We start from the raw sequence: 92,739 nt of genomic DNA, 5'->3' as shown, positions 1-92,739 counted from the left end.
AGGGCATGATCGGTACCAGCATCATCAGGCCGGCGGTGTTGACGAACTGCCCCGCCCACAGCAGCACCAGATTCCAACGACCGCCGTCCGAAGCATGATGCCCTGGTCTTCCCTGCGGTTTGGCCTGGAGTGTGCGGGTCATGAGGTGACCGCCGCTTCCGGCTCCTGCCACGGGTCTGGGAGATTCGCGACCCACTCGTCGTTGTAGACCAGGTCGAGGTAACGCTCACCCCGGTCCGGCAGGACCGTGACGATGCGCGCTGGCTCATCCAGCCTCGAGATCAGATGTTCGATGCCCGCGATGGCCGCACCGGCGGAGCCCCCAGCGAAGATCTTCTCCGTGCTCAACAGACGTCGGCATCCCGCTGCCGATTCCGCGTCGGCAACATGCAGAACGCGGTCGATTTCCTCCTCGTTGAGGATCTCGGGCACCCGGCTGGCGCCGAATCCCGGGATCTGGCGGGGCGCAGCTGGCGCTCCGAAGATGACGGAACCGATGGCGTCCACGGCGACGACCTTGAGCCTGGGGTGTTCCGTGCGGAGGCGACGCGCGATCCCCTGAATGGAACCCGTGGTGGACACCGCCGCCACGAGGTAGTCCACCGGCTCTTCCACGGCCCGGAGGATTTCCTCACCTGCTGTCTCGTGGTAGGCGCGCCAGTTGAGCTCGTTGGCGTACTGGTTGATCTGCACCGCATTCGGGGTCGTCTCGACCAGTTCGCGGGCGCGGCGGACTCGGGTGTGCAGGTAACCGCCCGCTTCGTCGGGCTCGGTCACCATCTCGACATCGGCACCGAAGAGTTCCAAGAGTCGCAGGTTCGTCGGCGACGTCTTCGGGTCCACCACGGCGGTGAAGGAAAGGCCATGCAGGTCGGCCACCATCGCCAGGGCGATGCCCAGGTTCCCGGACGTGCTCTCCACCAACCGCATGCCGGGCCGAAGGGTTCCATCCCGAAGCCCTTGCTCGACGATGAACCGTGCCGGACGGTCCTTCATGCTGCCGCCGGGATTGAGCATCTCAAGCTTGGCGAGCACTTCCACGTCGGGTTCGGGAAAGCATCGGTTGAGCCGGACCATCGGGGTCGAGCCAACGCAGTCGATCACGGAATCGTGGATCACGCGAACCTCCTGATTTTGGGCGCACGCCGACGACAAGACCGGGTGCGAGAAGATGAGATAAGGACGAACTCGTGCGCGTGAAAACGGCGCGCTCGTGTACCGATATCCCAGGTTCGGGATGGCGGTTGCGCGCTGGACTGGCGTGCTCATCGCGGGCTTCGGCAGTGCCGCTGAAAGCGGGCAACTGCACTAGGTTCGAAATTCGGGTTGGATTACCCCGACGTTCACCTGAACGAGCACTGCCTGATGTGAATCAGGTTCGCGAGATGCTCGCGAGTGACAGAAAAGCCCTGCTGGACGGTATCCAACTCGGCCTTGACGGCCACTTTCGGAGGGATGAGCTCCATGCGAAAAGGCGAGTGGAGCTTCCGCTTGCGAAAGTGGCAGCGGCTAGAGCTAGGAGAAGAAACGCCAGGTCAAGAAGCTTCTCGGAGGGTGATCGGCCGGATGCGAGGCTGAGGTAGTGCGGGCTTGCGTCGCAGTAGGGGCCTTCGTGGCCCTGCTCATCGTGATCCGTTGACAGGGTGTCATCGACAAACGTCGGTGCTGCCGTATGAACGGCTCCTGCGGTGTGGTGCGTGTCGTCATGGGCAGCAGCAAAAGCTGATGTCAGCATTTCGCTCGCGTGACCGGGAAGGCAATGTGCTGGCAGCAGGACAAATGGGACAACGAGGAAGCACAGTAGCAGGGAAAGCGCAAGAAGCTTCCCCCAACTGTGTGGCCCTGCGGTTGGCTTCCTCACGGCCACCACACTAGAAGTGAGTTCGGAAGCTCGCTAACTGGCACGTCATCTCTCGCACGATGGTTTCCTGCATGAGGCGAAGGCATTTCAGTTTCGAAGTCGCTCGGTAAGCCGCAACCAAGTTCAAGTGCTAATCCGGGAGGAGCGGAGTCGCATACTACCGACGATAGTCGATCATCGTGCGTAGCTGTCGTCCGGGTAGGGGTTCGGGCTCATGGTGTGTTGGGGTCGCGTGCAACTACAGGAATCGTCGCAGGTCGAAGGGCTGGGCGTTGACCTCGACCAGCTTCGGCGTCTGGTTGGGGACGGGCAGCGCGCCGGAAAGCACCGCGGTGGTGTCGGCCATGTACGGGCAGCGACACGACGCTGCGGTAGTTCGGGCTCTACGTGGTCGTGTTTGAGCTCGCTTCGAGGGCTCCAGTCGGTGGCGTCGGCGCGGCTGAGCGTTCCTGCCGTGAGGTCAGCTCGATGACGCCGACGGTCTCTTCGCTGGGGCCTGCGTCGCCGGCGGGCTGTTCCTGCCCGCTGCGCGTCCGTCGGGTGCCCGGCCTGCAAAGGCGTCGTTTTGCTGCCACGAATCTCCGCCTCGATCGTGGTTTGGGTGCTGATCTCGCCTTTGATCAGAATTGGATCGTTTATGTCGCTGGCGGCTCTTCTCCGGCGAGCAGGCTCGCTTACCGTCAGCAGGCGTTCGCGGTGGGGCCGGCTGCGTCGGCTCGCGCAGGGCTGACCGCGGCCCGCTTGCGAAGGCTTCTTGCTCGCCGGGTCCGGATGGTTGTTCTGGAAGCAGTTGTCGAACGTTGCGATCGGGGCGCGATTGCTGGCGCACCCTGGAAGCGCTTCCTTCCTCCTCGCGCCCGGCGTCCTCGTCTGCTTTCGCAATCCGCTAGACCCGAGGGGGGTATAGCAGTCACGTGCTGACCGGGGCGGAGGTGCCTGGTTCGCAGGCCCCTGGACCTGCGCTTATCGGGTTGGGAGCAATCATCCGTGTCCGAGTTGTCGATCCAAGCGAGATCACGCTCAGTGGCCTTGATTGCATAGTGCCAGGTAGAGGGGCGTCCACTATCGACCTTCTGGGCCTTCCGTGGTATCCAGCTGGTTCGCTCCGACGTGGTCGTCCGCTTCGCTCGTTTCGGTGAAGCGTTGACCACATACCGTACGGGGGCATACAGTCCATTCACTCGCGAGAGCCAGAATGAAAGATCCGACCGGCCAACGGATACACGTTGTTGACCGCCGGGTCACGTGCAACGGGGCCTCAGGTCCGATGATCGATAGTTGATGGACGCGGGGCCATCGCTATGCACACGAGTCCCGCAACCTGGCCGTTGTTCCTTCGTGCGAGGAAGAGGCGAGCGGTATGAACAGAACTCGCTCTGGTAGATATCGCAGATTATTATCCTTATCGCTGTTGGCGCCGTTGATGGCCATCCTGGCCGCATGTTCTGGCGGGGGTGGTTCGGCAGCTGGTGACGTGCTTTCGCAGGTGCGGCAGAGCGGTACGCTCCGGGTGGCCCTTACTCAAGCGAACCCGCCGTGGAACTTCGTCGACAGTGGCGGGAAACCGGTGGGCTACGACGTCGACGTCGCGCGCGAACTCGCGAAGCGGTTGGGCGTCGGCAACGTTGAGTTCGTTGCTTCCAACTTCCAGAGCTTCATCGAAGGCGTGAGAGCCAACCGGTTCGACATCGTGATTTCTGGGCAGACGATCACCGCGGAGCGCGCGCAGCAGGTGGACTTCTCCCGTCCGTATCAGGTCAATGGCGTCTCGGTGTTCGTAGGCCCGAACAACAACGAGGTTCGTGGTGCCAGCGATCTCGCTGACAAGACGATCGCGGTGTCCGCCGGCACTTCGCAGGAGTCCTACGTCCGCGAGAAGGTCCCGGGGGCTCAGCCCAAGACCTACCAGAACGCCACGCTCGGCTTGACCGATCTGGCTCGCGGCAATGCGGATGCGATGCTCGTCTCCCGCTTCCAGGGCGCATACTTGGCCAGCAACAACAAACTTCCCGTCAAACCAGTGGGGGAGCTGTTGGACCGCGAGGTCAACGGCATGTCGTTCCGCAAGAACGCTGGAGGGTTCAAGCCCGCGGTCGATCAGGCCATCAACGACATGATCAACGACGGCACGCTCGCGGCGATATCGAAGAAGTGGCTGGGCGGGCTCGACATGGCGGCTGAGCTCAAGCAGATCCCGGCGCAGCCTCCTAACTGACCGCGATCTGCTCAGCTGAAAGGAGGAGATCGTGGACTTGATCTCCAACTCCATTCCGCTTCTGTTGCAAGGCTTGGGAATTACTCTCTTTCTCGGTGTGGCGTCCTTTGTGCTCGGCAGCATCTTGGGAGCGCTGATCGCGCTTGCCCGGCTGTCGCGATTCAGGTTGCTGCGCGCGGTGGCTATCGCGTACGTCTCCGTGTTCCGGGGGACGCCACTGCTCATCCAGATCATGATTCTCTACTTCGGACTTCCGCAGATCGGCGTGCAGATATCGCCGATCCCCTCGTCCATCCTGGCCCTGACCCTGTTCGCGGCGGCTTATCTGAGTGAAAACTTCCGCGGCGGGATCCTGGGAGTGGACAAGGGGCAATGGGAGGCTGCCTCGTCGATGGGACTGCCGTACTGGCGGACCTTCCGGCGGGTGGTGGCGCCGCAGGCGGCACGCATCGCCACCCCCGCGGTGGGAGGGCGGTTCATCGCGCTGATGAAGGACACTTCGCTTGCGTCAGTGGTCACCGTCGTGGAGCTCACACGGGTTGCCGAGAGCGTCGGAAGCTCCACGTTCCGTTACATGGAGGCGTTCTTTCTCGCCGGCGCGGTCTACTGGCTGATCAACAATGTGCTCTCCGTGGGCCAGGGAGCTCTGGAACGACGGCTGGGAAGGGCATACTGATCATGAATGAGTCGCCAATCCGAGTACATGAGTTACGCAAGTGTTTTGGCGAGTTGGAAGTCCTCAAGGGCATCGACATGTCGGTCTCCCGTGGCGAGGTCGTGGTGCTCATGGGCCCATCCGGCTCGGGTAAGACCACGCTGCTGAGGTGTATGAACCTCCTAGAGGAACCGGACAGCGGTCGGGTGGAGATCTGCGGATGTTCCGTCGAATGCGGAGCCAAGGCGGCGCAGAAACGTCAGCGGAATCGGCTGGTGATGCAGGCCAGGCGCCACACGGCCATGGTCTTCCAGCACTTCAACTTGTTCCCGCACATGTCAGCGCTGGCCAATGTGATCGAGGGTGCTCGCTACGTGCGCGGCCTGTCGAAAGCACAAGCTGTTGAGCTCGGTGAGAAGCTGTTGGATCGTGTCGGGCTCGCTGACAAACGCGACGCCTATCCTTCGCGTCTGTCGGGCGGGCAGAAGCAGCGCGTCGCCATCGCTCGCTCACTCGCCATGGAGCCTGAGGTCGTGTTGTTCGACGAGCCCACCTCGGCGCTGGATCCCGAACTGCGCTCGGAGGTCCTGGAGGTGATGCGTGAGCTCGCTGATGACGGCCTCACGATGGTGGTCGTGACGCATGAGACGCAGTTCGCCCGCGGCCTGGCGGATCGCGTGGTGCTGATGGAAGGCGGTGTCATGCTGGAAGAGGCCGAGCCGAGCGTGTTCTTCACAAATCCCAGCAACCCCAGGACCCGATCGTTCCTTCGGCTACTCGAACATTCCGAGCCTTGGACAGAACCTCTGCCCAAGCCCCGGTCAGCTGAACAGGAGCACGTATGACCAGCGAGTCCTTCGACGTGACACGTGCGCGGCGGGACACGCCGGGCTGCACCAACGTCATCCACCTGAACAACGCCGGAGCATCCTTGATGCCTTCCCCGGTGCTGGATGCGACGGTGGAATATCTGCACCAAGAGGCGAACATCGGTGGCTACGAGGCTGCTGCGGCATCGGCACGCGCGATCGATGGCGTCTACACCTCTGCGGCCTCCTTGTTGGGTTGCGCGACAGACGAGATCGCCGTCGTGGACAGCGCAACGAGGGCTTGGGACATGGCCTTCTACTCGATCCCGTTCCAGCGCGGCGATCGAATCCTGACCAGTACCGCGGAATACGCGAGCAACTTCATCAGCTACCTCCAACTCGCGCAGCGGTTCGATCTCACCGTTGATGTCGTGCCCAACGATGAAACCGGGCAGCTTTCCGTTGAAGCGCTGGAGAACATGATGGACGACCGGGTGCGGCTGATCTCTCTGACCCACGTGCCGACGAACTGCGGCCTGGTCAACCCCGCAGTCGAAGTGGGTCGGGTCGCCCGTGAGGCTGGTGTGCTCTACCTGCTCGACGCCTGCCAATCCGCAGGTCAGATCCCGCTCGATGTTGACGTGATCGGTTGCGACATGCTCTCGATCACTGGCCGCAAGTACCTGCGTGGCCCGAGGGGAACCGGCTTGCTCTACGTCCGGCGGAAGGTTCTCGAAGAACTGACGCCGCCCATGCTGGACTTGCGCGCCGCAACCTGGACATCGTCGGACACCTACGAACTGGCCCCGGGCGCTCGTCGATTCGAGACCTGGGAGTGCAACTACGCAGCGAAGGTCGGTCTGGGAGCGGCGATCGACTATGCGCTGGAGTGGGGCCTGGCCGCCATCCAATCCCGGGTCAACGCGCTGGCGAACGAACTCAGAGCACGGCTGTCGGGCTTCGCCGGGGTTGAGATTCGTGATCACGGCGCAGACCGGTGCGGGATCGTGGCCTTCACCGCCGATGGGGTTGCGCCGATGGAGGTGAAGGAAAGCCTCAGCAACGACGGGATCAACGTCAGTGTCTCGCGCGCGCCCTCGACACGGCTCGACATGGAGACTCGCGGGCTCGACGCGGTGGTGCGGGCGTCGGTGCACTACTACAACACGACTCAAGAACTCGACGAGTTCGAGCGCGTGCTGGCGAAGCTCCTCTCGAACCAATGAGCTATCGGCGCCACCTCGTTGGCGTTTCGTCGATCGCGCACTGCCACACCGCCACCCTACTAGGTGTAATAGTAGGGTGGCGGTAGGCAGAGCTGTTGGGTGACAGGAGCGTCCTGAATCCGGCTAACTCGGATGTAGCTCTGCCGGGAAGGACCGGTCGTGGGCAAGAAACCGCGAAAGAGGACGGCCAGCGTTCGTTCGTCTGGCCCGAGTCAGCAGCCGCACCAGGCGAGTGGGATCCCGCCAGCGCTGGCAGGTCGCGCCGTGCAGGGGTCGACACCGGTCACGAGGGCATCAGCGGAGACGACGGTGCGGTCCGAGGTCACACCCGAGCGTGAGGCGAGAGAGCAGTCGCAAGTGACGCATGGTGCGGCTGAACCGGCGCAGTCGGGCGCCGGCGGCTGCGCTTCGGCGATTGCCGAGGTCGAACCGCAGGCTGTGGCCGTGACCTACTGGGTCGACCCGGTGCCCTCGCCCAAGCCCTACACGCTGACGATTCGGTTCGCCGGCACCCGCATCGGGATCAAGGGCTCACGACAGCCGCGTGATCGTTTCGAGAAGATCGAGCAGTTCCACGGGATCGCCGCGGCTCGAGGGCCGGTCGCGGTCACGACGAGGGTGTCCGGACTCAACGCAGGTCAATGGCGAGTGACCGCGACCCCCATCAAGCAGGACGGGGCAGACGATCCATACGCGCCCGACGTCAAGCTCCTCTCGCACCGCACCGTGACGGCACGAACACGCTACGCACCATTGGTGCAAGGCCCCGGCGTACGACTCCCGAGCTGGCCCACCCTGGTTGGCGTCGGCGCGATTGTCGCCATCGCGCTACAGACGCTGCTGTTGGCCCGTGAGAACGTCAGCGTTCTGAGCGCCGTCGCGCTCTCGCTGTTCGCATGCGTCGTCGGTGTCGCCGGCGCCAAGGGCTGGTGGCTCGGCCTGCACCGGAAGCACCCACGCCACTTCATGACGGCCGGGGCCTGCATTCAAGGTTTCTTGGTCGGGGCCTTCGCCGTCGTGCTGCTCGGTGCAGCGATCTTTCAGCTCCCGGTCGGAACCTTGTTGGACGCGACCGCGCCAGGGGTCTTCCTCGGGATGGCGATCGGCCGTCCAGGCTGCTTCCTCACCGGCTGCTGCGCCGGTCGTCCGACCAGTTCGAAGTGGGGACTGTGGTCTTCTGATCGGCGTATTGCGATTCGACGCTTCCCCGTCCAGCTCGTAGAGGCTGCGATGGCCCTGCTGATCGGGCTCGTGGCCTTGTACGTGGTGCTGCAGGGCCATCCCACTGTCCGTGGCGCGGTGTTCGTCGGAGCGATCGCGATCTACACCTTCGGCAGGCAGCTGCTGTTCCCGCTCCGCAGTGAGTCGCGGACCAAGAAAGGGCGCGTAGTGACCATGGCGGCCTGTGCGATGGTTTTCGTTGCGGATGTGGCTGTGCTCGCGATTGCTTGATGTTGGGCGGGGACAGTTGAGGGAGCGCGCGTCAGGAGGGAGGGCGTAGCCCCGCCAAGGTGATTTGGACGAGGCGGTGGACCGCTGCGGACGAGGGTAGGTCACCGGCGGCGGTGAGGGCGTGCAGGCGGTAGCGGATCAGTTTCTTCGGGCGCGATGTCGCTGCGGATCTGCCTGGCCCGGGCCACCTCGCTGATCAAGTCACGGACCATGGCGTGAAGGTGCCGTTGCTCGTGGACAGCATGGTCATCTCCGGAGTATGCGTGTCGCCCCCGGCGTGACACTCTGTCCGGAGGGAGACAGTTTGTATCGATCAGATTGGGGTGTCGCGACGGTCCGGGCGGTGTCGAACGCCGAGCAGTCGGCCACGGATCTGCACTGCACTTCGGGCGTCGTTTCGACCGCGGGTTCCGGCCCGGGGGCCGGTACACGCGCTCGGGTCGTCGGCATCAGGATCTGACCATTTGCTAGGCGCACGGCCTTGAGTACCTGCGCCGCAGATCAGGAAAGGAATGCCATGCTCATCGCAGAAGCCCGTGTCCCGACTGACCGCGCGAGCCGCTATCTCGTTCAGTTGTGCCGGCACATCGACCACATGCGCCGGATGCGGCATCAGCCGCCTACCCATCACGGCGGTGGTCTGATGCCCCCCGGCGTGGACCACGTGGACTACTCCGACACCTATGGGAGCGTTCGCTTTGCGGAGGGCCGCTGCACCCTGGAGGCCGCCGAGGGCATCCTGACGCTTCGCGTTCAAGCAGCCGATGAGGCCATCCTGCGGCGACTCCAGGACGGCATCGGCGCCCGCTTGGAGAAGATCGGCCGGCGCAACCAGCTGGTGGTGACCTGGCAACGACTGCCGACGTCCACAACCCCGTCCGGAGAGGAAGCCCCCGGCGCGGCATCTGCACCTGACTCGACAGCCGGAAAGAACCGATGGTGCGGCCGACTCGGCACGCTCGCCCTGGTGGTAGGTGGTGCGTTGGTCATCGCCGTGCACCTGGGGCTCTTCGGACCCGCAGTCTCTGCCGCGGCGTGGGCGGGCTGGACCAGCAACGCCATCGTGGCGATCATCCTGATCAAGGCTGTTTTTGTGGCTGGCCACCTCGTTCTGGGTCGCTTCGCCTTTCGTCAGGGCAAAGCCGTCCACACCCGCTGGAAACTGAGGCGGTCAACCTCCGAAGCAGCCGCGATCTCGTCCGCGGCCGGGAGCGTGCGGAGCGATGAGCGTCCATGACTGTCCTAGGTGTGCCCGGGGCCCGTCTCTACTACGAGGTCCACGGCGATGGCAGGACCATGCTCATGATTCCCGGGGCCAACGGCGTGACTGAGGGTTTCCGCAGGGCGGCCGAGCATTTGGCGGCGCATTACACCGTCGTCCTCTACGACAGGCGTGGCTTTTCCCGAAGCCAGCTCGACGGTCCGCAGGACTACTCCCGCCGTCTGCAGACCGACGCCGACGACGCGCGGCGCCTGATCGAGCACGTCGGTGACGTACCCGCGGTCGTGTTCGGAGCCAGCTCCGGAGGGGTCGTCGCCCTGGACCTACTGACCCGCCACCCCGAGGTGGTGCACACGCTAGTTCCCTTCGAGCCGGCGGCCGTGCTGCAACTGCCCGACGGGCAGCAGTGGGTGGCCTTCTTCCACGAGGTCTACGACCTCTACCGCGAAGCAGGCATCGAGCCGGCCATGAGAAGGTTCCGTCAGCACGCCTTCCCGGACGCGGACCGGCAGGTCATGGCCCGTGCCCCGAAGAACGAAGCCAACGCGAGCTACTGGTTCGAGCACGAACTGCGTCAATACCCCAAAGTCGACCTCGACCTGGACACGCTCGCCTCACGCGCCGAGCGGATCATGCTGGCGGCCGGACGGGAAGCGCGTGGTTACCCGTCCCGTGAAGTCAACGTCGTACTGGGGAGCAAGCTGGGTCTCGACGTCATCGAACTACCCGGCGGTCACGTCGGTTACTTGGCCTACCCCGCTGAGTTCGCACACGAGCTCCTGGATGCTCTTACGCAGGGCGCGTGCGGGCCGAAGAACCACTGAGCGGTGCGCGCGATCGGCCGAGCTCCGAGCACGTCGGGCCGCCCCGTCGTCGCTGCATGAATCGGGGCCAGGCTCTAATCTCGGAAAACAACTGCTCGGGTTTCAGATGGGGAGGGAAACCATGAGCGTCAAGATGTTGATCGCGGTCGTGGGGACGACGGTGGTGCTGCTCGCGGGCGCGTGCACCGGCAGTGGGGGCGGACCCGAGGGGCCGTCCCGGCCGGAACGAGCTCCGGCCGCGGTTGCCCAGCCTCCGCGAGCCCTGCCCCCCATCACCTGCACGCACACCGCGACCGATCCGGAGCAGGCCAGCGCTCTGCTCGCTCAGGCCGCGCCCGGTCAGACTCTGTGCTTCGCGGGCGATCGATTCCACGGCGCCGATTTGAAGGCGACGGCGTCGGGCACTCCGCAGCAACCGATCGTGCTGGTCGGTCGGGATACCACCGTCGGCGCGGTCTCGGTGGAGGCCGACCACGTGATCGTTGACGGCTTCACCACCGTCGACGGCGACGGCCTGACGCTCGACGGGACGGGCCTCACCGCCCGGGGAAACGAAGTGCTGCGTGCGCGCGACGACGGCATCAGCTGCCAGTGCACCCACACGGACATCACGGACAACGTCGTGCGCGAGACGGACGGCACCGGGATCAGGATCGAGGGCGACCGGATCTCCGTGCTGACCAATGACGTGAGCCGTTCGGTCATGCGCGAGTCGAACGATGCCGACGGGATCCGGTTCTTCGGCACCGGACATCGGATCAGCGCCAACAAGGTTCACGACATCTCCGACGACGGTTACCCCGATCCGCCGCACACCGACTGTTTCCAGACCTACGACAACGGCAGTCCGCCCACGAGCGATGTGGAGATCTCCGCGAACACCTGCCACAACGTCGATCAGCAATGCCTGATCGCCACGGCTGAGGAGTCCGGGCAGGACGGCGCTGTCGGCCGCTCCCGCTCGCTGCGGTTCGTCGGCAACACCTGTGCCGTCGGGGGGGCGCAGGCCGTTCTCGTCCGATGGTTCCCCGAGATCACGGTGCGGGACAACGAGATCTCGGGCCCGGTCCTGGCCCGCGGGGTGTACCTCGCGGACGGTTCGACTTCCGCGACGGTCGTCGACAACCGATTCCGCGGTGACTACCGGATGGTCGAGGTGGACGAGAGTTCTCGGCCAGGCCTGCGCGACGAGGGAAACCACCGTTTCTGATGCGGACAACCCTGCCGGCGACAAAGCCCGGCCAGGACCGGGTCGGTGATCGCGCGACATGTGACACTCCTAGCAGAAGTAGTGGTACAGCACGGCCCCGGCTCGCGCCGTGACCTCCTCCGGGACGGAGTCCTCGGTGAGCAGCAGCGTGATCGCGTTCAGGGTCGACCCGACCTCGATCTCCGCGGGCGAGGCCTCCCCTCGGGAGCGCAGCGCCGCGACCCGCGACTCGTGCGTGGAGTACTTGCGTTTGAACCGCTGCAGACCGGGCTGGTCGAGTCCGCTGATTCCCCCAGTCGACCATCCGCAGCCCCTGCTGCGCCGCCCAACGGATACCGGCCCAGTGCGCCAACATCCGGAACTTGACAACAGCCACTATGAAGAATAGTAGAGTGTCGCGACGTGTTGATGGTCGCCCTGGTTAGCAGCAGACGGTGGTGGTGTGGCGACGGTGGAAGGCCGGAGGGGCATACCGATTTCTCGATGTCGACAAGGCGGGGAGATGTGAAAGCGGTCGTGCCTGTCGTGCTGAGGGTTGTGGTGGTGCTCGCCGCCGGCGTTGTTCTGTACGCCAGCTTCCCGCCGCGAGACCTCTGGTGGCTGGCTCCGCTGAGCTTCGCCGGGTGGGCTTCGGTCTTGCACGGGAGAAGGGCGCGGGCCGGTTTCGGTTACGGGTTCTTGTTCGGCTTGGCGTTTCTGCTGCCGTTGTTGGCGTGGGTCTATGCGTTCCTTGGAACAGGGTTCGGGCCTTGGCCTTGGCTGGGCCTTGTTGCGTTGGAGAGTCTTTTCTTCGCTGCAGCCGGGGCGGCTTCGAGCTTCGTCAGCCGTCTGCCGGGCTTCGCCGTGTGGACGGCGTTGATCCTGGTCTGCGCAGAATTGGCCCGCTCCAGGGTGCCCTTCGGCGGCTTCCCCTGGGCTAAGATCGCCTTCAGTCAGCCCACGGGCGTCTTCCTCCCGCTGGCGTCCGTGGGTGGCGCCGTGCTGGTCGGCTTCGCGGTAGCGGTGACCGGCACTGGGCTGGGTCTGTTGGTGATCCGGTGGTCCGAGGTGGGATTCGCCAAGGTCGCGGCATGGCGTGGACCGGCACTGGCGGTCGTGTTGCCTGCCGTTTGTGGCGTTGCCGTGATGCCGCTGATCAGGTCGGATGCGAATGCAGGCGTAGCTCGTGTCGCCGTCGTTCAGGGAAACGCCCCGGACATCGGTCTCGGATTGTTGGGCGAGAGCGACGCCCTGTATGCCAATCACCTCCGCGGCGCTGAACAGCTCGCTGCCGATGTCCGGGACAACCGCGTGCTCAGGCCGGATCTCGTGATCCTCCCCGAGTCCACTAGCTCATGGGGGCCCGAACGGTACGATCCTGGCCTGGCCGGAGTGGCCCGCGAACTCGGTGTGCCTGTCGCAGCCGGGGGGACGGCCGTCAGCCGGGAGGGAGTCCTCAGCAATCGGATCGTCCGCTGGGATCCGCGCAGAGGTTCGACGGACGAGTACGTCAAACAACAGCTGGTCCCGTTCGGGGAATACATGCCGTTGCGCGAGTTGGCCGCTTATGTCACCCCGTTCGCCGACAGCCGTGACATGGCTCCCGGCCGCGGTCCCGGGGTGTTCCCGATGGGGCCCGCGCGAGTGGGGCTCGCCAACTGCTACGAAGTCGCCTACGACTACGTGCTGCGGGATGCCACCCGCTCCGGGGCGACTTTGCTCGCGGTCCCGTCGAACAACGCCTGGTACGGACGTACCGAGATGACCTACCAGCAGTTGGCCATGGCTCAGGTGCGTGCCGTTGAAAACGGTCGCTCAGTGCTCGTCGCTGCCAATAGCGGAGTCAGTGCGATCGTGCGGCCGGATGGCCGTGTCACGCAGCAAACTGGCCAGTTCACTGCGGAAACGCTGGTCTCGCAGGTGCCCCTGAGATCGACGTTGACGCTGGCCACTCGGCTTGGTGAGGCCCCGGATTGGCTGGTGGCGATAGCGTCCGTGGTCGGCCTCGGCTGGGCGGGTTGGCGACGGCTTGCCCGGAGGCGACGCAATAGGACCGCGCGTTATCCGCCGCTGAACTGTCGATAGGCGTGTGACACTCTGCATACCCGGAAGGGGTACCGTGGTTCTCCAGTACTATGAGAACTAGTACAAAAATCTGGAGAGGACGGTGCACATGTCGGCGGCTTTCCATGAGCGTCCAGCGTCAGGGTCGGGGCGCAACCGAGGGGTCATGAACAGGCGTGGGTTCCTAGGGTTGAGCGCTGGGCTGGCCGCAGTGGGGGTGGCGCAGGCGTGCGGCGCAGCTGGGCCTGCGTCACCTGTACCCGTTGGTCCGGCATCGCCTCAGATTGCCGAGCTGGAGCGAACGCGGCGGGCCGCTAACGCCCGGACGGTCGACGCCAATCTCCGTGCCAAGGCGAGCACCGTGGATCTTGGTGGGATCCAGGCGCAGACCTGGACCTTCAACGATCAGCTCCCTGGGCCGGAAATCCGGGTGCGTCGTGGGGACGTTCTCCGGGCGCGGTTGGGCAACGAGCTGTCCCAGGACACCTCGATTCACTGGCACGGCATCGCGATGCGCAACGACATGGATGGCGTGCCAGGACTGACTCAGGATCCGGTTCGACCTGGTGCGACGTTCGACTACGAGTTCGCGGTCCCGCACTCCGGAACGTACTTCTTCCACCCGCACGTCGGCGTCCAGTTGGACCGCGGGCTCTACGCCCCCCTGATCGTCGAGGATCCGGATGAACCGGGTCGCTACGACGCCGAGGCGGTCATCGTGCTGGATGATTGGCTGGACGGTGTGACAGCTGGCCCCGACGCGAAGCTCGACGAGCTGCGACGGCAGGGCATGTCGATGGGCGGTATGGACCACGGTGGCATGTCGGGCATGGGTGGTATGGACCACGGCAGCATGCCCGGGATGTCCGGTATGGAAGGCATGAGCGGGGCGTCGCCCTTGGGGTCTGACGCCGGCGACGTGGACTACCCGCACTACCTCATCAACGGACGGGTGTCGACGGCCCCGACCACCGTCAACGCCAAGCCGGGGCAGCGGCTTAGGCTGCGCATCATCAATGCCGCGGGGGACACCGCTTTCCGCGTGGCGCTCGGCGGCCATCGCATGACCGTGACCGAGACCGACGGCTTTCCTGTGGACCCGGTGGAGGCCGACTCCCTGTTGATCAGCATGGGGGAGCGGTACGACGTGCTCGTCACGCTCGGCGACGGCGTGTTCCCGCTCGTGGCGTCTGCCGAGGGCAAGGAGGGGCAAGCGATGGCACTGGTCCGTACGGGCTCAGGCTCGGTTCCGCCTGCCGATGTCCGCCCTCGTGAGTTCGACGGCAAGGCCTTGATGGTCGATGGGTTGTCGGCGGTGGAGGCCGTCCGGTTGGCGCCGAAGCAGCCCGATCGCACGCATGTCCTCGAACTCGGCATGGACATGTCCGTCCCCTACCGGTGGACGATCAACGGCAAAGCCTTCGAGGAACACCAGCCGCTGCCGACCGCGCAAGGTGAGCGGGTGCGGCTGCGGTTCGTCAACAAGACGATGATGTTCCATCCGATGCACCTGCACGGCCACACCTTCCAGCTCGTCGATGGGCGAGGTTCAGGGGCTCGCAAGGACACGACGATCGTGCTGCCGATGCAGACGGTCGATGTGGATTTCCAGGCTGACAACCCCGGCCAGTGGATGGTGCACTGCCACAACATCTACCACGGCGAGGCCGGAATGATGACGACGCTTTCCTACATGGCGTGAGAAGAGACGCGGCCCTCGAGCGCACGGGTGTTCGAGGGCCGCGAAGGCCTTCTCGGCTGCAGGTCGCGTCAGCCTGCGAAAGGGAACGGGCAGGAGACTGTTCCGATCGCCATGAGCACGCCCATGCCGGCCAACAAGGGCGAGGAGGCGGCGATCGAGGTCGCAAATCCGGCCATGATGAGTCGTTTGACGATGCTTGAGCTTGCCCTGAGCTTGTCGAGGTGCTGCAGGCGGAGTTGGGTGCAGCTCTCGGCCATGCCAAGAACGAGCTGGGAGGTGGTGTGTCCGCTCTCGTCGGCCATGATCCGCAATGCCGACCGAACCGCTGCTGGGCTGTGCGTTCGTGCTGCGGCGCGGTCTGCCGCCAGCTCCACGGCCATGCGGACAAGGCGAGGGGAGTGTCGTGTCAGCGGCACCCACGGGACTGATTCCGCCAGTGCTTCGGCCAGACCGACCAGCATGTGGTGGCGTCCGCGCAAGTGGGCTCGCTCGTGCTCGATGACGGCGTCGGCTTCGGCCGCGCCGAGCTCATCCCGTACTCCCTGGGTCGCGACGACGAACGGTGGGATTCCTGCGACGCTGTAGGCCAGCGGTTTGGGATGCGGCAGCCACATGGTGCTGAACCGGCCCGCCTCGGCTTCTGCGGTGATCAAGAGCAGTTCGAGGTGGCGCTCGTGCATGCGGCGTTGCTGCCGCGTGAAGCGCAGCAAGCCGCGGCCGAGTAGCGTGGCCACGATCGAAACCGGCACCAGCAGCACCAGCGCGGTCAATTCGTGCAGCTGCGGCACGGCGCCGTGCCGCAGAGCCGTCCAGCAGTGGTGGACGAGCTGGACGAGGATTGGTTTCGGGCCGTGCGTGGGCAGCAGAACGACCAACAGCGTCGCGAGCACGGTCAGAAACGTCGCAGTGACGAGCACGAGCCAAGTCACGAGTACGACCTGCGGCTCGACCCTGTGTTTGATCATCCGATCGAGCACAGCGGGAGCACTGCTGGCGACGAGGACGACGCCCAGCAGCAGCGCCAGAGCGACGATCATCGCTTCGACCGGCGGCGCAAGCCTCGCCGGAGAGCGGCCGACTCGTCTTCGGACACCGACTTGGCGAAGTGCAGCAGCACCGCCTCCGGATTGCCGCTGGCGTCCAGCAGCTCGCGAACCGCGCGTCCAGCAGCCTCTTCCCGGCTTTCACTGGGCGTGTACTGGTAGGCGCGGTTGTGCATCTCGCGTTCGACCCAGCCTTTTCGGTGCAGGTTGTCCAGCACCGTCATAACGGTCGTGTACGCGAGGTCGCGGGTCCCGTTGAGTTGGGTCAGAACCTCGCGCACCGACATCGAACCGTCGGCCTGCCACAGGACGTCCATGACGGAGCCTTCGAGCTCACCCAGACCTTGCATGCCACCTCCCCAGACTGAACCGAGGATACGGGCTCATCTGCGCGATCGAAATGTGGTCCCGGTGTCGTGGTGGACAACCGCTCAGGTGAGGGGCGTGCGCAGCTGGAAGGTGCGACCGCCATCGGACGACACCATCACGGCGCTCTCGGTCGCGACGTACCAGCGGTTGCCGTCGACCGTCATGGCCTGCGGTGCGCTGGGGAGCTGTCCGCGCGGCTCCCATGTTGCGCCGCCGTCGGGACTCACGTAGGTGCGGCCCTGCGGATCGACGCTGTGGAGCTGGTCGGGCTTCGACCAATCGAGGAGGTAGAGCAACGGTGCGCCGGGAATGAGGGCGAAGGTTCGGCCGCCGTCGGTGCTGCGCATCGGGCCCTGCTCGGTAGTTGCGAGCAGTTCTGCGGGTGAAGTCGGACTCACCGTGAAGTCGGCCAACGGCACCGATGCCCGTCGCTCCCAGGACGTCCGGTCGGGGCTCACCATGAGCCCGGTTGCGCTGCTGTAGCCGAAGACCTGACCGTGCTTGGCCTCAAGGCCGTGGAAGTCGACCTGCCCGGACAAGGACAGTGGATTCCAAGTCCGTCCACCGTCGGTGCTCTCGATCAGGCCGAGGTTCGCCGGTGCGCCGGCGATGCTGGGATCCGGGTGCCCGCTTCCGAGGAATTGGCCTGGTCCGGCGACGGTGAAGCCCATCGTGTCCTGTTGCAGCTCGCTGACCCGCTCGGGCTTGCCGTTGTCGGGCAGGCGGAACATCCCGTTGTGGGTTGCCGCGTAGAGCACCCCGTTGGCTGGGTCCACTCCGAGGCCGTGCACGTGGGTCATGGCCTGGCTGCTCGAGTCATCGACACCGCTCTCGCGGCCGCTCCGGCTTATCCATACCGCTGCAACCACCACTGCGATGAGCACCAACGCGGTGGCTGATGCCACCACGGTCCGGCTCCGTGTGCGTCGTGGGTCCGTGGTAGGCCCGAGAGGTCTTTGGGGTGACATGTGGTTCCTGCTCGATCAGCTGCCAGTTCCAGGGGTGAGCGTGATGATGATTCGTTCCCCGGACGTTGCTTACTAAGGCTACTAGTACTTCGTTAGCCAGCCTGCTTGCCGGTCCGTGATTGAAGTTACAGACGAACTCTCCTGCGCATGCTGGGCCTGCGCTATGCCGATGTGCGAGCTGGAGGCGAGCATTCCGCTCGTTGGTTCGATGCGTCTGCCGACACGTCGGCAGACGCCCGTCGGCGACCTTGATGCGGCCGGTGTTGTGGCGGGCGGCGCAGCACCAATCGCGGTCCGTGGGGCCAGGGGCGGGTGCGCGGCCAAGGATGTGCCCGTTAAAGGCGAAGGAGCCGTCCCGAGCGGGGGTGCTGCTGATGGCCGCGCCCGAAGTGGGTGAGATCGGCTCGAGGTGCGGCTGCAAACGGTCGACGCGGAGATCGTCGTCTGGACGACCATAAAGACGATCAAACCTTCGGCCAGTGCTTTCGGGAAGTCACAACACCGCTGAGTCAAGGCTGGGCATAGGGATTCAGCATCATGGGATTTCTCGCGGATCTCTTCCCGGTCAACAGCGGTACGTTACCCGGAGGGGGTACTATAGGAATCCAGCGACTGATGGGAGTTGGCGATGCACGGCTACGCCCAGGACAAGGAGAACTATCAGAAGCGCCTGCGGCGCATCGAGGGCCAGGTGCGCGGTTTGGCGCGCATGGTCGAGGAGGACAAGTACTGCATCGACATCCTCACGCAGGTCTCAGCTGTGACGCGTGCACTGCAGGCCGTGTCGATCGGGCTTCTGGACGAGCACCTCAAGCACTGCGTTGCCGAGGCGATGGTCGAAGGTGGCCAGGCTGCCGACGCAAAGGTCAAGGAGGCCAGCGATGCGATTGCCCGCCTCGTGCGGTCATGAGCTGCAGGCGGAAAACTGGCCGAGGTGGTGACAGGTGCCGAGGTTGCCCCTGAGTCTTTGGTCGGCAAAGCGGTATGGCGAGTTGACGGCACACTGGCTGACGCGTGCCTGGCGCGCGTGGTTGGTGGCATGCCGATCGGGGAGTCAGAGCTGCCCGCGTTGGTGATGGATTTTGGTTGGCACGCCACGGGGCCTCTGCTGCCTGCTTCTCGGCGCCTCACACGCCACAAGGCCACCCATTAGCACCAGCCGAGAAGTCTAGATTCGCGGCCTTGGCCTGACGATATGTCCCGGGCGTGCGGTGATTGCCGGTTGGGCGGTGTTTGCTCGCACCTTGCCGTGCGCCCGAAGCTTGAAGGCCCACGTGCGTGGTGACGCACACGAAGAAGGTCCCGGTGAGAAACCTTCTCGTCGGGACCCAGTTCTACCTCCAGGCGTGCGCTCGCCCCGCAGCACGTTTGTGCTCGTGGATCCTCTGGACTAGTATCAAAATACCCTACAGGGGTACCGTTAGTTCGATGGAAGGGGATTCAATGAGTGAAAGCACCTTCATCGTCAAAGGGATGACGTGCTCCGGGTGCATGAGCAAGGTGTCCACCGCAGTCACGGCCGTCGATGGTGTTACCGATGTCGATGTGGACATCAGCAACGGTGAGCTCACGGTCATCAGCGAGTCGCCCGTCTCCCCCGAGGTCATTCGCAACGCGGTCAACGAAGCGGGTTACGAGGTCGCGAGCTAAGGGGACTAGCGCGTGTCGATGGACGAAGCCGCTTCGGTCGAACCGGCGGTAGTGATCAAGACGGTGGACAATGGGCCGTACCAGGTGAAGGGCCCCATCAAGGTCGTCGACCACGAGAACAACGTCTACGAGCTCGGGCCCGGCCGTACTCGGTTGCTGTGCCGTTGTGGGCTCTCGGAGAAGAAGCCGTTCTGCGACGGCTCCCACTCGCGGCAGGGATTCGTCGCCGCGGAGCGGGTGAACGGCGAGTCAACCGAATAGAAGCAGCATGCCAGTGGTGGGGCGCTCAAGATGCGCCCCACCACGGCAGTGCTACTTCTGCGTCGTGCGCCGGCATGCGGCCAATGTGGATGCGGTTACGTCGACAGCCACGTTGCCGATTCGCCCTTTTCTGCTAGCCACAGCGTTGATGTTCGGGAGCAGTTGGTGGCAGCACAGATGCACGGCTGCTTCCAGACGTAGGTGCACCGTTCGCCACTGAAATGCCTGTCGCGGGCATAGGAGTGTTCGCATCGCCGGTCCTCTATTGATCAACTTTGACGGTCAACGGTGAGCTCGCGATGTGTTTGCACCAAACGGGCAGGCCAGTTGACCGAGACCGTGCCTACCAAACGGCGGTTGTCGTGGAAGTCGATGGCAAAGCCCTTTCCGCCCATTTCCGGATCCCCCGGTTCTCCGTTGGTCGGGCTCCCGACCACCTGAATCCGGTGGTCGTAGAAGTCCGTCCAGAACGTCGGCGGCGCACTCCGGCGCGAGTGCGGTCTCTCGAGGATCGTGGCAGCCGCGATTCTCGCGTGTGCTCCGGCGGTGCTCCAGTGCTCGACGCGGATTGGGATACCGCCGAGCGGAGGTGTTGGAGCTCGTGCGACGTCGCCGATCGCGAGCACGCCGTCCAACGATTCGCCAGTTGGTTTGAGTGCTCGCAGCGACTGATCCACGAGTACGCCGTCGCTGATGTCCAGGCCGGTGCCGTGAAGCCATTCCACATTGGGCACCGTGCCGATTCCTGCTACCGCGAGGTCTGCCGCAATCCCCGTTCCGTCACTGAGGACTGCGCGGTGGCGGTTGTCGGATTCGAACAGTTCCTGGACCTGTGTGCCGAAATGCGTCCGCACGCCTCTGCTGCGATGTTGCTGCCAGAGCCACCGTGCTGCGTGCTCGCCCAGCGCGGCTTGAAGGGGCAGGGGAGTGGTGTCGACGACGTCGACCTCCCAGCCGCGCCGCACCGCGGCTGCGGCGAGTTCGGAGCCGATGAAGCCTGCGCCGACGAGCAGGAGACGTCCTCGCTTGGACACCAGCGCACGGCGGATCCGGAATGCGTCGTCAGCGGTTCGGAGCGTGTTGAGCTGCGGTGCAATCGGTAGGGGGCGAGCCCGGCACCCGGTGGCCAGAACCGCGGTGTCGTACCGGACGAGTCGTCCGTCCACCAGCTCAACCTGCTTGTCGGTTGTGTCGAGTGAACGAGCCGGGCAACTCAGCGTCCAATCGACCGCCTTCGCGTCCGACTCCGCCAGCAAATGGGGAAAAGGCGGTTCCACATCGTTGACAAGCATCCCCTTCGACAGGGGCGGGCGATCATAGGGCGGGTGCTGCTCATCGCCGATCACGATGACCCGTCCGCGGAAACCCGCTGCTTGCAGGGCTTGGATCAGGCGGGCGCACGCAAGCCCGCCGCCGACCACGACCACTTTGTCGCTCATTGGCGGGCCCCGCCGTCGTCGAGGATCTTGATCGCGGCGGCCGGGCAAGCGCGAACCGCTTCCAGGACATTCTCCTGCTCGGAGTCTGGCGGTTCGGCGACGAACTGCGTGTTGCCGTTCTCATCGATCTCGAAGACCGATGGAGCAACAAGCGCGCACATTCCGTGTCCTTCGCACCTGTCGAAGTCGATGTTGATGCGCATCGGAACGTCCCTCCTGATTTAGAGTACCCCCCTAAGGTATAAATACAGGTCGACGAAAGGCAATCCCTGCGTCGGGAAACTTTGGAGTGGTAACGCGGAACTGCGACAGTCTTGAGAGGCAGGAACTTTTTACAATACCCCTGTTGGGTATAATCTGTCATAGAGTTCGTCATGACCTTTGTGTCCGTGTATGACGATCAGCCGAGAGCGGGTGGCGCGACGATGTTGATGAACCGCGTGGAGACAGCGCTGGTGAACTCTCCGCCCCGACGGTGGCTTCAGCGCTTCTACGAGGTGCGGCTGCTGACTGCGTTGGGTGCGAGGACACCGGGGGCGAGAGCGGTCGAGATCGGCTGCGGCCCCGGTTTCGGTACCACGTTGATCCTCGACAAGTTCGGTGCCGCCAGCGTTGATGCGGTCGACCTGGACCCGGCGATGATCAACCGTGCCGAGCGGCGGTTGAGGCGGTACGGCGACAGCGTCCGACTGGCGCAGGGCAGCGCCACCAACCTGGACGCGGCATTCCATGCGTTCGGCGGAGGTGCGGACGCTTCCTACGACGCGGTGTTCGACTTCGCGATCATCCACCACATCCCGAACTGGCGCGACGCGCTGGCCGAAGCCGCCCGGGTGCTCAAGCCGGGCGGGCGATTCTTCTTCGACGAGGTAACCGCCACTGCGCTGATGCGGACCTCGTACCGGGTGCTGTTCGATCAACCCAGCGAGGATCGGTTCACCACTGGGGAATTCCTGGCTGAACTGCCCCGCCACGGTCTGGACATCGGCGAGCGGTGGACGACTCGGGTCGGCGGAGATTACCTTGTCGGCGTGGCCTTCCGCAGCGACCGAGGGAGACCGTGATCGTGAGTTTTCGCCGTACACGCGGAGCTTTGGTCGGACGGCACACGCCGGAGTCTGCCGTGCTGTGCCGTTGAATCCAGCCCCTTCCCCCGAAGTCGAACGCCCGAACAACTGTTCAGTGCTGAGCCTGAGGACCTTTTCGCTCGGTGTCGTCTTGCCCGGACTGCCGGGATGCAAGTGCCCCGTTAAGAAGTCACCCGGAGACACAGATCTTTGCGGTCGGGTGCACTCCAAGTTCGGCGCACAGCTTGCGATGGGCGTCGCCCGCCGCAGTGCGGCCGACTGGAGAAGGTGCGGACTGGTTTTACTGGCCTTGGCGTGACGCGTAGCTCATGGAACCGTGTGTCTCTCTAGACAAAAGATGTGGTCGTGCACCGAGGTGCACGACCACATCGGACGAGTGTCGAGCTCAGCCGCGAGTTGCTGCCAGTGCGGGTTTGGTCCCTTCAGCGTTGGGCAGTGGTTCGGAGGTGATGGTGCTGCGGAAGCGACGCAGCCGCAGGCTGTTGCCGACGACGAACACCGAGCTGAACGCCATGGCTGCACCCGCGATCATCGGGTTGAGCAGTCCGACGGCTGCCAGTGGTAGGGCAGCCACGTTGTAGGCGAAGGCCCAGAACAGGTTGCCCTTGATCGTGCCCAGCGTGCGGCGGGAGAGTCGGATGGCGTCGACCGCTGCGCGCAGGTCACCGCGCACCAGGGTGAGGTCGCTGGCCTCGATCGCCACGTCGGTGCCGGTGCCCATGGCCAGACCGAGGTCGGCCTGGGCGAGCGCGGCGGCGTCGTTGACGCCGTCACCGGCCATGGCGACCGCGCGGCCTTCGGATTGCAGGCGCTTGACGACGTCGACCTTGTCCTGTGGCAGGACTTCGGCGATGACCTCGTCGATGCCGACCTCGGCGGCCACCGTCTGCGCCACGGCTTCGTTGTCGCCGGTGAGCAGCACGGGCTTGAGCCCGAGCTTGCGCAACCCAGCGATCGCCTCGGCGGAGGTGGGTTTGACGGTGTCGGCCACCTCCAGGACGGCGCGGGCAGCGCCGTCCCATGCCACCGCGACCGCCGTGCGACCCCGCTTCTCCGCTCCGGCCTGCGCCTCAACAAGGTCTGCCGGCAGAGGCTGGCTCCACTGATCAAGCAGGGCCGGTCGTCCGACGAGCACCGCGTGTCCGTCGAGAACGGCCTGAACCCCCAAGCCTTCGACATTGGTGAAGTCTTCAACGGCGGGGAGCCTTCCGACGCGGTCGGCCGCGCCTTGTGCGATCGCCTTGGCGATCGGGTGCTCCGAGGCGTGCTCGGCAGCGCCCGCCAGGCGCAGCGCCTCGTCCTCGTCCGTTCCGGAGGTGGTGTGGATGGTCACCAGCGACATCTGTCCGCTGGTGACGGTGCCGGTCTTGTCCAGCACGATGGTGTCGATGCGGCGGGTGGACTCCAGGACCTCCGGGCCCTTGATCAGGATGCCCATCTGCGCGCCCCGGCCCGTGCCGACCAGCAGCGCGGTCGGGGTGGCCAAGCCCAGTGCACACGGGCAGGCGATGATCAGCACCGCCACGGCAGCTGTGAACGCCGCGGTGGCTCCGGCATCAGAGCCGAGCCAGAACCCGAGGGTTGCGACCGCCAGCCCGATGACGATCGGCACGAAGACGGCGGAGATGCGGTCGGCCAGCCGTTGGACGGCAGCCTTTCCGTTCTGGGCGTCCTCGACCATCTTGGCCATCTGCGCCAGCTGGGTGTCGGCCCCGATACGGGTCGCGCGGACGACCAGTCGCCCGCCGGCGTTGACGGTAGCGCCCACGACGGCGTCACCGACGCCGACCTCGACGGGTACGGATTCGCCGGTGAGCATGCTCGCGTCCACCGCGGAGGTGCCTTCCTCGACCACTCCGTCGGTCGCGATCTTCTCGCCAGGGCGGACGACGAACTGGTCGCCAACGGCGAGCTGGTCGGTCGAGATGCGCTCCTCCCGGCCGTTGCGGATAACGGCGACGTCCTTAGCGCCCAGCTCCAGCAGCGCCCGAAGCGCCGCGCCCGCGCGCCTCTTGGAACGAGCCTCGAAGTAGCGCCCGGCGAGGATGAACGTGGTCACCCCCGCGGCGACTTCGAGGTAGATGTTGCCGTCGCCGCTCATGCGCTGGATGGTCAGCTCGAACGCGTGAGTCATGCCCGGTGTGCCAGCGCTGCCCAGCAGCAGCGCGTAGAGCGACCACAGGAACGCGGCGAGGGTCCCCATGGAGATCAGGGTGTCCATCGTGGCCGCGCCGTGACGCAGGTTGGTCCACGCGGCCTTGTGGAAAGGCCACGCACCCCACGCCACGACCGGCGCGGCGAGCGTTAGTGAGATCCACTGCCAGTAGGTGAACTGCAAAGCTGGCACCATTGCCAAGACGATCACCGGTACCGACAGCACCACGGAGAGGATCAACCGGTCCCGCAGGGACTTCGTCGGGTCCGCTTCTGGGGCCCCCTCTTCTTCGGCTGCCTGGGGCGGAGCGGGCAGCTCGGCCGTGTAGCCAGCCGCTTCGACCTGCTTGACCAGTTGTTGCGGGTCGATCCCCTCGGGAAAGGTGATCTTGGCCTTCTCCGTGGCGTAGTTGACCGTGGCAGTGACACCATCGAGCTTGCCGAGGCGTTTTTCGACTCGTGCGGCGCATGAGGCGCAGGTCATGCCGCCGATGGCCAGCTCGATCTCCGTCGTGGGGCCCTGTGTTTCAGTGCTCATCGAGGTTCTCCTGTTCACCCGTGGCCACCGTGGCCATCGTCGGCGGGCGGAGGGCTCTGCCGGCCGCTGACCTGCTGTGCGGCAACTGTGAATTCGGCGGTGCGGACCTTGCCTTCGTGCTGGAAGTCCAGGAACAGGCGGTAGGTGCCGTCGGAGGGGACTTCGGCCTGGAAGGCGATGCCCGGCCCGGCGGGTGTGCGCCCATCGCCCGGCGTGCCCGTGGGGTGGACATGCAGGTAAGCCAGGTCGCTGGTCCGTAGTGCGACGAGGTGGCCGTAGGCCGCCAGGTAGGGCTGCAGGTTGCTGACCGGGCGTCCGTCCTTGCTCACGGTCAGTGTGACCGGCGACGAAGTGCCCGCGACCAAATCGCCGTCCAGACGTACCTGGTAGCCATCGACTTCAGCGATTCGGGAGGGCTGGGGAGCCAGCGGTGTGAAGGTTCCCGGGGCTGAGACGTCCACGCCGAGTGTCTGCGCCTCGCTGCCGGTCGGTGCGAAGTCCGCGAACACCCGATAGGTCCCGCCATCGGCGAACCGCAGCGGGACGTGCCAGGTGCCGTCCGGGTTCATCTCGGGGTGGATGTGCTGGTATCCGGCCGTGTCCCGGCGCACAACGATGAGGTGCATCTGCTTGTCGTGCTCAGTGTCGAACCGGGTGACCGGTAACCCGTCCGGGCCGGTGATGCGGAAGGAGAACTCGTCGGTGCTGCCCGGCGCGATCAGTGTCGTGGTGGGCGCGAGGGTGTAACCGCCACTGGTTGACGCCAGCCCTGCCGGAGTGCCCTGCGGGGTTCCTGTGGTGGTGCCTCTGTTGGTGTCCCTTGCCTCGGAGTTCGCCTGGTCGGGGTGTCCGGCGTGCGCCTGGGCGCTGCTGGACGTTAACGGGCCGACAGCGGATCCGGCGGCCCACGAGCCGCCGAAGGCGACCGCGAGCACCGCGCCGTAGGCGCAGAGCTTCGCTGCTGTGTTCATTGCAACCCTTTCGCTACCGGATCCGCTGGGATCCGTTCTCGTCAGGAAGCGAGCTCGTAGCCGGCTTCCTCGACGGCTCCCCTCACGTCGTCGTCGGACACCGGCTCCGAGCTGTGCAGGGTTACGGCACCGGAGGACAGGTCCACGGACACGTCGGAGACGCTGGCGATCTTGCTGACTTCCTCGGTCACCGACCGCACGCAGTGCTCACAGGTCATCCCGACCACGGTGTAGTTCGTCTCGATCACGATGACAGTCCTTTCGCGCTCTCTTGTCGGCTGCGTCGGCCAACATGCACCATTAATACCCTAGGGGGGTACTGTAGTCAACCTCTGCGAGGTTGAGGTCAGCTGCCTTTCCGGCGCTCGGAACAGCACGCGTGAGGGCTGGTGGGGGTAGAGGGGTTGGGTCGGCCATCCGTGGCTGGTGCGAGGGGCGGAACTGCGCTCCTTCGTTGCTCGCCGAGCTGTGCTCAGAGCCGCGCGATCTTGGCCATCTCCCACGATCTGCGCGGCCAACTCGCTGTCTTGCCGAGTAGTGGTGATGGACGGGGCGGGCCACGACGGGGCGGCAGGGCGCTCTCGTCAGAGAACCGGTTTGCTAGTTCGTCGCGCGCGATGTGGTCGTCCAGACATTGCGCGCTCGAAGTCGTAGCCTGGAAGTGAACCCGCTTCCGACTGGTGTCGCGCCTGTTGCGCGTCCTGATCTAGGTGGCGACCGATGCGTTGGATGCAACTTGCCGCCCGTGGAGGCCTGCTGGCTCTGCTTGCCTCGGTTCTGATCGGTTGTGCGGGTGGTGGCCAAGCGCCGCCTGTGCCGACGCCGGGTGCTCCCGCTGGGCCGCCTGCTCCCGGGAAACCGGGTGTCGCGACCGTCGGGCTCCGCGATTTCGCCCTTGATCTATCGCAAAACCCGATGGCGCCCGGAACGTATACCTTCATTGCGGAGCAGCGAGGCCAGGCGCCTCACGCGCTGTCTATCGAAGGGCCAGGCGTCTCGGAAGTGACCACGCCTGTCATCCCGCGCGGAGGTGGCAGTCAGCAACTCACAGTGACGCTGCAGCCCGGGACGTATGAGCTGTGGTGCCCTGTTGGCGGGCATCGACAGCAAGGCATGGAATCGCGCCTCACCGTGCGATGAGGCAGGCTTGCCTGCACTCCGCGCGGACCGTGCCTGGCAGATGTTCTTGCCGCTGGTCCAGGGGCGCTTCTTAGCTATCTACTGCATTTGTAGTACAGGGGTGAGGTCCACGCCTGCAGGCGGCACCTCCACCGGTACACATACCCGCGTGTGCGGTCCATGCCGCCGCGGCACAACGCCCTGCCGGGGCAGCGGGGACGAGGTGCCAGCCAGAAGTGGAGGCTCTCCAGCCGCTCATCCCGTCATGGGGACCTGACATCTGCCGCAACTCTCGCGCCGTGCCTCCGAGCATGCTCAAGCTGCCCGGATTCTTGTTGCGCCGACTCCGGAGGCCGTCCGGCAATAATGGTCATGCAGACATCTTCGACCGGACCGCACCATCTTGACGTCGGGGACCAGCAGTGCCGGGCTTACCCATCAGGACAGCGCTGTCGGTCTGATGGGTAAGCGGATCGAAAAAGGATGCTGCGGGGCGGGTCACCCCACGATCCGGCGCGCGCCGATGTAGTGGCCGTCGCCCTTGATCGAGCGCACGTCTACGAGCTGCCCTTCGGTCGGTGCGTCAACCATCTTGCCGTCGCCGACGTACATGCCCACGTGGTGGATCTGCGAAGGATCGCCGCTGCCGTCGTCGTAGAAGACGAGGTCGCCGGGCTGGAGTTGGTCCTTGGACACTGGCCGGCCAACTGACCACTGGGTGCGGCTGCTCGGTGGGATGGAGATGCCGGCCTGCTTGTACGCCCACTGGGTCAGTCCTGAGCAGTCGAACGTGGTCGGGCCCTTCGAGCCCCACACGTACTCAGAACCGCGCTTGGACAACGCTGCCTGCAGTGCCGCGTTCGCTGCCCCGGGCGGCCCGAGGTACTCGCCATCGTCGACCGGACCTTGCAAGCGTTTCCGGTCGGAATCGTCGAGGTCGTTGAGAGCCTGACGGACGGTCTTGATCTGGCTGTCGAGATCCTTTTTGCGCTGTCGGACTTCACCGACGAGACGAGCAGCTTCGTCGGTGGCCTGTTGCGCGCGGGTCTCGGCTTCTTGAGCTTGCTCACGAGCGCGTTGAGCGCGCTGAGTCGCGTCCTTGAATCCGTCGAGCACCTGCTTGTTGTCGGTGGCCAACGCGCCGAGCATAGTGGCCTGGTCGAGGAAATCATCCGGGGACTTGCTGGTCAGCCCAGCAGTGAATTCGTCCACGCGAGTTCCACGGTAGGCCGAACCGGCGAGGCGGTCGACGTCGCCCTGGAGTCGCGTTTGCTCGCTCCGGGCTTGCTCTTCGACCGTCTTAGCTTGCGCGACCGAGGCTTTGGCCTTGGCCAGCTCGGATTCGTTGGAATCCATGGCCATCTCTGCGTCGCTCAGATCTTCCTCGGCTTTAGCCGCTTCCGCCCCGAGTTTCTTGTATTCCTCAAGGGGGTCCGAGGGCTGCGCGCCAGCGGGGATCGCGATGGTTCCGGCCATCACGGCAATCGCGGAGGCCGCGAGCGCTGCCTTCATCGACTGTTTGAGTCGGTGTGAAGCCACGTTGCGAAAGTCTCCTCTGTCCTGGCGGGATCTTGCGCTTGCGATGAGCGGATCCCACCTCACGGTGTGTCAGCGAGGGCTCCCCGCGGCCCGATCGCGAAAGCTACTCGAAAGATCCTCAGATGTCTACTACGGCCAATCGTAGGTACGCACGGGAATTGATTGGTCACACTCCGTTCCATCGGTGCTGGGGAGACTCGTCGCCGGTGAAAGGCGCGTGCTGGTGCCACGCTCCGGGAGACGCATATGGAACGGGCCGCCCGCGGTTGCGCGGACGGCCCGTTCACGTCGAGTTTCGGTCGGTACTGGGTCAGCTGGCCAGTTGCTTGAGGCGCTCCATGCCCTCCTGATACTTGTTCAGGTCGGTGTTGCCGCCGATGCCGGCCACCTTGCCCTTGTCCGTGTACTGCCAGAAGTCCCAGTTGCCGAAGCCGTTGGGGACCGAGGGGCTGTCCACGCCGTAGGACGCCAGCCACAGCGCGTGGTCGCCGAAGGTGTCTGTGCTGCCCATGCACTGCTTCCAGAACGACGGGTTGGCGTAGATGATCGGGTCCTTGCCGGTGCGCTCCTTGACCTTGTCGTTGAATGCCTGGGTCCACTGGTGCATCTCGTCAACCGACAGGCCGTAGCAGCCGCCGCTGTTCGGATCCACTTCCAGGTCCAATACCGGCGGCAGGGTCTTGCCGTCGCGTTGGTAGTCGGCGACGTCGAGGAAGCGGTTCGCCTGCGCATCGCCCGAAGACTTGTCCGGCCGCGCGAAGTGGTAGGCGCCCGCGATCAGACCGGCGTCCTTGGCGCCGTGGTACTGCTCGCTGTAGCGCGGGTTGCTGAAGCTCGTGCCGTCGGTGGCCAGGACGAAGGTGAACTTCTTGCCGTCGCCAGCGACTTTGCCCCAGTCGATGGCGCCGTTGTGGTTCGATACGTCGATGCCCTCCACCGGCGGGCCAAGCGGGGCCTCCGGCGCCGGTGGAGAAGTGGTCGGGTCCACCGGCGCGGGGGTCGTCTCTGGCGCGGGCTGCTCGGCCTGCGGCGGGGTGGCTTGGAATGGCGTGATCTGCTGGGGTGCTGCCTGAGGAGCCGGAGCCTGCTCCGGAACCGCCATGGCGGCCTCCTCGACCTTGGCTTCGCTGGGGCCGGTGGTCAGACTGCCGATCACCAGGCCCACCATGCCGACGGCGGCGATGCCAGCGCCAACCTGCACCGACCTTTTCCGCGGAGCGTGTCGCACTGATGCGGGGAGCTTTTCGACGTGCGGCGCAACCCTCTCCCGGAGACGCCACACAAGGGGTGCTTCTTTGGCACGCCGTAGCAGCGGTGCCAGCAATCCGCGGTCAGACGCCTCGTCGGGGGTCGAGGCGCGTTCGTGCTTTTTGGGGGATTCGGGGCTCATGAAGCCCGAGGCTTCAGCACGGAGCGTGCATGCGCATCGCGGTTTATACGCGCATAGCTACCTGCATTAATGCGTTTGGGTTACTAGAAATATGGTTTATAATTACTGAATGTGATATTTGGGGGTCGGTGGTGGAGTATTGGCGACCCACGTCACAGCTCCGAAATGCAGGTGTGTGCCACAGCGGTCGGCGATCGTCCGCGGCTCATAACCGTAACCGGGAGGTGGCCGCTAGCCCGGAAGCGGTTGGCCGCCATTCCGCCGGGTTCGCAGATTTTTGCTGATCAAGGCGTTGCCCGGTCGTCTCTCGGGTGCGTGCGCAGCGGGCGCCGATTCCAGTTGGCCGGTCATAGCTGCAGCTCCCCAGCTGCTCCAGCGACGGCCGTGCCAGTGCGGGGCCCGCACGTATGCGTCTCAGTGATGTGCCGAGCTACGACCTTGATCACTTGTTGTTTTGAACCAGAAGGGGGCGAATGTCGTGTACATGGATTGGTTCTTGGGTGAAGTGAACGTGGGCCGCACTCGGAGATCACGACCGAAGCAGGGTTTGTGCTAGCTGATCCGGAACGGAGCGTGAGGGCTTGGGTGGTCGCCGGGGCTGCCGTCAGGCTGGAGGCGGTTAGGCCCTGAGCATCGGCTTGGTCGGCGGAATCTTGAGGTGAGGAGCGTGCCACCGGTGAATGATCGAATTGAGTCGAGGACGGATCCACTAGCGGTCCTTGATGCCGCGTATGTTCTCGGCGCGCTATCGCCTGAGGACACGTCCGCGTTTGAAGAACACCTGAGTTCTTGTGAGTCCTGTGCGCGTACCGTTCAAGAACTTTCTCGACTACCCGAGTTGCTCGCGATGGTCAATGACAAGCACGTTCCCGGTCAGCCGCAGGACCCGGATCGGCTGCCCGCCCTGCTGGCCAAGGTCCGCTCCCGGCGTTGGAGGACGATCGCCGCCATGTTCGCCGCCGTTCTAGCGGTGGCGTCTTATTTGGCGCTGGTCACTCGTCGGCACTGCTGTCCGACGCCTAGTAGTGCTTTGTTAGGTGTGGATCTTGGTGTGGGATGATCTTGTGTTGTGAAGCAGGGTGATCTCGCTCGAGTGCGTGGCCGGCTGGAAGAGTTCGCGGCGGAGGTGTTCGCGGCGATGGTGCGGTCTGATCAGCGGGCCAAGGGCGAGACGTATCTGCGGGGGTTGTTGCTGGACGGGCGGCGGAAGTCGATGCAGCCGATGGCCGAGCGACTTGGCGTTGATCACCAGGGGTTGCAGCAGTTTGTCTCGTCGTCGACGTGGGAGGTCTCCGCGGTGCGGGCCAGGTTGGCCCGGCTTGCCCATAAGACGGTGGCGCCGGGGGCGTGGGTGGTTGATGACACGGGCTTTCTCAAGGACGGCAAACGATCTCCGTGTGTGGCGCGACAGTACACGGGCACGGCCGGCAAAGTGACCAACTGCCAGGTCGGGGTCAGCGTGCACATGGTCACCGATGTTGCTTCGGCGGCGGTGAACTGGCGGTTGTTCGTGCCACAAAGCTGGGACGATGTCTGCGCGGTCGAGGATGGCTTGGCGGCGGAGGTGGTGCAGCGTCGTGCGCGCTGCGCGATCCCGGACACGGAGCGGAACCGTCCGAAGTGGATGATGGCGGTGGAGATGCTCGATGAACTGGCCGAATGGGGGCTTGCGCCGCCGGTGGTTGTCGCCGACGCCGGCTACGGCGACAACGCCCATTTCCGGGCCGCGTTGGAGGATCGCCATTTGTCCTACGTGGTGCAGGTCAAGGGTGAAGCCACCGCTCATACCATCGACGCGGTCCCGGAGTTGCGGCCCTATTCCGGGCGCGGCCCGCGCCCTGGGCCCCGGTACCAGGACAAGCCGATCAGTCTGCGCCAGCACGTCCTTGGCGCTGGACGCGACGCTGGCACGACCATCACGTGGCGGGAAGGCTCCCGAGGCAAGCTCAGCTCGGAATTCGTCGCCATGCCTGTCCGTGTCGCCGGACGCAAGCCACGCCTGCAACCGGATGGATCGCTGCCTGCACGGTGGCTGATCGCCCAATGGCCGCCCGATACCGAAGAACCCATCAAATACTGGATCTCGAACCTGCCCGCCGACACACCGGCCACAGAGTTGGTACGGCTGGCCAAGATCCGCTGGCGCATCGAGCACGACTACCGCGAACTCAAAACCGGCCTCGGACTCGACCACTTCGAAGGCCGATCCTTCACCGGCTGGCACCGCCACGTCACCCTGGCCTCCGCAGCACACCTGTTCCTCACCACCCTCCGCCTGAACAACCCAAAAGCATCTGGGGCAGCCTGACCCTCTACAAGGTCATCCGCGAGCTGCAAACACTGCTCGCCACCTGGTCAGGCACCTGCCCCACCTGCCACCAACACATCCACCGATTACCGACCTAACAAAGCACTACTAGGACGTGACGGGCAGCGGAATGGAGTGCTGGTTGAGTAGGAAGGTGCCGCGGAAGCATCAAGTGTCACTGCGGGCTGGTCGAACAGAAGAGGAACTGATCGAAATCTGTTGCCGTGCGTGACGAGCGGCGGCTCTGCGACAGGCCCGCCTGCTCGGCTCGCTGAGCAACGGACGCAAGATCGCGATTGTGGGCAACCGCGTCAATGGCGCAGCCGTGCTGGTTGCCGCGGATGTTGGCGTCGCGATGGGAACCTCAGCCGTGTTCGGGATACGCCGCCCGTTGCAGTGGCGCACAACCGGCTCGACCGGCTTCCGCCGGCTTGGGTGGGCGACCGGCCCTGTCGAATGGTGTTGCGAGCCGCTCTTGGCCGTGGCTGCTGATGCCTGGGATGGCTGTGCGGGCAGCGGTGGGCCCGTCGCTGTCGGGTCATCGCGGCTTCCGGCGTGGGGCGTTGTGGAGTACGCATTCTGTGCAGTAGCCAGTGCCGGATCGCCATAGCTGGCAGCATGTTCGACGTCGGGACCACAATCCGCTCTGCGTCGCGCCGACGTCGAGCAGGTCTGCTCGGCCGGTCTCAGCGCGCAGTTGCACTGCGGTGGCGAGCACGTCACCTCCGGCCCCGTCTGCGGCGAGCCGTCGCAGCACCTCGCCGAGCAAACCGACGGCGTTGCCCCAGTACTGATCGCTGTCTGCTGGTGGGCCGCCGATAGCTTCGAGTCCACGGGTGAGCGGTGCGAGGAAGTGGGAAACGTTGGGCCACCAGGCGTTGGCGCACGATCGATCACGTAGCACAAGACCGTGCACCAACCCGTCCGCGTCAACCACGACGGATGCTTCGGCCAGCGAAGGGACAGGCCATCCGAAGTGGTGCTCGGGAACTGTTGCGCACAGCGCGAGCCACGAAGCCCGAAAGGCCACCAGAACCGTGCCCGCGCGGTGATGTTGAAATCCGGCCAAACGTTGCCAGGCTTGGACGTTTCGCGCCAAGAATCCGTTGGTCTCGTCGCAGTACGACTCCCATGCCAGGACCTCGTTGGCGCCGGCGAGGGGCCGTGCCAGCGAGCGAGTGGTCTGGTCCAGAGCGGCTTTTGATGAATCCTGCACCCCGGCATTGGACCTGATGTGCAGGAGAACCGATGCAGTGAGGTTCGTCGCGGGATCGGCTGTTGTGGGCTCGGCGATCTCCTCGTACTCTTCTGCTGCCGCAGTGCACGGGAAGCCGGTGGAAATCCGGCGTGGTCCTCGCCACTGTGACCGGGGAGCGACCCTGATCTCGCCACTGGGCACCGCGTTGGTGTCTGGGAAGGCCAAGGGGAGCGCCGATCCGGAAGCCAGGAGACCGGCTGCGGCAGTAACACCACGTTCCACGAGAGATGGAAGGCAGGTTTTGACATGACCACCGCTGGTCTGCCCGCTGCACAGCGCATCCAAGTTCCCGTCTGGGCTTGGGCCTTGGCCGCGTTCGCGATCGTTCTGCTCTACGTCGTGCTTCAGGAAAACGGTGCCGTGCTCGCGCAGGCGGCGGACACCGTCCACGAGTTCACGCACGACGGCCGCCACGCTCTCGGCGTGCCCTGCCACTGAACGGGGACACCCATGAGCTCGCCATTCGCCACTTTCCTGCGGCGGGGCTTGCTGGCCGGGCTGCTCGCCGGCCTCACGGCCGCATTGGTCTCGCTTCTGCTGGTCGAAACCCCGCTCCGCGCTGCGCTCGATGTCGAGGAAGCACGCCCGCAGGCCGCCGGTGAGCACGCCCACGAGGAATTGTTCAGCCGCTCCACTCAGGTGGTCGGCGGCATGGTCGCCGCCCTTGTCGTCGGGTTGGCGATCGGGGCGATCTTCGCGGTCGTGTTCGCCCACAACCGGCACCGGCTGCCCGCACGCACCGATTTCGGACGGAGCCTCCAGCTCGCTGCGGCCGGGTTTTTGGCCGTGTCGCTGCTACCGGCGCTGAAGTATCCTGCGAACCCACCAGGGGTCGGGGCTCCGGAGTCGGTCACTTTCCGCACGGTCGCGTACTTCTCGCTGATCGTGGTGGGCATCGCGATCCTGCACGCGGTGGGCTACCTACACCGGTACCTGGCCGTTCACGGTTGGTCGCAGGCACGCCGCAGTACCGCTGCAGCTGTCGGAGGCATCGTGTTGACCGGCCTCGTCCTGTGGTCGTGTCCCTCGAACCCGGACCCCGTCCCTCCGGACGTGCCCGCAGCGTTGCTGTGGCGCTTCCGGTTGGCCTCACTCGCTGAACTCGCCGGAATGTGGGCGGTCCTCGGTTTCGCCTTCGGTCTGCTCAACGAGCCCCGAAAACAACGAGTGACCACGACAGCCTCACCGGCAACGACACCATAGCGACGGTCCCCGCCCGGCCTTCGTCACCTCAAGGACGGGCGGGGTCTTAGCTCGCTGCGGGCGCGATTCGGGGTGCTGACAGTGCGTTTGGGTCCAGTTGGGAACGGGACCTAGTGATCGCGGCCCCTGAAGAGAACGACGACCGCCGCAACAGCCAGCAGAAGCGTGAACAAGGCGCCTCCGCCAACCAGCCAGACGAAAGAGCCGGTTTCATAGTTGCTTTCGTCGTGTGGCCTCGAGAGTGGAGCCACTGAGCCATTGTCCGAATAGGCTGAAGGTCCGGCTGTGGAAGCGGGGGCTGCAAATGACGCAGGGGCTGTGGCCCGCTGAGTGCCGGCATGGACGACTTGATGGACCAGTGCGTAGCTTCCGTTGTTCAACAACGGAAATGGTTGTGTTGCAACGTTGTCACGCTGACTCGTTTGCTGTGCTACTGGGAGAGCCTGAACTTGGCCAGTGAGCGCCACGTCGAGCAGGCTCGGGCTGCCTGGTTCGCTGAGGCGGAATCGGCCGGTGCCGGGGGAGTGCTCAAGAGCAACGCCGCTGGCTGGAACGCTTCCGGCCAGGCTGGTATGCGCTGCTGCGGGCAGTTGAATTGCTCCGATCCCGAGGGCCACGATCGTGCACAGCATCGCTCGGCGAAAGATTTTCACAGTTGTGTCGGTGCAGCAGATGAAGTGAGGTTGCGGAGAGGTACGGGTCACCGTCGCTCCTCGTAGTAGACGGCGCACCGTTGTGCCCGAAAGCCGGAGCACCCGCCAGCGTTTCCAGCAGATCACTACGCTGGATAGTAGAGTAGTGAGTCTGAGAGGAATAAGGTGGAGTCAGTGCGCCAGCTCGGCTGGGCTCGCTCCCGACTGAGTACGGCGTGGTGTGCGCGGCAGTGAGCTTGCAGCCAGGGCCGATCGGCGATGCTCAGTGCTGCGTGCGCTGCGAGTGAGGCGGGCGGAACGGCGATGAGGTTGGACATCCTGCAAGTGCCCGACTGCCCGAACGCGCCCCTGTTGCGACAGCGGCTCCAGGACGCGTTCGGCGATGTCGACCTCGAGGTCGCGGTGCAAGTGATCGACGACCCCGCAGTGGCCGTTCGGGCCGGTATGACCGGGTCGCCGACGTTGCTGGTCGACGGGATCGATCCGTTCGCCGAGCCTGGCCTCGCGGCGAATGTGTCCTGCCGGCTCTACCGCGACGCCGACGGTCGAGTCTCGGGCGCGCCATCAGTGTCGCAGCTGCGGCAGGCGCTGCTCGGCCAGAATCCGTCCCGGTGAGGATGATCTCCAGCGCGGACCCAGGTGCGCTGCGGCTTCGGCAGCGCCGTGCACGGAGCTCCTTCTTCGACGCCGGCGCAGCGAATCGTCGACGCTCAGCAGGCCGAGGTACGAACCGTGCGTGGGCCTTGATTCCGCCGGGGTGTGTCAGACGTGATGTGCTCCGGATCCACGGCTCATCGCACGGGTCGCAGTCCGTCCATCGTGACCGTGAGAGCTGAAATCGCACGGCTCGGCGCCGCGCGGTCCTCCGGGTCATCGGAGCACCGCGCGGCGCCGGCTGTCGGTATTCGTGGCTTATCCGATGTGTTCGGCTTGGTAGCCGGCCTCGTCGATGGCGGCGATGACGTCGGTGGGGTTGGACATGGCGGTGTCTAGTTCGACGACCGTGCGTTCGTCCTTCACCGATGTGCGCGTGGAGCGCACGCCGGGTAGGTCTTCGAGAACGTCGTCGATGAGCAGGCTGCAACTTCCGCAGTGCATGCCGGTGACGCGAAAGGTGGCTGTGGTCGTGGGCATTGGGGTCTCCTTGTCAGGCGGCGGTGATCGTGCCGGTGTACATGCCCATGCCGCAGGAGTAGGCCAGCGGTCCGCGGGGTAGCGTGCCGAGCTCGATCGGGGTTTGTCCTCGCGTGGGCAGGATTTTATCGATGCCCAGGGAGGGGATGATGAACGAGCGGATGCATCCCTGGGCGTTGTCCGATTGGATGATCAGTGTTGTGGGCAGGTCCGCGCGGACTTGGACGTTGGCGGGACTGTAGGCACTGGAGCTGGCGGTGACGACCACGGTCTGGTGTCCGTTCTGCACGGTAACGGTGCCTGGCGCCGGGGGTGCTTCGGCGGTGGCCGCTTGGGCGAGTCGGCTGGCGGCCAGCGGCGAACCGGCGAGTTCGAGCCCGCCGTTGAGCGTGTAGAGACCGGTGATCAGCACTGCGATGCCGGTGAGGACGGCGAGTCGACTGCGCCACGCGGTGGCTGCCTTGCGGGCGGCGTAGCCGAGGAGCGCGAACAGCGGGCTCGTGCCAACGACGAATGTCGCCATGATCGCCGCGCCCGACAGTGGTGAGCCGGAGGTCAGCGCCAGCGCTTCCACCGACAGTGTGACGCCGCACGGGATGAGCACGCTGACCAGGCCGAGCAGCGTCGGCGCCAGCGCGGATTGGGAACGCGAGCTGTCGCGCACGATCCGCATCCATGACAGCGGTGGTTCGATGACGATTTTGCGGAAACCGGGCACGCCGAGCTGGGAAAGTCCCAGCACGCAGATCACCACACCGGCGATCAGCTGCAACGCGGTCCTGGTGCCAACTGACATCTGCACGACCGTGCCCAGTGTGCCTAGCAGTGCGCCGAGCACGCTGTGGGAGACGAGCTTGCCGATCAGGAAGCCACCGACTGGTGCGACATCGTCGGCGAGCTGATTGAGCGGCCTCTGGGTTGTTTTGGTCCGCACTGTGGTGTTTCCGGTCTCGGCGGGGGTGGCGTTGCGATGCTGGCGGGTGATCAAGCCGGCAAGCAGTCCGCCCTGGACCGCGGCGCATGAAACACCACCGGCGAGGAGGCCGGTGAGCAAAACTGCGATCAGATCCATGAGGGAACCTCCTGCGAAAAGGAAGAAGTAGGGAAGTCGAGGTAGCCCTGGCTTTCAAGGCGCAGGGTTATGGCCGCACGACGGATCGTGCGGTCCGTGGGCAGACTTCTCCTACGTCCGCAGGATGCAGAGTTGAATGAGACTGGGGGGAAGCGGTGGCGGCGCCCGGGGTGCGGACACGCTGCTCCCGATCAGGCGGAGAACGACGCGCATCTCGGGGCGGCGCAGAATCGCCAGGAGCCCGACGATGACGATCAGGAGTGCCAAGCAGCTCATGAGCACGTTCTTCGGCATAGCGGTCATGCCGTCGTCGACTCTGGCCCCGTCACCGAGGTGCCGGTCCTGAACGCCCGCGTTGGTGTTTGATGCGTCGATGGTGCCGGCAGCCATGGCGTGGCTGGAATCGGATGCCACGTGCTCGGCTGCGGTGGTCATGTCGATGACCGGTGTCATGCCATCGGTGCACTGCGGGGCGTGGAGCAGGGCCAGTCCAGCGATCACCGTGAGCACCGCGACGAGCCGGGCGAGGAATCCTCGCACGGCTCGGACCTGGTGGGACGCACGCATCGGGCCCCAGGTTACGTACGTACTACCGCCACCACGACGCGCCCCCTCGGTTGGACGTGGGATCAAGAACGCGCCAGTTTCGTAGCTGCGGAAGTGTGGGGCGGGGCCAGGTATCGGCCCGCCGCTTGGAGCCACGTCATTGTTTATGAGTCCAGGAATGGAGACGATGGGGCTGGGAAACCCGGCATAGCGGTCTTTCGGGGCGGGCTTAAGTGCGCCTCGGTCGGGCGATCGCCGGAGTGCGATGACTGAGGCTTCCTCGTCACTGGCGAGGGGCGTCGGGAGGTTCGGTTTCCAAGATCCAGCAGACGCTGGCGTAGTCGTGCTCGCTGGGAGGGCCTTGCTCGGCGTGAGCGAGCAGGCGTTCCAGGTGGGTTTCCAGGGTGATGAGTTCGGCGATCTGGGCGCGCACACCGTCCAGTCGTTCGTTGAGGACGTGCCCGACGTGGCTGCAGGGGCTTTCGCCGCGCTCGTGCACGGCGAGGATCTGGCGCACTTCGCGCAAGGTCATCCCGGCAGCCTGGCACCGTCGGATGAATCGAAGCCGGTCGGCGGTGTCCGGACCGTAGTCGCGTTGGCCACTAGGCGTGCGCGAGGGCGCGGGAAGAACGCCCGCTTCCTCGTAGAAGCGAATGGTCTTGGTGTTCGTTCCTGTGAGTTCGGCAACTTCTCCGATTCTCATGTTCCCTCCCCTTGCCCTTCCAGTGCACTGGAAGTGTAACGGTCAGAGTACGCGGCTGTCCGCCGTGGCCACATCGAAGGACCACGTTGAGGAGTGGGCATGACCGAGTCCAGGAGCGGCCGGGCGCAGCGTGTCCGAGGCGTGACGCTGGAGCTGGAGTTGACGAACGGCCGAGCGGCTTCGGTCGCAAACCTCGTTCGCGATCTTCCTGGGCTCGGCACCGAGGGGCGAGCCTGATATGACCACGACCGAACTCGAATCTCCGGACCGGACTGATGCGACTCGCTCGGTGCAGACCGACTTGTCCATCACGGGCATGACGTGTGCGTCGTGCGCTGCCCGAATCGAGCGCAAGCTGAACAAGCTGCCCGGGGTGAGTGCGTCGGTGAACTTCGCCACCGCCAGCGCACGCGTTGCCCATTCCGATGACGTTGCGCCGGAGGACCTGGTGGCCACGGTGCGGGGCACGGGATACGGCGCGAGTCTTCCTGCCTCTCCGACGCCCCAGGCAACGCCGGGTGAGGTTGAGGGTGCCGGGGGTCCTCTTGATGATGAGCAACGGCGCGTGCGGGCTCTGCGGGATCGATTGCTGGTCTCGGTTCTCTTGACCGCGCCGGTGTTGGTGCTGTCGATGGTGCCCGCCGCGCAGTTCAGATTTTGGCAGTGGCTGGTCTTCGCGTTGGCTTCTCCTGTTGCGTTGTGGGGGGCGTGGCCGTTCCACCGGGCAGCTGTGCTGAACCTGCGCCACCGGGCGGTCACGATGGACACCCTGGTCTCACTTGGTGTGCTGGCGGCGTGGGCGTGGAGCGTGTACGCGCTGTTCTTCGGCGGCGCGGGCGAGCCCGGAATGACGATGGCGTTCTCGCTCATTCCCAGTTCGAACACGCACGGCTCGGCAGAGGTTTACCTGGAAGTGGCCGCGGCCCTGACCGCAGCGATCCTTGCAGGCCGCTACTTCGAGGCGCGTGCTCGCAGACGCGCCGGCGAGGCGATCCGAGCCCTGATGAATCTCGGCGCCAAAGACGTCACCGTCGTGCGCGACGGACGCGAGGAGCGTATCCCGATCGACCAGTTGGAGGTCGGCGCAGAATTCCTCGTGCGACCGGGGGAGAAGATCGCCACCGACGGCGTCGTGGTGGAAGGTTCCTCGGCCGTGGACGAATCCCTGCTGACGGGCGAATCACTGCCCGTCGAGGTCAGCGCGGGCGACGTGGTGACCGGCGCGACCGTCAACGCCGGAGGTCAACTGCTGGTGCGCGCCTCCCGGGTCGGCGCGGACACCAAACTCGCACAGATCGCCCGCTTGGTCGAGGACGCTCAAACAGGCAAGGCCGAGGTGCAGCGGCTGGCTGATCAGATCTCCGCGATCTTTGTCCCAGTAGTCATTCTGCTGGCGGCCGAGACCCTGATCGCCTGGCTGTTCCTGGGCCACCCCGGGTCGATGGCGCTGACCGCGGCGGTCGCTGTGCTCATCATCGCCTGCCCGTGCGCGCTCGGACTGGCCACGCCGACGGCTCTGATGGTCGGCACCGGTCGAGGTGCTCAGCTCGGCCTGCTCATCCGTGGTCCCGAGGTGCTGGAGTCAACCCGGCGCATCGACACGATCGTGCTGGACAAGACCGGCACGATCACCGAGGGACGGATGAGCCTGACCGAAGTCGTGGCCGCCGAGGGCGAGGACGACGGGGAAATTCTGCGCCTGACAGGCGCTTTGGAGAACGCCAGCGAGCATCCGATCGCCCGCGCGATCGCGGACGCCGCCGCAGACAGGAACTCGGCCCTCCCCGCCGTCACAGGGTTCGCCAATCACGCCGGAAGTGGCGTCACCGGCACCGTTGAAGGCCGGACGATCCTCGCCGGACGCGCGAGCTGGCTGGCCAGCCAAGACAACCTGGACGTTCCAGTCTCTCTCGCTCAGGCTCAGCAACGAGCCGAAAGCGCCGGAAACACCGTCGTTTTCACCGCATGGGAAGGACAGATTCGCGCCGCGCTCGTCGTAGCCGACACGGTCAGGAAGACCAGCGCTGATGCGGTTGCCCAGTTCAAGGAACTGGGGCTGAGGCCCGTACTGCTTACTGGTGACAACACTGCGGCAGCGAAGCACGTCGCCACCCAAGTCGGGATCGACGAGGTCATCGCCGAAGTCCACCCCGAGGAAAAGGTCGATGAAGTCAAACGGCTCCAGGGTGAAGGAAAAGTCGTGGCAATGGTCGGCGACGGTGTCAACGACGCCGCCGCCTTGGCCCAGGCTGACCTCGGCCTGGCAATGGGAACCGGAACCGACGCGGCCATCGCCGCCGCCGACCTGACCCTGGTCAAGGGAGACCCGCAAGCCGCCGCAGATGCAATTCGACTCGCCCGCAAGACCCTCGCCACGATCAAGGGCAACCTCTTCTGGGCGTTCTTCTACAATGTTGCCGCCTTGCCACTAGCCGGTTTCGGCCTGCTCAACCCGCTCATCGCCGGGGCAGCAATGGCGACTTCATCGGTGTTTGTCGTTACCAACAGCCTGCGACTGCGAAATTTCCAGCCGACCGTTCGCAAATGAGGCCACTTTCCCCCGGAAGCTTGGCATACCGGTGGTAAGAAATTGTGGAATTGAGCTCTGAAGATCAGAGGTGTATGCGCGGCATGCACCCCTAGGAATGGAGGAAAAAGTGTCATTCAAGCTAGGGCAAATCAAACATCGCACGGCCCTCGCTCTCGCCGCAGGCGTCGTGACGGTTGGTGTCACGACTAGTGTGGCGGTCGCTAGCGCCACTTCGGACGCCCCGCAGCCGCCCCCCACGGCACCTGCGCCGTCGTCCCCCGACCAGCGACCCGGGCAGCCCATCCAACCGAACGGCATGGGGCAGCCCAGCCAACCGAATGGCATGGACATGATGAATGGTATGGGCATGAACGGTATGGGAATGATGCCGAATGGCCAGGGTGGCGGCATGGGCATGATGAACGGAATGCCGAACATGATGGGCAACAACGGCACGGGCATGAACGGCATGGGGATGATGCCGAATGGTCAGGGTAGCGGCATGGGCATGAACGGCATGAGCATGATGCCCAACGGCGGTATGACCATGAATGGCATGGGTATGCCGAACAATGGCACCGCAATGCCCAGCAATGGGACGGGCGGGATGTGGATGCCCTTCAGCGGCACGGGCTACATGTGGATGCCGTTCAACAGCGGGATGAACAGCATGAGTCCCGCACCGAACAACAATGGCATGAACCCCGCGCCGAACGGCGGTGCGGCTCCTGCACCGAACAGCGGCATGGGAGGCATGTGATCCATGGCCGAGGAGTCTGGTGCCGCCCAGGAACAGGATCGCCGCACAGCGCTGCGGGTGGGCGTTGCCGCGGCCAGCATTGCCGGTGCCACACTGCTGATACCTCTGCTGGCCAATGGCGACGCCTCTCCATCGTCGCCGGTGGCCAATGCCGCACCCACGGCGGCGACTCCCGCGCCCGAGGCTCAGGGGGCGCCGGGGCCTGCTACCCGCAGCAGCGGCAGCGGATGTGGCGGCGGCAAGACGGCCGAAAACTCTTCTGCCGCACCCGCGCCGCCTCAGGCCCAGACCATGGCGGCAAATCCCATGGCGCGCAGCAGTGGCAGCTGAAGCACGGTTTCCGGTGATGGGTTCCGCCGGGCATCTCGTGGTAACCGGCGGAGCCCCCGAGCTGCTGGCTCGGGCACAAACCCTGCTGGGCCAGCTTGAATCGTTGTGGTCCCGGTTCCAACCGGACAGCGAATTGTGCCGGCTGAACAGCTTGCAGGGCCGATGGGTCCGGGTTTGCGCTCCGACGCTGTGGGTGGTGCACGCCGCGGTGCGGGCGTGGGAGGTGACCGGTGGTCTGTTCGATCCGACCGTGTTGCCTGCCTTGAAAACCGCTGGCTACAGCGGCAGCTTCGAGACGTTGCGGGACGGACCGCTGCCCGAGGCGCCGCCTGTGCCTGCTCCCGGCTGCGCAGACATCGAATTCAAAGCAGATCGCGTCTACCTACCTCCCGGCGTCCAACTCGATCTGGGGGGCATCGGCAAGGGCTACGCAGCCGATCTCCTGGTCAACGAATTGCTCACCGCAGGAGCGGAAGGGGCGTCTGTCAATCTGGGCGGCGACGTTCGAATGGCGGGCTCGCCGCCCAGTGGTGTGGCCTGGGACAGTGCCGTGGCAGACGAGGCCGACCCGGACACGGACCTGGCGTGGCTGGCCTTGGCCGATGGTGCAGTGGCCACCTCCACCCGGCTTCGACGCCGCTGGCAACGGCAAGGGCGGGAACTGCACCACCTCATCGACCCGCGCACCGGAATGCCCGCAACCAGCGAGGTCGCCACCGTCACGGTGGTGGCCGGCGACGCCTCCTGGGCCGAGGTGTTGGCCAAGGCGGCGCTGATCGCCGGCATGTCTGCCGGGACGACCCTGCTGGAATCCCATGGCGTGGCCGGTGTGCTCGTCACTGGGGACGGAGCGGCGCACCCGGTCGGCAATTGGGAAAGGTATGTCACGTGGACCCCCGAATCTGGTGGTACCTCGCGCGCGTCGGCGGACTGATGTCCTGGTGGCTGCTATCGACCACGGTTGTGTTGGGATTGCTGTTCTCGACCCGCGTGCTCGGCAAGCGAGTGAACGCAGCGCGCCTGCGAGACCTGCACCGCTTCGTGTCCGCACTGTCCCTGACCTTCCTCGCTGTGCACGCTTTTGCGCTACTCGCCGACACCTGGGTGAACATCGGGCTGCCCCAGCTACTGATCCCGTTCACCTCCAGCTACCGACCCACCGCGGTGGCCTGGGGCGTGATCGCTGCATATCTGCTCGTCGCCATCCAAGCGACTTCCCTGCTCAGCCAGCGCATCCCGCATCGGTGGTGGTCCTACGTCCACCGCAGCGCGTTCGCCGTGTTCGGGCTGACGACCGTGCACGCCTTCACCGCTGGAACAGACGACCCGGTCGTGCTCGGGACCGGCATCGTCTTGATCTGGATCGTCGGGTTCTTCAGCCTCTACCGACTGCTCGCCGGAAGACGAGCCAGCGCCGACACCTCGGCCCCCGCGGAACCTGCTGAGGCCGTAGAGCCGCCCGGAACCCAACCCGTCATCGTGGCCGGGATCCGCCCCGTTGCTGACAAGATCATCGCGTTGGAGCTCTCCAGCGTGCACGGCGTGCGGCTACCTGCGTGGGAACCCGGTGCGCATGTCGATCTCGTCCTGCCGTCTGGACAGATCGGCCAGTACTCGCTGTGTGGCGACCCAGCGAACCTGAACACGTACCGCATCGGTGTGCTCCACGTTCCGGCAGGCGGCGTGTCAGATGAGGTGCACGCGCTGCGGGCGGGCCAGCGAGTAGCCATCAGCCGCCCGCGGAACCGGTTTCCCCTGGTGCTGGCTGACCACTACCTGTTCATCGCTGGCGGCATCGGTATCACCCCGTTGCTGCCCATGGTTCGAGCGGTGGCCGAAGCCGGACGGGAATGGAGCCTGATCTACGGCGCCCGCTCCGGCGCAGCAATGGCCTTCACGGAGGAGCTCCTGGCGTTAGACCGCGATCGCGTGCACCTTGTCCGCGAAGACACCGATGGTCTGCCCGACCTCGCCGATGCGCTGGCCGAAACTCCGCCGGGAGCGGCCGTCTACGCCTGCGGTCCCGAACCGTTGCTCACCTCGGTGAAGCAGATCGTCGCCACCCGCTTTCCTGACCGGCACCTGCACACCGAGCGTTTCGCCGCTGCCGGTGCTGCAACCGCCGATTTCCAGGTCGAACTGCGACGCAGCGGACGAATCCTGCCGGTCCCGGCCGACCGCAGCCTGCTGGACGTGGTCCGAGATGCAGTGCCCGACGCTCCGGCCTCCTGCGAGGAAGGATATTGCGGTACGTGTGAACTCGTTGTCCTAGAAGGCATTCCCGATCATCGTGACACCGTGTTGCGGCCCGATGAGCGTGATCGCCGCGATGTGGTCTACCCCTGTGTCTCACGCGCCCGCAGCCCGAAACTGACCGTCGACCTGTAACTAGACTGTCGCGCCCTTCAGCATGGAATGGCTGCGACCGGTGCAAAACGCGGGGTGGTGATGCTCCGCGACGTGGCGGGCGTGTACCGATGCAGGGTTGCTCGCGGACTCTGTCGGCCGCGATTCACCGTTGGCATTGGTGCGGGTGCCGCGAATCGAGAGGCTGCGTCTCTGGGCGCAGAGGATCACCTTCGCGCTGTCCTGCCTGTTCACGCGGAACTGGGCGCTGTCGCTGTGGCGCCCAGCCCCCTTGTTCCAGTCGGGTGCAGGGTTGACATCTCGTTAGTCGTTGACCAGTCGAGCCCAGGCCGCATTCCCATCCGTGCCTTCTGTAGGCACAAGCACACGTGCGCCCCATGCTGCACGAGCGGCTAAGCCCGGTGGAGCCCTTTTAGGGGCCCCGGAGGTCGCCCAGGCGGCGCTGGTATTCCTCCCGATCGAGCTCGCCCGCCGCATAGCGACGCCGGAGCTCTGCTTCCGCTGGGTCTTCGCGCTGCCGTGTCAGCTGGCCCTGGTTTGTCAGTGACCTGATCAGCCACATGATTGCCAGCACGAGTAGCGCAAGCACCGCAAGCCCAACCAGGCCCCATAGGATCGCGAGCAGGCCCATGCCCATACCCATCGTTCCGTCCATCACGGCAACCACCGCCTTCGGTCGACACGCTGCTTGGACAGGTGCTACGTCCTCCGTAATACCCCTCGTAGGTGGGTAGGGACACGGTGGTCGGGTCGGCCAGGTCCGTCAAGCCGCTGCCGACGGTTGTGTTCGGAGGCGGCCTAGGGGTTCGAGCCGCGTTCATCAGGCCTTGTGGCGCATCGGCGAGGATGGGTGTTGGTGGGGCTGAATCTGGCTGCTGCGGCGGTGAGGAGGAGCGCGGGTCCGAGGCGGTAGAACGGCGGTGATGCCGAGTCTGTCGGCGAGGAGGCCACCGAGGACGAGGCTGGCCAGTCGACAGGTCTGCCACAGAGCGTCCAGCCCGGAGAACACGTGGCCCCGCACGGCTTCATCGGTGGGCTTGGACCAGGCTGGTGAAGGTGGTGGTGCCGGTGGAGGTGCCCGGGCCGTAGAGCAGCAGTGCTGCGGCGGCCATGAGTGGCCACGTCGTCGCGGCCAGTACGAGGTCGACGAGGCCGCGCAGCCCGTAGGCGCTGAAGAGGATTCCTGGTCGGGTCGGTTCGCGCACGAATCGGGTCAGTAGCGTGGGGCCGACGGCGGCCAGCAGCCACCCGAACCCCTGGGGTTCGCGAAGTCGGTGACGATCACCCACCGCCGTGAGGAATTCCGAGCGTCCAAGATGATGCTGGAGCGGGTCCGCGACACGAGAAGATCAAGTGGCTTACCAACAAGGCGGTCACCGCGGTCGGCTCGCGCTGCGTTGCCGCCATCGACGCTGAGCGCTGGCTCGCCGAGTTCGAGGTGACGTACGCCGAGGTCGCCACCGACCTCGTCGGCGGCTACGAGCCAGGGCGAGCACCCACTAGCCACCACGTAGCAGCGTCAAAAGGACCAGACTGCTGCCGGGAGGCAATGCATGTCGCCGCTGCATGGAGCAGCGTCGAGTGATCGCCTCGAATTCAGGAGGTACGCAATGCGACGGACGGCCCAGGGGTAGGTCAGCTATGACCTAGCCCCCGGCGCGGTTGTGTGGTTTTCGATGATTCGGCAGACAACGGCGTGCTCACCGCGGCGTTTTCCGTCGCGGGCGATTTGGCGGGCACTGGACAGCGAGCGGCGAAGTTGACGGAGCTCGGTCAGGGTGCGGTCGATGTCGGCGATGTGCGCATCGAGAAGTTCGGTGACGCGTCCGCACGGGGTGGCCCCGTCGCGCTGCAAGTCGATGATGTTCTTGATTTCCGGCAGGGTCAGGCCGAGGGTTTTGGCCTGGCGGATGAAGCGCAGTACGGCGAGATCGTCGTCAGTGAACAGGCGGTAGCCGGCCTCGGTGCGCTCGGCGGGCGGCAGTAGGCCCTTGGACTCCCACAAGCGCACGGCCTTCGCGCTCACTCCCGCCGCCTGGGCGGCGGCGCCCACGGTCATGGTCATCCCAGCCTCCTGCGGTACCGGTAGTTCTCATGCTTGACCTTACCCCTGGGGAAAGGTTCTAGCTTATCTCGGCGAAGGAAAACCGCACGTCGAGGCTTGGGAGTGAGGGGCATGGAAACGCTGGTGTTGCAGGTGACGGGGATGTCGTGCACCGGGTGCGAGCAGCGGATCGACGCGGTGCTCCGCCGGGTTGAGGGGGTGCGAGAGGTCACGGCCGACCACATCACCGGCCAGGTTCGGGTCCGGGTCGGCTCGGAGCTGGCCGATCGCGGTGTGCTGGCCGATCGGTTGGACACCGCCGGCTACGAGGTCATCGAGGGGGCGGGACGGTGAGTGCCGCCGTCGCGGAAGAGTCGCAGTTGTGGGCCTCCGAGCCGAGCCCCACGCCTGGGCATCAGCGGATTCGGGCGCGGATCGCGGGCCTGCACTGCTCGCTGTGCACCGGCACGATCGAAAAGTCCCTGGGCCGCCTGAACGGTGTCGGCACGGTGGCGGTGAGCCTGACCCACGAACAAGCCCTGGTCGACTACGACCCTGCCCGAATCGCGCCGGATCGAATCCTGGGCACGCTGCGCGATATCGGCTACGACCTCTACGACCCGCGCAAGCTGCGCGCGTTCGAGGATGAGGAAGCCGACCTGCTGCGTGAGGGCAAGCGGTTGTTCACCGCCATCGGCGTGAGCCTGGCCGCGATGGTGCAGATCGCCGAAGGCTGGTGGACGCTCGCCTGCGCAACTTTGCTGATCGCCGCACTAGCGCTGGTGTTTTCGATCCTGCGTCCCACCGGCCGGTTGCGGGCGGCCGGGTGGGCGGCCGCCGTCGCTGCCCCCGGCGCGATCGCCTTGGGGAGTCGGTACGCCGGCTGGCTCGATCCCCCGGTCAACGGGTGGATCGCCGCGATACTGGCGGGGATGATGGTGTTCGGGGTGGCCCCGCACATCTTGCGGATGGCGTATCAGTCCGCGCGGCGCGGGATTCTCAACCAGCATGTGCTGCTGGAGATCGGCGCGTTCGCCGGCATCACCGGCGGCATCATCGGTCTGACCGGGGTCCTGGCGGACTTCCCCACCGCGGAATTCTTCGCGGTCGCGGCTATCGTGGCGACCTACCACACCTTCTCGGAGTGGTTGTCACTGCTGGTCAAGACCCGCTCCAGCCAGTCGATCAAGAAACTTTTGGACCTCCAACCCGATCTGGCCCGGCTGGTCACCGACTCCGGCGAGTCCGAGGTACCTGTCGAGCGGATCGAGGTCGGCCAGCGAGTGCGTGTGCGGTCCGGCGAACGCATCCCCCTTGATGGGCGCATTCGCTCCGGGTATTCGGCCATCGACTTCTCGCTGGTCACCGGCGAACCGGTCCCGGCCGAGCGCGGGCCGGGCGAGGAAGTCGTGGGAGGAGCGATCAACGGCACCGGCAGCCTGCTGATCGAAGTCACCGCCACCGGAGCCGTGGGCTTCCTGGCCCAGGTCGTGCGCCACGTGGAGGACTCCCGCGCACTCAAACCCGGCATTCTGCACCTGGTCGACCGGGTACTGCGCGTCTACACCCCGACGGTGCTGAGCATCTCCGCGATCGCGCTGGTGGCCTGGCCGGGCGCAAGCTGGGTGCTGGACGGGCAGCCCGATGTGCACCGTGCAGTATTCGCCGCACTCGGAGTGCTGGTGATGGGCTATCCCTGCGCAGTCGGGATCGCCGCGCCGCTGGCGATCGTGCGGGGTACCGGGCATGCCGCCGACCGTGGCATCGTCATGCGCACCGGCGAAGCCTTCCAAACCTTCCGGCTGGTGCGCCGGATCGTGCTGGACAAGACCGGCACCCTCACCCAAGGTCGTCCCACCGTGCAGGCCGTCGAAGCCGTCGACGACGAGCAGGAGCTGCTGCGCCTAGCCGCGGCCGCCGAGAACCATTCGGAGCACCCATTGGCCCGCGCGGTCGTCGCCGCTGCCCAGGAGGCGGGCGTGGCCGTGGCGGTCGCCGACGACTTCGAATCGGTGACCGGTGCCGGCGTGCGCGCCATGGTCGACGGCCGGCGGGTACTGGTGGGCCGGGCCGGATTGCTCACCGACGCCGGTGTCGAACTGGCCGAGCTGTCGGCGTGGATCTCCGCGGCCGAGGCCGCCGGGCACACCGTCATCGCCGTGGCCGCCGATGGGTCGCTACGGGGCGCGATCGCGCTGGGCGATGAGGTCCGCGAGGACGCCGAAACCGCAGTTGCGGCCATGCGCGAGGCGGGAATGGTCCCGGTTCTGGTCACCGGTGACAACGAGCGCGCCGCGCGGCACGTCGCGGAGGTACTCGGCATCACCGAGGTCCACGCCGGGGTGCGCCCGGACGGCAAGGCCGCGATCGTGCGCGAGCTGCAGACCGACGGCACCCGGGTGGCCATGGTCGGCGACGGCATCAATGACGCCCCAGCCCTGATGCAGGCAGATGTGGGCATCGCCGCTGGCGGCGGCACCGACATCGCCGTGGAATCCGCCGACCTCGTACTGCTGCGCGAGGACGTCACCGCAGTCTTGGATGCGCGGGACATCAGCGCCCTCTCCTATCGACGCACCCGCACCAACGTGGGTCTGGCCTTCACATTCAACGGGCTGGGCATCCCGCTGGCCACCACCGGCCTCATCAGCCCTGTGTGGGCGATGGTGGCTATGGCAGCCTCGGTGACCACGATCTTCCTCAACTCTTTCGGCATCCGCCCCGCACCGCTCATCAGTGCCATCACCAGCGTCGGCCGGCTAGGGCCCGGCACCGGCGCCGACGAGCCCGCTTCCTCGACGCCGACGCGGGTGTCCGGTTAACAGGCCGGGCGCCCGCCCCACGGTGCAGCAACGAAGCCCCGGCAACCCCAGCGCACACCATTTCAGTCATCAGGAAGAGGAGACGTGTCCGAACCCGACCACCACCCCAGCGCGCCCCGGGGCATGCTGGCACTGTTGACCACCGCCGCGTTTGTGATCTTCACGCAGATCTTCATGATCGCGCCGATCCTGCCGGCATTCGGCGAGGTCTTCGCCAGCACGCCCAGCCTGGTCGGCTTGGCCGTGCCGGCGTATCTGGTCCCCTACGGCGTCATGACCCTCATCTGGGGGCCCTTGTCCGATCGCGTCGGGCGCCGACCGGTCATCCTCGCCTCCCTGGTTGCGTTCTCTGTGCTCACCGCCGCGACCGCGTTCGTCGGCACCGCGACCGCGTTCATCGGCATGCGGCTGGTCACGGCGATCGGCGCCAGCGGCGTGGTGCCGATCGGGCTGGCCTTGATCGGTGACCTGTATCCCTATCAACGTCGCGGTTGGGCACTCGGGTGGCTGTTCGGCGGCATGGCCGGGGGAATGGCCGTCGGCGCCGCCGGCGGCGCGCTCGCCGAGCCCCTGCTCGGCTGGGGCGGCCTGTTCCTGACCGTCAGCGCCCTCGGGCTGGTGTTGCTGAGCACCGCTCTGGCCGTACTCCCGGCCACACCGAGGCCGGCCTCGGTGCCGCCCTGGCGCAAGGTCGCCGCCGGTTACCGAAGTTTGCTGCGCACCGCCCGCGGTCAACGCACCTACGCCTTTGTACTGGTCAACGCCGTGCTGCACTCCGGGATCTACACCTGGCTCGGGGTCTACCTCGTTGATCGCTTCGGGCTCGGCGAAATCGGCATCGGGCTCACCCTGCTCGGCTACGGCATCCCCGGCCTGCTCCTCGGTCCCGTCATCGGGCGACTCGCCGACCGCTACGGCCGCGCCCGCATCATCCCCGCCGGACTGGCCCTCGGCGCCGCGTGCGCACTGCTGCTGGCGACCCCGCTGCCGCTGCTGGCCGTGCAAGCAAGCATCGTGGTGATGTCCCTGGGCTACGACATGACCCAACCACCCCTGGGCGGAATCGTCACCGACCTAGCCGGAAACCGCGGCCTAGCCATGGGACTCAACGTCTTCACCCTGTTCACTGGCATGGGGATAGGCAGCTTCGCTTTCCAAGCCGCACTGCTACCCGCCGGATTCCCCGTCGCGCTGACGGTATTCGGCGTGGCCGCCGCCGCAGCCGCCGCAGCCGCCGTTCCGCTGTTCCGCCACGAACAGCCCCGTACAAGCGCCCCGGCATCTTGAGTGTTCATGCGGACGCCATATGAACTGCCGAAGCGCCGCCCGTCGGGCGACGCTTCAGTGCCGGTGATCATGGTGATGTGCCTATGACTGGGGGATGGTGGGGCGGTCGTTGCGGGGTTGGTGCCTGTGGGGTTCGCCGGGGGTGCCAGGGCGTCGGGATGTGTCGGGTGAGGGTGTTGGACAGTGCGGTGTGCCAGCGTTGTTGGAGGGTGTCGAGGAGGTGTCTTTCGACGGAGGGGCCGATGTGGGAGTAGATCTCTCGGATGTCGTTGTCGAGGGTGTGGCCGAGGCGTCGGGCTTGGGCGATTTCGGGGATGTTGTCTTCGATCATCCAGGTTTTGTGGCTGTGGCGGAGTTCGTGGAAGGTTAGGCCGGGTTTGATCGCCCGGGTTCGGACGGCGGGATGGGTGCGGTCGGTGTTGCCGTCGGCTGCGGGGCGCATGGCGCGGCGGGCGAAGTTGGAGCGGCGGAGGTAGTCGCCTTCGGCGGTCGTGAAGACGTGCTGGTGGTCATGACTGTCGAGGTGGGCGCGGAGTAGGTCGACGAGAAATGGCGGAAGGCTGATGGTGCGGGCAGATTCCGCTGTTTTTGGGGGGCCGAGGCTAAATTGCCCGTTGATCTCGTGGAGTGCGCCGGTGTCGGGGTCGATGACGATGCAGGCGTCGTCGAGGTGGGTGTTGTGGCGTTGGAGTCCGCCGAGTTCTCCCCAGCGCGCACCCGTGAAGGCGGCGGTGATGATCAGCGCCGCGGACCAGGCGCCCGTGAGCGCGGCAGCTTGGTCGGCGATGCGCACGACTTGGGTGGGTGTGGCCCACAGCCGTTCAACTCGCTTTGTGCGTCGTTGTTTACCGCGTCTGCGGGTGCGGACGGGGTTGGCTGCAATAAGTCGTTCGTCGGCTGCATCTGCAAGCATCATCGACAACAGCTTGGTCATGGTAGTGACCGTGCTTTCCGCGTAGCCGCTGTTTCGAATCTTCTTAGCCCAGGTGTTGACGGCGGTCCCGCTGATATCGGTTAGAGCGCTGCTTCCCCAGCGGGGGAGGATGTGATTGTTCAGCAGGCTGCGGTATTGGGACTCAGTGTTCCCCGCGACGTCGAGTGCGTCAAACCACTGCGTGCTCCATTCCGACAGAGTGATCGTGCCCGCCGAGGGGTCGATCCAGTTTCCTTTGCGCTGGTCTGTTTCCATGGTTTCGATGTATTCCTGAGCAGCCCCTCGGGTGGGGAAACCGCTGAGGGAACCTAGCGCGCCGTCTGCCTTGAAGTAGCGAACCCGCCACAAGCTTTTGCCTCTTTTTTCAACCCACGCCATTGCTTCTCCAAGTTGTCCGATCATGCGCGACAGATAGATTGACGCTCCTACGGGGCCAGAGGGCAAGGAAGCCATTCGGGTGAATTCGATTAAAACCTCAGCGCCATCGCGGTCGCCCACGGCGAGAGCAGGGTTCTTGGGATCCCTGGCGTGCGATTTCACGGAGATTTTCAGTCGAGAAACGCAGATGCTTGCCGAGGAAGGTGCAAGGAACGGCGCGGTTTCCAGCTTTGCGTCGAAGCCAGGATTCTCTTACGGACAAGATCTTGGCGGCTTCGGCGGGCGTGAAGAGGTGGAGATTGTGTAATTCTGGGGTTTCGCGGCGCGGCTCTTCATTGTGCTGTTGTCCGTCACTGATCGCCTTCGATCTTGGCGAAGTAGGGCTCAGCCTTGTTTGAGGCGGTCGGCCTTCAGAGTTCATGGGTCACCCCTCGCGCTTTCGAAAGATGATGACGTCTTCGTGGGCAATGAGGTGAACGGGGAGGCCGTTGCTGCGTTGTTTCCGAACGAAGTCGCGTTGGAAGAAGCTGCCCCGCGCGACCAAGTTGTCGCCGGAGACGCGGGCGAGAAGGGCGACACAGCGTTCGGCGGGGATTAGGCCGGCTTGAATCCCGCATGTAGTGATTTGGGACGGGAGATCGATGAGTTCGCCGTGTTCGCGCCAGGGACGCAGGGTGATGACGACGTGCCCGCCGGGGCGGAGGTAGGGGGCGGTAGCGGTGAGGATTCGGGTGAAGCCGGTGAGGAGCCGGTGGTGGCCGATGTTGGCGAGGTTGCCTCGGTCGAGGGTGTTGCCGTAGCGGTGGAGCCGTTTGTGCACGCCGGTGTCGCCGGTGGTGACTCGGCCGTGGGTGGAGGGGCCGTAGGGCGGTGAGGTGACTACGAGACCGACGGTGCCGTGGAGCTTCGAGGGTAGTAGGGAGTCGAGTTGGCGGGCGTCGCCGCGGATTACTCGTCCTGGGGTGCGGGTGCCGGTGTGGTGGGCGCGGTCGAGGTTGTGCTGGGCGATCTGGGCCCACTGGTGTTCGTATTCGACGCCGAGCGCGCGCCGCTGCTGGCGGAGGGCTTCGACGAGGGTGGTGCCGATGCCGCACATGGGGTCGAGCACGGTGTCGCCGGGCCGGGTGTAGTGGGCGATGGCGTGCGCGGCGATGGCGGGCAGCATCTTGGCCGGGTGCGCGGTGGACTCGCGGAGATAGCGGCCCTTGCGCTGGGTGACCGGGGCGGCTTGAGCGGTGGCCCATACCGACAACGGGGGCAGGTGGGTATCGGTCATCGCTGGGCTCCTTCGATCCGTCCGGCCAGGTGCGTGGGCATGTCGGGGTCGGGCTGGCGGGGCTGGGCGAAGACCAGCAGGTCCAGGTGCACACGGCTGTGCGGGGAATAGCCCTCGCCGGATGCCGGCCCCGTGGATCGCCGGGTGAGCTCGTGCAGCGGCGCGAGCAGGGCCACGATGTGCTGGAGGTAGAGCAAGTCCTCATCTTGCGCGGAGGTGACCACCGCGCCGGTGGGATCCACCAGCCGGCCGTCATGGACCTGGTGATGCGTCAGCACCACGAGCACGCCATTCGCGGCGAGCGCAGCCGCGGCCTGCTGAGCCAGGCGCCTGCTCGTCTCGGCGTGGCCGGGTTCGGGCGGCACAACGGCGACTGCCAAATCGACTGCCCCTCGGGCACCGGCTCCGTCCACTGGCCGTCGTTGGTGGGTGTGGATCACGCTGTGAAGCGCCGGTAGTTCCGACGGGGCTGCGTTGAGGAACGCGACTGACTCGCCCACGCCGCTGAAAGCCTGAACGATCTCGTCAAGTACGGATCGGGGCCACCGCTGCGGGAGTGAGGCCGCTGTTGCCGTGGCACAGGGCCACAGAGTGGTCGGGGTGGTGTCCCCCGTCGCGGTTGTCGGCGCGTCGGGGCGCCGCACGGGTGTCGTCTGCGTACAGGACTTTGTCGGATCTGTGTCGGTGTTGCTCGATGGTTCTCGAGGGTCCGAGGCGGTCATCGCATTCCTCCGCAAGCCCCTGAACGGCGCGGACCGTTCGTGGTTGTGACACCTCCGAACTCCGGCTCCGTGCAATTTTGGGGACGGACAGGAATGAAATTTCGCGGTCGTTAGTGCGGCGCTGATGGCGCACCAGAGAATCGAGGGAATGATCGCTTCTAAGGAATTGATTCGATCTTGATGTCGTGCTCGTAATAGCGCACGTGCGCCGACTTCAGCACGCTAACGCCGCAGTTCAAGGGTGTCCTGTGGTGTTTTGATGGCCAGCTTGCTTCCGCGCGGTTTCGATCTTGCCCGCTTGGTTTCTGTGGTTTCGTAGCTTTTCTGTAGCGGCGCGTGATGCATTTCGTAAGAGAGGCGTAGGAGGCGTGTAGTGGTGCGCATGGCGTGATGCGGACGTCGTTGTTCGACGTTTGCAGAAAGGTCTCGCCATGCGATCCGACTCGAACTCAATGAATGATCCAGGTGGGCGGGAATTGTCGCCGCTTGCCGTCGCTCGCCACTCCTTCTCGTGGCTAGTAACCGCGCCCGAACCGATCACGGTCGACGGCCGCGACTTCCCGGGCCTGCCCGGGCGGATGCTCCGGCTTGATGAGCTGCGGGACTGCCTGCTGCGCAGGGCCTGCACGCAGGACACACGCGATGCGGTGTGGGCACACCTGGTGTCGGCCTCCCGCGCCGAGGGCGCGGTGTGGACCCTGGGATGCGTCGGAGTGGCGATGCCGGCGCTGATCCGGGCCAGCGCCACCCTGACCTCACGCTTCGCGGGTGATGCCGCCGATATCGAAGCCGCGGTGCTCGCCGGCTTCGTCACCGAGCTCGCGCAGATCGACTGCTCACGAAAGAAGATCATGGTGCGGCTGCGATGGGCCGCCTACCGAGCCGGACACGCCGCCGTCCGCGAAGCCCTGGACACACCCCTGCCGACGGGCACCACACCATCCTCCGCGCCCCCGCCCCGGCCGTGGGGCCACCCCGACATCGTCCTGGCCCGCGCGGTCACCGACGAGGTCATCACCCCCGACGAAGCGCACCTGATCGGCGCCACCCGCTTGGAACGGATCCCGCTGGCCGAGGTCGCTGCGCACTACGACGTGAGCTACGAGGCGATCAAGAAAAAGCGGCAGCGCGCTGAACGCAAGCTCGTCGACTACCTCCGCGACGACAGCGACAACGAAGACCACGGCGCGACCACGGACCGGACAGCAAACCCTGCCCCGGCCACGTCCTCCGGTCGCCGACGGTGTGCTGACGGGATGTCCCGAACAGGCGACGAATCCGGAGTTCAGAAGTACCCCGCTCTGCCGTCGTCGGCGCCCGTGCGCAAGGAGGACACCCCATGCGACTGACCACCGCCGCGCCCCATCCGGAACGCCGCGTGTGCACCAACACCACGCGATCACGCCGCGCCGCACGGCACCCACGACTTGCTCTCACGGTAGGCCTTGCCCTGGCCGGCATGGTGCTCGGCGCTGCGACCGGGCACGCGGCCCCCGAGATGGTCCTCGCCGAGGCGGCCAACCTCGAAACGGTCATGAACAACGCCCGCAACTGGATCATGGGCATCCTCGCGGTGGTCGCTACGTTGTTCCTCACCATTGGTGGGCTGCGCTACCTGCTCGCGGGCGGGGACCCAAGCGAGGTGGAAAAGGCCAAGCAAGCCGTGAAACACGCCGCCTACGGCTTCGCTGTCTGCGCTCTCGCGCCGATTCTGGTCACCATCCTCAAAGGAATTCTTGAGGTGTAAACGCATGTCCCACCAGGCCGCGCGACGCGGTATCACCATCATGGTGGCCGGAATGGTTCTGTGGTTGCTGTGCGGGCCTGTGGCCGTCGCTCAGGACATTCCACTGCCATTCCCGGCCCCTGCTCCGCCGTCGTCCTCAATGCCGGTGGACGCACCGCCGTTGCCGTTACCCAGCACGGCGCCACCAGCCCCGCCACCGGCCCCACCGGCCCCACCCGCTGGAAATGAGGCGCAGGAACACGGCTGGATTCAAGAGTTCCTGACAGGATGGTTCTGGGGATTCTTCGAAGACATCGCCACCTCGGCGCTCAACGGGGTGCTGGATTGGCTGGCTCACTCACTGCTGGCGACACCCGCGCTACACGAATTGCCCGTCGTCGGACAAATCTGGGGTGGCTCACAACGCATCATGCTCGCCTGCTCCGGGCTGCTGATCACCCTGGCCGGATTGAGTGCGATGGCATACCAAACCTTGCACGCCAGAGCCTCGGTCAAAGAAATCCTTCCCCGCATCGCTGTCGGGTTCACCGCATCCAACATGTCCCTGTTCTTCGGAGGGAAAGCAATTGAATTCGCCAACGCCCTGTCGGTCGCAGTCCTCGTGGGAGATCCCGGCAAAGTCGCGGAGACCGCCGCGGAATTCACCAACACCCTCCGAGGGCGCCTTCCGCAAGGCGAGGGTCAGATCAGCGAATTGTACGTGCTTTTCACCATTCTCGTTCTCGTCGTGATGATCATCGCGGTGTTGCTCACCTATGTTGTCCGAGTCGCACTCACCGTCCTGTTGCTGATCGCGGCGCCACTGATGCTGATGTGTCACGCCTTGCCGCATACCGAGGCGGTCGCCTACTGGTGGTGGCGTTGTTTCGGCGGAGTGCTTGCCGTGCAAGTCGCTCAATCAGTGGCCTTTGTCGCGACGATCAGACTTTTCTACCTGCCCGGCGGGGTCACGCTCTTCTAGGCCTCGATTGTGAGGTGTGTGATGGCGCAGCTTCTCATCGCAATTGCGATGTGCTACATCCTGATCAAAATCCCATTCTGGATCCTCGGGTCACTGCGAAACGGACGCCGTTCGTTTCTCGGATCGATGGTGCGGGGCTTTCTCGCCTACAAGACCTTCGGCCTGATTCGCGGCGCCTCATCCGCCATCGGCCGGCCCACCGGTGCGGGCAACAACAAGTCCTCGATGCACAGCGAAGCCGCACCCGATCCGTATTCGAGCGCGCGCACGGATGCGGGAGGGCAAATGCTTCTCCCACTCGGACGTCTGGCACGAACCCGCAGACCCACGCGCACCGCCAACACCCCCACACCGCAGCCCACCCGCAGCTCGGGGACACGCGGGCAACAGGCCGCGCTGTTCACCCGTGATGGCAAACCCAGCCGCCGGGCACTGCCACCACCACTTGGCCCCGGTGCCGTGCCGACCAGCACCGGGCCTGGGCAACAACACATGCTGCCCATCCACACCCGCCACCACCCCGACGCGACCGGCCGCCACACCCTGCACGACGACCCCACCCCGCCCACCAACACGACACCGAGCCCCGGCCAAGTCGCCTTGTTCACCCGCACCAGCCGCCCCCATCCGACCGCCCGGCCCTTGACGCCCGGGCAGCCGGGCATGCGCCCCTCCACGATCCCGCCCGGCGGCCAGTACCACCTGCCCCTCGTCGGAGGCACACCCGTGCCCAGCGCGCCGCCACCGGCCGCCGCGCCAGCACCACCACCGCCCGTACCCGCGCGCGCAAGCGGGCAACGGCCGTTGTTCACCAGCGACGGCGAGGTCGCATCGCATGCTCGCCCGCCACGCCCGCGCCGCCGCAGACCCCCGGACCTGCCCGCCTACAAGGGCATTCGCCCGGACAAACACGGCCAGTACGCCCTGCCACTCGACCTTCCCGCCACGCCTCCAAAACCCCGCCCCAAGCCCGGTGCCCGGCAGTCGTCGAAGCCGCCACGCACCTCAGCGCCCAAGACACCGAAGTCGCCGTCGAAGCCGGCCTCCGCGGCACCGCCCGCTCACGCGTCCGAGCCCGTTGAGCCCGAATTGCCGCTGGCCTGGCCCGAAGGCCGACGTCCACCGAGGAGCACGCGATGAACGGACCGGCCCGAATCCCCGCCGACGTCGACCGCGAAGACCGGTTGCTGGCCGGACTCACCGCCCGCCAACTCACGCTGCTGGCCGCGACCGGCGCCCTGCTTTACGGCGCGTGGGTAGCCACTCGCACCATCGTGGCGTTGCCGGTGTTCGCGGTCCTGGCGACCCCGATCGCCGCAGGTGCGCTCGTACTGGCCTTGGGGCAGCGGGATGGCATCGCGCTCTACCGGCTCGTCGGCGCGGCCGTGCGGCACCGATTCTCCGCGCGTCACCGAGTCGCCGATCCCACGTCGGCCGAACCCGTTCCCGAATGGCTCGTGCCCGCTGCCACGACCACCGAGACCCCCAGGTTGGGAGCCGTGCCGGCCCCGGCCAGCGGTGTCGAACCCGCGAGCACCGGTGAGGCCGGAGTCATCGACCTCGCCGGCGACGGCGTCGCCCTGGTCGCCGCGGCCAGCACGGTCAACTTCGCGCTGCGCACCGATAACGAGCATGCCGCCCTCGTCGGGGCCTTCGCCCGTTTCTTGCACTCGCTGACCGCGCCCGTGCAGATCCTCATCCGCGCGCAACGCTGCGACCTCACCGGCAAGATCGCCGCACTGCGTGACGGCGCGCCGAGCCTGCCGCATCCGTCGTTGCAAGCAGCCGCCGAGGAACACGCCGACTTCTTGTCACATCTGGCCGGCCACACGGACTTGTTCCGTCGCCAGGTCCTACTGGTCTTCCGCGAAGCCCCCACCCTCAGCACCACCGACACCGGCCCACGGCGACCACGCCGGGGGATGGACGCGGGAGCACGGCAGGCCGCCGAAGCCCGGCTGCTCCGGCGCGTCAATGAGGCCATCGAACTACTCGCCCCCGCCAGCATCCGTCTCACCGTGCTCGACACCGCCCAGGCCACCCACGTGCTGGCCAGCGCCTGCAACCCCGACCACACCGGCACCACCGAGACGGCCATGGCCGGCCCGTCCGAGGTCATCACCACGCACCCCGCCACACCCGACGAACTCGTCGACCCGCACGGATGGGAGGTCTCCCGATGACCCAGCACCACGCGAGCGTGTTCACCCCCGACTCGATGACCATCGGGGCCCGGCACCTCACCGTCGCAGGGGAGTGGGTCGCCTCCTTCGCGATCACCGGCTATCCCCGGGAAGTCAACGCGGGATGGCTGCAACCCTTGTTGAACTATCCCGGCCGCCTCGACGTCTCCCTGCACATCGACCCCGTCGATCCCGCTCATGCGGCCAAGCACCTGAAACAGCAACTGGCGAAACTGGAATCCGGGCGCCGCCACACCGCCGAGCACGGCCGTCTTGTCGACCCTCACGTCGAGGCCGCCACCGAGGACGCCTACGACCTGTCGGCCCGCATCGCACGCGGCGAGTCGAAGATGTTCCGCCTCGGCCTGTACCTGACCGTGCACGCCCACAACGAACAGCACCTGGCCGACGAGGTGACCGCCGTGCGCGCGCTGGCCTCCTCGATGCTGCTGGACGCCAAACCCACCACCTACCGCAGCGTGCAGGGCTGGACGGCCACCCTCCCGGTCGGACTCGATCCGCTCGGGATGCAGCGCACCTTCGACACCCACGCTCTGGCGACCGCGTTCCCGTTTACCTCCCCGGATCTTCCCGCCGCCGACCCCGCTGATCTGGAGACCACCACCGACGGCGTGCTGTACGGCTACAACGCCCAGTCCTCGGGCCTGGTGCACTGGGACCGGTTCGCTGCCGACAACCACAACGCCGTGGTCCTCGGACGATCCGGCGCAGGCAAGTCCTATCTGGTCAAACTCGAACTCCTGCGCCACCTCTACCGAGGCGTGCAGGCCAGCGTCATCGACCCCGAAGACGAATACACCCGCCTCGCCGACGCCGTCGGAGGCACCGTCCTGCGCCTGGGCGCACCCGGCGTGGCGCTCAATCCCTTCGACCTCCCGGTCACCGTCGGCGCCGACGGGCGCCGCAGCGCCCCCAGCGACGCGCTGGCCCGCCGAAGCCTGTTCCTGCACACCGTCCTGTCCCTGCTGCTGGGCAGCGACCTGTCCAGCGCCGAACGCGGCATCCTGGACGAGGCCATCGCCGCCACCTACCGCAACGCGGGTATCACCACCGACCCCCGCACCTGGTCACGCCCCGCACCCCTGCTCGCCGACCTCCGGGACACCCTGCACGCCACCGGCGCCGCAGAGTTGGCCGAGCGCCTGCGGCCCTTCGTCGACGGCGCGTTCAACACCCTGTTCAACGGGCCGACCACGACCCGCCCCGACGGGCACCTGGTCGTGTACTCGCTCAGGGACTTGCCGCCGGAACTGCAGGCGATTGGCACCGCACTCACCCTCGACGCCATCTGGCGCGAGGTCTCGCACCCCGTGGTCCGCCGCCGGCGCCTGGTCGTGGTCGACGAGGCGTGGCTGCTCATGCGCCACACCGCAGGAGCGGAGTTCCTGTTCAGGATGGCGAAAGCGGCGCGCAAGCACTGGTGCGGCCTGACCGTGGCCACCCAGGACGTGGGCGACTTGCTGGGCAGTGACCTCGGCAAGGCGATCGTGGGTAACGCGACCACCCAGATCCTGCTGCGCCAGTCACCTCAAGCCATCGACGAGGTCGTCGCGCACTTCGGGCTCGCCGCGGGGGCACGGCAGTTCCTGCTCGCCGCCGATCAGGGCCAAGCCCTGCTGTCCACCGGATCCCAGTGGGTCGCCCTGCAAACCGTGGCCTCACCCGTCGAACACGACCTCGTCACCACCGACCCCGAAGCCCTCGAAGCCACCACCAGCCACGGCGACATCGACGACTGGATCGACCTCTAAACCACGCCCACAACCCACTCTTTCGACGAGATCCGGGGCACCGATGTCTTTGCGCGCCTTTCCGAACACATGGAGCCTGGTCGAGGTCCTCGAGGACGGCATCGCCCACTACCTCCAGAACCCCGAGACCATTCTCCGGTCTCTCCTGCACCGCCCACTGCTGCTCGCGTCGGTCGTGGCTGGACTCGGGGCGGCCTTCGTGCTGCGGCTCGGGCTGCGCGTGTGGCAGCGAAACCGGCTGAGCCGCAATGCCAAAGTCGTGACGATCCAGTCACCGCCCACAGTGGATGCCGCCGGTGGGGCCGCGTTGTGGTCCCACCTGGTGGGACTGCTCCGCCCGGCCTGGAAACGCGCAGTGCTCGGCCAGCCGCACCTGGCGTGCGAGTACGTCATCACCCGCGACGGCATCACCATCCAGATCTGGGTGCCCGGCACAATCCCGCCGGGGCTCATCGAGCGTGCCGTCGAAGCGGCCTGGCCCGGTGCCCGCACCCGCACCCAGCCGGCCACCTCACCCATCCCCGAGCCCGATAACGAGCACGCCCTGGTCGTCGGAGGCGAACTCCGCCTCGCCCGTCCCGAGACGCTGCCGATTAAGACCGATTTCGACACCGACCCGCTCCGCGCGATCCTGGCCGCACCCAGCGGCCTCGGCCCGGACGAGTACGTCTGCGTACAAGTGCTCGCCCGCCCCGCCGCCGGCCGCCGCCTCACCGGCGCCTCGCACCTGCGCGAATTCCTCTTCGACCTCCTCACTCCTACAACAGCACGCTCGTCACAGGTGACGTCCACGCGGGGGCACGCAGATGCGCACACACGGTTGGAGCACTCCGCGCGTGACCGGGTCAGCGTCACCAAACAACGCGGCAGCCAATACGAGACCCGCCTGCGCTATGCCGCCAGCACCGTCCTGCCCCGCCCGGTCGATCCCGAGCAACGGCGCCGAGCCCGACGAGTGCTCCGAGGCCGGGCACACACGCTGGCCACCTGCTTCGCCGCCTACACCGACCACAATCGTTACCGGCGCCACCGCCTGCGCCACCCGGCCCCAGCCCTACGTCACCGTGGCTTCGGGCGGGGCGACCTGCTCTCGGTTCCCGAGATCGCCGCCCTCGCGCATCTGCCCACCGACGAGGCCATTCCCGGCCTGCACCGTGCGGGTGCCCGCGCCCTCACCCCGCCACCTGAGGTCGCCGCACCGGGACCGGAGGTCAAACCGCTGGGCACGACTGACAAAGGAGCGACCCGCCGCGTGGGCCTGCGCGCCGCCGATGCCCGCCAGCACCTGCACCTCATGGGCGCCACCGGCTCCGGCAAATCCACCCTGCTCGCCCAGATGATCCTCGCCGACGCCGAGGTGGAACGCGGCTGCCTGGTCATCGACCCGAAAGGCGACCTCGTCACCGACGTCCTCTCGCGCCTGCCCAAGACAGCCGCGGACCGACTGGTGCTCTTCGACGCCGACGCCCGCAGCCGCCCACCCTGCCTCAACCCCCTCGACGGCGAGGCCGTGGACGTCACCGTCGACAACCTCGTCTCAGTCTTCCGCCGGGTCTACTCCGCATTCTGGGGACCACGCACCGACGACGTCTTCCGCGCTGCATGCCTCACCCTGCGCACCCAAGGCGGAGTCGCCACGCTCGCCGACGTCCCCCGACTGCTCGCCGAACCCGCGTTCCGGGACCGCGTCACCGCCGGGGTCACCGACCCCGTCCTGCGCGGCTTCTGGGACTGGTACGCCGAGCTGACCGAGGCCTCACGCGCCCAAGTCATCGCCCCCTTGATGAACAAACTCCGCAGCTTCCTGCTCCGCCCATTCGTGCGCGACGCCCTCACCGCTGGGGCCTCGACGGTGAACATGAACGCGGTCCTCGACGGCGGAATCTGCCTGGTACGCATCCCGAAAGGCTCACTCGGCGACGAAACGAGCCGGCTCTTCGGCTCACTGGCGGTGGCCCGTTCCTGGCAAGCCACCACCGCCCGCGCCGCCACGCCGCAGCGCGAACGCCGCGACGCCTCGATGTACATCGACGAATGCCACAACTTCCTGAACTTGCCCTACCCGTTGGAGGACATGCTCGCCGAAGCCCGAGGCTTCCGCGTCTCGATGACGCTGGCACACCAGCATCTCGGCCAGCTCCCCAGAGACCTCCGCGAAGGCATCTCCACCAACGCCCGCAACAAGGTCCTCTTCGCCGCCAGCCCCGAGGACGCGCGCGCTCTCGCCCAGCACACCCACCCGCACCTCACCGACCACGACCTCGCCCACCTCGACGCCTACCACGCCGCCGCCCGCCTCGTCGTTCACGGCCAGCAATCGCGGCCCTTCACGCTGGTCACCGACCCCCTCCCGGCCGCGATCCCCGGACGATCCCGCGCGCTGCGCCGCCACGCCGCCTCCCGCACACGGCCCAGCACCGCACCACCGGAGGCCTCCACAGGAGCCAGCCAGGCGCCACGGCCGAGCACTGATCCACGACTGCACCTGTGACTGTCCCGCCCGCCTCGTCGAAGTGCCGTGCCTGATCCACGGAGGTGCTCATGCTCAACAAACCCATCCGGCAGAAATCACTGCACGGAGTACGGCCCACACGACGACAGACCCGAGCCACCAATTCTGCGGAACACCAGGCCCGCCTGGCGAAACGGCTAACCGGCCGAGACAAGTGGATCATCCGGATGGTCCACGAGCACCGGGTGCTCACCGCACCTCAGATCACCAGTTGCGCATTCCCGTCGCCGCGCTCGGGACGGCAACGGTTGCGGGAGCTCTACCTGTGGTCGGTACTCGACCGCTTCCAACCCACAGTGGATTCCGGAAGCGCACCGCAGCACTACATTCTCGGCCCCGCCGGAGCGCAAGTCGTTGCCGCTGACGCCGGCATCGACCTCAAGGTACTCGGCTACCGGCGCGACCGCGCCACCAGCATCGCCCACAGCCAACGCCTCGCCCACGCCGTTGGAGTCGGCGAGTTCTTCACCACCCTCATCGCGCGCGCCCACGCCCACGAGGGTGAGCAGGTCTCAGCGTGGTGGTCAGAGGTCCGCTGCGCACGACACTTCGGCGACCTCGTCCGGCCCGATGCCTACGGACGCTGGCACTACGACGGCCGCGAGTTCGAGTTCTTCCTGGAATACGACCTCGGCACCGAAACCACCGGGCGCGTGGCAGGCAAACTCTCCGGCTACGCCCGGCTGGCGGCCAGCACGGGCATCATCACGCCGCTGCTGATCTGGGTACCCACCGCCCGCCGCGAAGCCAGCCTCCGCACCCAGCTCACCGCCGCGTGGCGCGGACTCGACCACCCCGAGCACCTCCCCATCGCCACCGCAGCCGCTGACCTCCTCGACCCCGATCCCGAGGCACTCGCCAGCCCAGCCGAGCCGATCTGGGCACCCCTGGCACCGCGCGAGGACCAGCGCCGAGCACTCCACGACCTCGCCGCGGCCTGGCCGCAACGACCGCGCACGCAGCCGAGCTCGCCGCCAGAGCACCGCTCCAGCACGGAGATCGTGGCGCCGCACCCGATGCCACCCGTACCCACCACGCCTCGAACGGCCGGTGAACCGCGATGAGTAAAGTCCTCCTGCTCCTCGCGGCGGTCGTCATCGGGTTCCCGCTGATGGTGCTCGCCGTGGCCGGCGCGGCGATCACCAGTATCTTCGCCGCGCCCCGGGCGAGTGCGTCCACGTGTCTCGTCGCCGGGGCCGACGGGATGACGCTGGTCGGCTACGGGCCGGAAGAGACACGCAACGCCGCCACCATCGTCGCCGTCGGCAAGCAACTCCAGGTGCCCGAACAAGGTCAGGTCGTGGCCATCGCGACCGCGCTGCGCGAGTCCTGGCTGAGAAACCTCACCTGGGGAGACCGCGACAGCGTCGGCTTGTTTCAGCAACGCCCCTCCATGGGCTGGGGCACGCGCGAGGAGATCCTGAACCCGGTCTACAGCTCCACCCAGTTCTACACACACCTGCTCGCAGTCCCCGGATGGGAGACACTGCGCGTGACGGAGGCGGCCGACGCCGTCCAGAAATCGGCGTTTCCCGAGGCCTACGCCGAACACGAGCCAGCAGCCCGCGCGATCGTCGCGGCCCTGCACGGCGCGCACTGTCAACCCGCGTCGGCGCCGGGGGAGTGGGTCGTTCCCACCACCGGCACATGTACCTCCGGGTACGGGCCCCGTGACGGTGAGATGCACCGGGGCCAGGACATCGCCGCACCCATCGGCACACCCATTCGCGCCGCCCATGCGGGAACCGTGATCGATTCCGGTCCCGCTACCGGCTACGGCCTGTGGGTCCGCATCGAGCACCCCGACGGGGTCGTTACGGCCTACGGCCACAACAACGCCAACCACGTGCGCGTCGGTGACCACGTCCAGGCGGGCCAGGTCATCGCAGAGGTGGGCAATCGCGGCGAATCCAGCGGAGCGCACCTGCATTTCCAGATCGAGCACAGTGGCAACGCAGTCGATCCGGTGGTCTTCTACCGCGACCGAGGCCACCCGTCACTGTGCGACGAGACGAAGAATCGAAGCTGAGTCCCCGGACACGTGTCGGCCCCGTCCCCCGAGTTGATTTCGGGGTGACGGGGCCGAAGGGCCTTCTCGTGCTAGGAGATCCGGTGCACGGGCGGGGCGGCCATGTTCGCCAGTGCGTAGACCGCCATTGGTTCTGTGAGCGGTATTCTGGGGTCCGCGCTTTCGTGCTGGTGACCGTCGGCGGTGACGATGTGCCAGTCATCACGCACGTGATCCACGCAGTAGTAGCTGCCTACCAGCCGCCCGCGACGGGTCACGACGCCGTAGACCACCGCCTGCTCGTCGCTCGGGTCACGAACGATCGCGGTGATCAGGCAGTCGTTCTCGGCGAACTGCCGCACCACGAATTCGGGTCGAGAAGTCATAGGTTACCCCCAGAATGTGACGGGTCAGAGTGTCCGGACGGGCTGCTCGTGCTGAGTTGCTGGGGCGGCCTGCCGCCCATATCGAGCCAGTCGATGAGCTGCGCCGCGTGGGCGGCCAGTTCGTTGGCGTACTCGTCGACACGGGACCAGTGCGAGGAATCCACCATGTCGGCGTAGTCAATCGCTGCGCGCCACTGGTTCGCGGCGCGGCGCACGCTGTGCCAGGTGGAATCCGGGTCGGTGAGCGTCATGAGCGCCCCCGCAAATCCTGCTTATTCTGGTTGCAATCGAAGAAGATCCGCATAGCTCTTTCCTTCAAAGTCGTGGTCCAGCTCGCGCCGGCCGCCTCGCCCGGGCCGGCTGGGTGACGGGCGGGCCCGGGGCGAGGCGGCACCCGGTGTCCTAGGACTCGCCGGTGGTGAAGCGCTTGGGGGAGTCCTGGGTCTGGCGGGCGTAGCCGTCGTTGGAGAGCTTGTGCAGCGCGTTGTTGATCGCACCGGCCGACCGGTCGAGGGCCTTGGCGATCTGGCCCGGGCTGAACTCCTCACCGGGATGCTCAGCCAGGTAGTCCTCGACCAGTCCCCGCAGCTCGCCCTTGGCCAGGCGCTTCTCGGACGGCACGGCCGCGTCACTTCTTTCGGTGGTGGCAGTGGGGGTGGTCGATCGCGTGCCCAGTGAAGGCTGTGCGGCGGAGTGGCCCGGCTTCGGGTCGGATTTCACCTGTGGGGTCTCCGTTTTCGCGCGTGTGGCCTTCGCTGCCGGTTCCGGGGTCGTGGCCGGGGAGAAGCGGTCGGGCAGGCGCCGCGATCCGGTGCTGGCGCCGGGGGTGCGGGTGATGCTGCCGGAGCGCGACCACGCGGCGAGGATCTTGCCTGCGGTGGACCGGCCTATCCCGGCGTGCTGGGCGATCTCAGCGGTGGTGGATCCGGGGTGGGCGTGCAGTGCGGCCCACGCCTTGGATTCGGTGTCGGTGCGAACTGGGCTGGTGGTGTTGTGTTGGGTGGTGCTGGGCATGACGGTCTCCCGGTGTTATTGGGGTTGTGGGTCATGCCCTCCGGAGGGCGGTGTAGCCCCGGCGCGCGCTGCCGGTTCGTTCGCGGCTACATGACTATGGACGCTCTCCTCTTGTGAGGAGTCAAGCGTTTTCACTTGTCTCGACCGTCCCGTGTCGCGGCGTGCCGAGCGTGGCGGGAACCGCGCGCGGCGTTGTCGGTGTGCCGCGTGGGATGGGTTACAAGCCGAGGATGTTGATGGCCCGGTTGATCAGATTGGTGACGACGGGGCGCAGCTCGATGGACGGGTTGAGTCCGGGCCTGTTGGGCGGTGAGGTCTTGGCGAACCATCTACTGGGGCTCTGCGTGGTGACCTGAGACCACCTCCGTGGAGTGGCCAGCACTTCGACGGTGGCGCGGCTCTGGTGCACGTCGGGGCCGCGAACGACCCTGGCGCGGATGATGTTCCCGCCCGCTTCGACGGTGGCCTGGTAGCTGTAGCGGTCCGGGTCCTGCCCGATGGTCTCGTCAAGGGTCGTGACGTTGTGGTGCATAGCGATCTCCTCGATGGATCTCCTCGGTGACCCGCTGCGGGTTCTGTGTCCGGCAGCGGCGTTATCTAGTGGGCGGCTCGTAGCGCCTGCGTGGCGCTACGGCCAATGGCCTGCGCGGCTGATGCTGGGTCGGCGAGCTCGAGGACGGTGCCCCCGTGCAGGGGTGTGCTGTCTTTGAGATTCGGCACCAGCCACAGCACGCCGCACCCATGGGCGCGCAACCGGTCGTGGAGCTGCTGGGCTTGCTTGTGGGGCTTGGGGCAGAACTTTCCGTCGGAGACGATCACGATGAGCCGCGCGGCGCCGGGGGTGGCGAGGCCGAGTGCGCCGTCCAGGGCGGCAAGGGCGCCGGGAATGTCCTCCCAGCCGCCACCACACTTGAAATCGGTCACTTTCGCCGGGGCTGCGCCGGGGTAGGTGATGGGCTGAACGTCAGCACCGAAGATCACAGTGGCGGTGCGTGCATCGACCTGGGCATGGCGCGCGGCGTGGGCGAGGATCCACGCGGCACTCGCGACCGGTTTGGCGAAGCGACGCATCGAGCCGGATACGTCACAGGCGATTCCGAGTCGCAAGGGTGGCGCCGGTGTCGTCTGGCGGCTGATCCGGGTGAAGGGCTCGGCCGTGGGCATGGCTCCGGCCGCGCGTTGGGCGTCCGCTGCCAGTGCACCGCGCATCCGCAACCGGCCGGGCGGGGTGGCCGAGGTCGTCTTGACGGTCACCCGGTCCCGGATTCCGGCGATACTCAGCGACCGGGCCAGTTTCCGGGCGGCCTGGCGCTCCGCGACCGTCGGCGCGCGGGTTCCGGATACCGAGGAACGCTTACTACCCGGTGAGTGGGAAAAGACTTGGGCCGCGGTGAGCAACGCTGTCTGCTGTGAGTGTTGCTCGGCTCGTTTGGCGCGGGCCTTCTCGGCTGTGGGATCAACCGGCAGGAGAGAGGCGGTGTTGTTGTCGATTGCCGTGAGGGCTGCTGTGACGGATTTCGCCAGTGGGGTCGGCGTGCCATCCGGGTTGGTGGTGCCCGGTTTCGGTGGTGTGGCGTCGGGGTCGGTGCCCAGCGCCGCGCACCAGCGACGCCCGAGTTCCATCATGGCTGCGGAGTCGTCATCGGCGGTGTGGTGCGCTTCGTGCCAGATCTCGCGCAACTGCTTCAAGGTGTCGGTGCCGAGAACCTCTCTAAGTTTGGCGGTGAGAGTTCCGAGCTCGTGCCAGTCGAGGACCCCGGCATCCGCCCGCGCCAGCAGCAAGGCAGCGGTGTGTGCCGCGCTGGAGCGGTCCTCGCTGGTGGCCCGGATTTCATCGAGAATGAGTTTCGTGGCTGCGGCGCGTAGCCACGACCGGTCGTCGGGGCGGCGGCGCAGGTGGGCGGCCTCGATCCGCGATTCTTCCAGGTTGATCGCGGCGTCGGCGACGTTCGGCGGTGCGTTCTCCGGTGGGTCCCATCGGCTGTGTGCCGCGTGCGCGCACTCATGGGTGAACACGCCCCAGGCCACCGGGTACCGTGCCCGGTCGGCTTCGATGGCCGGTGAGACCGTCGCGGGGTCGACTTCGCCCAGGTGCGTGCCGTCAAGTTCGATGGTGGCCTGGTGCGGCACGAACTGACCGGGCGCGCCGCCACCGGCACCGGGGGCGATCGTGACCACCAGGTCGTCACGTCCGGCTAGGTCGGGCGCCTCATCGGTGAGTGCTGCGGACAACTCCCGCCACGCGGTCTCGGCCGTGTCAATGGATGTGAGGGGAGCGGTGTCGGCATGGGCCACATGTGTCGTCATTGCTGACTGTCCTTTCTGGAATCCGCGAGAAACCGGTCAGATCTGGTTGCCGAGTGCCAGCGGCTCGGCGCTGACTTTGAAAAGGTCACGCACGAGCTTGGCCACGGTGTCGCGGTCGTCTTCCGGTGCGATCCCAATCAGGTTCCTGGCAGCGGCATCGGTGCCAAGAACAGCGGCGATCTTCTGAAACGCGATCAGTTCACGCAGTTGCGGCGCCCAGGTGACGTCACCGGTTCCCCGGCGGGTTGCGAGATTGCTCGCCACCCGGATCGCACGGGAGTCGATCCCGAGTTGCTTGGCAAGATCGAAATCGGTGGACACCTGGATCTGCGCGGAAAACCGGGAGGCGAGCGCATCGGTCAACACTGCGCCGTGCACGCCCGGGTTATGACCGGCCACAACATAGAAACCCGGTGCGGCGCGGACGATTTCGCCACCGTTGGCCTTGACGGTGAATTCTTTCCGCCCGTCCATGGCGGGGTAGACCACCGCCAGCACCGTGGGCGGGATCAATGTTGCGTCATCGATGAACAGGCATCGACCCTCACGCATCGCGGTCACCAGCGGACCGTGTACGAAAACGTAACTGCGGTCGGGTGTTTGGGTGTATTCTCCGGCGATGTCGGCCACGGTGGTGTCACCATCGCCGGGGATGGTGATCAAGTCGGGAAACGCCGCTTCGATCACTGAGGTTTTCCCGGTGCCGGGTGGTCCGTACATCAGCGCGGGAATCCCCGCGTCGCGCAGCTTGCGCAACGCGGTCACGTCCGCTAGCCCGGCCAGTTTCCGGGGGTGGTAGGGCTGCCCGTTCGGGCGCCTGACCGGACCGGTGACCGGCTTTTCCTTTTTCGGCGCGGTTTTCGACTTGGCGGGTTTGGCTGGTGTGGATTTCTTGGGGGTGGCTGCTGCCGGGGGTGGGGATGCCGTGGGCCCGGCGGCTGACTCGGTGGATTCGTTGGCCCGGAAACGCAGTGGGGTGGTACTGGTTTGGTCGGCTGTGCCGTGATTAACCAGGGTTCGCAACGCGTTTCCGACCGCACCGGACGAACGGACCAGGTCCGCCGCGATGTCGCGCGCCGTCACGTCGGTTCCGGGGTGATCGGCAAGCCAGCGCGCAACCATGCGCCGCAATTCACCATTGGGTAGGCGCCCGCCGGGCGGTGTGACCATGGCAAGTGTGTCGGTGTTGTCGGTGGTCGTGGCTTTGGGTTTCGGTTTCGCGGTGGTGGCCACGGCAGCGGGCACGGCAGACTCCTAAAAATGAACATGGCTCACGCCAGTGACAACGGCGGAATGTTCCACGCAATCAGCGGGAAGTGAATCCGGAAAAAGGCCGGGGCGTGTCAGGGTGCGGCGCGTATTCAGCGAAATTCAGTGACGCGACCCCGGCAAGTCAGAAAGTGGTGCGCGGTGATGCGGGCGCGGTGTCGAAAGAGGGTGACTGATCGGTGGTCAGTCCTGGCTGTCGCTGTCGTCGTCCTGGCGGTTCTGGTGCTGTTCGGCGGCCGTTTCGGCGATTTCCAGCGTGGCGCAGTTCTGGGACCAGCCGCAGTAGCAAAACGCGGTGGTGGTGCCGTCGTTGTTCGTGATGGTGTCGGCGTGGCACATGCGTTTCCCCAATCATTCGGATTTTGACATGGCTCGCGCCAGGGGTGGAATTCGGTGGTTGTGTTCCGTTCCCGGCGACACATATAAATTAACTCGATCCCGCGCCGCGCGCAACACTAAAACCCGGATTTTCCAGGGAAATTCCGGGGATTTATGGGCGGCTGATTGTGGTTTATTTGAATTGCTTTTGGTGGCTGCGAATCAGTGGCCGGCCAAGTCGAATTGGGGGCCAGGGAAGCCCAATAAGGAATGGGTTAAAGAATTGCAGTAAAAGAATTGAATTACGGTGTGGGCTGCTGCCCGGACCTGCGTCAGTGAGCTACCGGCTGCTCAGCTGTTGCTGTGCCCGTGGGCATGGCTGGCCGGCCGATGTGCTTTCCGGCTTGCGCGGCAAGCCAGTTGGGGAGACCAGCGGAACCCCCTGGTTGGGCGCTGACCTGCGTGGGGGTGGCGCCCCCTGGTGGGGTTGTGGGCGCCACCCCCAGCGGATCCACGAGTGGATCCCCCATCGGCACCTCCAATGCGGCTGTCGGTTTCGGTCTGCGGGTTGCGGGCGTGGTCAGGCGATGCGCCGCATGGTGCCGCTGCTGGGGCGGTGTGCGGCGTGAATGAGCGGCGCGGCCAGCTGCGGCCATCCGGGGCCGGAGTTCTTCCAGCAGCCGAGGAGAAAGAACCGCCGGTTTCGAGCGATCCACAGCCACACATCGACGTGGTCGTCATCGTCGGTGGCGGGGCCGCGTAGTTGCAGCACCAGCGTTGAGTCCGGGACCGCACCGGCGCGCAACTGGCGTTTCCAGCCACCGCTGAAACTGGCGAGTCCGCCATCGGGGCGCGACTCGACATGGGTAATGACGATTCCGCCTTCCTCGGCGGGCATCCTCATCGGCGGCTGTGGCCCCAGGGTGAAGGCCACGCGATGCTGGGCGAATGAGACGACCTCGGAGACCGCGGTCGGCTGAGGCATTCTCGGGGCGGTGCGGGCTTGTCGGCTTTTCGGGTCTGGTGTCGACATTGTGTGTCTCCTCGAATAACGGGCGAACGTGTGGTCCGTCTAATGGACGCTCGCGGGGTGCGGAGGTGTCAATGGTGCTTCGGTGCGGATGAGTGAAGACCGCCCGATCGCGCGGATTCTCCTTTCGTCGCAGGGGAATGGGAGTCGGGGTGCTGGAGTGCTGCGGCGAGTGCGAGGGTGTCGGGGGAGGGCTCGGTGTCGATATCGCGGAGCCGTTGTGTCAGTAGGTCGAGGGTCGCGGGGATCGCGCTGGTATCACCGAGGCGGGCGTGCAGACGCATGATGTCGCGGTAGAGGTGTTCGTTGGCCGGATCGAAGTCGGTCGCTGTTTCCAGCAGCCGCAAGGTGCGTTCCGGGTCGGTGGGGGAATGGTGCCGGGCCAGGGCACTGACAGCGTTGATCGCGGTGCGCAGCGCGGCGAAGCGGGGTGCCTGGATCCATTCGTTGTCGATGCCGGCGGCGAGCTCGCCTTGATACAGTTCCACCACCGCCTGGTGCGCGCGAAGTCGCAGCGAGTCCGTGGTGGTGTCGTGGCTGGTGCGCTCGGCATCGGTGAAGGCGGCGTAGTCGGTGTCGACCCGGGCTGGGTCCAGGCGTAGTCGCCGGTGGCGGGTGTCGAGGACGTCGGTTACCGCGCCGTGTGTGGCGGCCTTCAGCGCGGTGCGCAGCCGGGAAAGTGTGGTGTTGAGCGCGTTGGTGGGCCGATTCGAGGGCGCGTGCTGCCACAGGTCGGCGATCGCGGTATCGCGCGTGACGTCGGGATAGACCGCGAGGTAGGCCAGCAGCTCCAGCAACCGTGGCGTGAAGTACTCGGTGATGGCCCGGGTCTCACCGTCCGGCGATGTCCACAGCAGGCGAACCGGGCCGAAGACGTGCAGCGACAACGGCACACCGGGCTCGCGCGCCGCGACGAGCTCAACCGGTGCCGCAGGAGCAGCTTCGGTGCGTTGCGCGGCCGGCGGCGAGGGTGCGGTGTCGTGGTGCTGGGGAGCGCGCCCGAGGCTGAGCAGATCACGAGCTGTCGCCTCATCCGCGGTGAACAGGCGGGTGCCGATGAGCGAGGACACCTCCTGGCTCGCGCCGCTCACGACGCCGGTGTCCTCCACCGCCAGCTGGGTACTCGCCGGTGATGGCCCCAGGCTGAGGACGGTGACGCCCTCGACAGCCGGGATCGCGTCGTCGGCGAGGGCGGAGGGGTAGGCGACGAGCACGTCGCCGAGTTGGCCCGGCTGCGTGGTCCGCAGGTCAGTGACCCGGTGCCAGCGGTCCAGTTCGGGTGGCGCCCCACCGGGAAACAGGGCGGCGATGACGGCGGTGTGCACGCTGAGGCAGGGGCGTTGGGGGTGAAGCGCCAGGTTGACGAGCATCGCTCGCACCGCATCGGGCCCACCCGGTCCGGTGACGGCGACCCGCCGGGCGGCGGTGAGATCGAGGCGTCGGGTCTGGCCGTCGACGACGCCGATGTCCAGCCGCAGATCACTCGTGCCGGGCTGCTCGTTGCGTGTGGCCGGGTGCTCGCGTGGTGGCGCTCCTGGTTCGTCGTCGGAGGCGTGCGTGGTGATGGTGGTGTGGGCGCGTTTGAGCGCGTAGACGGCGGGAGCGATCGGGTAGTCGACGGTGGTGCGGTGACCGGGAAGGTGGTGTCGGCGGTGCCGGCGTCGTGCGAGCACGAGCGCGGCGCTGACCGCGGCGAGCGTGGCGGCACCGAGGAACGTCCTCGCGCCGAGCTGAATCTCGCCGGTGTCGGTGACCACTGGTTCCGGCGGAGGTGATGAAACCTGCGGCGGGACCACCGGTGCAGGCGAGACAGCCTCGGGCGCCGGGGCGGTCGGGGGTGGGGCGGGTAGTGCGAGGTACCAGCCGGGGAAGAGGTGGTGGGGGTCGCGCAGTACGCGCCCGTCGGGTTGTGGTTGGTCGACGTTGAGGGCGAACAGCACCGGCCACTGGTCTGGTGAGCCGAGTTCACGTGCGGCGAGCGTGGCCAGGGTGTCACCGGGCTCGGTGGTGATCCACCGCGCGGTCGCGGGAACGCCGGCCGGGGTCGGCAGTGCGGCATCGGCGGGCATGCGCAGCACCCACCCGGTTTCCAGCTGGTCTGTGCCCTGGAGGAGGTCGTGGTTGAAGTCGCGTAGCTGGGTCCAGCGGTGCGGGTTGCCCAGGTAGCGCTCGGCGAGATCCCATAGCGTGTCGCCACGGACCACGGTGTAGCCCGGGTGGCCTGGGGAGGTCATGGTGGGGCCGGGCGGCGGGTCGGGGTACCCGCCCGGCCCCACCCGGGTGTCGCCGTGGAATTCGGGGGTGGCGGCGACACCCTCTGGGGGTGGCATCAGGGCCGTGACACTCGCAGGTGGGGCGGCGGGGGCCGCTGACAGCGTTGCCGGGAACAGCGACAGCACCGCCCAGGTGATGACGGCGGTGAGCCAGGCCCGGGGCGTGCCACGGCGAACGGGACGCGAACGTCCGTGCACCAGGAGGCGCACGAGGTCGCCTGCGGTCCATGCCAGCAGAAGTACCCAGCTCGCCCACCCAGTCAGCAAGACCGCGAGCAGGGCACATCGGGAGGCGTTGAGCTCGAAGCGCAGCGTCTCCACGAGGTGTTCGGCCCAGTTTCCGAGCTGAACCGGCAGCGGCGCTGCCCACGGTGAGAACTCTGGGACCGGCCAGGGCATGGTGGGCAGCGGCGCGACCTCGGCCAGCGCCCACAACGCGACCGGCAGCCCGACCAGCAGCGCCGCGAGCCCGGTGATCGCGGCACAGGCCAGCAGCCGCGTACGCACCTCGCCCGCCGGGTTCATGACCGCCCGCCTTCACCGGTTTGCAGCGATGCGGTTGCGTGGCCGGTGACCGTGTGGACGTCCCAGAGCAGCCCGATCACGGCTGATTCGGTGTAGGTCACCGTGACTGCCACACTCGACGGGCCCTGCAGCGAGACGGTTCCGGTGTGGCCGGTGGCCGCGAGGTAGCGCCGTGCCGCCGAGGTGGCCTGCGCTGGGTCGAGCGTGACGGTGGTGTGGCGCGTGTCGAGCGCGGTGAGTGCGCTGCGCGCGGTCTCGGCGGCGACCGCGTCGGCCCGGGCTCGCACCCGAAGCCGGTCGGCACCGTCGACGAGCAACGCGCACAGCAGCAACAGACAGGGCACCAGGACAGCGACGAGCACACTCACCGACCCGTCGTCACGCCTGCGCATCGCGACGGTCATGTTCGCCCCCGGAACGGGTCGACCGGGCTGGAAAACTCCGCACTCAGCGGAACCGCACCGGGCAGTCCGGACAACCCGGTCAAGTCCGCCAGCGACACGCTGCACCGCAGCCCGACCGTGACCACGCCGGTCGTGCCCGCCCGGGTGGCCAGGCCACTGCTGTCGAGGTCGTGGGCGAGGTCGGTACACGCCAGGTGCTGCTCGTGCAGGACCTGCAGCCCGGTCGCGGTGGCCGCGCTTTCCGCTCCACTGGGGGTGCGGGCCAGCGACGCCGCACGGGCGGCCGTGGTGGCCGCGTGCTCCAGTGCGTGGTGGGCGGTGACGACGCGGCCGGCGGCGATGACCACGACGAGCACCGCCAACAGCAACGGAGTGAGCACAGCGACTTCGACGCTCGCCGAACCATCCTCACGCGGATCGGGTTTCATGGCGCATCCCCAGGGGTGGTGAAGCGTTCCTTGCTGGCTTCAGCAACCTGCGTGACCGTGCCCAACCCCGGAACCGGGAGCAGACGGGGCGCCTTCCCGGTTACCCGCACCGTGACCCGCGTCCCGGTGACCTGCGCGCTCACCAGGGGCTGTGTCACGAGCCCGGAGCCCTCGGCCAGGAACGACGCCGCGGCGGACTGGGCGTCAGCGGTGGTGCCGTGCAGCGTGCGCGCTACCTGGACGCCGTGCTGTGCGGCAGCGGAGCAGACCGTGCGGGTATGCCACCACAACCCGGCCTGCACCACCGTGAGCAGGACGAGCAACACCATGGGTGCCAGCACCGCCAACTCCACGGCAGCCGACCCCGTCTCGAACCCGGCCACCCGTACACGTCGTCGGGAGTGAGTAGACATCAGAGATCACCTCGCCCGGGGTCAGTGGATTTGGGCTTGGTACTTCTGCACCACGGCGGTGATCGCAGCTCCGAGGCCGAGTGCCGCGGCCAACGCAATCGCGGTCAACACGGCCTTTTCGGTGCTTTCCGAACCTCGGTCGTCGAAAGGAATCCTCTCGACGAGTCGGACGAGCGCGGTGGCACTGGTGGCGAACCAGGCCACGACGAGCATCACCATGACGGTCACCTGGGCGCGAATCGTGCTGATCATGACAACCTCTCAATACTGGTAGGGATTTTCCGTGGGGTGTGCGGTTAGCCGATGAGCAACCGCGCGACGGTGGGGTAGAGGGCCAGCAGAAGGAACCCGGCCATCAGCGCGGTGACCGGCAGCGTGAGGCGCTCGGTGCGTGCGTTGGCCTCGGTCTTGTCTTCGGTGGTGGTCGTGGCACGCAGGCTCGCGGCCTGCGCGGTGAGGCTGGCGTAGATCGCGGCGCCATCAGCAGCGGTCGCCGCCAGATCGGCGACCGTCACGAGCTCGTCCAGGCGGATCTGTTCACCGAGGCCGCGCAGCGCGTCCCAGGGCGAGTACCCGTGGTTTTCGGCTCTGACCAGCGTGCGGTGGAGTCGCTGCAGGAGCGGGTGGTCTGCGAGCGCGGCGGCCTCGCGCAGCGCCGGTCCCGGTGCTTGGCCAGCGGCGCGTTCTTGGGCTACGAGGTCCAGGTAGACCGCGAGCACCCGGCGGGCATCACTGCGCGCGTGGCGCGCGGCATCGCGCGTGCGCCACACCGGCACCCACGCCCCGGCGCCCGCGCACCCCACAACCACGACCGGCGCGACGATGACCTGCACGGTCCCGGCAGCCACAAACACAGTCGCGAGAACCATTCCCGCGAGCCCGCAGCACAGGGCCCACTTGATCCGACTGGACACGTAGGACTGTGGTGTTCGCTCCAGCAGATCGAGGTCAGCTTCGGGAATGGCCAGCCACGGGTGACCGGCGTGCTGTGCCTTCTGGACCAGCCGGTCCAGACGTCCGTCGTGTGCGGTTGTGGAGTGGTTCAGGCGGTGCAGTGCGGCCTGCAACCCCATCGGTGCCGGGCCGGCCATGCCGCGAACACCGGCGGCGAGACCGATCCCGAGCAGGCCTCCGATCAGGGCGGCCAGCGGGAGCGTGGGAGTCATGACGCGCCTCCTCGCAGGTAGCGAGTCGCAGCGCGCGGGGTGGACAGGCGGTGCATGTGCCAGAGCGCGCCGGCGAAGATCGCCACGACCACGGCGAGCACGCCTTGGCCCAGCGGGGTACCGATCGGATCGAGGTATTCCCGGGCGAAGACCACCAATCCGACGAGCATGACCGTGGTGATGCCGATCAGCGTGCGTACCGTGGTCCGGGGCTTGGCGCGGTCGGCTTCTACCTCGCGCGCGCTGGCGGCCCGCGCGGTCAGGCTGGCCGCCTGCCCTTGCAAGATCTCGACCACACCGCGTCCACCCGCGCGCACCCGCAGCAGCAGGGCGAGCACAACCTCGTCGACTGCGGGGTGGGACAACTCCGCGGCGAAGGCCCGCAGCGCTGGTTCCGTGCCCTCGGTGCGCATGGCCTCGGCCAGCCGGGCCACAGCAGGGGCCAGCAGAGCCGGTGCGGTGTCGGCTGAGCGCGCCACTGCCTGGTGCAAGCCACCCGCTCCGGAGGCCAGCAGATCACCCAAGCGCCGCGTCCACGTCGCCACCGCCTCGTGCAACGCGATGTCGTCGCGTACCTGCCGGGGCGCCAGCAACGCCGGCACCACCAGGACCGCGAGCACAGCGGCGGCAGCGGCTACGGGCCAGCCCGTGGCCCACCACGTCACGCCAGCGGCCAACGACGCGATCAACCCACGCCGCCGCCACCGCTCCATCCCCGCCAACACCGCGCTCGTCCGCGAGGGCCTCGTGGGAGGTCGCGGCGGACGGAAGAACAGAACACTGAGAAGCAGACCGAGGCCCAGGAAAAACCCGAGCGCGACTGACATTGTGGTGATCACGATGCAACCCCTTGTCGAGGATCGGTAACCTTGTTGATGTCGTTGCGCTGCAACGAACGTGGGTCAAACCCGTGCTGATGAAGCCGGGCGCGTAGCGGCTCACTGGGCGGGTACACGGCAGCGATGCGCCCGTTGCTCGGGTGCGGGCCGAACAGCGGGATCAGATCGGGTGTCCCGGCATCACCGACCGGCCCGACCTCGCAAATCTCGGTGACGACCCGCTCACGCGAACCCGCGCTGTCGCGGCGGGTCACGTGCACGATCAGGTCCAGTGCCGAGGCCGTCCAGCGATGAGCCGCGGCAACACTCAGCGGCGGGTGCGCGAGTTGTCCGAGCGCGGCGATGCGATCGGGCACCGCCCGGGCCGAGGTGGCGTGCAGCGTTCCCATGCCCCCGGCGGCTCCGTTGCCCAACGCCCGTAACAGTGAGGTGATCTCGCCACCCCGAACCTCCCCGACGACCACCCGCGAAGGCGAATGCCGCAGGGTTTGTTTGAGCAGGTCATCCAAGGTGATTTCGCCGGCGCCCTCGGCATTGGGCGTGCGCGCTTCCAGGGCTGTCACCAGCGGATGCTCGACCGGGTTCAGGTGCAGCCCGAGCTCGTAGTCGTCCTCAACGGTCACCACGTGCTCGTGGTCGGGAACGGCGTGGCACAGCGAACGCAGCAGCGTCGTCTTACCGGCCGCCGGCCCACCGGTGACGAGCAGGTTGAGCCCGGCTCGCACAGCGGCGTGCAAGAAATCGCGGACCTGGTCGTTGACGGTGCCGCGTTGGTGGAGATCGTCCAGCGTGGCGTGGGCGAGTCGGTGGCGTCGGATCGCGATTCGCGGCCGGTCGGCGACCTCGCGCACCGCCGCCAACCGAGCCCCCAACGGTCCACCGGCCGACAGGCGGAGATTGCCCATCGGGTGCGCCGGCGAGAACTCCCGGCTGGTCTGTCCCAACCGCGCGAACATCGACTCCAACTGCGCCAACAAGTCCGCATCCGATCGCCCGACCGGATGCGGCCAGGCCTGTACGCTTCCATCGGCGCATTCGAGCCACACCCGGTCGTAGCCGTGAATGTGGATGTTCTCGACGTCCTCGCGCTCCAGCAGCGGCTGTAGATCACCCAACCCGGACAGCGCCGCCAGGACGGCCTCGGTGAGCCGTTTCTCGGCGATCTCCGACATCGGCTGATCACCCTGGGCTGCGCGGTGCAGAGTCCACGCGGTGATCTCGGCGGCGACCAACGACCGCTGCCGGGCGCGATCGTCTCCGGGCGCAAGGCGTTCGGCCACGCGCGCCCGCAGCTGCGCCACCGTGTCCGCGTCCGGGACGGGGCCGTGCTCGTCGGCGGGATAATTCGGCGTGCTGATCTGGGAGGTCATGCCACCTGCTCCTGTCCCTCGCCGCTGGCCGGAGCGGAGGAGATCTGCCTGGGGCCGGCGAGTTGGCTGTGCAGGCGGCGCGCCGCTTTACGGCTCGTGCGCAGCAACGCTGAACGGCGCGGTTGCAGGCAGGGCGTACCGCCGTCGCAGAGCGCCGATGCGGCGGCGGGGTCATCAGGGAGTTCGATCCCGACGGGGATGCCCAAGGCGCGGGCGGCATCGTCTGCCTGACGGCTGGTGGACGCCGACACCGCCGCGCCCAACCGTGGGGAGGGAACCAGGTTACGTAGGACCGCGACCAGCCGGTCGGCTGCGACGATGTGCCGCAGCGTCGGGCGCACCCCGACCAGGACGAGATCGGCCTCGGCCACCAGCGGCCACGGAGTGGCGGGACTCCACCGACCGGCGTCCACCAGCACATCCGGACCGCTCTCGCTGAGGTCCCGTAGTGCGCTGGCCAGCCGTTTCCACCCATCGGAGCCGATCGCGCCAGCCTGGACGGGGCCGTGGACCCCGGCCAGCAGCCGCAGACCGTGGGTATCGGGGATCTCTTGTGCGTGTCCGGCCAAGCCTTCGGCCGGGACCGATTCGAGGTGCCGAGTCGACGAGGCGAAACTCAACACGCTGCGGTCGGAGGCGAGCCGGCCATCGACCCACCACTGTCCCGCCCAGCCGGGCAGCAGATCGCCTCCCGCAGGATCGGCATCAACCACGAGCAGCGCGTGGGGCCACACCATGGCCAGTGCCGCGATTCCCGTGGTCACGCCCGGCGAACCCTTCGCCGACAGCACCGTCACCAAAGCCATTGCGCTCACGCTCCTTTCAACGAGATATGGATGGGTCGCTAGTGATCCGGACCGAGAACCGTCACGACCGCGCCGGTCGCTGCGGCCGAAGTGGCTTGATGGGCGGCGTAGTCAGGAAGAAGCAGATCGACCACGACCGCCCCTTCGGCATCCGGCGGCGCCATCCGAACCACACGGGCACGAAAGCCCGACGCCGCAGGACCAGCCTCGACTGTCGGACTCGACGACGGCGACAGCGCAGTAACTTCCACCGGGGTATTGGGATCAAGTCTCGCCGAGGGGTACCGGCCGGGCTCCAGCCGAAGACCGACCACGACTTGCCCGGGGCCCGGAACGACCTGCGTTGTGAGGTCCCGTGGGGTGAGCAACTCGCCGGCACGCAGATTCGTTGCCGCGACCTTGCCAGCAACCTCGCCCAAGCGTGCCCTGGACACCGTGAACCGCGCCGCATCCGGCGGAAGCTCCACAGTGGTCAAGTCCGCCCGCGAAATGCGCTCGGACCAGGCGATGTCCCTGTTTAGAACCAGCACAGGCTCGCGATCGTGCGCTCCGGCCACGAGCGCGACGACGCCGGCCACGGAACCTGCGACCAACCCGACCGACAGGCCCAACATCCACCATCGCCTGCGACGAGGGACACGCGGGCCACGGGAACGATGAACATCGCCTCGCACATCCGACGAGGCCGTCAGCTCAGAAAGACCCGGATTAGACATAGACGTCTCCCCACAACGGAATAGAAAACGAGATCAAAGAAGAGAAGAAATGAAAATCAACAAACGCGCTTATTGAGTGCGGAGGGCTTGCGCCTCGGCGATCACAAGCTGGGTTTGAGCACGAGATGTCATCGGCGGCAGAACACCACCGGCCGGGGAGGTTCCGGTCCAGCCCTCCCAGGTCACCTCCCAGGTGATGGACCACTGCGCCGCCACCGGCCCCGTCGAGGGGTCCTGGTACACGACATCGCAGTCAGGCGACGGGGAATGCAATCCATACGACCGGTCGTAGGGCGTCCCGGGACCCGCACAGTGAACGGGGGCGGTGCCATTGCCCGGTTCCATCGCCAACTGGACAGGTGTAGCGGTGACCTCGGCCCACACCGGACCGGCCTCAACGCGTTGGCGTTGTGGGCGCCAGGCGCTGGGATCGGTCCAAAACCAGGTGAACTCACCGACCACGGTCGCCGCCTGACCGTCCTGCAGACGCAGGTCCGGCGAGTGCTGCGGCACCGGTAGCGGGAGACGAAGCTGCTGGAGTGCTTGCTGGGCGAGTACCGCGGGATCCGGCGGCCCAGCTGCGGCTTCTGGAGGCGCTGGTCCAGGCCGAGGTTCGCCCGACGGGCACTGCCCTTCGTCTAACGGGCCAAAACACCACCACGACAAGGGGCCGGTACTCAGCATGAGCGCCGGATCATCTGAGGTGGGGGAGTCGCACATGATCGTCGGGCACAACGGAACGACCGGCGGACCAGACGGACGATGCGATCCGCCCGAGGACCCACCCGAGGCTGAACCAGACGAGGAATCCCCTGACGAACCACCCGAGCTGCTGCCGGAACTGCCTGGGCTGGTCGCACCCATCTCGATCGAGGGGGAGGAATACAAGCCTCCGAAATCGCCAGGAGTCACCTCGACTCCGCCCTCCTGCGCAGACCCCAACGGACTCAACCCCACGCACAGCACCACGGCGCCGCAGACGGCGACCACCGGGACGTGACGCGCAAGCATCAGCACCCACCACCCGGGTATTCGATCTTCGCTACCCGCCAGCCACCCGCCTCGCGTGCCATGGTCGCCGAGACCGCATTGCGCGACGGGCCGACGTTGCGGGGCTGTCCCGTGGCGGAATCAGCCAACCCGGCCTGGCTACCGTCCTGGCAATCGGTGACCACCGCGCGATCTCCCTCGAGACGTGCACCGGTGATCCGCGGCGTGACGGCGCCGTAGAGCCGAACCCCCTGGGTCCGCTGCTGCCGGGCACGAGTGGCCACCTGCTCGGACAACTCAGCTGTTGCCACCGCCCGCAGCCGCTGCTCCCAACCCTGATCCGGCTCCGCACTCGACACCCACGACACCGACCAGAACTCCCGGTACACCCCTTCGATCGCAGCATTCTCCGATGGCTGAGCCGGGGGCGCCGCGATCTCGCCCGCTGGCGGCGCGGCGGGTGGCGTCGACGAGCACGCACCCGCCACCGCACCGGCAACGCAACCGGCGATCACCAGGGCCTGTGAACTCATTCGGGACATCAGAGTCTCTCCTCATGAATAGCTGACGATGGCGATCCAGCCACCGAGAACAATGCTGGGACCAGCGGCGATGCGACTTCCCTCGTCACGCCGACCGAGCAACCACGCAACGGCGGCCACGCCACCCAGCACCAACAGGGACAGGAACAAGCCCCAGAGCACGGTGCGCCACCCCAGCCAGCCCCAGAACGAGGCCAACGCGCTCAGCAAGGTCACGTCACCGAAACCGAGCCAACCGGGAGCCGCCGCGTAGATCCCAACTCCTACCGCCAAGACGAGCAGCAGCGCGCCGAAACTTCGCAGCAACGGCGTGAGGCCTCCGGTTCCGGTGACCGTGAGGAACGTGAAGATCGTGAGGCCGCCCGCCGCGAGCGTCAGCACCCACGGTCGAGGCAAGCGGTGGCAGTGCAGATCGATCGCACCGAGTCCGACACCAATTACTCCCAACCACCACCACGCTGGCAAAGCCGGGTCATCGCCGAAGAGAACACGGACACCAATCGAGACGAGGGCGCAGGTGACGACGAGTCCAGCGAGCAGGGAAGGCTTGAGTGCCGTCGGGATCCAGCGGCGCATTCCCCATGCCGAACAGGCAGCGGCTCCAGCCCCCAGTGATGCCCACAAACCGACCGTCATGAAGATGCCAGGTCGGGTCGACATCGATTCGACGCTGCAGCGGAGGGTATCCATGGTTCTCTCCGGTTACGCGGTTCGGCGAACGAGCTGCAAGGGCTCCTGTTGCTTCGTCCGGGGCAGTGGAGTTACCTGGGCTTGCCCCGCCTCGCTGGCTTCCACGACGCTCTCGGCGAGCCGATCGAAGTCGACGGCGGCTCGCGGGATGCCGGACGCGGCAAGTGCCTGCAGTACATCGCGCCGGTCGCGTGCACTCACGCCACCCCAGATGCCCCATGAATGACCGTCGTCTGACTCGAACTCCAATGCCATCGCCAGGCATTGCTGCCGAAGCGGGCATCCCGAGCACGCTTGCTGCGCCCGCGACCGTTGCCGCTCCACAGCGCGCCCGCCGCGAGCGTCCTCGTGAAACCAGTCGGCCGAGAACGGATCCCGTGCGCACTTGCCCTCAGCGAACACTTCCGGATACCGGTTGATCGGATTCTTCATAACAGCCCCCTCGTCAAGAAATGATGTTGGATCAGGTGTATTGATCTCCAACTGGAGGTGTCGAACGATACGAGCGAATTTTGATCTTTTTCTGCCCGATGCGAATTACGCTACTCCGAATTGCGCCGCCGTCAATCGATACGTACGTATCGCTAGCGAGGATCGTCCCGCAGTGTCATGCTGGCCTAGCAACGCTGACCTGGGGAGCTGTGATGCCGAAAGAGTCAGGGCGAACGCCGTCAACGACACCGCCCAAAACTGTGGGCGAGCGGCTCAACCGCTTGTTCGAGGTTCAACGCCCTAAAGGCTCACCCGATCGAGTGTTCACGAATCGGGAGGTCGTGAATGCGTGCAAGGAAGCCGGGCGCGACTTGTCCGAATCGCACCTGTCGGAGCTGCGCCGTGGCGTGAAAACCAATCCAACGCTTCGAACGCTTGAGGCCATTGCGTGGTTCTTTGACGTCCGAACCGGCTACTTCACCGACCCGGCGGTAGCCGCCGAGGTAGAAGCCGAGCTCGCCGGTCGCGAGCAGGAGCTAAACGCAAGACTGGATGCTGAGCGAGCAGCGCAACAGGAACTCCGAACCGCCTCCGAGGAACTCCAACGCGCGATGCGCGAGTCCGGAGTCGCCAATGTCGGCCACCGCGGCGCCACGAACGTCACCGCCGCACGCGAACGCGCGAGGATGATGCGAGCTCTCGCCGAGGCCTTGCGCTCGGATGACGAGTCGGAGGAAGTCGATGACTAGCGCCGAGAGTATCGGCTCAGTCACCGACCGCCTGAACTGGCTATTCGACGTCGTGACGGTCCTCGACCCGGAGACCGGACGCCGTCCATACACCGATGCCGAGGTAGGAGAGGGCGTCGGAGTCAGCCAAATCAAGATCGCCTTGCACCGGCACGGGGAACCCGCGACACCGGATCTGCTCGGCGCCGTAGCGAGATTCTTCGGAACCGACCCGGCGTTCTTCGGCTCCGACCCGGCGGCCGTAGCCCGTGCCTACGAACACGTCGTCCAGCGTGCCTTGCGCGAATGCGGCCTCGACGAACATCGCCTGTGCAGGGTGTTCAGCCCATTGCCAGAACCGCGGTGGGACCAGCTGCGCCGAGTCCTCGTTGGACTCCGAGCTCCGTCATCCTTCGGCGAGGACACCCCGCAGGCGGCGCCGGAGGCCAGGACCCGCCTCAGAATCTGGAGTTCAACGCTCACCGGCCCGATGAGCGCGGCCCAACTCGAAGACCTCTGCAGAGACGCGCTTGCCGCGCTGGATGTCCGCCCGCCCTGGGACCCGGTCGACTTGTGTCAGCGCCTGAGCGCGTACCGAGGCCGGCGCATCAAGGTGAAAGGAGTCGATCTCGGCGCGACCACCTCAATTGGCCACGTGGTGCAGCAAAGCCGAGTCGACTCGATCTTCTACGAACGGACAGCTCCTGCACCACAACGCGACCTCGTGATCGCACATGAGCTCATTCACCTGCTTCGCCGACACTTGGACTTTGGTGACGCACTGACCTGCGGAGCCGACCTTGGCACGGACAGTGCCTACTCGGACTGGCGCGAGTGGGAAGCCGAAGTTGGCGCACGAATTCTGGCCGGTCTGGCGAGGGAACGCCCAAGACCCAACGGCCTGCGACCAGGCGTTTCACCGGAAGAGCGCGGTATCGCAGGCGCGTTCGGTTTCGTCGATCAGGAGTGATCATGGATTTCGAGATGGCGTTGCGCCTGTTCAAAGCGGTCGTGATCCTGGCAGTGACGGTCTGGGAGACCGTCCAGCTCACACGTCGACGACAGGATTTCGCCCTCCGCGTCCTGGTCGTGGGCTTGTGGGCCCTGTCCTTCGCGGCCGTCTTCGGTATCCAGACGCCCATACTCGAACCCATCGAGGACCTCTTCGGTCCGGCATGGGGGGTGATCATCAACGGCTGCTGGATGGTGATGGCCTACTCGTGGGCAGCGTTCTTCGCCCTCGCCGACCCTCGCAGGCCCGTGGTGACACGGGTACGAACGGCACGAGTCGAATTTGGTGTGCTCGTGGTAGCCCTGGCTGTCATGGCCCTGGTCTTGATGGGTTGGCCAGAAGCGCAGGGCCGTGGACAACAGACCTGGCAGCGCACGGTGTTCTACCTGTCCATGGACGGCTATTCCCTCAGCGCCTGGTTCCTGGGCATCTGCCGTGCCGGGGGCTATCTCTCGCGCCTTCAGCACCCGCTCGCGCGGGCGGCCTTCGCTCTGGTGATCGTGGGAAGCGCCGGCATGACCCTCGGAGTCAACGCCATCTCGCTCGTTCGCTACGGCATCCGGCTCTTCACGCGTGACCTCGATCTGGGTTTCATGAGCACGCTGTATTCGATCGGGCAACTCGGTGGGCAGCTTCTCCTCGCGCTGGGCTTGGCCTTCGCGCCTCTGGCCGGCGTGGTGGTCGCGAGCAGGGAACGCTATGAAAAGGCGCTGCGCGCCCGCTACACACAGCAGCTCACCCCGCTATGGCGCACGCTCACGAGCGAGTTTCCACACATCGCGCTCGATCACCACGCCAGCGACAGTGGCCGTCCTCGCCCCGATGCCGATTTCGAACGAACAACAGCGGAGATCACCGACGGCCTTGCAGAGCTGGCACGTGACTGCCCACCACCCAGCGACGATGCACGAAACCCACGACACGCGGCCGAGGCCGTCGCAGCGGGGCTGCAGAAGCGCATCGCGGTGCGCGAGGCACGCTGGGGGCAGGAGGCGCCCCCTCCCGTCGAACCGCCCTACCCGGTTATCGAGCCCGATTTCGATGGAAGCTGGCGCCGACGTGCCCGCTGGATGATCAAGCTCAGCAACGAACTCGCTTCGCGCGGGGCAATCCGGAAGGAACTCCATGACACGGTCAGAGACTGACGGTGGAGTCCGCCTCTCAGTTCTCGACACCGCACCGATCGTCGAAGGTGCCAGCGCCCGCCAGGCTCTTCACAACACGGTCGATCTGGCACGTCTCGCCGACACGCTCGGGTACCACCGGTACTGGGTACCCGAACACCACAGCATGCGTGGTGTTGCTAGCGCGGCTCCCGCTGTCCTGGTGGGACGCCTCGCCGAGGCCACGCGCTCCATGCGGGTGGGGAGCGGCGGTGTGCTTCTTCCGAACCATGCACCCCTGATCATCGCCGAGCAGTTCGGTACCCTCGAAGCGCTCTACCCAGGACGAATCGATCTCGGCCTCGGCCGTGCGCTGGGGGGACCATCACGTGCGGCGTCAGCGATTCGGAGCACAGGCCAGGGCCAGAGAAGCTTCGCAGAACAGCTTGATGAGCTGCTTACCTACTTCGACGAGTGTGAGCTGAAGCCGGGGGCAGTGACGGCGGTCCCTGCTATCGGAAACCGTCCACAACCGTGGATCCTCGGCACGAGTGTCGCCAGCGCCGAGCTCGCTGCCAAAGCCGGGCTCCCCTACGCCGTAGCGCATCACCTGAACCCGGATGGCGGTGAACTGGTCCAGGTTTACCGGGAAGGATTCCGGCCCTCGGAAACGGTGCCGACCCCGCGATCTCTCGTCAGTGTTTCCGTCATCGCCGCCGATTCGGATGCCCGCGCAGAGTGGTTGGCCGGGCCGAGTCGGCTCAAGATCTTGAGCCGCTTGAAGGGAAATCGCATACGCCTTCCCGCACCTGAAGACGCGGCGAACGTGCACTACACGTCCGAGGAGCGCGCCACTGTCGAACACCACACCCGCGGGTTGATCGCTGGATCCCCGCACACGGTGCGTCAGAAGCTCGACGCGTTGATCAAGCAGTTCGATCCCGGCGAGATCATGGTGACGACGCCGATCTTCCACCACGACGACCGGCGCCGGTCATACGAGCTGATCGCGGAGATCGGCGGAGACGCGCAGTAGCAGTGCTTCGAGCTCTGGTCCGGTGACGGCTGTTTCGCGAAGCTCGTCGAAGTAACTCTCGTAGTTCTTGACGTCGTCGGGGGAGTCAAGGCGTTGTTGGGCGGTGATGGATTCGATGAGGACGTGGTCGTCGTAGAGAAGGAAGTTGGTGAGTGGGAAGACGGGCATCGCCGCGCTGAAGGGGACGACGCCGATGTCGACGTGGGGGTATCCGGTGAGTGCGAGGAGCCGGTCGAGTTGCCCGATGAGTGTCTCGGTTGTGCCGAAGCGGGTGTGCAGGGCTGCTTCGCCCATGATGATCTGGATCTGCTGCTGGGGTTGGTAGAGGATCTGCTGGCGTTCCATGCGTTTGCCGACGATTTGGTCGATCTCGTCGGGGCTCACGCCGGCTGAGGCGGGCCCGCATGGTCGGGTGAGGACGTCGCGGGCGTAGGCGGCGGTTTGCAGCAGTCCGGGGATCATCGCGGGCTGGAACTCGGCGATGCGGGTGGAGGCGGCGTCTTCGCGGGTGGTGGTTTCCTGTTCGGCAACGGCGCCGCCGTGCTGGCGGTATCGGTGCTGGAAGGTGGCGTACTCGATGCGCGCGGCGCTGGCGAGCTCGTAGAGCTCGTCGAGCTGTTCTTGGGTGGCGCGGACAGCGTGGGCCCACTGGGCGATGTCGTCGTCGGTGGGTCGCTGATTGCCTTGTTCGAGTTTCGAGACACGGGTCTGGTGCCAGCCGAGGTGGCGGGCCAGGGCGCTGCCGGAGGTGAACGCAGCAGCGCGCAGCTCGCGAAGACGTCGGGCGAGCAGGGCTCGTTGTGGCGTGTTCGGGGCCGGCACGGTGCTGCGTACTCCTCGTGGTCAGCGTGGGTGGTAGTCACGCCAGGGTAGTGACTGCGTCAGCGCGGCATCGCGTATGGCACAGGCGTCGGCGATCTGTTGCGGATCGGTGACAAGCTCGGCTCCGAGCCACTGGCCGTCGGGTGCGTAGCGCATCGAGAACAGCCGACGCGAGTCGATGAGCCAGAAGTCGGACTCGAACGGCACGTCAGCGGGCCACTGCCCCTCGCGTACGGGGATGACCCGGACGTCTTCACCGGCCTGCACGTTGGGTTCGTAGGAGGCCAGCTCGAAGCGCATGTAGTCGGTCAGTGGTTCGGTGACGACGTGGACGCGTTGTGCACGGCACCCGTCCTTGACACGGCGATCGATGCGTTCGCACCACTGCCGCAGCTCATCGGTGAGGGGGATGGTGCCGGTGCGCCGCCACTGCGCGATGGCCTCGTCCTCGCTGCTACCGGAGTACTGCTGCAGTGTTTCCAGCCGGAACAGCGAGTATTTGAAGTTGACCAGCCCATCCCACAGAGAATCGATGCCCGGCCGCGGGTCCGAGGTCGTGCTCACGCGGAGCGCTCCTGGTAGAGCCGCGCGGCCTCCAGGATGATCTCCGGCTTGATCAGCACCCCGCCTTCACCAGGAAGAACATTTTCCATGTTGGCGTAGGTCTCGGGGTCCATCTCGAGTCCCTGGACGGCGAACATGCCGTTCTCAGCCAGGTACACGGTCTGGCAGCCACCGGGGTTCGATTCAGGGTCCTTGCAGAGCTTCCGAAGCTGCACGACAGCCTCCACAGAAGTGAGGAACACGGACCCGACCATGGTCGCTTAGATCGGCCTTAGATGTCTACTAGCGACACGGCTAACCTCAAACTAACCTTGATCTAACCGTGCTGGTGGTTTAGCGTGATTGCCATGCCGCGCGAGCTCGGACGGCCGGGCGGGGGAGCGGTCCAAGCACCTTCAACTTCGGGGGACCGACGTGACGATCACAGCCACCAGCGACGAAACACCGCACATCGCGGCCATCCGACGAAGCGTCAACGCCGGATTTCGCTTCCTGCACCTGTCCGACGCCGACGGCCGGGAGATCCTGGCGATTCACGCCGAGCGCTTCCGTAGCGGCGTGGTCGACACCTACACCGTGCGGGCGATGAACGAGGCCCTCGGCGCGCGGTTTCGCGCCGAGGACTACCCCCACGGCGATCCACTGTGGCAACACCACGGGCCGGTCGACGACGTGGTCACCACACTGATGGCACTCCCAACTCCGGGGACGCCAGGAGCCCCGAATCGGACTCTCCGGCGGTCGAGCGGTCTCTGGTTGCCCAGCTGACCTCAGCTGGCGGTGTGAAGCTCTCCGGGTGCGGATGTCGCCGGCAGCGAGACGGTACCGACGAGGTACGGGAACGGTTCGACAAGTTGCTGGCATGCATCGCAGGGTGTGCCTGAACCGTGGGGCATGACGAATGCGGCCGGATGCGCATATCCGCAGATCGGGACCCGATATTCGACCTCGCCAAGTTCGGGCGCGTAGGAGACACCACTCGGGATGAACCCGCCTTGGGCGGGGTAGGCGTGGCTGTGGGCGTCGAGTCCGGACTGTCGCCAGACGAGGTGGTTCACGGTGCGCTCCGGTCGGGGTTGCATTGTGGGCAGGGTTGGTAGCCGGTTGGTGGTGTGCCGCGTGCGAGGAAGCCGATGACGCCGCAGGCGCAGAGAACGGCGTCGCGTCCCTCGAATCGGGTCGTCACAGGGTTGGGCGCGAGGCGGTGTCGCACGCGTTCGCCGCGGAGTCCGATGGCATACGCCGTGCCGTCGGCGCTCGGCGGGGGAGCGGGCGGCAGGTTCGCGCTCGTCGCGTCGCCGGGATGTGGATTGGTGGGGAGGGCTGCGAGGCACAGTTCGCAGCCCATGCCGGAAATCTCCGCGACGGGTAAGAGAAGGGTTGCGGGTGCGGAGAATCCGCAGAGAGCTCGGCGCCGATCGCAGGCGTTGTGCTGGCCGGCGAGGAACACATGGATGATCTGGCGGGACTGCCCGAACAACTCGGGCCTCGGCCGAGCGAGGATGATCGTGCTCATCGGCCCTTCTCGTTTGGCGTGCCGATACCGGCGGTGGAGTACATGGCCTGCCCGCCTCGGTCGAGGGGAAGTGATTCCGGGGCGGGCAGGTGCTCGTTCGTGCAGCTCGGTCGCGCTTCGGGGTGTCGCGCCCAGATCTGGCGAGTCGTACGCCGCGCACGGCGCGTCGCACGCCTTTGCCGAACGAGCGAAAGGTCTGCGATCACCGCTGCCCAGGGCAGAACCACGAGGATCGCGAACAGGACGTAGAAGGTGATCATGGCGTGCCTCGCATGGCCGGGTGGCTGCTGAACGCGATGGCTGCCGAGAGGGCCGTCGCGATTGCATCGAGGGAGTTCATCGGGGCGCCGGGTGAGTTGCCGATTGCGTAGGTGGCATGGGAAGTCCGGCGAGGTGGTGTGCGCGTGCGTCGCAGGCTGCGCAGGTTTGCCAGAACCAAGCCTGGTCACTGCGGTCAGCGGTCGCTGGTTCTCCGCAGAGCGTTTCGAACCGCTCGCCCTCGCGGGGTGCCGTTTGAGCGGTGGCGTGCCGCGAACCATTGCTAGGGCACCACGTGAACGGGTGCGGGCGGTAACTCATAGCTTCCCCAGGTGGTCAAGGTCATATACGTGTCGTGATTGCTGTAACCGCGTAACGGTTACAAAGTTGACAGGTGGCAACACTGGGTGCAATGCCGCGATCAGGTGATCTCCCCAAGTGCGTGCGCGGCTGGATATGCTCTGGTGCATGGCTGGCAACACCGTTCGAACGACGCCCAAGGCTCGAGCTCTTGGTGCTGAGCTCCGCAAGGCCCGGGAGCAAAGCGGTCTCGGGTTGCGCGCGATTGGTGAGCTCCTTGACACCAGCCACACCACCGTGTCGAGGTGGGAGACCGGCGAGCGGTCGCCGAAGCTCGAAGACGTAGCCGCCTACCTGCAGGCTGTGCAGGCTCCTGCCGAAGCGCGTGAGGAGATCTTGGAACTTGCGCGGGAGCCGGACGGTCCGCATTGGCTCTCGATTGGGATGCCAGAACAGCCGCGCCAGATGGCTACGCTGCTGGAAATCGAGCGCGACGCGACGTCGATCACCAGCGTTTCGCCCCTGCTGGTCCCTGGGCTGTTGCAAACGGCGGAGTACACCCGCGCGATCATGACCACCGGCGGCGTGCCCGAGGAAGAGATTGACATGCGCGTGGCGGTCAGGTTGGGACGCAGGAACGCGCTCACCCGCAAGGAGCCCGCGAAGCTGGTCGCCTACATCGGCGAGTCAGCGCTACGGCAAGACATCGGTGGTCCCGAAGTGATGAGCGACCAGCTCAAAGAGCTGCTTAAGCTCAGCGAGCAATCAAATGTGACCCTTCGCGTAGTTCCGATCGAGACTGGCTGGCACGCGGGATTGGAAGGTCCGTTCAGCCTGTTCGAAGTCAAGGGTCGGGACTCCGTCGTCTGCGTGGAGAACCGCGTGAGTGCCCTGTATCTCCATGAGCCTACGGATGTTGCCGCTTACGAGGCCGCCCTGCCGAGGGTGGAACAGGTTGCGCTGGGCGCGGAGGAAACAACCGCTTTCATTGGCAACCTGGTGTGAGAACAAGGGGAGACGAGCGCACATGATGCACAACACGACGCCGACAGGCTGGCGCAAGTCGTTACGCAGCACGCAGGTCGAAAACTGCGTGGAGGTAGGGCGGATCGGCGACGACGCCGCGGTCCGCGACACCAAGAACCGGGACCAGGGCTACTTCACAACGACGCGCGAGCAGTGGACTGCGTTCATCAGCGACGTGAAGTCCGGACGATTTGATCTCTGACCTGTTGGAGTCCGCTCAGCGGTGTCGTACCACTGGGCGGAATCGTCATCTGCAATCTCGCGAAAGGGAGTCGGACAGCTCCCGAATATCTTAAGTGTGGCACGTCGACGATGCGCTTCGCCACGGCATGGTGTTAGGGCCTACTGTTTTTGACACTGGGTGGTGGGAGGATACCGGGAGGTTTGTGCCGTCCCGTACTGCGGTGAACGTCGCAGAACTGAAGTGTGCCGCACCGGGTCCTGCTGCTGTTTCTCGGTTTTCGCAGGTTTGTGTCTCCTGTGGACGCCACTGGGGGTCAAGGGGTCGTGGGTTCGAATCCCGCCGTCCCGACCGGTGAGAGGGTTTCCGCAGGTCAGAGCCAGCGGAAGCCCTCTTTTTCTGTTCTTGTTCTGCTTCCCGGAGTCAAGCATGCCGCTCATGGACACCTTGACCGCGGAGTTTTGGAATGGCTGTTTTTGATCTTGGCAAGCTCACCGAGGGCCTGTCGTGCGTGTGGTCCGGATACCTGCGCGACTGGGACCGCAGCCTGCGTTCGGTGAACCATCCCGAGACCACCCGCTACAACTATCTGCTCCTCCCCAGAGTTCCATGCTCAGCCGCGTAGCACTGTGCTGAGCCGTCGCTGGCCAACAACGCCAGCTCTGGATTCCGCAAATCCGTCGCACCTTCGTCTGGCCCATCAGGGACGGCTCGCTGCGGTCATGGGAGAAGGCACAAGTCGAAAAGCAAAGGACAAGGTTGTGGACCTGGCGAACGGCTCAGCGACAGCTGGAGCGCGATACCGGACCTGGTGCGGTGCGCGGGCTCTCAACGCGCTCGAATCTGGGATACATGCGCAGAAGCGGGTTGGTAGGGGGACTTGAACCCCCAAGCGCGTGTAATCTCCCGTGTTTGAGGAAATCACACCAAAACTGCAGCAGGCGGCGCTGTGCCCTTGTGGGGTCTGCCCAGGGTTTGGTTGACACCTGATGTGTGAGGCTTCGGCCTCGCTTGGAA

General features: G+C 66.3%; 95 protein-coding genes, 1 pseudogene and 1 riboswitch. Of the genes and pseudogenes, 44 read left to right on the top strand and 52 right to left on the bottom strand.

Translation table 11 applies throughout. From position 1 onward, the window contains the following. Positions 1 to 138: 138 nt before the first annotated feature. The gene (gene sbnA, locus ACYVF3_RS02640) at positions 139 to 1,269 is read right to left on the bottom strand and encodes a 2,3-diaminopropionate biosynthesis protein SbnA (protein ID WP_461152638.1); all 1,131 of its coding nucleotides are present in this window, start codon (positions 1,267 to 1,269) and stop codon (positions 139 to 141) included. A gap of 2,003 nt (positions 1,270 to 3,272) precedes the next feature. On the opposite strand from sbnA, the gene ACYVF3_RS02635 reads away from it, so the two are divergent. From ACYVF3_RS02635 to ACYVF3_RS02600, 8 genes are all read left to right on the top strand, one after another. Further along, a complete protein-coding gene (locus ACYVF3_RS02635) occupies positions 3,273 to 4,076 on the top strand; it encodes a transporter substrate-binding domain-containing protein (protein WP_406690632.1) in 804 nt (267 codons plus the stop codon). Positions 4,077 to 4,107: 31 nt separating this feature from the next. Continuing rightward, positions 4,108 to 4,752, top strand: a complete 645-nt coding sequence (locus ACYVF3_RS02630; RefSeq protein ID WP_406690633.1) for an amino acid ABC transporter permease — start codon at positions 4,108 to 4,110, stop codon at positions 4,750 to 4,752. Between the two features lie 2 nt (positions 4,753 to 4,754). Further along, on the top strand, positions 4,755 to 5,576 hold the full coding sequence (locus ACYVF3_RS02625; RefSeq protein WP_406690634.1) for an amino acid ABC transporter ATP-binding protein: 822 nt from the start codon (positions 4,755 to 4,757) through the stop codon (positions 5,574 to 5,576). Further along, positions 5,573 to 6,766 (top strand): aminotransferase class V-fold PLP-dependent enzyme, encoded by a 1,194-nt coding sequence (locus ACYVF3_RS02620; protein WP_406690635.1) that lies wholly within the window; start codon positions 5,573 to 5,575, stop codon positions 6,764 to 6,766. The genes ACYVF3_RS02625 and ACYVF3_RS02620 overlap by 4 nt, the downstream gene beginning before the upstream one ends. Before the next feature lie 309 nt (positions 6,767 to 7,075). Then, the gene (locus tag ACYVF3_RS02615; protein WP_406690636.1) at positions 7,076 to 8,218 is read left to right on the top strand and encodes a prolipoprotein diacylglyceryl transferase; all 1,143 of its coding nucleotides are present in this window, start codon (positions 7,076 to 7,078) and stop codon (positions 8,216 to 8,218) included. Between the two features lie 517 nt (positions 8,219 to 8,735). Then, on the top strand, positions 8,736 to 9,455 hold the full coding sequence (locus tag ACYVF3_RS02610) for a DUF2218 domain-containing protein (RefSeq protein WP_406690637.1): 720 nt from the start codon (positions 8,736 to 8,738) through the stop codon (positions 9,453 to 9,455). Between the two features lie 65 nt (positions 9,456 to 9,520). Further along, positions 9,521 to 10,264: an alpha/beta hydrolase gene (locus ACYVF3_RS02605; protein WP_461152637.1), complete on the top strand. Its 744-nt coding sequence runs from the start codon at positions 9,521 to 9,523 to the stop codon at positions 10,262 to 10,264. 121 nt (positions 10,265 to 10,385) lie between these two features. Then, on the top strand, positions 10,386 to 11,474 hold the full coding sequence (locus ACYVF3_RS02600; RefSeq protein ID WP_461152636.1) for a right-handed parallel beta-helix repeat-containing protein: 1,089 nt from the start codon (positions 10,386 to 10,388) through the stop codon (positions 11,472 to 11,474). Positions 11,475 to 11,543: 69 nt separating this feature from the next. Here the strand turns inward: ACYVF3_RS02600 and ACYVF3_RS02595 are convergent, their stop codons facing one another. Next, complete coding sequence (locus ACYVF3_RS02595; protein WP_406690640.1) at positions 11,544 to 11,843, bottom strand: hypothetical protein; 300 nt, start codon at positions 11,841 to 11,843, stop codon at positions 11,544 to 11,546. A 39-nt stretch (positions 11,844 to 11,882) separates the two neighbouring features. On the opposite strand from ACYVF3_RS02595, the gene lnt reads away from it, so the two are divergent. Both lnt and ACYVF3_RS02585 read left to right on the top strand, forming a co-directional pair. Beyond that, on the top strand, positions 11,883 to 13,538 hold the full coding sequence (lnt, locus tag ACYVF3_RS02590; RefSeq protein ID WP_406693287.1) for an apolipoprotein N-acyltransferase: 1,656 nt from the start codon (positions 11,883 to 11,885) through the stop codon (positions 13,536 to 13,538). 340 nt (positions 13,539 to 13,878) lie between these two features. Further along, a complete protein-coding gene (locus tag ACYVF3_RS02585) occupies positions 13,879 to 15,219 on the top strand; it encodes a multicopper oxidase family protein (RefSeq protein ID WP_406690641.1) in 1,341 nt (446 codons plus the stop codon). 68 nt (positions 15,220 to 15,287) lie between these two features. Here the strand turns inward: ACYVF3_RS02585 and ACYVF3_RS02580 are convergent, their stop codons facing one another. The 3 genes from ACYVF3_RS02580 to ACYVF3_RS02570 all read right to left on the bottom strand — a co-directional run bounded on the left by ACYVF3_RS02580 (position 15,288) and on the right by ACYVF3_RS02570 (position 17,431). Next, positions 15,288 to 16,256 carry a M56 family metallopeptidase gene (locus ACYVF3_RS02580; RefSeq protein WP_406690642.1) on the bottom strand — a complete coding sequence of 323 codons (969 nt, stop codon included), beginning with the start codon at positions 16,254 to 16,256 and terminating at the stop codon, positions 15,288 to 15,290. After that, on the bottom strand, positions 16,253 to 16,612 hold the full coding sequence (locus ACYVF3_RS02575; protein ID WP_406690643.1) for a BlaI/MecI/CopY family transcriptional regulator: 360 nt from the start codon (positions 16,610 to 16,612) through the stop codon (positions 16,253 to 16,255). The genes ACYVF3_RS02580 and ACYVF3_RS02575 overlap by 4 nt, the downstream gene beginning before the upstream one ends. An 81-nt stretch (positions 16,613 to 16,693) precedes the next feature. Next, complete coding sequence (locus ACYVF3_RS02570) at positions 16,694 to 17,431, bottom strand: F510_1955 family glycosylhydrolase (RefSeq protein ID WP_461152635.1); 738 nt, start codon at positions 17,429 to 17,431, stop codon at positions 16,694 to 16,696. A gap of 796 nt (positions 17,432 to 18,227) precedes the next feature. Here ACYVF3_RS02570 and ACYVF3_RS02565 point away from each other — a divergent pair. The 3 genes from ACYVF3_RS02565 (at position 18,228) to ACYVF3_RS02555 (ending at position 19,510) form a co-directional block, all read left to right on the top strand. Beyond that, on the top strand, positions 18,228 to 18,509 hold the full coding sequence (locus ACYVF3_RS02565; protein ID WP_406690645.1) for a metal-sensitive transcriptional regulator: 282 nt from the start codon (positions 18,228 to 18,230) through the stop codon (positions 18,507 to 18,509). 533 nt (positions 18,510 to 19,042) lie between these two features. Continuing rightward, the gene (locus ACYVF3_RS02560; protein WP_406690646.1) at positions 19,043 to 19,249 is read left to right on the top strand and encodes a heavy-metal-associated domain-containing protein; all 207 of its coding nucleotides are present in this window, start codon (positions 19,043 to 19,045) and stop codon (positions 19,247 to 19,249) included. 18 nt (positions 19,250 to 19,267) lie between these two features. Continuing rightward, a complete protein-coding gene (locus ACYVF3_RS02555; RefSeq protein ID WP_406690647.1) occupies positions 19,268 to 19,510 on the top strand; it encodes a CDGSH iron-sulfur domain-containing protein in 243 nt (80 codons plus the stop codon). A 269-nt stretch (positions 19,511 to 19,779) separates the two neighbouring features. Here ACYVF3_RS02555 and ACYVF3_RS02550 read toward each other — a convergent pair whose 3' ends face one another. Then, positions 19,780 to 20,949, bottom strand: coding sequence for an NAD(P)/FAD-dependent oxidoreductase (locus tag ACYVF3_RS02550; protein WP_406690648.1), 1,170 nt, complete (start codon positions 20,947 to 20,949; stop codon positions 19,780 to 19,782). Beyond that, positions 20,946 to 21,152 carry a ferredoxin gene (locus ACYVF3_RS02545; protein WP_406690649.1) on the bottom strand — a complete coding sequence of 69 codons (207 nt, stop codon included), beginning with the start codon at positions 21,150 to 21,152 and terminating at the stop codon, positions 20,946 to 20,948. Before ACYVF3_RS02545 ends, ACYVF3_RS02550 begins: the two co-directional genes overlap by 4 nt. A 222-nt stretch (positions 21,153 to 21,374) precedes the next feature. On the opposite strand from ACYVF3_RS02545, the gene ACYVF3_RS02540 reads away from it, so the two are divergent. Continuing rightward, a complete protein-coding gene (locus ACYVF3_RS02540) occupies positions 21,375 to 22,013 on the top strand; it encodes a class I SAM-dependent methyltransferase (protein ID WP_461152634.1) in 639 nt (212 codons plus the stop codon). Positions 22,014 to 22,422: 409 nt separating this feature from the next. Here ACYVF3_RS02540 and ACYVF3_RS02535 read toward each other — a convergent pair whose 3' ends face one another. From ACYVF3_RS02535 to ACYVF3_RS02515, 5 genes are all read right to left on the bottom strand, one after another. Continuing rightward, positions 22,423 to 24,729 carry a heavy metal translocating P-type ATPase gene (locus ACYVF3_RS02535; protein WP_406690651.1) on the bottom strand — a complete coding sequence of 769 codons (2,307 nt, stop codon included), beginning with the start codon at positions 24,727 to 24,729 and terminating at the stop codon, positions 22,423 to 22,425. Between the two features lie 14 nt (positions 24,730 to 24,743). Then, a complete protein-coding gene (locus ACYVF3_RS02530; RefSeq protein ID WP_406690652.1) occupies positions 24,744 to 25,700 on the bottom strand; it encodes a hypothetical protein in 957 nt (318 codons plus the stop codon). 41 nt (positions 25,701 to 25,741) lie between these two features. Next, positions 25,742 to 25,948, bottom strand: a complete 207-nt coding sequence (locus ACYVF3_RS02525) for a heavy-metal-associated domain-containing protein (protein ID WP_406690653.1) — start codon at positions 25,946 to 25,948, stop codon at positions 25,742 to 25,744. A 1,369-nt stretch (positions 25,949 to 27,317) separates the two neighbouring features. Then, complete coding sequence (locus ACYVF3_RS02520; protein WP_461152633.1) at positions 27,318 to 28,358, bottom strand: C40 family peptidase; 1,041 nt, start codon at positions 28,356 to 28,358, stop codon at positions 27,318 to 27,320. Between the two features lie 310 nt (positions 28,359 to 28,668). Then, positions 28,669 to 29,559 carry a lysozyme gene (locus tag ACYVF3_RS02515; protein WP_406690656.1) on the bottom strand — a complete coding sequence of 297 codons (891 nt, stop codon included), beginning with the start codon at positions 29,557 to 29,559 and terminating at the stop codon, positions 28,669 to 28,671. An 847-nt stretch (positions 29,560 to 30,406) separates the two neighbouring features. Here ACYVF3_RS02515 and ACYVF3_RS02510 point away from each other — a divergent pair. The 4 genes from ACYVF3_RS02510 to ACYVF3_RS02495 all read left to right on the top strand — a co-directional run bounded on the left by ACYVF3_RS02510 (position 30,407) and on the right by ACYVF3_RS02495 (position 34,517). Beyond that, positions 30,407 to 30,808, top strand: a complete 402-nt coding sequence (locus ACYVF3_RS02510) for an anti-sigma factor family protein (RefSeq protein ID WP_461152632.1) — start codon at positions 30,407 to 30,409, stop codon at positions 30,806 to 30,808. A 9-nt stretch (positions 30,809 to 30,817) separates the two neighbouring features. Further along, complete coding sequence (locus ACYVF3_RS02505) at positions 30,818 to 32,056, top strand: IS701 family transposase (protein ID WP_406690657.1); 1,239 nt, start codon at positions 30,818 to 30,820, stop codon at positions 32,054 to 32,056. 1,300 nt (positions 32,057 to 33,356) lie between these two features. Then, positions 33,357 to 33,530, top strand: a riboswitch (cobalamin riboswitch). 30 nt (positions 33,531 to 33,560) lie between these two features. After that, positions 33,561 to 33,752 (top strand): CbtB domain-containing protein, encoded by a 192-nt coding sequence (locus tag ACYVF3_RS02500; RefSeq protein ID WP_406690658.1) that lies wholly within the window; start codon positions 33,561 to 33,563, stop codon positions 33,750 to 33,752. Between the two features lie 12 nt (positions 33,753 to 33,764). Further along, positions 33,765 to 34,517 carry a CbtA family protein gene (locus tag ACYVF3_RS02495; protein ID WP_406690659.1) on the top strand — a complete coding sequence of 251 codons (753 nt, stop codon included), beginning with the start codon at positions 33,765 to 33,767 and terminating at the stop codon, positions 34,515 to 34,517. Positions 34,518 to 34,627: 110 nt separating this feature from the next. Here ACYVF3_RS02495 and ACYVF3_RS02490 read toward each other — a convergent pair whose 3' ends face one another. Then, positions 34,628 to 35,149 (bottom strand): copper resistance protein CopC, encoded by a 522-nt coding sequence (locus tag ACYVF3_RS02490; protein ID WP_406693289.1) that lies wholly within the window; start codon positions 35,147 to 35,149, stop codon positions 34,628 to 34,630. A 324-nt stretch (positions 35,150 to 35,473) separates the two neighbouring features. Between ACYVF3_RS02490 and ACYVF3_RS02485 the strand changes: the two genes are divergently transcribed. After that, on the top strand, positions 35,474 to 35,785 hold the full coding sequence (locus tag ACYVF3_RS02485) for an alkylmercury lyase (protein WP_406690660.1): 312 nt from the start codon (positions 35,474 to 35,476) through the stop codon (positions 35,783 to 35,785). 297 nt (positions 35,786 to 36,082) lie between these two features. On the opposite strand, the gene ACYVF3_RS02480 is transcribed toward ACYVF3_RS02485, so the two are convergent. The 4 genes from ACYVF3_RS02480 to ACYVF3_RS02465 all read right to left on the bottom strand — a co-directional run bounded on the left by ACYVF3_RS02480 (position 36,083) and on the right by ACYVF3_RS02465 (position 38,625). After that, on the bottom strand, positions 36,083 to 36,304 hold the full coding sequence (locus ACYVF3_RS02480) for a heavy-metal-associated domain-containing protein (RefSeq protein WP_406690661.1): 222 nt from the start codon (positions 36,302 to 36,304) through the stop codon (positions 36,083 to 36,085). Between the two features lie 13 nt (positions 36,305 to 36,317). Then, positions 36,318 to 37,376 carry a sulfite exporter TauE/SafE family protein gene (locus ACYVF3_RS02475; protein ID WP_406690662.1) on the bottom strand — a complete coding sequence of 353 codons (1,059 nt, stop codon included), beginning with the start codon at positions 37,374 to 37,376 and terminating at the stop codon, positions 36,318 to 36,320. Positions 37,377 to 37,487: 111 nt separating this feature from the next. After that, positions 37,488 to 37,943, bottom strand: a complete 456-nt coding sequence (locus ACYVF3_RS02470) for a hypothetical protein (protein ID WP_406690663.1) — start codon at positions 37,941 to 37,943, stop codon at positions 37,488 to 37,490. Positions 37,944 to 38,205: 262 nt separating this feature from the next. Next, a complete protein-coding gene (locus ACYVF3_RS02465; RefSeq protein ID WP_406690664.1) occupies positions 38,206 to 38,625 on the bottom strand; it encodes a heavy metal-responsive transcriptional regulator in 420 nt (139 codons plus the stop codon). A gap of 238 nt (positions 38,626 to 38,863) precedes the next feature. On the opposite strand from ACYVF3_RS02465, the gene ACYVF3_RS02460 reads away from it, so the two are divergent. The 5 genes from ACYVF3_RS02460 to ACYVF3_RS02440 all read left to right on the top strand — a co-directional run bounded on the left by ACYVF3_RS02460 (position 38,864) and on the right by ACYVF3_RS02440 (position 44,633). Further along, entirely contained in the window at positions 38,864 to 41,173 is a 2,310-nt protein-coding gene (locus ACYVF3_RS02460) for a heavy metal translocating P-type ATPase (RefSeq protein ID WP_406693290.1), read from the top strand. 343 nt (positions 41,174 to 41,516) lie between these two features. Beyond that, a complete protein-coding gene (locus ACYVF3_RS02455) occupies positions 41,517 to 41,915 on the top strand; it encodes a hypothetical protein (RefSeq protein WP_461152631.1) in 399 nt (132 codons plus the stop codon). 3 nt (positions 41,916 to 41,918) lie between these two features. Continuing rightward, positions 41,919 to 42,245 carry a hypothetical protein gene (locus tag ACYVF3_RS02450; protein WP_406690666.1) on the top strand — a complete coding sequence of 109 codons (327 nt, stop codon included), beginning with the start codon at positions 41,919 to 41,921 and terminating at the stop codon, positions 42,243 to 42,245. Continuing rightward, a complete protein-coding gene (locus tag ACYVF3_RS02445; RefSeq protein ID WP_406690667.1) occupies positions 42,235 to 43,179 on the top strand; it encodes an FAD:protein FMN transferase in 945 nt (314 codons plus the stop codon). Before ACYVF3_RS02450 ends, ACYVF3_RS02445 begins: the two co-directional genes overlap by 11 nt. Continuing rightward, on the top strand, positions 43,134 to 44,633 hold the full coding sequence (locus ACYVF3_RS02440; RefSeq protein WP_406690668.1) for a 2Fe-2S iron-sulfur cluster-binding protein: 1,500 nt from the start codon (positions 43,134 to 43,136) through the stop codon (positions 44,631 to 44,633). The genes ACYVF3_RS02445 and ACYVF3_RS02440 overlap by 46 nt, the downstream gene beginning before the upstream one ends. 391 nt (positions 44,634 to 45,024) lie before the next feature. On the opposite strand, the gene ACYVF3_RS02435 is transcribed toward ACYVF3_RS02440, so the two are convergent. Beyond that, positions 45,025 to 45,267, bottom strand: coding sequence for an SHOCT domain-containing protein (locus tag ACYVF3_RS02435; RefSeq protein WP_406690669.1), 243 nt, complete (start codon positions 45,265 to 45,267; stop codon positions 45,025 to 45,027). Positions 45,268 to 45,637: 370 nt separating this feature from the next. Beyond that, entirely contained in the window at positions 45,638 to 45,901 is a 264-nt protein-coding gene (locus ACYVF3_RS02430) for a hypothetical protein (protein WP_406693300.1), read from the bottom strand. Between ACYVF3_RS02430 and ACYVF3_RS02425 the strand changes: the two are divergent. Further along, positions 45,875 to 46,197 (top strand): annotated as a pseudogene (locus ACYVF3_RS02425) (hypothetical protein); the annotation flags it as partial. The gene ACYVF3_RS02430 and the pseudogene ACYVF3_RS02425 sit on opposite strands and share 27 nt — an antisense overlap. 54 nt (positions 46,198 to 46,251) lie before the next feature. Here ACYVF3_RS02425 and ACYVF3_RS02420 read toward each other — a convergent pair. Continuing rightward, positions 46,252 to 46,677 (bottom strand): MerR family transcriptional regulator, encoded by a 426-nt coding sequence (locus ACYVF3_RS02420; RefSeq protein WP_406690670.1) that lies wholly within the window; start codon positions 46,675 to 46,677, stop codon positions 46,252 to 46,254. Between the two features lie 111 nt (positions 46,678 to 46,788). On the opposite strand from ACYVF3_RS02420, the gene ACYVF3_RS02415 reads away from it, so the two are divergent. The 3 genes from ACYVF3_RS02415 to ACYVF3_RS02405 all read left to right on the top strand — a co-directional run bounded on the left by ACYVF3_RS02415 (position 46,789) and on the right by ACYVF3_RS02405 (position 50,765). Continuing rightward, positions 46,789 to 47,010 carry a heavy-metal-associated domain-containing protein gene (locus ACYVF3_RS02415; RefSeq protein ID WP_406690671.1) on the top strand — a complete coding sequence of 74 codons (222 nt, stop codon included), beginning with the start codon at positions 46,789 to 46,791 and terminating at the stop codon, positions 47,008 to 47,010. Continuing rightward, positions 47,007 to 49,478, top strand: coding sequence for a heavy metal translocating P-type ATPase (locus tag ACYVF3_RS02410; protein WP_406690672.1), 2,472 nt, complete (start codon positions 47,007 to 47,009; stop codon positions 49,476 to 49,478). The genes ACYVF3_RS02415 and ACYVF3_RS02410 overlap by 4 nt, the downstream gene beginning before the upstream one ends. An 84-nt stretch (positions 49,479 to 49,562) precedes the next feature. Beyond that, positions 49,563 to 50,765: an MFS transporter gene (locus ACYVF3_RS02405; protein ID WP_406690673.1), complete on the top strand. Its 1,203-nt coding sequence runs from the start codon at positions 49,563 to 49,565 to the stop codon at positions 50,763 to 50,765. A 67-nt stretch (positions 50,766 to 50,832) separates the two neighbouring features. On the opposite strand, the gene ACYVF3_RS02400 is transcribed toward ACYVF3_RS02405, so the two are convergent. The 4 genes from ACYVF3_RS02400 to ACYVF3_RS02385 all read right to left on the bottom strand — a co-directional run bounded on the left by ACYVF3_RS02400 (position 50,833) and on the right by ACYVF3_RS02385 (position 53,733). Next, complete coding sequence (locus ACYVF3_RS02400) at positions 50,833 to 52,101, bottom strand: tyrosine-type recombinase/integrase (RefSeq protein WP_406690674.1); 1,269 nt, start codon at positions 52,099 to 52,101, stop codon at positions 50,833 to 50,835. Positions 52,102 to 52,174: 73 nt separating this feature from the next. Further along, entirely contained in the window at positions 52,175 to 52,498 is a 324-nt protein-coding gene (locus ACYVF3_RS02395) for a helix-turn-helix domain-containing protein (RefSeq protein ID WP_406690675.1), read from the bottom strand. A 3-nt stretch (positions 52,499 to 52,501) separates the two neighbouring features. Beyond that, positions 52,502 to 53,353 carry a TRM11 family SAM-dependent methyltransferase gene (locus tag ACYVF3_RS02390; RefSeq protein WP_406690676.1) on the bottom strand — a complete coding sequence of 284 codons (852 nt, stop codon included), beginning with the start codon at positions 53,351 to 53,353 and terminating at the stop codon, positions 52,502 to 52,504. Beyond that, positions 53,350 to 53,733 carry a hypothetical protein gene (locus ACYVF3_RS02385; protein ID WP_406690677.1) on the bottom strand — a complete coding sequence of 128 codons (384 nt, stop codon included), beginning with the start codon at positions 53,731 to 53,733 and terminating at the stop codon, positions 53,350 to 53,352. The genes ACYVF3_RS02390 and ACYVF3_RS02385 overlap by 4 nt, the downstream gene beginning before the upstream one ends. 818 nt (positions 53,734 to 54,551) lie before the next feature. Between ACYVF3_RS02385 and ACYVF3_RS02380 the strand changes: the two genes are divergently transcribed. The 9 genes from ACYVF3_RS02380 (at position 54,552) to ACYVF3_RS02340 (ending at position 65,279) form a co-directional block, all read left to right on the top strand. Further along, positions 54,552 to 55,424, top strand: a complete 873-nt coding sequence (locus tag ACYVF3_RS02380) for a hypothetical protein (protein ID WP_406690678.1) — start codon at positions 54,552 to 54,554, stop codon at positions 55,422 to 55,424. After that, complete coding sequence (locus ACYVF3_RS02375) at positions 55,415 to 55,822, top strand: pilin (RefSeq protein ID WP_406690679.1); 408 nt, start codon at positions 55,415 to 55,417, stop codon at positions 55,820 to 55,822. The genes ACYVF3_RS02380 and ACYVF3_RS02375 overlap by 10 nt, the downstream gene beginning before the upstream one ends. Positions 55,823 to 55,826: 4 nt before the next feature. Continuing rightward, the gene (locus ACYVF3_RS02370; protein WP_406690680.1) at positions 55,827 to 56,783 is read left to right on the top strand and encodes a hypothetical protein; all 957 of its coding nucleotides are present in this window, start codon (positions 55,827 to 55,829) and stop codon (positions 56,781 to 56,783) included. A 21-nt stretch (positions 56,784 to 56,804) separates the two neighbouring features. Continuing rightward, positions 56,805 to 57,923, top strand: coding sequence for a hypothetical protein (locus ACYVF3_RS02365; RefSeq protein WP_406690681.1), 1,119 nt, complete (start codon positions 56,805 to 56,807; stop codon positions 57,921 to 57,923). Continuing rightward, positions 57,920 to 58,966, top strand: a complete 1,047-nt coding sequence (locus tag ACYVF3_RS02360) for a PrgI family protein (protein ID WP_406690682.1) — start codon at positions 57,920 to 57,922, stop codon at positions 58,964 to 58,966. Before ACYVF3_RS02365 ends, ACYVF3_RS02360 begins: the two co-directional genes overlap by 4 nt. Continuing rightward, positions 58,963 to 60,738, top strand: a complete 1,776-nt coding sequence (locus ACYVF3_RS02355) for a VirB4 family type IV secretion system protein (RefSeq protein WP_406690683.1) — start codon at positions 58,963 to 58,965, stop codon at positions 60,736 to 60,738. The genes ACYVF3_RS02360 and ACYVF3_RS02355 overlap by 4 nt, the downstream gene beginning before the upstream one ends. Positions 60,739 to 60,781: 43 nt before the next feature. Beyond that, positions 60,782 to 63,229: a type IV secretory system conjugative DNA transfer family protein gene (locus tag ACYVF3_RS02350; protein ID WP_406690684.1), complete on the top strand. Its 2,448-nt coding sequence runs from the start codon at positions 60,782 to 60,784 to the stop codon at positions 63,227 to 63,229. 188 nt (positions 63,230 to 63,417) lie between these two features. Then, positions 63,418 to 64,314 (top strand): replication-relaxation family protein, encoded by an 897-nt coding sequence (locus ACYVF3_RS02345; protein WP_406690685.1) that lies wholly within the window; start codon positions 63,418 to 63,420, stop codon positions 64,312 to 64,314. 47 nt (positions 64,315 to 64,361) lie between these two features. Then, positions 64,362 to 65,279: a M23 family metallopeptidase gene (locus ACYVF3_RS02340; protein WP_461152630.1), complete on the top strand. Its 918-nt coding sequence runs from the start codon at positions 64,362 to 64,364 to the stop codon at positions 65,277 to 65,279. 71 nt (positions 65,280 to 65,350) lie between these two features. On the opposite strand, the gene ACYVF3_RS02335 is transcribed toward ACYVF3_RS02340, so the two are convergent. From ACYVF3_RS02335 to ACYVF3_RS02235, 21 genes are all read right to left on the bottom strand, one after another. Continuing rightward, on the bottom strand, positions 65,351 to 65,644 hold the full coding sequence (locus ACYVF3_RS02335; RefSeq protein WP_406690687.1) for a hypothetical protein: 294 nt from the start codon (positions 65,642 to 65,644) through the stop codon (positions 65,351 to 65,353). Continuing rightward, the gene (locus tag ACYVF3_RS02330) at positions 65,641 to 65,895 is read right to left on the bottom strand and encodes a hypothetical protein (protein ID WP_406690688.1); all 255 of its coding nucleotides are present in this window, start codon (positions 65,893 to 65,895) and stop codon (positions 65,641 to 65,643) included. The genes ACYVF3_RS02335 and ACYVF3_RS02330 overlap by 4 nt, the downstream gene beginning before the upstream one ends. A 151-nt stretch (positions 65,896 to 66,046) precedes the next feature. Then, complete coding sequence (locus ACYVF3_RS02325) at positions 66,047 to 66,658, bottom strand: hypothetical protein (protein ID WP_406690689.1); 612 nt, start codon at positions 66,656 to 66,658, stop codon at positions 66,047 to 66,049. A gap of 217 nt (positions 66,659 to 66,875) precedes the next feature. Further along, on the bottom strand, positions 66,876 to 67,190 hold the full coding sequence (locus ACYVF3_RS02320) for a hypothetical protein (RefSeq protein ID WP_406690690.1): 315 nt from the start codon (positions 67,188 to 67,190) through the stop codon (positions 66,876 to 66,878). 65 nt (positions 67,191 to 67,255) lie between these two features. Next, positions 67,256 to 68,965, bottom strand: a complete 1,710-nt coding sequence (locus tag ACYVF3_RS02315) for a hypothetical protein (protein ID WP_406690691.1) — start codon at positions 68,963 to 68,965, stop codon at positions 67,256 to 67,258. Between the two features lie 36 nt (positions 68,966 to 69,001). Continuing rightward, a complete protein-coding gene (locus ACYVF3_RS02310) occupies positions 69,002 to 70,135 on the bottom strand; it encodes an AAA family ATPase (RefSeq protein WP_406693291.1) in 1,134 nt (377 codons plus the stop codon). 282 nt (positions 70,136 to 70,417) lie between these two features. Beyond that, entirely contained in the window at positions 70,418 to 70,585 is a 168-nt protein-coding gene (locus ACYVF3_RS02305) for a hypothetical protein (protein WP_461152629.1), read from the bottom strand. Positions 70,586 to 71,132: 547 nt separating this feature from the next. Next, positions 71,133 to 71,585: a hypothetical protein gene (locus ACYVF3_RS02300; RefSeq protein WP_406690693.1), complete on the bottom strand. Its 453-nt coding sequence runs from the start codon at positions 71,583 to 71,585 to the stop codon at positions 71,133 to 71,135. 68 nt (positions 71,586 to 71,653) lie between these two features. Beyond that, positions 71,654 to 74,380: a LysM peptidoglycan-binding domain-containing protein gene (locus ACYVF3_RS02295; RefSeq protein ID WP_461152628.1), complete on the bottom strand. Its 2,727-nt coding sequence runs from the start codon at positions 74,378 to 74,380 to the stop codon at positions 71,654 to 71,656. Beyond that, complete coding sequence (locus ACYVF3_RS02290) at positions 74,377 to 74,784, bottom strand: hypothetical protein (protein ID WP_406690695.1); 408 nt, start codon at positions 74,782 to 74,784, stop codon at positions 74,377 to 74,379. Before ACYVF3_RS02290 ends, ACYVF3_RS02295 begins: the two co-directional genes overlap by 4 nt. After that, positions 74,781 to 75,212 carry a TadE/TadG family type IV pilus assembly protein gene (locus tag ACYVF3_RS02285; RefSeq protein WP_406690696.1) on the bottom strand — a complete coding sequence of 144 codons (432 nt, stop codon included), beginning with the start codon at positions 75,210 to 75,212 and terminating at the stop codon, positions 74,781 to 74,783. Before ACYVF3_RS02285 ends, ACYVF3_RS02290 begins: the two co-directional genes overlap by 4 nt. Then, entirely contained in the window at positions 75,209 to 75,595 is a 387-nt protein-coding gene (locus ACYVF3_RS02280; RefSeq protein WP_406690697.1) for a TadE/TadG family type IV pilus assembly protein, read from the bottom strand. The genes ACYVF3_RS02285 and ACYVF3_RS02280 overlap by 4 nt, the downstream gene beginning before the upstream one ends. Positions 75,596 to 75,646: 51 nt before the next feature. After that, a complete protein-coding gene (locus ACYVF3_RS02275; protein WP_461152627.1) occupies positions 75,647 to 75,844 on the bottom strand; it encodes a hypothetical protein in 198 nt (65 codons plus the stop codon). Positions 75,845 to 75,921: 77 nt separating this feature from the next. Then, the gene (locus ACYVF3_RS02270; protein WP_461152626.1) at positions 75,922 to 76,791 is read right to left on the bottom strand and encodes a type II secretion system F family protein; all 870 of its coding nucleotides are present in this window, start codon (positions 76,789 to 76,791) and stop codon (positions 75,922 to 75,924) included. Further along, positions 76,788 to 77,516 (bottom strand): type II secretion system F family protein, encoded by a 729-nt coding sequence (locus tag ACYVF3_RS02265; RefSeq protein WP_461152625.1) that lies wholly within the window; start codon positions 77,514 to 77,516, stop codon positions 76,788 to 76,790. Before ACYVF3_RS02265 ends, ACYVF3_RS02270 begins: the two co-directional genes overlap by 4 nt. 110 nt (positions 77,517 to 77,626) lie before the next feature. Then, a complete protein-coding gene (locus ACYVF3_RS02260) occupies positions 77,627 to 78,802 on the bottom strand; it encodes a CpaF family protein (protein WP_461152624.1) in 1,176 nt (391 codons plus the stop codon). A gap of 194 nt (positions 78,803 to 78,996) precedes the next feature. Then, positions 78,997 to 79,806, bottom strand: coding sequence for a hypothetical protein (locus ACYVF3_RS02255; protein ID WP_406690702.1), 810 nt, complete (start codon positions 79,804 to 79,806; stop codon positions 78,997 to 78,999). A 38-nt stretch (positions 79,807 to 79,844) separates the two neighbouring features. Beyond that, on the bottom strand, positions 79,845 to 80,420 hold the full coding sequence (locus ACYVF3_RS02250) for an SAF domain-containing protein (protein ID WP_406690703.1): 576 nt from the start codon (positions 80,418 to 80,420) through the stop codon (positions 79,845 to 79,847). A gap of 1,112 nt (positions 80,421 to 81,532) precedes the next feature. After that, positions 81,533 to 82,045 (bottom strand): hypothetical protein, encoded by a 513-nt coding sequence (locus tag ACYVF3_RS02245; protein WP_406690704.1) that lies wholly within the window; start codon positions 82,043 to 82,045, stop codon positions 81,533 to 81,535. A 21-nt stretch (positions 82,046 to 82,066) separates the two neighbouring features. Then, the gene (locus ACYVF3_RS02240; protein WP_461152623.1) at positions 82,067 to 82,744 is read right to left on the bottom strand and encodes an A24 family peptidase; all 678 of its coding nucleotides are present in this window, start codon (positions 82,742 to 82,744) and stop codon (positions 82,067 to 82,069) included. A 12-nt stretch (positions 82,745 to 82,756) separates the two neighbouring features. Continuing rightward, on the bottom strand, positions 82,757 to 83,176 hold the full coding sequence (locus ACYVF3_RS02235) for a WhiB family transcriptional regulator (RefSeq protein WP_406690706.1): 420 nt from the start codon (positions 83,174 to 83,176) through the stop codon (positions 82,757 to 82,759). Positions 83,177 to 83,436: 260 nt separating this feature from the next. Between ACYVF3_RS02235 and ACYVF3_RS02230 the strand changes: the two genes are divergently transcribed. Genes ACYVF3_RS02230 through ACYVF3_RS02215 form a run of 4 tightly spaced genes read left to right on the top strand, consistent with a single transcriptional unit; the run spans position 83,437 to position 87,055 of the window. Then, positions 83,437 to 83,925 carry a hypothetical protein gene (locus ACYVF3_RS02230; RefSeq protein ID WP_406690707.1) on the top strand — a complete coding sequence of 163 codons (489 nt, stop codon included), beginning with the start codon at positions 83,437 to 83,439 and terminating at the stop codon, positions 83,923 to 83,925. Then, complete coding sequence (locus ACYVF3_RS02225; protein ID WP_406690708.1) at positions 83,918 to 84,874, top strand: hypothetical protein; 957 nt, start codon at positions 83,918 to 83,920, stop codon at positions 84,872 to 84,874. Before ACYVF3_RS02230 ends, ACYVF3_RS02225 begins: the two co-directional genes overlap by 8 nt. Before the next feature lie 2 nt (positions 84,875 to 84,876). Then, a complete protein-coding gene (locus tag ACYVF3_RS02220; protein ID WP_406690709.1) occupies positions 84,877 to 86,061 on the top strand; it encodes an MAB_1171c family putative transporter in 1,185 nt (394 codons plus the stop codon). Then, positions 86,042 to 87,055: an LLM class flavin-dependent oxidoreductase gene (locus ACYVF3_RS02215; RefSeq protein ID WP_406690710.1), complete on the top strand. Its 1,014-nt coding sequence runs from the start codon at positions 86,042 to 86,044 to the stop codon at positions 87,053 to 87,055. Before ACYVF3_RS02220 ends, ACYVF3_RS02215 begins: the two co-directional genes overlap by 20 nt. Here ACYVF3_RS02215 and ACYVF3_RS02210 read toward each other — a convergent pair. From ACYVF3_RS02210 to ACYVF3_RS02200, 3 genes are read right to left on the bottom strand one after another with little or no spacing between them, the layout of a single operon-like run. Beyond that, a complete protein-coding gene (locus tag ACYVF3_RS02210) occupies positions 87,014 to 87,877 on the bottom strand; it encodes a helix-turn-helix domain-containing protein (RefSeq protein WP_406690711.1) in 864 nt (287 codons plus the stop codon). The genes ACYVF3_RS02215 and ACYVF3_RS02210 overlap by 42 nt on opposite strands. Positions 87,878 to 87,898: 21 nt before the next feature. Continuing rightward, positions 87,899 to 88,441: a DUF6879 family protein gene (locus ACYVF3_RS02205; protein ID WP_406690712.1), complete on the bottom strand. Its 543-nt coding sequence runs from the start codon at positions 88,439 to 88,441 to the stop codon at positions 87,899 to 87,901. Beyond that, entirely contained in the window at positions 88,438 to 88,656 is a 219-nt protein-coding gene (locus ACYVF3_RS02200) for a hypothetical protein (RefSeq protein ID WP_406690713.1), read from the bottom strand. The genes ACYVF3_RS02205 and ACYVF3_RS02200 overlap by 4 nt, the downstream gene beginning before the upstream one ends. A 199-nt stretch (positions 88,657 to 88,855) precedes the next feature. Between ACYVF3_RS02200 and ACYVF3_RS02195 the strand changes: the two genes are divergently transcribed. Then, positions 88,856 to 89,209 (top strand): hypothetical protein, encoded by a 354-nt coding sequence (locus ACYVF3_RS02195; RefSeq protein ID WP_406690714.1) that lies wholly within the window; start codon positions 88,856 to 88,858, stop codon positions 89,207 to 89,209. Positions 89,210 to 89,211: 2 nt separating this feature from the next. Here ACYVF3_RS02195 and ACYVF3_RS02190 read toward each other — a convergent pair whose 3' ends face one another. The 4 genes from ACYVF3_RS02190 to ACYVF3_RS02175 all read right to left on the bottom strand — a co-directional run bounded on the left by ACYVF3_RS02190 (position 89,212) and on the right by ACYVF3_RS02175 (position 90,536). Further along, the gene (locus ACYVF3_RS02190) at positions 89,212 to 89,499 is read right to left on the bottom strand and encodes a hypothetical protein (protein ID WP_406690715.1); all 288 of its coding nucleotides are present in this window, start codon (positions 89,497 to 89,499) and stop codon (positions 89,212 to 89,214) included. Further along, positions 89,496 to 89,957, bottom strand: coding sequence for a hypothetical protein (locus tag ACYVF3_RS02185; RefSeq protein WP_406690716.1), 462 nt, complete (start codon positions 89,955 to 89,957; stop codon positions 89,496 to 89,498). Before ACYVF3_RS02185 ends, ACYVF3_RS02190 begins: the two co-directional genes overlap by 4 nt. Next, positions 89,954 to 90,217 (bottom strand): hypothetical protein, encoded by a 264-nt coding sequence (locus ACYVF3_RS02180; RefSeq protein ID WP_406690717.1) that lies wholly within the window; start codon positions 90,215 to 90,217, stop codon positions 89,954 to 89,956. The genes ACYVF3_RS02185 and ACYVF3_RS02180 overlap by 4 nt, the downstream gene beginning before the upstream one ends. Before the next feature lie 76 nt (positions 90,218 to 90,293). Next, on the bottom strand, positions 90,294 to 90,536 hold the full coding sequence (locus ACYVF3_RS02175; protein WP_406690718.1) for a zinc finger protein: 243 nt from the start codon (positions 90,534 to 90,536) through the stop codon (positions 90,294 to 90,296). Positions 90,537 to 90,683: 147 nt separating this feature from the next. On the opposite strand from ACYVF3_RS02175, the gene ACYVF3_RS02170 reads away from it, so the two are divergent. Continuing rightward, positions 90,684 to 91,520: a helix-turn-helix domain-containing protein gene (locus ACYVF3_RS02170; RefSeq protein WP_406690719.1), complete on the top strand. Its 837-nt coding sequence runs from the start codon at positions 90,684 to 90,686 to the stop codon at positions 91,518 to 91,520. Positions 91,521 to 91,542: 22 nt separating this feature from the next. Further along, on the top strand, positions 91,543 to 91,743 hold the full coding sequence (locus ACYVF3_RS02165) for a DUF397 domain-containing protein (RefSeq protein WP_406690720.1): 201 nt from the start codon (positions 91,543 to 91,545) through the stop codon (positions 91,741 to 91,743). The last annotated feature ends 996 nt before the right edge of the window (positions 91,744 to 92,739 follow it).

It is taken from the genome of Saccharopolyspora tripterygii (assembly GCF_054778355.1).
Note: the sequence above shows the minus strand (reverse complement) of the source record. Positions and strands in the feature narration are given on the sequence as shown.

Coding starts and splice junctions, on each gene's coding strand:
- sbnA (WP_461152638.1), bottom strand. CDS start 1,269: ATGAGCACGCCAGTCCAGCGCGCAACCGCCATCCCGAACCTGGGATAT.
- ACYVF3_RS02625 (WP_406690634.1), top strand. CDS start 4,755: ATGAATGAGTCGCCAATCCGAGTACATGAGTTACGCAAGTGTTTTGGC.
- ACYVF3_RS02620 (WP_406690635.1), top strand. CDS start 5,573: ATGACCAGCGAGTCCTTCGACGTGACACGTGCGCGGCGGGACACGCCG.
- ACYVF3_RS02610 (WP_406690637.1), top strand. CDS start 8,736: ATGCTCATCGCAGAAGCCCGTGTCCCGACTGACCGCGCGAGCCGCTAT.
- ACYVF3_RS02605 (WP_461152637.1), top strand. CDS start 9,521: ATGATTCCCGGGGCCAACGGCGTGACTGAGGGTTTCCGCAGGGCGGCC.
- ACYVF3_RS02600 (WP_461152636.1), top strand. CDS start 10,386: ATGAGCGTCAAGATGTTGATCGCGGTCGTGGGGACGACGGTGGTGCTG.
- lnt (WP_406693287.1), top strand. CDS start 11,883: ATGGTCGCCCTGGTTAGCAGCAGACGGTGGTGGTGTGGCGACGGTGGA.
- ACYVF3_RS02580 (WP_406690642.1), bottom strand. CDS start 16,256: ATGATCGTCGCTCTGGCGCTGCTGCTGGGCGTCGTCCTCGTCGCCAGC.
- ACYVF3_RS02575 (WP_406690643.1), bottom strand. CDS start 16,612: ATGCAAGGTCTGGGTGAGCTCGAAGGCTCCGTCATGGACGTCCTGTGG.
- ACYVF3_RS02570 (WP_461152635.1), bottom strand. CDS start 17,431: ATGACCCACGTGCACGGCCTCGGAGTGGACCCAGCCAACGGGGTGCTC.
- ACYVF3_RS02565 (WP_406690645.1), top strand. CDS start 18,228: ATGCACGGCTACGCCCAGGACAAGGAGAACTATCAGAAGCGCCTGCGG.
- ACYVF3_RS02560 (WP_406690646.1), top strand. CDS start 19,043: ATGAGTGAAAGCACCTTCATCGTCAAAGGGATGACGTGCTCCGGGTGC.
- ACYVF3_RS02555 (WP_406690647.1), top strand. CDS start 19,268: ATGGACGAAGCCGCTTCGGTCGAACCGGCGGTAGTGATCAAGACGGTG.
- ACYVF3_RS02550 (WP_406690648.1), bottom strand. CDS start 20,949: ATGAGCGACAAAGTGGTCGTGGTCGGCGGCGGGCTTGCGTGCGCCCGC.
- ACYVF3_RS02545 (WP_406690649.1), bottom strand. CDS start 21,152: ATGCGCATCAACATCGACTTCGACAGGTGCGAAGGACACGGAATGTGC.
- ACYVF3_RS02540 (WP_461152634.1), top strand. CDS start 21,375: ATGTTGATGAACCGCGTGGAGACAGCGCTGGTGAACTCTCCGCCCCGA.
- ACYVF3_RS02535 (WP_406690651.1), bottom strand. CDS start 24,729: ATGAGCACTGAAACACAGGGCCCCACGACGGAGATCGAGCTGGCCATC.
- ACYVF3_RS02530 (WP_406690652.1), bottom strand. CDS start 25,700: ATGAACACAGCAGCGAAGCTCTGCGCCTACGGCGCGGTGCTCGCGGTC.
- ACYVF3_RS02500 (WP_406690658.1), top strand. CDS start 33,561: ATGACCACCGCTGGTCTGCCCGCTGCACAGCGCATCCAAGTTCCCGTC.
- ACYVF3_RS02495 (WP_406690659.1), top strand. CDS start 33,765: ATGAGCTCGCCATTCGCCACTTTCCTGCGGCGGGGCTTGCTGGCCGGG.
- ACYVF3_RS02490 (WP_406693289.1), bottom strand. CDS start 35,149: ATGCTGTGCACGATCGTGGCCCTCGGGATCGGAGCAATTCAACTGCCC.
- ACYVF3_RS02485 (WP_406690660.1), top strand. CDS start 35,474: ATGAGGTTGGACATCCTGCAAGTGCCCGACTGCCCGAACGCGCCCCTG.
- ACYVF3_RS02480 (WP_406690661.1), bottom strand. CDS start 36,304: ATGCCCACGACCACAGCCACCTTTCGCGTCACCGGCATGCACTGCGGA.
- ACYVF3_RS02475 (WP_406690662.1), bottom strand. CDS start 37,376: ATGGATCTGATCGCAGTTTTGCTCACCGGCCTCCTCGCCGGTGGTGTT.
- ACYVF3_RS02470 (WP_406690663.1), bottom strand. CDS start 37,943: ATGCGTGCGTCCCACCAGGTCCGAGCCGTGCGAGGATTCCTCGCCCGG.
- ACYVF3_RS02465 (WP_406690664.1), bottom strand. CDS start 38,625: ATGAGAATCGGAGAAGTTGCCGAACTCACAGGAACGAACACCAAGACC.
- ACYVF3_RS02460 (WP_406693290.1), top strand. CDS start 38,864: ATGACCACGACCGAACTCGAATCTCCGGACCGGACTGATGCGACTCGC.
- ACYVF3_RS02455 (WP_461152631.1), top strand. CDS start 41,517: ATGGGCATGAACGGTATGGGAATGATGCCGAATGGCCAGGGTGGCGGC.
- ACYVF3_RS02450 (WP_406690666.1), top strand. CDS start 41,919: ATGGCCGAGGAGTCTGGTGCCGCCCAGGAACAGGATCGCCGCACAGCG.
- ACYVF3_RS02435 (WP_406690669.1), bottom strand. CDS start 45,267: ATGGACGGAACGATGGGTATGGGCATGGGCCTGCTCGCGATCCTATGG.
- ACYVF3_RS02420 (WP_406690670.1), bottom strand. CDS start 46,677: ATGACCATGACCGTGGGCGCCGCCGCCCAGGCGGCGGGAGTGAGCGCG.
- ACYVF3_RS02415 (WP_406690671.1), top strand. CDS start 46,789: ATGGAAACGCTGGTGTTGCAGGTGACGGGGATGTCGTGCACCGGGTGC.
- ACYVF3_RS02400 (WP_406690674.1), bottom strand. CDS start 52,101: ATGATCGGACAACTTGGAGAAGCAATGGCGTGGGTTGAAAAAAGAGGC.
- ACYVF3_RS02395 (WP_406690675.1), bottom strand. CDS start 52,498: ATGAACTCTGAAGGCCGACCGCCTCAAACAAGGCTGAGCCCTACTTCG.
- ACYVF3_RS02390 (WP_406690676.1), bottom strand. CDS start 53,353: ATGACCGATACCCACCTGCCCCCGTTGTCGGTATGGGCCACCGCTCAA.
- ACYVF3_RS02375 (WP_406690679.1), top strand. CDS start 55,415: ATGCGACTGACCACCGCCGCGCCCCATCCGGAACGCCGCGTGTGCACC.
- ACYVF3_RS02370 (WP_406690680.1), top strand. CDS start 55,827: ATGTCCCACCAGGCCGCGCGACGCGGTATCACCATCATGGTGGCCGGA.
- ACYVF3_RS02365 (WP_406690681.1), top strand. CDS start 56,805: ATGGCGCAGCTTCTCATCGCAATTGCGATGTGCTACATCCTGATCAAA.
- ACYVF3_RS02360 (WP_406690682.1), top strand. CDS start 57,920: ATGAACGGACCGGCCCGAATCCCCGCCGACGTCGACCGCGAAGACCGG.
- ACYVF3_RS02355 (WP_406690683.1), top strand. CDS start 58,963: ATGACCCAGCACCACGCGAGCGTGTTCACCCCCGACTCGATGACCATC.
- ACYVF3_RS02350 (WP_406690684.1), top strand. CDS start 60,782: ATGTCTTTGCGCGCCTTTCCGAACACATGGAGCCTGGTCGAGGTCCTC.
- ACYVF3_RS02345 (WP_406690685.1), top strand. CDS start 63,418: ATGGTCCACGAGCACCGGGTGCTCACCGCACCTCAGATCACCAGTTGC.
- ACYVF3_RS02340 (WP_461152630.1), top strand. CDS start 64,362: ATGGTGCTCGCCGTGGCCGGCGCGGCGATCACCAGTATCTTCGCCGCG.
- ACYVF3_RS02335 (WP_406690687.1), bottom strand. CDS start 65,644: ATGACTTCTCGACCCGAATTCGTGGTGCGGCAGTTCGCCGAGAACGAC.
- ACYVF3_RS02330 (WP_406690688.1), bottom strand. CDS start 65,895: ATGACGCTCACCGACCCGGATTCCACCTGGCACAGCGTGCGCCGCGCC.
- ACYVF3_RS02325 (WP_406690689.1), bottom strand. CDS start 66,658: ATGCCCAGCACCACCCAACACAACACCACCAGCCCAGTTCGCACCGAC.
- ACYVF3_RS02320 (WP_406690690.1), bottom strand. CDS start 67,190: ATGCACCACAACGTCACGACCCTTGACGAGACCATCGGGCAGGACCCG.
- ACYVF3_RS02315 (WP_406690691.1), bottom strand. CDS start 68,965: ATGACGACACATGTGGCCCATGCCGACACCGCTCCCCTCACATCCATT.
- ACYVF3_RS02310 (WP_406693291.1), bottom strand. CDS start 70,135: ATGGTCACACCGCCCGGCGGGCGCCTACCCAATGGTGAATTGCGGCGC.
- ACYVF3_RS02300 (WP_406690693.1), bottom strand. CDS start 71,585: ATGTCGACACCAGACCCGAAAAGCCGACAAGCCCGCACCGCCCCGAGA.
- ACYVF3_RS02295 (WP_461152628.1), bottom strand. CDS start 74,380: ATGAACCCGGCGGGCGAGGTGCGTACGCGGCTGCTGGCCTGTGCCGCG.
- ACYVF3_RS02290 (WP_406690695.1), bottom strand. CDS start 74,784: ATGACCGTCGCGATGCGCAGGCGTGACGACGGGTCGGTGAGTGTGCTC.
- ACYVF3_RS02285 (WP_406690696.1), bottom strand. CDS start 75,212: ATGAAACCCGATCCGCGTGAGGATGGTTCGGCGAGCGTCGAAGTCGCT.
- ACYVF3_RS02275 (WP_461152627.1), bottom strand. CDS start 75,844: ATGGTGATGCTCGTCGTGGCCTGGTTCGCCACCAGTGCCACCGCGCTC.
- ACYVF3_RS02270 (WP_461152626.1), bottom strand. CDS start 76,791: ATGACTCCCACGCTCCCGCTGGCCGCCCTGATCGGAGGCCTGCTCGGG.
- ACYVF3_RS02260 (WP_461152624.1), bottom strand. CDS start 78,802: ATGTCGGAGATCGCCGAGAAACGGCTCACCGAGGCCGTCCTGGCGGCG.
- ACYVF3_RS02255 (WP_406690702.1), bottom strand. CDS start 79,806: ATGGCTTTGGTGACGGTGCTGTCGGCGAAGGGTTCGCCGGGCGTGACC.
- ACYVF3_RS02250 (WP_406690703.1), bottom strand. CDS start 80,420: ATGTTGGGCCTGTCGGTCGGGTTGGTCGCAGGTTCCGTGGCCGGCGTC.
- ACYVF3_RS02245 (WP_406690704.1), bottom strand. CDS start 82,045: ATGAGTTCACAGGCCCTGGTGATCGCCGGTTGCGTTGCCGGTGCGGTG.
- ACYVF3_RS02240 (WP_461152623.1), bottom strand. CDS start 82,744: ATGGATACCCTCCGCTGCAGCGTCGAATCGATGTCGACCCGACCTGGC.
- ACYVF3_RS02235 (WP_406690706.1), bottom strand. CDS start 83,176: ATGAAGAATCCGATCAACCGGTATCCGGAAGTGTTCGCTGAGGGCAAG.
- ACYVF3_RS02225 (WP_406690708.1), top strand. CDS start 83,918: ATGACTAGCGCCGAGAGTATCGGCTCAGTCACCGACCGCCTGAACTGG.
- ACYVF3_RS02220 (WP_406690709.1), top strand. CDS start 84,877: ATGGATTTCGAGATGGCGTTGCGCCTGTTCAAAGCGGTCGTGATCCTG.
- ACYVF3_RS02215 (WP_406690710.1), top strand. CDS start 86,042: ATGACACGGTCAGAGACTGACGGTGGAGTCCGCCTCTCAGTTCTCGAC.
- ACYVF3_RS02185 (WP_406690716.1), bottom strand. CDS start 89,957: ATGAGCACGATCATCCTCGCTCGGCCGAGGCCCGAGTTGTTCGGGCAG.
- ACYVF3_RS02180 (WP_406690717.1), bottom strand. CDS start 90,217: ATGATCACCTTCTACGTCCTGTTCGCGATCCTCGTGGTTCTGCCCTGG.
- ACYVF3_RS02175 (WP_406690718.1), bottom strand. CDS start 90,536: ATGAGTTACCGCCCGCACCCGTTCACGTGGTGCCCTAGCAATGGTTCG.
- ACYVF3_RS02170 (WP_406690719.1), top strand. CDS start 90,684: ATGGCTGGCAACACCGTTCGAACGACGCCCAAGGCTCGAGCTCTTGGT.
- ACYVF3_RS02165 (WP_406690720.1), top strand. CDS start 91,543: ATGATGCACAACACGACGCCGACAGGCTGGCGCAAGTCGTTACGCAGC.